Origin of the sequence: Psychrobacter sp. BI730, from assembly GCF_013414195.1 — a bacterium.
Classification (GTDB): Bacteria; Pseudomonadota; Gammaproteobacteria; order Pseudomonadales; family Moraxellaceae; genus Psychrobacter.
Map to the genome: position 1 here is coordinate 1 of NZ_JAATTV010000006.1, position 115343 is coordinate 115343.

Here is a 115343-nt window from a genome sequence, read left to right on the forward strand (position 1 = left end):
TCAGAAGTGAAACATCGTAGCGCCAATGGTAGTGTGGTTCGCCCATGTGAGAGTAGGTCATCGTCAGCTCTCTATTCCCTCAATACCCCCTTACGCGAAAGTGTAAGGGGGTTTTGTTTGTGTGCGGAATTTTATAAAGTTTCTAAATTTAATGGACAGTTTCTTTCAGCTCAATTACTTATGTGATTGTAAAAAAAGACCTTTATCATTTAGATAAAGGTCTTTTTAAATCTTACATTTTTATCTTTTTCTAATTGTTATGTGGGTTCCATTGTTGGTTAGATTTAAAAAGATCCTGATATATTACATCTCTTATAGATTGTATATTAAATTTACTTTTATCCTCATTTAAGCGCAATATCCGTGGCAAACGACTTATTCCTAGCTTACCGTCAGCAATGGCATAATGCCTATATTGTTCATTGATAATACTATTACATTCAAATTCGACGTAAATCATACTTTCGTTTTGTATTTTAGCTAAACGAACGGTTGACATAAAAAAATCTTCTTGTAAGCTTTGCTCCATTTGAGAAATATCTTCTAATGAGTACTCAGGAGCTGTTCGGGATTTCAGTTTTTGCCAGAAGCTACCATTCTCTTTTATATATTTATAGTCATCTATACTATCTTTGAAAGACTTTAAGTTTTCTATAGAATCCTCAATTTCTTCAAGATTTGCTTTTATGATTTCTAATGTTGCTTTCATTGTTTCGGTATGATCACCTATGGCTTTCTCTTGAGAGCAAAGTAGGCTACGTGATTTATTTAATAATTGCGCCATAGAAATTAACTTTACAGCCATTATTTCACTACTGGTTGAGTACATAGAAAAAGGCTGTAATCGAAAATCTTCAATATTTTCATTCATTTTTTTTATCAACTGATCTAGATGATAAAATAAATAGTCTTGGTCATTTACATCATGAAGCGCTACTTCGATCATTCCAGGTAGTTTTTGAAGTATCAATATCGATAACTGCTTTTCAAATTTAATCAAACGCTCTCTAATTACAATCTCTGGGTTGCTGCCATCTTGTTCAAGAGGTGCTCTTAGTAAAGGTTGCAGATAGTTTTGATATAACTGTTGAATCTCATGCACAGATCTCAGCAGTGTGTCCGATACACCTACGTCGAGTGTATATAATCTCGTCATACAGTAGGCGGCATGTTCCATATATTCAGGATCATGCATTTGGTCTTTTTTAAGCACTATATGAGTTAAGTAGATATACTTTTTAACATTATTACCACTTTCATCTTCGTACAGAAATCGACGGAAAGAATAAGCATTTTTGTCAACTTTATTCGCACTACCAATTAAAAACCAATAACTCTGTCCTTCCACAATAAAGAACTTTCTATCTTTACCTTCTTTTTTGATAAAGGAGGGCAGATGTGTAAGTTCTTGAAAGCTGAGGTCTGACGAGTCCCAATTACGAAAGTCGCGTCCTTGTATTTGTTGTTTGATAAAAACTTCTTTGAAGTAGGATTTGATGGTATCGGTATCTAGTTTCCGTAAGCCCGGTTTAATCTCTAAAGTAATACTCTCTATCCATATAGCCAAATCATATAGAAATGCTGTCCGTATCATTTGCCTATATTTCTGATCAGAGATGCTATTATTTGTGTCTACACTATCAAGGTAGCTAAGAATCGCTTCGACCTCATCAGCCAACTTTATAGCATTGTAAGCGTTAATGTTTGGGTCGATAATTTTTAACATATGCCGTGAGATAGCGATTAATTCTTGATTATTCGTATGTAAGTTTTCAACAGTTTGTCTCAACGTGTTAGGACTTTTATGAATCAGATTGTCTTCATCATTAAGGAAAATACCTCGCGGTTTTAATATATTTTCATAGACCGTATCTTGACCTTGCTGATTGAGTTTTGGAAGGATACTGTTTACAACGTCAGACCAGTCTGAACTGAGAGTAGGATCTATAGATTTTAGTTTATATAACTGATATTCAGATAGGTCATGAATATTCATTAAATTTGCCCTTTCAAGGTTTTGCTATATCATAATATATTAACTTAGTAAGTATAGTGGGCAAATGTAGGATATCAAGTTATTACTTTCGAATTCGCACAAATAAGTGTGATATTTCTCTATAATCATTACTTATCATACATATATTAGAATGGATTAAGAGATGAGTCATGAATCGTACTAAAAATTTTAACTAAATCAATTGTAAAGAAACGATCTAAAAAATAGGATAATAATATGACAACCTCAAAAGTAACCTACCAAGGCAATTTACGCACCCAAGCCATTCACCTACAGTCGAATAATCAAATCATCACTGATGCGCCGACGGACAATCATGGTAAGGGCGAAGCGTTTTCTCCGACTGATTTGCTAGCGACCAGTTTGGGCAGTTGCATCTTAACGATTATTGGTATCAAAGCCGAAGCGATGGATATCGATATCTCAGGTACGACTGCAGAGGTCACTAAAATCATGGCCGCCAAACCAAGACGTGTGAGTGAAATACATATCGTGGTCAATTTTTCAAAAGCTTTGGACGAGAGTACCTTAAAGCGATTTTATAAAACCGCATTGACCTGCCCAGTAGGCAATAGCTTGGATCCTGAGATTACTCAAAACTTAGTGTTTAACAATGGCACAGACGCCTAATATGTTTACTAAGACTTTACTCATCGTCGCTCATGCGCCATCGCCCAATACTCAGAAATTGGCGCAGGCGGCTTATGACGGTGCCAATCATCCTGATATAGATATCAACGTCATTTTGAAATCACCGCAGGATACGCAGCCTGAAGATGTATTGGCTGCTGATGCGTTACTGCTAGGTACGACTGAAAATCTAGCGTATATGGCAGGGCTGACCAAGGACTTTTTTGATCGTTGCTATTATCCCGTGCTAGAAGAGAAGCAGGGTATGCCATTTGCGGTATATATACGGGCAGGGCATGATGGTACAAGCACCAAACTTGCGCTCAAAACGATTACAACGGGGCTACGTTGGTCATGGATTCAAGAGGCGCTGATACTACAAGGCGATTGGCAAGATAGCTTTGCTGAGCAAGTAGAAGAGCTTGCCATGACGTTGGCCGCTGGGGTAGAAGCGGGTATTTACTAGTATAAGTTGTTTGGTAGTCACTAGGGCAGTATTAGACAGTGCTTGTTCATCTACTGCTATCAATGCTGAGAGCATAAAAAAAGGTCTGGGAGGATAGTAATGCATGACGATAATCTGGAGAGTGATAATCCAAATAATAAAGTAAATATTTCTGCATTGCCGTTTTCTCAAGCGTGTGAGAATAATAAACAACCTATTTTAGAAGTACTTCAAACAGAGCTACAAGGCTGTAATCATGTATTAGAGATTGGTTCTGGAACGGGGCAGCATAGTGTTTACTTTGCGCCTAATCTGCCTGAGATACAGTGGCAAACTAGCGATGTGACTGGTAATCATCGCCATATAATCGCTTGGCACAATGCGTATCCTGCACCCAATCTATATTCGCCATTAGCGTTTGATTTGAGTACGGATGCCGTACCTGTCAATAGCCAGTTAAACTTACCTTATGATGCAATGTTTACGGCTAATACGCTGCATATTATCAGTTGGGCTTTGGTTGAACGGTTGTTTACATTGGCTGGTGATGCGCTACCTACTGATGGCAAACTGATTGTATATGGCCCATTTAACGAGGATGGTAAATATACCAGTGAGGGCAATCAGCGATTTGATGCGATGTTGAGAGCAGGTAATCCTGATAGTGGCATTCGTCATAAAGAAGAGGTTGTCAGTTTAGCCAGTGAACATCATTTGCAACTTGTCACTACTTATGCGATGCCTGCTAATAATCAGCTATTGGTATTTCAGAAGCGCTAATTTTTTAAAGCGTCAGCAAAAACTAAATAAAAAGACACCTTAATGGATCGTTATCAGATCTTGTTGAGGTGTCTTTTTGTTTGGGTTTGCTTATATTATTACTTATGCAACTTGTGCTGCTGGATTATTTATATTCTTCTGCTAAAAAGTCTAAGTAGCGTTTCCAAGAGCGCTCATCGGCGCGGGCGTCATATCTATCGCTGCCAAATACGCTAAAGGCATGTGGCGCACCGCTGTAGGTAACCATCTCATGAGGTACTTTGGCTGCTTCTAAGGTCTTGCCCAAAGTCGCAAAGCTCTCTAGCGAGACAGATTGGTCAGCAGAGCCATGGAATACTAGGATTTCTCCCGTAGTTTTGTCATAACTTTGACCAGTTGGAATATCAAAGGCACCGTGGAAAGGTACAAAGGCTTTTTGCTCAAAGCCTGAGCGTGCTAGCTCTAACGCGACCGTACCGCCGAAACAATAACCCATGGTCGTGCCTTTACGCACATCATTGCCTTGTAGTTGTCCTGCCGTCAGTGCTCCTGCCAATATGCGGCGCATTTTATTACGATCATCATATAGCTCCCCAGTTAGGCGTTTGTTTTCTTCGATAGAAGTAGGGCGAATGCCTTGTCCAAACATATCGGCCGCCAATACGTTGTAGCCTTCAGCCGCTAACATATCAGCACGTTTGCGCTCATAGTCAGTTAGACCGTCCCAATCATGAATCAATAAGATAAAAGGTGCATTAGCTTTGTCCGCCTTGGCGTAATAGCTTTCGTATGCTTTATCATCGACCGTATAGGTAACGCTCTTGGTCGTGATAGCAGCAGCTGTTTGACTGAACGTTAATGCCATTAGACCCATTGATGCGCCTACTAGCAATGAGTGATAAGGTTTTTTAGTCGGGGAGTTTAGAGTTGGTAACATGGTAGGTGGCCTTATAGTTATATAAAAAATAGTCGCATCATCAAATCCCTATAAATCCGCTACATTGTCATCCTCGCTAACTATACCAATGTATAACTTGCGCTCGGTTTTCTTGTATCGAAATTATCTGAATTCAACGATATAAAAAAGATAAATATAAGGCTAAAACCCTGCCAATTTATTTATCAATAGTTTCTGATACTTCATAAAAAGAATACCTTAAAGAATAACTACATTACAAGATTCTATTGTTAACGTTTATGCGCCTTTAAGACCATCTAAAGTAGTCGCTTTATAGCATCTATAAACGTTAACTAAATATCAACAAGGTTTACTATATACGCAACTATATTTGACTTATTTTTTGGGTAGTATAAGTCCTAAGCCTATTATTCCTTTACGAATTTTAGTGCGGTATCAGTTTAACGCTCGGCAATGCTGAAAACACAGATAAATAAATGACAGATGAAGTCACCACTACCTCAAAGGATATCAAACCTGTGTAGGCACTCTTTTAATGATTTAAAAGAGCACTCTCAATCTATTAGCTAGGACTTTTTATGAATGATAATATCGATCATACGGACCCCGCCAAAGACATGAATACGGAACGTGGCAATGGTGGTGAAACACATCAGCGCGCAGGTGACGACACTAAAGTATTAACCACGCAACAAGGTGTGGCCATCGCTGACAACCAAAACTCTCTAAAAGCAGGCTCACGTGGACCGACGCTATTGGAGGATTTTGTATTACGTGAAAAAATCAATCATTTTGACCATGAGCGTATCCCTGAGCGTATCGTCCATGCTCGTGGTAGTGCCGCACACGGTTATTTTGAGCTGACAGAGTCTCTAGAAGAATATACGACTGCCAAAGTATTGACCGAAACAGGTAAGCAAACACCATTATTCACGCGTTTCTCAACGGTAGCCGGTAACAAAGGCTCAAAAGATACACCACGTGATGTGCGCGGTTTTGCTGTGAAAATGTATACAGAAGAAGGTAACTGGGATATCGTTGGTAACAATATGCCAATCTTCTTTATCCAAGATGCGATGAAGTTTCCAGATTTGATCCATGCGGTAAAACCAGAACCAGATCGCGGTTTCCCACAAGCGGCCTCTGCTCATGATACGTTCTGGGATTTTGTCTCACTAAGTCCTGAAACCATGCACAACTTAATCTGGCTGATGAGTGATCGTGGTCTACCACGTAGCCTACGCATGATGGAAGGTTTTGGTATTCATAGCTATCGCTTAATCAATAAAGACGGTAAGAGCACCTTTGTACGTTTCCACTGGAAGCCAGTATTGGGCGTACAGTCAACTACATGGGATGAGGCAGTGAAAATTTCAGGTGCTGATCCTGATTACCATCGCCGCGACCTGTTTGAGTCGATCAACAACGGTGACTATCCTGAGTGGGAGTTTGGCGTACAGTTATTTACTGAAGAAGAAGCCAATGAATTCCCATTTGACCATCTAGATGCGACCAAGCTGATTCCAGAAGAATTAGTACCAGTGAAAGTCGTGGGTAAGATGGTACTGAACCGCTATCCTGATAATTTCTTTGCAGAGACTGAGCAGGTAGCATTCTGCCCATCGCACCTGCCACCGGGTGTTGATTTTAGTAATGATCCACTATTGCAAGGTCGTCTATTCAGTTACTTGGACACGCAGCTATCACGTCTAGGCTCGCCAAACTTTGCCCAGATTCCTATTAATGCACCAAAATGTCCGTTTGCTAATAATCAGCAAGATGGTCATATGCAGATGCAAGTGCCTAAGACACGTGTACTCTATGAGCCACAAAGCCTAGATCCAACTCGTCCTCGTGAAAGCGCTAAACGTGGTTTTAACTCATTCCATGAGCAACTAGATGATGGCGTAAAAGGCCGCGTACGTGACGAGAGTTTTGCAGATCATTATAGCCAGCCACGTATGTTCTACCGTAGTCAGACAACAACTGAGCAAGCACATATCGCAACTGCTTATGCGTTTGAGCTAGGTAAGGTAGATACAGCCCATGTACGTACGCGTATGCTTAGCCATTTGATTCATATCGATGAAGACTTGGCCAATCGCGTAGCAACGGCATTGGGTATGGAGCTACCAGAGCCAGCTGACGCGGCTGCACCTGTGCAAGACTTGGGAACCTCTAAAGCGGTACAAACTATTGGCCTAACGCCTGATAGCTTAAAAGGTCGCATGATTGGTATCTTAGTTGCAGAAGGCTCTAATAGCAGTGAAGTCAAAAAATTCGAAGATGCCGCCAAAGCGCAGGGTGCTAGCGTCAAGATTGTAGCGCCTAACAAAGAAGTCGTATTGGATGATGGTACACGCATACAAGCTGATGAGCGCCTCGCTGGTGGTCCGTCAGTGATGTTTGATGCTGTCGTTAGTATCATTATGCCTGACCAAGCTAAAAAGCTGGCCATGGACAGCTCTGCGTTAGATTGGTTCAATGATGCGTATAACCATTGCAAAGCTATCGCATATTGCGGTGCGACTGATGAATTTATCTTAAGTAAGCTCCCAGTTGAAAAAGATGAATTTGTGACGCCATTGGCCGAGCTAGATGCCTTTATTAATAATGCTAAGTCTCGCCTATGGGAACGTGAGCCAAAGGTTCGTGATCTTGCATAGTCGATAAATAGATAGTTTACAAACTATCTAAATACTAAGTGTTTCCTTAAACCCAGCCTAAGCGCTGGGTTTTTTGCTTTTTACTAATAAGGTGAGAGTTATCATGGATAGAATTATATAGGCGGTTATGAGTAGTAAGTTGTCCATAGTTAATTGTTAGCCGCATCGTCTCTTTATGTCGCCTTACTCTTGTATATAGTCACAAGCGTTCACTCAAAGTCGTTTTATTTATCGTGACGGGCGCTATACTAAAGGTTGGCTATAAAACTGAACAAAAGCCTCACAATAATAACGACGAATGAGGTAGGGAACACCAATGAGTCTATGTGAAATTGTACGATTAGAAGGATATATCCAGAGTAGCTATCTGGCAGTATATCCAGATAAAATAATGCTGTTAGATGGCTGCTGCCGTGCTGATGTGCCGATGGTGCTTGACTATATTAAGACAACGTTAAAACGACCCGTCACCGACCTAAAAGTAGTGGTGGTCACGCATATGCATCCGGATCATGCAGGCGGTGCACATAAGTTTCGAGAAGAGACGGGCTGTCTGATTGTCTCCGCTGATAAAAAAAAGCAGTGGTATAGCGGTATTGGCGGGCGCACGATGCACTTCGTAGATATACATCTAGGATATTATGTGGCCAGACGTCAAGGACGCCCACTTAAAAACCTATATTACTCGGCAAGTCTAAAACTAGATATCACTGTCACAGATGGTGAGATTGTGCCACACTTTGATGAGTGGCAAGTACTAGAGACGCCAGGTCATACGGATCGTGATTTGTCTTTGTTTCATCTGCCCAGTCGCGAAGTATACACCGCTGATTTAATCATTAAGTTGCGACACAAGTTCGTAGCACCATTTCCTGTCTACTACCCTAAAGACTATGTTCAATCGCTAAAAAAAATCAGGGCATTGCAACCGTCAATGGTGATGATGGCACATGGTCGAGAGCTAGCGATGAGTGAGGCAGAGTTCGATGAGTTTATTGCTCATGCACCTAAGCACCCACGTACCATCAAAGATACGATCAGACACAAACTACTATGGCGCAAGAGAGATAACTTTAGACTATTTAAACGCAAGCATAATAAATAGAGGTACATAAAAGCTAAGAAACAACATTTAAAACGCCCAGACGAAAGAAAGCCCAGTTACTAAGATAGTAACTGGGCTTTCTAAATATGGTGGGCTGTCCGCGACTCGAACGCGGGACCAATTGATTAAAAGTCAACTGCTCTACCAACTGAGCTAACAGCCCTGAAGAGTATATAAAAAAGCAATGCTTTTTAACTCTGCAAGAGAAAATTCTAACTAAAGAACTTTCTAAAACTAAACATCTTAACGATGTCTTTTAAATTTATCTTTATTAGTCTACTACCGGATAGGGTAGAACGATTAATAAAGATTAAACTAAATATGGTGGGCTGTCCGCGACTCGAACGCGGGACCAATTGATTAAAAGTCAACTGCTCTACCAACTGAGCTAACAGCCCTAACGTTTAAAGTGTTTGTATCCCTAAACGTGAGAGCACATTATATATATTATTATGACAATTACAACCCCACATGATAAAAAAAGTGTAATTCTCTTATAAAATTGCCAATTTATTCCAGTTTATTTAAATTTTCGTCATTATATCGATATTGACTGCTCTATTTTTGGCTAAAGCGAGTCAATAATCGATTATTAGTCTCGAGAAAGTGCTTCAACAGGATCTAGTTTGGCAGCATTACGCGCTGGCAAGAATCCAAATACTACGCCAATTAACGTCGAACAAACAAAAGCAGCAATAATAGAGGTTGATGAATAGATAACTTTGAAATTATCACCGCCCACACTATTAATTAACTCACCAATGGCAAATGCCAGTCCAATACCGATCAGCCCCCCTAAGATACAGACCAGAATGGCCTCAATGAGGAACTGCTGCATAATATCGCTCTGACGCGCGCCCACTGCCATACGTACGCCAATCTCGTTGGTACGTTCAGTGACAGAGACTAGCATAATGTTCATCACCCCAATACCGCCGACGATCAATGAAATAACCGCGACCGATGAGATAAGTAATGTCATCGTGCCTGTCGTCGATTCAATGGTTTGACGGATAGAGTCTGAATTGCGCAGCTCAAAGTCATCTTTGCCATGGCGACTCTCTATTAAGTCAGAGATGGCCGTCTCTGCTGCACTGGAGGAGATACTATCATCTAACAACGCTACAAAGCGGTCAATATTGGTACTACCCGTGACACGCGACATCACCGTCGTATAAGGCATATAGATAGTAGGCGTCGTCACACTGGGGCCAAATCCACCATCGCTCTCTTCGAGGACGCCAATCACGCGTCCAGGCACACTACCAACCAGTATCACCTCACCAACAGGATTATCAATATCTGAGAAAAAGGTCTGTTTAGCGTTGTCATCGATGATGATATCTTGACTACGTAATGTAATGCTTTTTGCATCAAACCCTTGGCCCAATGTTAATGTCTCACCAGTGACGTTTAGATAGTCTTCACCAACGCCATTGACGGTAGCATCCTCTTGTATATTACGATAGCGGACACTAGAGCTGGCATTTACCTGAGGGCTGACACTGATAATATAGGGCTGATTGCCGACCGCCTCTGCATCTTCTGGTGTCAAATTGTCATCATTATAGCGGCGTCTAGGATCGCCTCTAGGGTAGCCATCATTGACGGTAATGGTATTGGTACCTAACGAGCTGATATTGGCAAGGATTTGCTGCTGAGAGCCTTGTCCAAGGCCTACGATAGATACGACTGCGGCAATACCGATAATAATGCCGAGCATAGTTAGTAGAGTACGCATCTTATGCGCACGCATGGCAAGCAAAGACATTTTAAACGCTTCAAGCAGTCGATCAATAAAGCTACCAAAGGCACTTTTACGGTGTTCACCAATGATAGACTCTGGTTTTTTGTCGGTGTGCTTATAATGCTCGGTTTGATAGTCAGCGATGACATAGCCGTCTTTTAGTTCAATCACACGCTCCGCTTGCGCTGCCAGCTTTGGATCATGAGTGACCATGATAATGGTATGGCCTTGTGCGCTGAGGTCATGCAAAATCGCCATGACATCTTCGCCAGATTTGCTGTCTAGGGCACCCGTTGGCTCATCTGCCAAAATAACGTCACCACCATTCATCAGTGCACGAGCAACAGAAACACGCTGCTGCTGTCCACCTGAGAGCTGATTGGGACGGTTATTGACCTTATTGCCAAGGCCCAAATCCGTTAATAGCTTCTCAGCACGATTGGTGCGTGCCTCGGTATCCATGCCCGCATACACGGCAGGGACGGCGACGTTGTCTTTGGCACTGATATCACCAAGCAAATGATAGCGCTGAAAAATAAAACCAAAGTGCTCACGGCGCAGTTCTGCTAGCTGATCGGCATCAAGCTTACGGGCGGATTGACCATAAATCTTATAATCACCAGCAGTGGCTTGATCTAGACAACCTAAGATATTCATCAAGGTGGACTTACCAGAGCCTGATTGTCCAATGATGGCAACCATCTCACCTTGGTGAATCGTCAGATTGATATCATGCAAGACGCGAATGGTTTGCTCACCAGCAGGGAACTCTCTGATAATGCCAGACAGCTCCATAATGGGCTTGCCTGATGCAGGATGGTTAGCGGTATTGGTTTTTGCCGGATTACTTAAGTTATCTGAGCTGTTTGAAGGGTTAGCAGTAGTGTGTGACCCTAAGTTTTGAGCCGTGCTACTTTCAGAGCTATCTTCACTCGACGGTTTAGGAGATTGAGATATAGTCATAGCAGTGTCTTTAATAAAGGCTAATAAGCGTTATAGTGTTGTTATGAAAGGGCTGCTATGTTTTTAGCAAGCCTTTCTTACTCAACATAGTCAAAGCACAAGTTACATTTGAGGTCCACCAGGTACGCGGCCGCTATCTGATTTCTTACCGCTCTCTTCACTGATGATTACTTCTTCCCCTTCTTTCAAACCACTTAAGATTTGCGCATTTACTCGGTTATCAATACCGACTTCTACAGTACGCTCTTCTACGGTTCCGTCATCTTTTAATACACGTACAAACTTGCCCGTTGTTGATTTGCCTTTTTCTTTAGCTCGCTTTTCTTGTATCACTGTTGATGGTACTAATAGAGTATTTTTGGCTTCGTTGACGATGATATATATCTGTGCCGTCATATCGATTCGAAACAAGCGGTCAGGGTTTGGTACTTCTATGTAGCCGACGTAATAGATAGCAGCGTCTGTCGAGCTGGTGCTACTGATCTGCTCTGGGGCAGGTTCGATAGCGGTTAATGTCGCATCATACTGTTTGTCTGGATTACCGATAATATTGAAATAAGCAGGCATACCAGCACTGACGTTAATGACATCAGCTTCTGAGATTTGCGCGTTGATACGTACGGTCGATAAATCTGCTAACGTCACCAATGTGGGCGCCGTTTGGTTAGCATTGACCGTAGTACCTTGCTCAGTCGTAATAGAAACGACTGTACCTGATATTGGTGCACGAATCGTGGTATAGCTTAGATCTTCTTCAGCAGTACTGACGTTGGTTCGTGATTTGCGTAATGCTGCTTGCTGACTGTTGATATTGGCTTCTGTGGTCGCAATCGCGGCTTTAGCTGTGTCGATAGCCGCACGTGCATTGGCAACGGCTGCTTTTGCAGTCTCGACACTGGTCGCCTGCGTGTCATATTCTTGTTGTGAGATAGCATCGATAGCGACTAAGTCTTGCAAACGCGCAAAGTCAGACTGTGCTTGTTTGAGCTCAGTCTGACGGCTGGCAAGATCAGCATAGGCACTTTTTAGACTGGCTTGTTTGCTCAACGATTCTGCTTGCGCACTTTGTAGCGCGGCTTCGCTTTGCTCAAGACTGGCTTGTTCATTGCTCAGGCTGTTCTTCTGAGTCACTTGATCAATCTGCGCAATCAAATCGCCTTGCTTGACTTCGTCACCGACTTCAACGTACAGGCGTTTTACTTCACCAGATACCTGTGCCCCTACATCGACGGTATTTAACGCTTTTACTTTACCAGATGCCATGACATTGTTTTCAATATCACCGACTTCAACGGTTGCGGTTAAATAATTAGGTGTGGCTTCTTCTGGTTTTAAAAAAGTATAGGCCAAAGCCCCTAATGCTACGATAATTAAGGTGATGACACCCCATTTGATAGCAGACTTTTTGCTTATTTTGCGCATGACAACAATCCAATCACAATTAAATCAAGTGTAGATATAGTAGAGCCTTCATGAGTAAAAGGGAATGGCAATTAGTTTAAGAAAGGTTAAGGTGGTTTTACAATGGGTGAAGGCTCAGTTTCAAAGTTGATGAAGACAATTCATTCTGGCACTGATGAAAAAGCCAGCTTTGGATAGGATGGATTATTAGAATAACTGAATGAAGTATAGCGTTTATAAAGCGTAGAGAATAAAAATAATGGAGAGTTAGCGAGCGGTAAACAAGCGCTTTCCAGATAACTCTAATGCTGCCTGTAGTAAGAGCTCCCAAGCTGGCTGACGAACGAGACCTTTGATGGCTTGGTCACAGCGATAAAGCAGGGCAGGCCATTCGGCAGTTTGCGCCTTTGACTGACGGCGGCACGCTTGCTGATATAAGCCTTGCTTGCTGCGCCATATGCCAAGTGCTTGCGGGTCTTGTCCATCCATCAATTGCATAATCTGACGCATGTCTTTGCTGATAGCCCATAACATTAAAGTAGTGGGCTCATCGGTCGACCTTAGCTGAAACATAATTTTGGCGACCTGCGTACTATTACCCGCGAGCATTGCATCAGACAAATCAAACACACTAAACTGCGCGTCGCTCACCAATGCTGCTTGTAGGTCTGCAATATCCAATGCCACATTATTCGCAGGTTGTGAAAAGCTATTAGATTGTTCGGTGCTATTGTCATTAGCACTATTTTCACTAGTACTGTTATTAGCAACTAGCTGCGGTGCAAACAGATAGGACAATCGCCAAAGCGTTTGATAAGCACTTAGCAAATGATGCTCAGTGTGTGACATGAGTAGCTGCCACGCTTCTTGAGACAGTCTTAAACCAAACTTCTGAGCTTGTATTTGTAGTAGCTGTTGGCGCTGCTGCTCATTGTATAAATTGCAATCAATGACATTGCCATACTGCGTAAAAGGAGCAAACCATTTGCTGCTCTGGCTGCGTTTGTCTTGCTTAGGTGTAAGCCACAATACACTATGACCATGTGTGCCAGCTTGTGCCTCGACCGCAAAACGTTCCAACTCAGCGATAACTGCTTTGTCGGGTTTATGATTGCCCGTCACGATTAAGGCGCTGGCATCATCAAATAGAGACTGACTGCCAAGCTCTGACAGTACTTCTTGCCAGCTCTTGACAGAAATCAGCTCTATACGTTTGATTGCATAGTTCTGCGCGCGCCAGTGTGGACGCAGCGCATCTATCAACCATTGACTCAGCAGTGGCTCGTCACCGTGCGCCAACCACAAGCCCGCTACCGCAACCGAGGGCTGCAGTAGTTTTGGATAGGCTTTGATGAAAGTATCTTGCATAGCGTGGTGTTACACAGGTTAATGAGCAGGTAATGCCAGTTCCAAAAATATGCTCAGCAGTGTCAAGCTAGCCCAGTCTACTCAAGGTAGTACTTACACTCGCTTAGTTTGCTACTCATACTTCTAGAAATGGTATCGTTTGATAATCAGAATAACTAACTATTCCGGTTGTGGTACGACGACAACGGTTGGTGTCACACCTTTATTCATTTGCAGAGATTGTTTGGCAGCAGGTGCGACTTTAGGAAGCGAGATAGCAACATACTGGTCAGTGATACGGCGAGCTAAAGTATCATAGAGCCAATCACGAGTCTGATCGCCTTGCTGATCGTCAGTACTAACAGATGCTTCGTTGTACTGATAGCTTCGCTCGACTTGAATGGGGTTGCTTAGTGTTACAGGCTTACCATCTTCCATCGTTTGATAGCTGACATCTGCTGATAGTACCAAGCGAATCTCTGTTAATACCCCAACCAATTCGTAACGCTTAAAACGTACATTACGGATGTCGATAGCGGCAATAGACTCAGCCCCTGCTTGTTGGTTATTACGAGCAACTTCTTCTGAGCTCATATTACCAATAACATCGACACCTAACGTCTTTAGGCGACGCGTCAATGGTAGTTTGAGCGGGAATGAGGTGCGATTATCTTCGATAATGACCGCTGTTTTTTCGACGTCAAGCAGCATCGCTGAGTCGTAACCACGTAGCTGAAAGCCGCAGCCGCTAAGAGTTGCCGCTGCACCTACCACGGCGAACATTGGCAGCGTAGCAAATAGGATTGCTCCGAGCTTTTGGCCATGGGACTTTTTATTAGCTAGGCTGTGTGCGCTTAATTCTGGCTGCGCCTGCTCAGCTCGATGCTTGTACGACATAAACGCTATCCTCATATGATAAGAAGGCTTAGAACACTAAGCCTAAAATACTTAGCTCAAGATACCTCAGCCTACAACCACGATGTTAACCAGTTTGTTAGGAACGACGATTTCTTTTTTGATCTCGCCCGTGATAAATTTTGCCACGCTTTCCATAGTGCGAGCTTGCTCTTTTAGCTGCTCAGGATCGCTGTTTGGTGCGACATCCACCTTACCACGCATCTTACCATTGACCTGTACCACCATCGTGATCATGTCCTGTACCAGCGCACTTTCGTCCACGGTTGGGTAGTCTAAGGTTAAGGTATCAAGACCCAATTGCTCAAGTAGATGCTCGCCAACGTGCGGCGCGTATACAGATAGCATAATCAGCAGATTGGTCAATGCTTCGTGTTTGACGTGCAGCTCTTGCTCATTACTCGCGTTAAAGCCAGTCAGCTCGTTAGCAAGTTCCATCAGGCTTGATACTGGCGTGTTCAATGCCAGACGATCACCCAAATCACTGTCAATCTTAGCAATTGTTTCGTGCGTTTTACGGCGTAAGTTTTTGGCTTCTTTGCTCAATCCGTCTGTGTTCAAGGTAGCACTATTAAGCGTATCAATGCTGATATTGGCGGCTGTTAGCGCTTGCATATGGTCGGTTGCAATACGCCATACTTTTTTCACAAAGTTATAAGGGCCTTTTAGCGCGTCGTCTGACCATTCAAGCGTTTGATCCGCAGGCGCAGTAAATAGCGTATATAGACGAACCGTATCAGCACCATATTTATCAATGGTTAGCTGTGGATCGACACCGTTATTTTTTGATTTAGACATTTTTTCGATTTTGCCAATCGTCACTGGCTGGCCGTCTGACTTCAAGATAGCTTTAATGGGTTGACCACGTTCGTTGAAATCGATATCGATATCTTCTGCAAAGTAGTAGGTCGTACTGCCATCTACATTGACGCGGTAGAACGTACCAGCAAGCACCATACCTTGGGTCATTAGATTGGCAAATGGCTCGTCGCCTGTGACTAAGTTTTCGTCACGCATCAGCTTATGGAAGAAACGCGCATACAATAGATGCATCACCGCATGCTCGACACCGCCGACGTATTGATCAACAGGCAACCATTTATTGGCAGCAGACTTGTTGACCATATTTTGTGCATCATTTGGGCTAGCAAAGCGTGCATAGTACCAGCTTGACTCTACAAAGGTGTCAAAGGTATCGGTCTCACGCTCAGCAGGGTTGCCACATTTAGGACAAGTAGTATTAACAAACTCTGGGATGTTCTTGAGTGGGTTACCGCGACCATCAGGTACGACGTCGGTTGGCAACACAACTGGTAGGTCTTGCTCTTCAACAGGTACCGTACCACAATGCTCACAGTTGATCATTGGGATAGGGCAGCCCCAATAGCGCTGGCGAGATACACCCCAATCACGTAGGCGATACTGGATCTTTTTCTTAGCCAGCTCTTTTGGCTCAAGTTTGGCTAGCATTGCTTCAAATGCTTGCTCAAAATCTAGACCGTCAAACTCACCTGAATTAACCAAAGTGTTGCGTTCAGTATAAGCAAGATTCACTTCACTATCGTTCGCTTTGGCATCTGCTTTTAGCTCATCAAAATAGCCATCAGGGGTATTGATGACTTGTTTGATTGGTAGGTCGTACTTAACCGCAAACTCATAATCACGCTCATCATGAGCAGGTACCGCCATGACGGCGCCTGAGCCATAGCTCATCAATACATAGTTGGCAACCCAAACTGGCACTTCTTCACCAGTCAGAGGATGCGTCACAGTTAAGCCTGTATCCATACCGATTTTTTCAGCTTTGGCCAAATCCGCTTCAGCAACTGAGCCTTTTTTACAAAGGGCACAGAATTGGGCGATTGCGTCATCTTGCTCAGAGGCGTACTGTGCAAGTGGATGCTCTGCGGCAACAGCGACATAAGTCACACCCATCAACGTATCAGGACGAGTGGTGAACACATCTAAGGTGTTTTCTTCACCAGCAAGCTCATAAGGGAAGTGCACTTCCATACCAGCACTACGACCAATCCAGTTACGCTGCATGGTTAGTACTTCAGATGGCCAATGACCTTCTAGCTGATCCAAATCATCCAATAGCTCATCAGCATAGTCAGTGATGTTGAAGTAGTACATTGGGATGTCACGTTTTTCGACCGCAGCACCACTACGCCAGCCTTTACCATCGATGACTTGCTCGTTTGCTAAGACGGTATTGTCAACAGGATCCCAGTTGACCGTCGACAGCTTTTTGTAGACTAATCCTTTTTTGTACAATTGCAAGAATAACCACTGCTCCCACTGATAATACTCAGGGCTACAAGTGGCAAATTCACGTGACCAGTCAATAGACAGGCCTAGCAATTTAAGCTGTGCACGCATACTGTCAATATTGGCAAATGTCCATGCCGCAGGTGGCGTTTGGTTAGCAATCGCTGCGTTTTCAGCTGGCAAGCCAAAACCATCCCAGCCCATTGGCTGCATGACTTCATAGCCTTTGAGACGATAATAACGACTTAATACGTCAGAAATCGTATAGTTACGGACGTGGCCCATATGCAGCTTACCACTTGGATAAGGGAACATCGACAGCATGTAACGACTTGGCTTGTCGCTTGGCTCATTGCTTACTTCAAAGCGCTTGTCAGTTGCCCATTTGGTCTGCTGCGCGGCTTCTATTGCTTGTGGGTTATAATAGTTGTTTTCTGTTTGGTCTGCTGTCACGGCGTTGCTCATAGTCGGCTCGAAATTGGTTGATACTGATTTGTTTAATATGAATTTGTTTAATACTGATCAAAATAGGTGGAATTTGACAATGCCATAGCATAGCGTAATTTGGCGAAAATTGCGACGATATGATGCAGTTGCTTACTAGGTTTGACGATTAAAAGTAATGCATTCTCTATATCCAGTCAGCCTTAGGTATAATAGGCAAGTTAATGAATATTTATGAGGATTTATCATGACCATCACCATTTACGGTATCAAGTCTTGTAGCACGATGAAAAAAGCGTTCACTAAGCTAAACGATCTAGATGTCAGCTATGATTTTCACGATTATAAGAAACAAGGTATTGATAAAGATACAGTACAGCGCTGGGTAAATGAGCTAGGTATCGACAAAGTGCTTAATAAGCGCGGTACGACGTGGCGCAAGCTAGACGATAGTCAAAAGCAGGCAGCTGATGCTAGTGTAGACACCGCGATAGATTTACTCGTGGAAAATACCAGTATGATTAAACGTCCGATTGTAGAAGGTCAGTCGGCAGATAAAGATCAAGATCAAGCAGTATTACTATGCGGCTTCGATGAAGCGGAGTTTGATAAAGTTTTTTCGTAACATTGAGCTATAAAAACTAAGCTAGGCTTATTTGTTAAGTATAAAAATACATAAGAAAGCCCGAGCATTTGTATTCACTCGGGCTTTTCTATATTTAGCTTTTCTATATTTAGCTTTTTTACATTTAGTATTGCTGTATTTTTCTAGCTCAACGATGAGTCTATTTCGCGACTGATAAGCGTACCAACCCCTTCGTTAGTGAAAATCTCAAGCAAGGTCGCATGAGGGACACGGCCATCAACGATTACCGCGCTTTTGACGCCGCTACGTACCGCATCAAGCGCACATTGGATTTTGGGAATCATACCGCCTGAGATAGTGCCGTCTTCGATTAAGCTATCGACCTTCTTTGGCGTGAGTCCAGTTACCACTTCGCCATCACGGCCCAATACACCTTTGATATTGGTTAATAGCATCAGCTTTTCTGCTTGTAAAAATTCCGCTACTTTACCTGCAACGAGATCAGCATTAATGTTGTAGGTGTTACCTTCAGCGTCAACGCCAAGTGGCGCGATTACAGGGATAAAATCAGAGGCAATCAACATGTTAATCACGTCTTTATTGACGCTGACCACATCACCGACGAATCCTAAATCAACTGGTACAGCGATACCGTCTGCGCCAATTTTTTCCATCATCAGTTTTTTGGCTTGAATCAAGTTGGCGTCTTTACCTGTAAGACCAATCGCGCGACCGCCATGTTTGTTAATCAAGCTAACAATCGATTTGTTAACGCTACCGCCCAAGACCATCTCTACGATATCCATGGTGCTTTTGTCAGTGACGCGCATCCCATCGATACGGTCTGATTGACGACCGAGCTCTTTTAGGAGATTGTCAACTTGCGGACCACCACCATGTACGACTACTGGATGTATACCGACGGTTTTTAACAACACAATATCGCGAGCAAATGAGCTCTCAAGCTCAGGGTCGGTCATGGCGTTGCCGCCGTATTTTACGACGATGAGTTTATCAACAAAACGCTGGATATAGGGCAGAGCAGTGGTCAATACTTCAGCGGTGTTTTTGGCATCATCTAAATTAAGCGTCATTACAAACTCCTAAGGGCCGGTTTTAAATTGGTTGTTTTTTTACTATGTCTAATGAGACAGTTATATATTTTATGAGGCTACTCCACAGGAATAGCAAGAATCTGTTCTGCTAGCGATGCGTTAAATGGTCGACATAAAGCGGCAAATGTCGCCTGAATGTCTTTTAGGTCATCTATACTGTCACCCGCAAAGCGCGCGGTCAGGCTATTGCTGGTATTTGATTGACGCAGTACGCCAAAGCCATGCGCAAAGTCCAAGCGTACACCATCGATACAGCTCAGCTTGGTTCCTACAGGTAATAACTCATACGTCTGTTTTAATGCTATTTGCGCCTTCGCAGTAGCGCAAGTACACACTGATGACTTGCATGTTGTGGCAGGCAGGCAAGTATCTTTTAATTGCTGATTAGATGAAGAATCAGTATGAGTAGACATATCTACTAGATACTGCAAGTAATGACAAAATCTCGTTAATTGCTCTACAAGTGAGCAGTCGGTAGTAGCGGTCTGCGGCATCGGTAAGTAATGGTCAGCAGTACTGACTATAGTGGGTAAGCTTTGGATGATATCTGCTAGCGGTTTTTTATCATTAGTATCATTATGAGTTTGGCCAAGCCAATGCAGCAACCGTAATGCAGCATACATCGCATCATCGTAGGGAATAAAGCGGCTGTCATTAAAGATGAAATGCCCTGATAATTCACCAGCGAAGACAATCTGATTGTCAGGATGCTGCACCTGCTGGCGCATAAAGCTGCTGCCAGTCTTGCTAATCACAGGTGTAGTACCAAGCTCAGATAACAGTCTTGGCAAATGATGGGCGCACTTAATATCGAAAAGAACTTCAGATGCTAATAAAGAGTCGCTAAGAGAGTTAGGGTGTTCAGTAATAGCAATACGTGCCAATAGGTAGAGCAAATGATCGGGCGTAACTATCTTGCCGTTGTTATCAACGATCATCAAACGATCGCCATCGCCATCAAACGCCAAGCCTATATCTGCTACGTGCAGCACAACGGCTCGTTGCAATTCGTTTAAGCGGTTTGGTTCGGTGGGGTCTGGATTACCAAGGGGGAAATTGCCATCGGGTATGTCATTGAGAAAAATGACCTGTTGGCAAAAACGTTCAAACAGGCGTTGAGCAATGCTCCCAGTTGCGCCATGCATACAGTCAATAACCACGACCAAATCAAGTTTATAAGCGCTTTTCTGATTGGCTTTAGTTGCCGAGTGATTATGTTGAAATAATTGTTCAAATACCTGCGCAATAGCATCGATATATACATTACCTACTTGATTAGTAGGTGATTGCTCAAGCAAATCTGTTGGCAATTTTGAGTCGTAGTTATTATCAATGCTTTCAATGTTTTCTGAATGCAAGACAGAATTTTTAGCTTGATTATCGGGATAGGTGTGATGACCATGATTGGCGGTGAGTTGATGATAGAGCGTCTGTATCTCTGAGCTGCTAGGGGACTTGTTATTTACTAACCATTTGATGCCTAGTATGTCTTTAGCAGAATGGCTCGCTGTTGAAACTATGCCATGACCTTGATATTGCGCTGCCCAAAACGCCATCATCGGCGTGGTAACCAGACCTAATTGGATTACGCGTAAACCCTGCTGAGCTAATACAGTAGAGAGTGTATGTGCAATGGCTTCACTACCAATACGCATATCATAACCAATAACGACAACATTCTGCTTAGTCTCAATAGAGGCATTAGTATTGATGTTTTGAGTCGGTTGGCTATCTTGGGCATTGTAGAGAGTAGCAAAAGCATGGCCTAACGCTTGTATAAAACTGCTAGTGAAATACTGGTTGGCACCACGAATATCATAAGCACGGAATAAGGATTGCTGCGCCGCAAAAGGTGGCATTGCTTACTCTCCTTATAACCGTGATAGGTGTTCAATGATAAATAAAAAATGAATAGCGCAAGGTTTTAGATATAGCTTAAGCAAAACCTTAAAGGCTATCTAAAAAATTGTCAGAAAAATTGACCAACAAAATAGCTACTATTGACGACCTGAGTGTCCAAACCCGCCCGCACCGCGTACGCTTTCATCACTAAATTCTGCAACCATTTCAAACTCAGGACGAGCAACAGGTACCACGATGTACTGTGCCATACGCTCAGCTGGGTTAAGAACAAAGTCGTCGCTACTGCGGTTCCAAATACTAACCATCAGCTCACCCTGATAGTCGGCATCAATTAGCCCAACCAAGTTACCCAAGACGATACCATTCTTATGACCAAGACCTGAACGCGGTAAAATCATACCTGCATAATTAGGGTCTTGAATATAAACGGCAAGGCCTGTACCAATCAAATGGGTTTCACCTGCTTTAATCGTTAATGGCTCATCGATGCAAGCACGCAAATCAATACCTGCACTGCCATCGGTGGCACGAGTTGGTAAAGAAAACGCTTTATCTTCAGTAATTTTAGGGTTTACCACTTTAACTTGTACAGCTTGCATAACACACTCACTTAACGATTTGATGGTTTTTAAATTATGATTTCAAACTAGGACTTTGAACTATGGTCTAAATAAATCTTATTCGAAATTTTTATACAAATAACAATTCTATATTTTAATTATTCAGTAATTCAGTAATTCAGTAATTCAGTAATTCAGTAATTCAATAATTCAGCAAAAAACTAAAGTATCAGCACGCTAGCCAATCCTAAAAAGGACATAAAGCCGACGATATCTGTGACGGTCGTTAGGATAACCGAAGCAGATAGAGCAGGGTCGATATTCATCCGTTTTAGCATCAGCGGTATGCTGATCCCCGAGACATTAGCTGCAGTCATGTTGATTGCAATGGCAAAACCGATGACGGCACTGATCTTAATATCATGAAACCATAACTGAGCAATAAACGCCATAATTATCGCCCAGATGATACCGTTTATCGCACCCACCCATAGCTCTTTATTCAACAGCCAGACACGGTTAGAACCACCGATTTGACCCATCGCCATACCGCGGATAACGACCGTCAGCGTCTGCGAGCCAGCAATACCGCCCATACTGGCGACTACTGGCATCAATATCGCTAGCGCCACGACTTGTGCTAGTACTTCTTCAAATTGTCCAATCACTGCTGCTGCTAAAAGGGCGGTACATAAATTGATACCTAGCCAAACGCTACGGCTTTTGGCGCTGGTGAGGATAGGAGCAAACAGCTCTTCATCTTGGCTAACACCAGCGAGGTTTTTCATGGTGCTGTCGACATCATCTTGGATAATCTCCATGATGTCTTCACCGTTTAGTTGACCAACCAGCTCACCATGGCTATTGATGACGGGGGCAAAACGAATGTCTTCTGAACGAAAAATCGCGGCAGCATCTTGAATATCCAAGCGATCATTAATTGTAATGGCAGTATCAATCAGCTCCGAGACCAAGGTGTTTTGTTTATGCTTAATTAAGTCTACTAGACTCAGTAGTCCCAGCAATTGCTGGCTTTGATCGACAACGAGTAGCTCTTGGCTCTCGTCATCGAGCAGGTCATCGTTTTCACGCAGCCACTCTTGTACATCTGCCAGATAGATATCATCCCTTATCTGGATAATATCGGGATCCATATAGCTACCCACTTCCCAGTCGGCATAGGTATCAAGTTTGTTGACTTGGACCCGAGTCTCTTCGTCTAGCGTTGCCATGACTGAGGTACGTACGCTCTCAGTGACAGTGTCCAAAATCTCAGAGATATCTTGCGCATCAAGGTCTTGGGTGAACAAGGAGATTTCTTGAGAAGAAATGTTCTCCATCAATGGCTGGCGCGTATCGACATCTAGCTCGGCAAGCACTTCACCTTTGATATGCTCTGGCACCTGCGCCCAAATCAACAGACGGTTTTGAGTTGGGAAGGACTCTAATAGGTTGGCAATCTCGTATTCGGATTGCTTTTCCAAAAACTCTGTAATGGCCTCGTATGCTTTGTCAGCAACCAACCCCTGCAGATACAGAAGCTTATATTCGGCACTATATTCAGCCGAATTATAGTCTCCTGACAGCATGGCAGTTCGTTCCTGATTGGGCGTCGGGGTAGGCATAAGTGTTCCAAGTTTTTACAGTCAATTTTTTACAGTATATAAAGAACAATAACAATGACGATTGTAACAATCGTTTTTTGCGCAGTCTAAAGCGTGTTCTCGCAAGCATTTTACTTAGGTGTTTATTACTCAGGTGCTTAAATATTTTGAGTAAGATTAACGCTTACCCAGTAACGCTCGAATATTGGCCAAATATTCATCAGCAACCGCTTCTGGGTCTTTGGTCGCTTTTTTCTTTTTCGCTTTGGCTGGCCAGTCGATGTGATCTTCTGGTAACTCATCTAAAAATCGTGACTCTGACGTAACGCGCATCTGACCGCCTGCACGGCGCTGGGTCGCGAGCGTCAATGTCAACTCACGGCGTGCACGGGTAATGCCCACGTACATCAGACGGCGCTCTTCTTCGACCGTCTCGCTCATGATAGAGTTACGGTGCGGTAGCATCTCTTCCTCAAGTCCCATGATATAAACAAAATCAAACTCCAAGCCTTTTGCCGCATGCAAGGTCATTAAGTTGACCTTGTTGGTATTCTCTTCTTCTTGCTGTTGCTCGAGCATATCAAGCAATACCAGCTTACGAATGATGGTATCAATCGTCCGATCTTCGTCTTCTTCGGCGCGATTAATCAAAGATTGAATACTGGTATAGAGCATATCGATATTATCAATACGGTTTTTTTCTTGTTGCGGCGTTTTGGCATCGCTACGGACAAAATCAATATATCCCGTCTCATCAATCATCTGGCGTACGATTGGCACAGGGTCTGGGTGTTGATCCAGCTCACGCGTATAGTGCTCAATGAATTCACCAAACTCTTTTATCGTACCATAAGCCTTTGAGGGCAATACATGAGTCAGGCCAGCATGGGTACAAGAAGCCAATAGCGATATGCTGTGCTCTTGCGCAAATAAACCAAGTTTTTCTAGCGTGGCTGGTCCCATACCGCGCTTAGGAGTATTGATAATACGCAAAAACGCGCTGTCATCTTCGGGGTTCAAAATCAGGCGTAGATAGCCCATGATGTCTTTGATTTCACTACGCGCAAAGAATGATTGACCGCCTGATAATTTATAAGGTACTTGCAACTGGCGCAGTTGTGCCTCTAGCATACGTGCTTGAAAGTTACTGCGGTACAGTACGGCATACTGTTCCCACTCATTACCAAAGCGCAGCTTGTGCGTGACGATTTCTTTGGCCACGCGCTCGGATTCATCATCGTCATTACGGCAGTTAATGATGCGTATTTTTTCGCCTTGACCTTTATCTGACCACAGTTTTTTCTCGAATAAATGCTCGTTATTTAGAATAACGGCGTTGGCCGAAGTCAAAATACGCGTGGTTGAGCGGTAATTTTGCTCAAGCATAACGATTTTCAGCTTTGGAAAATCTTCTTTTAGCAGAGCCATGTTTTCAGGCTTTGCTCCGCGCCATGCATAGATAGATTGGTCATCATCTCCTACCACAGTAAAGCGACCTTGCGGGCCAACCAGATATTTAATCATTTCATACTGGGCGGTATTGGTATCTTGATACTCATCGACCAATAGATAGCGAATACGGTTTTGCCACTTGTCACGCAGTTCTCTATTTTCACGTAATATCTTGGTTGGCAAGACAATCAAGTCATCAAAATCGACGGCATTATAAGCACGTAAGTTACGCTCATAAAGCGCATATAGCGTCGCAAAAATCATGTCTTCTGGATCGTCTAGCGTTTCCATCGCCTTATCAGGCTCGACTAAGTCATTTTTCCAATCAGAAATCATTTTGATGGCTTTACCGACCAACTCGCGGCTTTCAGCGCCACTCAAGTTGTCGCGCATCATCAGCTCCATCAGCAAGCGCTTACTATCATCGCTGTCCATGATCGAGAAGTTACCCTTTAGCGGGGTATGCATCAGCTCATAACGCAAAAACTGTAGTCCGAATTGGTGAAAGGTCGATACCGTTAACCCGCGCATTTTTTCGCTTGGTAGCAGTTTACTTACCCGCGCTTTCATCTCACGTGCCGCTTTATTGGTAAAGGTTACGGCGGTGATACGCTCAGCTGGCATGTCGCACTCTTGGATTAGGTAAGCAATCTTACGCGTAATCACAGAGGTCTTGCCGGAGCCAGCACCTGCGAGCACAAGTAGTGGGCCGGATACGTAGAGCATGGCTTCTTGTTGTTTGGGATTGAGTTGACTCATAACGTGACCTGTAAGACAAAAGCAAAAAGAGGGTAGCGCTGATATAGCACAAGTAGATGAACGCGGTGCGTATCACCAAAATTGATATCGTAGTGATATCTTAATAATGTTTGTTATAAGGATAATAGAATTTAAGGTTTGATGATGACATATCGTAAAATTAGGTGGGTCATTATAAAGCAAAAACGGTCACTTTGGGGGAGGAGTTGGGTGATGAAAATAGGGTATGAGCGCACTTGATTTTTGGTAAATAGCGTGACAGCGTTTGCGCATCGAACAAAGCATGGATTTTGGGTTAATATAAGGTAACGTCTATATCATAATTTTTGGTAAAAAAAACACATTTTGTTTCATAGAAAATGACCGTCGAATACAGTTAAAAACTAGCTTTTAGGCACTGATATGCGTATAGTACATAAATAATTTATGCCAGTTGTCACGTCATTATTAACCACGTGTAATGAGCTATTAAATCAATTAAGTAAGCAGTCAGATATGATATTGATTTAATACGTTGATCTTACGTTGTTAGAAGATGCGTTGGGCGACCAGCCTTTATCCGCGCGCATACCGGAATCTCTACAGTTGGTCACGTCTGACATCGTCGTCAATAAGCTTGATAATTGGTTGTTACCAGCAAAATACCTAACATGTGACTCAATGACAGTTACTTAAACACAGTGACAGTTGCTGAAGTGCAGTGACAATTACTTAAATGAAGTCACTTTTTAAATAAAGTCACTTTGTGTTTTCGTCTGCGTTATACCTGTCGCAACATGGCCTGAGTGGGTCAGTGCTTGCGCTGTGTCTAACACTCGATTGGGTGAGGAGCACGTATTATCATGTCTGCTTTTAATTGGTCAGCCATTGCTTTTATCTTAGCCGCCATTGGGCTAGTTGTCTTTATGCTGGTCGTACCGCGCTTACTTGGCGGTCGCTCTCAAGGCTCACAAAAGGAAGAAGTATTTGAAGCGGGTGTTGTCGGATCTGGCAACGCCCGTATTCGTTTGTCTGCCAAATTTTATTTGGTCGCAATCTTCTTTGTGATTTTTGATTTAGAGGCGCTATATCTCTACGCTTATGCTGTGTCAGTACGCGAGGCGGGTTGGCTTGGCTTTGCCGCCGCTGGCACGTTTATCACTATTCTGATTATCGGTTTGATTTATGAGCTGAGCTTGGGTGCGATGAACTGGGCACCTGCTGATAAGTTACGCAAAAAAGCACGCTTATATGCGGCGCCTGCAGGCTTTAATTTGGCAGACATTACCAAGTTTGATGGTGCTCATGAGCTAATGGTCGATCCGACAGGTAAAGTACCCGCGCAGTCATCCGGTCAAATCAATGTCTCAAACAATATTGAGACCAATCGTCGTCATCTACAAAACATCGATCATATTAATACCACGGGTAACGTTACCTCTGTGGATTTTGCGACGTCTGCTCAGCAAGACAAAACTGAACGTTAATAACAGTTGATGCTCAGCTTATAGCGTTTGTAAAAACGAGCAGCAAAGCATGAAGACGTCAGTCTGTTTGTATTGATGATCGCCGATGATTAGCCACTTAATTAATAATAAAGTTATGGCAACAGCGCGAGCAAGATGATTGCCACGCCAAGCCTAATATGAAGGTTGTATGTTATGAAATACACATTAACAAAAGCCAACCCCGATGCAGATACCTATCCTGCACAGACCAGTCAAACGGTCAATGATCCTATCGAAGATGAAGTGAATAAAAACGTCTTTATGGGTCGTCTCGAAGATCTCGTTCATTCAACAGCAAACTGGGGACGCAAGAACTCACTTTGGCCATTTAACTTTGGTACTTCTTGCTGTTATGTTGAATACGCTACTACCTTAACCGCCGTTCATGATTTGTCACGTTTTGGGGCAGAGGTTATTCGTGCCTCGCCTCGTCAGGCGGACGTCATGATCGTCGCTGGTACTTGCTTTGTTAAAATGGCACCTGTCATCCAGCGCCTATATGAGCAAATGCTTGAGCCAAAATGGGTTATCTCTATGGGTGCCTGTGCCAACTCGGGCGGCATGTACGATATTTATTCTGTCGTACAAGGCGTCGATAAGATTATCCCTGTTGATGTCTACGTGCCAGGTTGTCCGCCGCGTCCAGAAGCGCTTATTCAGGGTTTGATGTTATTGCAAGAATCTATCACCAAAGAGCGTCGTCCGCTGGGTATCCATGTCAATGAGCAAGGTATCTATCAGCCACAAATGACGCCTGAGCGTGACCGTAAGCAGGCAGATCGTATTGCTGTCAAAAACTTACGTAGCCCAGATAGTATTTAAGTTACAGAAAGCATTTAAGTTCTAGACAGTATTTAGATTCACAGCAAAAAAACTCAAAATTTTATGCGCTTATCATAGTTCGGTTATGATTAACATAGCTCAGTTATGGTTGACATAGTTCGGTTATGACTAACATAGTTCAGTTATGATTAATGAAGGAATACATCATTCATGGTCACGGTAGTCGAAAACATAGATCCTAAGATCAAGCCCGTCCCAGCAGTCATCACAGAGCTGGAGCAAAAGTATGCTGGTAAATTTGTCGTTCAGCAGACTGTGGATGAGATTCCAACGGTTTGGGTGGCGCGTGCTGATTTATTAGATATTCTCTTATTCTTGCGCAAACTGCCTAAACCTTACGTCATGCTATTTGACTTGTCAGCGATAGATGAGCGTTTACGCCAGCATCGCGCGGGTTTGCCTGACAGTGACTTTACGGTGTTTTATCACTTGATGTCGCTTGAGCGCAATAGCGATGTACGTATCAAGGTCGCGCTAAGCGAAGACGATGTCAATGTACCGAGCGCCACCAATATTTGGCCAAACGCCAACTGGTATGAGCGTGAAGTGTGGGACATGTTCGGTATTGTCTTTACAGGTCATCCGCATTTGACCCGTATTTTATTACCAAAATACTGGGAAGGTCATCCACTGCGTAAAGAGTATCATGCGCGGGCGACTGAATTTACCCCGTATTTCTTGAATACCGCCAAGCAACAATACGAGCAAGAAAACCTACGTTTTGTCCCAGAAGAGTGGGGCATGAAGCGTTCAGGTCGTGATGAAGACTTTATGTTCTTGAACATCGGTCCTAACCATCCCTCTGCTCACGGTGCATTCCGTTTGGTACTACAGCTCGATGGTGAAGAAGTTGTCGATTGTATTCCTGATATCGGCTATCACCATCGCGGCGCAGAAAAAATGGCTGAGCGTCAAACATGGCACTCATTTATTCCTTATACCGACCGTATTGACTATCTCGGCGGTGTGATGAATGAGCTGCCGTATATCATGTCGGTCGAAAAGCTTGCTGGAATTACCATTCCACCACGTGCTGAAACCATCCGCGTAATGATGAGTGAGTTTTTCCGTATTACCAATAACTTACTGTTCGTCGGTACGTTCATTCAGGATGCGGGTGGTATGACCCCTGTATTCTATATGTTTACCGATCGCCAAAAAGCCTATGACGTTATCGAAGCCGTGACTGGCTATCGTATGCATCCCGCTTGGTTCCGCATCGGCGGTACAGCTGCTGATCTGCCACGTGGTTGGCAGCGTCTGGTTCGTGAGTTCTTAGATTGGATGCCAAAACGCTTGGACGAATATGTCAAAGCGGCATTACAAAATAGCGTGCTCAAAGGCCGTACCCAAGGGGTTGCTCAGTATAATGCTAAGCAAGCACTTGCTTGGGGCGTGACGGGCGCTGGTCTGCGTGCGACAGGTGTTGATTTCGATCTGCGTAAAGCGCGTCCATACATGGGCTATGAGAATTACGATTTTGAAGTGCCAGTCGGTTACAACGGCGATGCTTATGACCGTTGTATGGTAAAAGTCGAAGAGATGCGTCAGTCGTTACGTATCATCCGTCAATGTATGGACAATATGCCACAAGGCCCTTACAAAGCGGATCATCCACTGGCCGTACCACCGCCGAAAGACCGTACGCTAAATGATATCGAAACGCTTATTAATCACTTTATTTCAGTATCTTGGGGTCCTGTGATGCCAGCGGGCGAATGTACGACGATCGTTGAGGCGACTAAAGGTCTGAACAGTTATTACATCACCTCAGACAAGGCCACGATGAGCTATCGTACCCGTATTCGTACGCCGACATTTGCGCATTTACAGCAGATGCCATCGGTCATCAATGGCTCGCTGGTTTCTGATGCCATTATGTATTTGGCATCGATTGATATTGTGATGGCGGATTGTGATCGTTAGAGCCGCTGCTTCATAAGTATTTGTTCATCAATATATTATTGCCTGATGGCACACCAAAATGCTGTCACTCGTCAATATAACTACAGTTTTAAGCAGACTGATATTGGCTTGTGATAGAGCAGGATGAGTGAGGAAAGACAGAAGATTATGAAAATTGTTTCCGACAAAATGCCAAAAGTAGATGTGGAAAGCATTCTCACCAGTGATGAAATTGCTGCCATTCATGAGTTTATGCACCATTACCCACAGGCGCGTGCCGCCTCGCTAGATGCGCTAAAAATCGTGCAAAAGCGTAACGGCTGGGTCGACGATGCGCAAGCAAATGCCATTGCCAATATCCTAGATATCCCGATGTCAGACATGGATGGGGTTGCGACCTTCTTTAACCGTATATATCGTCAGCCTGTCGGTCGTCATGTGATCCTCATATGTGATTCTGTGGCCTGTTATTTGACAGGTTACGAAGCGCTGTCAGCTGAGATTAGGTCACAGCTGGGTATTGAGTATGGTCAGACCACTACTGATGGACGTTTTACGCTGTTGCCAATTTGCTGTTTGGGCAACTGTGATAAGGGGCCAGCGGTACTGATTGATGAAGACACTTACGGCCCTGTCCAGCCATCTGAGGTCGCGCAATTATTGGAGCTATACGCATGAGTTTAACGATTTCAGAGCAAATTGCTCGTCGCGGTCAAGGCCAAGCGCCAAGCCAGCTAAATGCACAGCGTGTTCCAATTTACGGTGATAAAGCGACAGCCACTAGCGAAACCAAGCCATTGACTTGGCGTTTAGCCCATCATGATGCCGTGCTTGATTTAGCTACTTATGAATCTCTAAAAGGCTTTACGGGTCTAAAAGAAGCACTATCTAAGTCGCCTAAAGACGTCGGCAATATGATTAAAGCCGCCAATGTCCGAGGTCGCGGGGGTGCAGGCTTTAACGCGGGTCTAAAATGGTCGTTTATGTCGCCGCCGGATGGTTTGCCGCGCTACCTCATCTGTAATGCGGATGAAATGGAGCCAGGCACGTTTAAAGACCGTCTGCTCATGGAGCGTCTACCGTTTCAGCTTATCGAAGGTATGCTAATTACCGCTCATGCGATTGGCGCCACTGACGGTTATATCTTTATCCGCGGTGAGTATATCTTGGCTGCTGAGCGTTTGGTCGCTGCTATCGAAGAGTGCTTGGCCAATAATCTCATGGGCGACAATATTTTAGGCTCAGATTTTAGTTTTAATCTGCATGTGCATACGGGCGCTGGACGTTATATCTGCGGTGAAGAAACAGCGCTAATTAATTGTCTAGAAGGCCGCCGTGCTAACCCACGTACCAAGCCGCCGTTTCCACAAATCTCTGGTGCATGGGGTCGTCCAACCGTTGTTAATAACGTTGAAACTCTATGCAATATGCCAGCGATTTTGAATCATGGCGTTGAATGGTATCAGTCGTTATCTGAAATTAAAGGCAAAAGTAAAACGCCAGGAACCAAACTATTCGGCTGCTCAGGTTTAGTTAATGATCCAGGCCTTTGGGAATTACCGTTTGGTTATACAGCTCGCGAAATCATTGAAGATTTAGCCGGTGGTATGAAAGATGGTAAAACGCTCAAAGCATGGTTACCGGGCGGCGCATCTACTGACTTTTTAACTGCAGAGCATTTGGATGTGGTGGTGGATTTTGACACCATTCAAAACGCTGGTAGCCGTATGGGTACTGGTCTGATTATGGTCGTCGATGAATCACAAGACATGGTGCCATTACTACGTAACCTTGAGATTTTCTTTCAGCGCGAGTCATGTGGTTGGTGTACACCATGCCGTGATGGTCTACCGTGGGGTGTCAAGCTGCTTACCGCCATCAATGATGGTGAAGGGCAAGTGGGCGATGTAGAAAAACTAGAAGGCCTGACGCGTGATTTATGGATTGGTAAAACGTTCTGTGCGCATGCCCCAGGTGCGATGGAACCACTAATGAGTGCGATTAAATATTTCCGTCCAGAGTTTGATCAAAAAATCGCGCAGGCGGTTGGTGTCGATGTTATTGATGCTGCAGCCAACCAACAGCCAGTAGTGAAATAAGGAGAGCGGCATGGCAGTCATACATATTGATGGAACCACTGTCGAAGTAGATAGCGCAGATAACTTGCTACAAGCCTGCTTATCACTCGGCATTGATGTGCCGTATTTTTGTTATCATCCAGCCCTTGGCTCAGTAGGCTCGTGCCGTCAGTGCGCGGTCAAACAATTCCAAAATAAAGAAGATATGGAAGCGGGTCGCGGTCGCCTTGTGATGTCTTGTATGGTCGCTCCTGGCGATGATATGTACATCTCGGTCACTGACGATGAAGCCAAAGCATTCCGCAAGTCGATGGTTGAGCTACTCATGACCAACCATCCACATGACTGTCCAACCTGTGAAGAAGGTGGGCATTGTCATTTGCAGGACATGACGTATATGTCAGGTCACAGCCGTCGTCGCTATCGCTTTACCAAACGCACACATCATAACCAAGAGCTTGGCCCGTTCATCGCGCATGAAATGAACCGTTGTATCGCTTGCTATCGCTGTGTACGTTTTTATAAAGACTATGCGGGTGGTGAAGATTTGGGCGTTTATGGCTCAAATAATCGTGTTTACTTTGGCCGTGATAAAGATGGTCAGTTTGAAAGCGAGTTTTCAGGCAACTTAACCGAAGTCTGTCCAACGGGTGTGTTTACTGATAAAACCCACTCTGAGCGCTACAACCGTAAATGGGACATGCAGTATGCGCCAAGCATCTGTCATGGTTGCTCAGCTGGTTGTAATATCTCACCGGGCGAGCGATATGGTGAATTGCGCCGTATCGAAAACCGCTATAACGGCGAAGTAAACCGCTATTTCTTATGTGACCGTGGTCGCTTTGGTTATGGCTATGTCAATCGTGATGATCGTCCAACCCAAGCGCTTGAACGTATCAATGATAAGCATGTCAAAATCAATATCGATTATGCATTAGATGAAACCATCAAACGTATCAAAGATAAAAAAGTCATCGGGATTGGCTCACCGCGTGCCAGTTTAGAGACCAACTTTGCGCTAAAAAATCTCGTTGGCTTTGATAACTTTTCAACAGGTCTGAATCATCAGCAGCAAGCACTGGTCAATAAATGCATCGAAGTGCTTAGCACTGAAGGCATTTATAACCCTAGCATGACCGATATCGAAACGCATGATGCAGTGCTCGTATTAGGTGAAGACATCACGCAAACTTCATCACGTGTTGCGCTGTCAGTACGTCAAGCCGCAAAAAATGAAGGCTTGAAAATGGCAGCGGCGCTGCAAACGCAACCTTGGCTTGCTGAACCAGTTAAGCGTATCGCTCAAGATGCGCTAAGCCCAGTCTATGTCATCGATGTAACGCAAACTAAGCTAGAAGATATCAGTAAAGTGAGCGTAGTGGCGACCCCTGAAGACATCACTAAGCTTGGCTTCAAGGTTGCTGATGAGATTGCTAATTTCGCTGATGATTTAGCAGACATAGCAGATCCACAAGCAGCTGAACAAGATGCTGATACAAGTACTGAAACTGACGGTATGCAAGCATTGGCGCAGCAAATCGCTTATGACTTGATTCAAGCTGATAAGCCTTTAGTTGTCTCGGGTAGTAGCTTGTCTTCTACCGCATTGATAGAAGCAGCAGCACAGATTACCCAAGCATTGACCCAAAAACGCGCAGCAATCAAAGCGACTGAGCAGCAGCAGGTCGAGGCACATAATGCCAAAGTACAGGCAGCGCAAGCGAAAGCGGCTAATGACCAACCTGAAGAAGACCAAGATTTATCTGCTAAGCCAAACAAACCTGAAACAGGCGTAAATACAGAAGCTCAAGATGATGTCGAACGTGAGCCTGCTGAAAACCTTGAGTTAAAAGAAATTAATGATAAATATCAAGCACAAGCAGGTATCTATCTAACGGTCCCTGATGCCAATAGCATGGGCGTTTGTATGCTTGGCGGTCAGTCAGTTGAAGAACTGCTAGCGACTGATTACGATGTGGTTGTGGTTGCAGAAAACCAGCTAACAGATGCGATTAATGCCAATAAATTGACGCAGCTATTGACTGATAAAACGGTCATTGCGTTAGATCATCAGCTCCTTGATTGGCATAAAGACGTCGATATCGTATTGCCAGCGGCTAGTTTTGCAGAAGCGGATGGTACATTAATATCGGCTGAAGGTCGTGCGCAGCGCTTCTTCCAAGTTTACGATAACGAATACTACCATCCGATGAGCAGCATTAAAGAAGGCTGGCGCTGGATACATGCTGTGCATAGCAGCATTGAAGGTCGTGATGTCGACTGGACGCAGTTAGATGATGTAATCAATGCATTGATCGTAACCCATCCTAAACTTGCAGGTATTAAAGGCGCTGCGCCTGATGCTGACTACCGTATAACGGGTCTTAAGATTGCGCGTCAACCGCGTCGTTATTCAGGTCGTACTGCTATGCGTGCGCCAATCTCAGTGCACGAGCCAATGCAGCCGAAAGATTTGGACACTGGTCTGACCTTCTCAATGGAAGGTTATAGCGGTAAAGAAACGCCAAGCTCGATGATTCCTTTTGCCAATGCGGCAGGTTGGAACTCACCGCAAGCGTGGAACAAATATCAAGACAAAGTCGGTGGTCATCTGAAAAATGGTGATCCAGGTGTGCGTTTGTTCGATCAGCTAGAGCGCCTAGCCACTCGTCAATATGTGGTGCCAGAAGCGATGTCTTCGAATACAACTGACTTGCAGCAAGGCCAAGCCAAACTGGTACCGATTCATAATATCTATGCCAGCTCAATGATGGCATCACGTAGCCCAATCGTCGCAGAGCAACTACCTGTTGCTGCATGGCGTATCGGTATAGATGATGCCAAAGACTGGAATATTGCTGCTGGTGATTACTTGGCGATAGAAATCGATAAGCAACAAATCACCTTGCCAGTACAGCTGGTCGGTTATTTGGCAGAAGGCTGTATCGGTTACCCCGTTGGGCAGGTGAGCATTATTCACCCATCAATGCCAGCGTCGGTGCGTAAAGTGGATGCACCAGTGACGATAATGGGTAGCATGGCTAACGATATGATTAATGATAATGACACAGCGCAAATAAACGCAGCGCCGACCACCACACAGGAGGTGTAATATGCAAGTTACCCGTATTATCCCTGATGTGCCAAGCTTTTTGGCCAATAGCATGAGCTTTGATACTTGGTCTATTCTGTTTTTGGTGGGTCAATCACTAGTCATCTTTTTAGTCGTAGTATTGGTTGCCGCGATGATGATTATCTATGAGCGCCGTATGTTGGCCTTATGGCAAGATCGTTATGGTCCAAACCGTGTTGGGCCTTTTGGTTCGTTGCAGCTAGTCGCTGATATGCTTAAAATCTTCTTTAAGGAAGATTGGACACCAAACTTTACCGATAAGTTTATGTTCACGTTGGCACCTGCGGTCGCGATGTTTACTGCCTTGGCTTCATTTGCCATTATTCCTATCTCGCCAACGCTTGGCGTGGTTGATTGGGATATCGGTATTCTGTTTTTCTTTGCCATGGCTGGTATTGCTGTCTATGCGGTGATGTTCGGTGGTTGGGCGTCTGCCAATAAGTTCTCGCTACTCGGTGGTTTGCGCTCAGCTGCACAGACAATCAGTTACGAAGTGTTTTTGGGTTTGTCGTTGATGGGCGTTGTTGCCTTGACCGGCTCATTTAACTTGCGTGCCATTGTCGAAGCACAAGCAGACGGCTGGTATATCATTCCGCAGTTCTTTGGCTTTTTGACCTTTGTCGTGGCTGGTGTGGCCGTTACCCATAGACATCCATTTGACCAACCAGAAGCAGAGCAAGAACTGGCTGAAGGCTATCATGTCGAATATTCTGGCATGAAGTTTGGTATGTTCTTCATTGGTGAGTATGTCAACGTTGTCTTGATTTCTGCCTTAATGACTTGCTTGTTCTTTGGCGGTTGGCTTGCGCCGTTCAATTTAGATATTCCATTTATTCCACCAGCTTTTTGGTTCATGATTAAAACGCTGTTCTTTATGACCATGTTTGTTTTGGCTCGAGGCTCACTCATGCGTCCGCGTTATGATCAGGTGATGAACTTTGGCTGGAAAGTATGTCTGCCCGTAACCTTGATCAATCTGTTGATTACTGCTGCGGTCATTTTGATCTTTTCCCCAACGTTATAGTCATTACTAGCCATCACTGATGAACTAGGGTAAAGCTGATAAGGATAATAATCCCATGTTTACTACCATAAAAAAGACCGTCATTGGTATATTTACCATTGTCCGCAGCATGTGGATGGTCAATAGTCATGCGCTCAGACCGCGTGACACCATCCTTTATCCTGAAGAGCCGGTACCTGTACCGCCGCGTTTTCGTGGACGTATTGTCCTAACGCGTGATCCTGATGGAGACGAGCGCTGTGTCGCTTGTAATTTGTGTGCGGTGGCATGTCCGGTAGGGTGTATCTCATTACAAAAAGCCGAGCGTGAAGATGGACGCTGGTATCCAGAGTTTTTCCGTATCAATTTCTCACGCTGTATCTTTTGTGGATTGTGTGAAGAAGCCTGTCCAACGACAGCGATTCAAATGACCCCAGATTTTGAACTGGGTGAATATAAGCGCCAAGATTTGGTCTACGAAAAAGAGCATTTGCTCATTTCAGGACCAGGTAAATACCCTGATTATAACTATTATCGTGTGACAGGTATGGCGGTAGCAGATAAACCAAAAGGCGCAGCACAAAATGAGTCTGCACCGATTGATCTAAGGAGCTTGCTACCATGATGAATATTTTAAACCATTCTGAATTGGCTGGGTTTTATTCACTGGCAGCAGTGGCGATATTTGCCAGTCTGCGCGTAGTGACTCAGGCCAATCCAGTGCATGCTATCTTATCGATGATTGTATCGTTGCTGGCAATTGCTGGGATATTTTTTGTATTAGGTGCGCCGTTTGCGGGTGCGCTAGAGATTGTTGTTTATGCTGGTGCCATTATGGTGCTATTTGTTTTCGTTATCATGATGCTTAATTTGGGCATGAGCAATGACGAGCGCGAAGAGCGTTGGCTCGATGCCGGCACTTGGGCGATACCGACAGGATTGACGATAATCATTGCCGTTGTGCTCTATGCGATGATTGGTCTCAATCATGATGAAGCGGTCATGATGGGTGGCACGACTATCTCTGCCAAAGCAGTCGGTACGGTGTTATTTACTAAATACATTATGCTGGTTGAAGTAGCAGCATTGCTATTATTGGCAGCCTTGGTCGCCGCTTATCATTTAGGTAAAGAGACAGTCGACGATGAGGTCATCGGTAATAATAGCCAAAACTTCAAGCCAAGCGTAGGCAGTATCAAACAATACGACAATGATAGTACGCTTACACAGCATGACGGCGTAGAAATGGCTAAGCCTTACGAATATAAAGATGTTGACCCGCATGACTATGTTGGTATGAAGGTAGGCATGAAAGCAGGTAGTCAAGTAGGTGCGAATAAAGTTACGCGCAAGGAGTCAGACTAATGGTACTAGCAGCAAGCGTGGCACAAGATGTGTCAAACGTGCCGTTTGCCCACGAGGTGGCAGGCTTAGTACAGCCAGTTGCTGAGGCGCAAAATGTACTGGGTATGATACCCATGAGCCATGGACTGATTTTGGCAGGTATTTTATTTGCTATCGGTCTGTGCGGCGTCATGGTACGACGTAACTTCCTATTTATGCTAATGAGTCTTGAGATCATGATGAATGCGGCAGCATTGGCATTTGTAGTGGCAGGTAGTCGCTGGGTCGATCCAGACGGACAGATTATGTTTATCTTTATTTTGACCTTGGCTGCGGCTGAAGCGTCAATTGGTCTGGCAATATTATTGCGTTTTTATCATCAGCGTGGGCATCTCGATGTCGATAGCGCCAATGAGATGAAAGGATGATGTCATGAGTTTATTACCATTAACCTTTATATTCCCGCTCATTGGCTTTTTGATTTTAGCCTTTATGCGCGACAAATTATCAGAGATGGTCGCAGCGATTGTTGGCGTGGGTAGCATGCTGTTATCAGCACTATGCACGCTAGTGGTTAGCTATACCTTTTTGACCACCAATCCAACTGGAACGGTAATTGACGTTCCGCTATGGACGTGGTTCCAAGTTGGCGATTTTGCCCCACATTTCGGTTTGAGCTTTGATGGTCTTGCATTGACCATGACAGGTGTTATCACTGGGATTGGCTTTTTAATTCATCTATTTGCCTCTTGGTATATGAAAGGCGACACTGGCTTTGCTCGTTTCTTTAGCTATATGAACTTGTTCGTGGCCAGTATGTTGTTACTGGTACTCGCAGATGATCTGTTCTTGCTATATCTCGGTTGGGAAGGCGTGGGTATCTGTTCGTACCTATTGATTGGTTATTATTACCATGACAGAGCCAACGGCCGTGCTGCGATGAAAGCCTTTACCGTCACGCGTGTCGGTGATGTATTCTTAGCCTTTGGTTTGTTTCTATTATTCCGCGAATTCGGCACGCTCAATATTCAAGAAATTATTACGCGCGCGCCAGAAGTGTTTGATATTAATAATCCAACGATGATGCTTACCACCATGATGTTGGTCGGCGGCGCGATGGGTAAATCAGCGCAGTTGCCACTACATACATGGCTTGCTGATGCGATGGCAGGCCCAACACCAGTATCGGCATTGATTCACGCTGCAACGATGGTCACGGCAGGGGTTTATTTGATTGCCCGTTTACATCCATTGTTTGAGCTGACCCCAGGTATCTTATTGTATTGGGTAGGCGGCGTAGGGGCATTGACGTTGGTCGTTGCTGGGTTCTGTGCACTCGCGCAAACAGACATCAAACGTATTCTTGCGTATTCGACCATGAGTCAAATTGGCTATATGTTCTTAGCACTTGGCGTGGGCGCATGGCAAGGGGCAATCTTCCATCTAATGACCCATGCTTTCTTTAAAGCATTGCTGTTCTTATCATCAGGTGCGGTCATCCTTGCGGTACATCACGAGCAAGATATCTTTAAGATGGGTGGTCTGCGCAAAAAGATCCCATTGGTATTTTGGTGTTATATCGTCGGTGGCGGTGCACTCGCTGCCATACCTTGGGTTACCGTTGGTTTTTATTCTAAAGAAGCGATTCTTTGGGAAACTTATGCCACAGGTCACTTAGTACTATTCTATATGGGTGTATTTGGTGCGTTCTTAACGGCCATTTATACGTTCCGTATGATTTGGATTATCTTCTTTGGTGAAGAGAAAACCCATGCTCATAAGCTATCAGGTGTGTCGTATTGGTTGCCTTTAACCGTGTTGCTAGTGCTATCTACAGCAGTTGGTGCTTGGATTACACCGCCATTAGATGGTGTATTGCCAGAGAGCGTTGGCCATCTATTAGAAGTTGCTGGTCAAGCGCATGCTAAACATACCGCAGAGTATATCGCGATGGGTGCCATGGCAGCAGGTTTGATATTGGCCGCACTATTGTATGTCGTCAACAAAGGTCGCTTGCTCACTAGCTTTAAGCGCTCACGTATTGGTGGGGCGCTATATCACTGGTGTTATCATGGCCTAGGTTTCGACGCGCTATATGATGTAATTTTTGTAAAACCCTTTTTATTCATCGGCCGCTTACTTAAAGCCGACCCTATCGATAAAACGTGGTTGCTGTTACCTAAGCTGGCCTCAGCAGGTAATAAAGTATTGTCTGCGACGCAAACAGGGTCTCTTCGAGGTTATGCCACAAGCTTTGGCTTGGGTATGGCTGTATTGCTGGTGCTGGTAATGATGACGGTGGTGTAAAGATGATTGAGTTACAACAAACGTGGATGCTACCAGCATTAATTGCAATTCCTTTTATTGCAGGATTGCTATGCTGGGTGGTAGAGCGATTTAATAAACGTCTGCCGCGCTGGATTGCCTTGATCGGTATGACGTTGACCTTTGCTTTGTCATTGGTGCTTTGGCAGCAAGGTGATTTTAGCGGTATGAGTAAGCAGGTCATTGCGCCAGATGCTGCCGTGCCTTGGGTAGCAGAATTTAGTGTGCCGTGGATACCAAGTTTCGGTATTAGCTTTCACTTAGCGCTAGATGGTTTGTCATTGATGATGGTGGCCTTAACAGGGTTGCTTGGTGTGGCAGCCGTTGCTTGTTCGTGGAATGAGATTCAGCGCCGTGTTGGTTTTTTCCATTTGAACTTGCTATGGAGTTTGGGCGGCGTTATTGGTGTTTTCTTAGCGATTGACTTGTTCTTATTCTTCTTCTTTTGGGAGATGATGCTGGTTCCTATCTACTTCTTGATCGCCATTTGGGGTCATGATGTGGTTGGCAAAACCAAAGAATACGCTGCAACCAAGTTCTTTATCTATACCCAAGCGTCTGGGCTTATCATGCTCATCGGTATTTTGGTATTGGTCATTATCAGCTACGCCCAAAAAGGGGTAGTGAGCTTTAACTATAATGACTTGCTCGGTACGTCACTTGGCGGCTGGGAATATCCAATCATGCTGTGCTTCTTCATTGGCTTTGCGGTGAAGTTGCCAATCATTCCTTTCCACGGCTGGTTGCCAGATGCGCATGCGCAGGCACCAACAGCAGGTTCGGTGGATTTGGCAGGGGTGCTCATCAAGACCGCTGCATATGGTTTGATTCGTTTTGTGTTGCCGCTATTTCCAGCAGCATCACAAGAGTTTGCACCGATAGCGATTACCCTAGGTACGATTGGTATCTTCTATGGTGCTTGGCTTGCGTTTATGCAGACCGATATGAAGCGTTTGCTGGCCTATACCAGTATCTCGCATATGGGCTTTGTGGTACTGGCAATCTATGCTGGTACATTGCTCAGCTTACAAGGTCTAATGATTCAGATGCTTGCTCATGGCTTGAGCTCAGCCGCACTATTCATTATGGCAGGACAGCTATATGAGCGTCTGCATACACGCGATTTGACCTTGATGGGTGGTATGTGGGGACAGTTCCGCTACTACGCACCGATACTGATGTTCTTCTGTGCTGCGTTGCTCGGTATTCCTGGTACGGGTAACTTCATTGGCGAGTTCATGATTTTATTTGGCTCATTTGCTCAGTACCCAGTGTTTGTGATTTTTGCAACATTCAGTTTGGTATTAGCAGGTCTTTATTCACTGATTTTGATTCATCGCGCGTTATTTGGTGAAAACAACATCGCTGCATTGGCAGAGCGAGAGACTAAGTCACATGGCTTACCTGCACGTAAACTAAAAGATTTGGGCAAGCGCGAGCTGTCATTACTACTGATATTAGCTGCTGGTTTGGTATGGCTCGGACTGTACCCACAGCCGTTCCTTGATACCTCAAGTCACGCTATGCAGTGGATCAATAACGCATATATATACAGTCAAGTGACACAGGTAGATGCGTCGCAGCTGCTTGATGTAATGGAGGCACGTTAAGTCATGAATGATATTACGATGAATGATTTGATAGGATTGTTGCCTTACGCGCCGATTATCGCCGTAGTGATTACGGTACTGACGGTTATGATCGCGATTACCTTTAAACGCTCGCACATGGTCACTGGTACGATTACAGTGGCAGGCTTAAACATTGGTCTATTTACCCTGATCGGTCAGATGATCGGTGTGATTGACAGCGGATCTATCGCGCCAAACGCTGAGCAACTATTTGTTATAGATAACTTTGCTCAGTTTAATATGGTGGTGATTTTTATCTGTGCCTTGGCTTGTTGTACGCTGTCTTATGCGTATCTGGCTAATCTCAAAGATAACAAAGAAGAGCTGTATTTACTCATGCTGCTATCGACCATTGGTGCACTACTCATGGTAAGCGCGCAGCATATGGCGTCATTTTTTATGAGCCTAGAGATGCTATCAGTACCGCTATATGGTTTGCTTGCTTATACTTACATGCGCAACCAGTCGCTTGAGTCGGGATTGAAGTATTTGGTATTGTCGGCGACTGCATCAGCGACATTGCTAATGGGTATGGCCTTTATCTATGCAGAAGTAGGCTCACTAGCATTTAAGCCAATCAGCATGGTGCTAGGCAATATCTTTGAGTCGCCACTACTGATATTAGGCGCGGCAATGATGATGTTTGGTATCGCCTTTAAACTCTCGGCTGCTCCTTTCCATATGTGGACGCCAGATGTTTATGAAGGTGCACCAGCGCCTATCGCTACCTTTTTAGCATCCGTATCAAAAGTGGCGATGATGGCACTAGCCGTGCGTTTCTTAATCGATACTGCTTTGCTAGCATTGCCATCAGTGCAAATGCTATTGATGGTGATGGCAACGTTATCTATCCTGGTAGGTAACTTGTTGGCAGTACGTCAAACTAGCCTGAAACGTCTACTCGGTTACTCATCTATAGCCCATATGGGTTATGTGATGATCGTGATTGTCAGCATTGGCTCAGCCGCTGATAGTATCTCTAGTATGTATATGGCGGTTTATGCCTTTACCTCTATCGGTGCCTTTGGTGTAGTGACATTGATGTCGAGTCCGTATCGCTTATCTGGTGAAGCCAATGAGCTGACGCATTATCAAGGGCTATTCTGGCGTCGTCCAGTATTGACTGCTGTGATGACTATCATGATGTTGTCATTGGCTGGTATTCCGTTGACGGCAGGCTTTATCACTAAGCTATTTGCTATCTTAGCTGCGGTACAAGGCACCAACTGGTTCTTGGCTGCGATGATTATCTTGGGTAGTGCGATTGGTCTATTCTACTACTTACGTGTGTTACTCACGCTGTTCAAACGTCCTAAGCAGTTCATCGAGTTTGACGTGTCTGGACAATGGGGTATTCGTACTGGTGGTATCATGGTCATTGCTGTGACGGCGATTATTCTATTCTTTGGTATCTTGCCAAATAGTATGATTGAGTGGGCAAGTTTGGCTCGCATTTGGTAATGCCGCTGAGTCAATACAACAGATAAGTCGCTGCGATCTATCTGTTGTTACGGTTAAAAAACCAAGATGCGCCAGCTTTATGATAAGCTTGGCGCATCTTTTTTTATGCTTACCTTTTAATGGTTATGTATTTTTTGCCTATAAAAGGTATCTTATAAAAATACAGTTTAATAAAGTATAAGTGACGAATAATTATGAGTGATAATATCCAAACAGTAACGGTGCTCAGTAAAACTACATGGACGCCAAATTTATTTAGCTTTACCGTCAGCCGTCCCGATAGTTTTAAGTTTACAGCGGGGCAGTTTGTACGCTTGGGCGTCAATCCTAGTCAATTAAAGTATTATCAACAGACTGGTGCAAGTGATGAAACTGCTGATACCGCATTGAATGAAGATGTCTTTCGCGCGTATTCGATTGTCTCTTCACCGTTTGATGAGGTGATAGAGTTCTTCTCTATTGTGATACCGGATGGTGCATTTACCTCGCAATTGCAGCATTTACAAGTGGGTGATGAGCTACTGCTTAATACCATGCCATTTGGGTTTTTGACTTTAGCACGTTACCAAAAACCATTGCCAAAAGATTTATGGCTGCTAGCAACAGGGACTGGTTTAGCACCGTTTTTGTCGATGCTACAAGATTTAAAGACATGGGAAGATTACGAGCACATTGTATTGGCTTATAGTGCCCGCTCGCTCGATGAACTTGCTTACGTTGAGAAAATCGAAAGCCTACAAGAAGACTTCGGCACGCTGGTTGATAATCCAGCAAAGCTTATCTTTATCCCAATCGTCACTCGTGAGCCTGTCGAAGGTGCATTGTCAGAACGTCTGCCGAAGCTACTGCTAGAGGGTACGTTACAAGCGCGCGCAGGTATCGCATTAGATATTGATAGTACGCATGTCATGCTATGCGGTAATCCAGATATGGTAGAAGATACCAAAGAAGCATTAAAGACATTGGGACTGGTAATGAATCGTCGCGGTGAGGGTAATATTGCCGTAGAGAACTACTGGTAGTTATCGACTTTAATAAAAAAACGCTGTATCTATAAGGCCAATAACCTTTAAGATGCAGCGTTTTTTTATGGGATAAAACATTAGCGACTTACTCTTGACTTGGCTCAGTCGCATCGTCTACAGGGTTAATAGGGCCTTGCATCAATTCAGGATCATCATCATCACCGATGATATCTTCGTTACTGCTGGCCGCCAGTAAATCACGATAGTTGATTTGAGCCTTCAAAATCATTTGCTCTTCTTCTAGCTCGCCATAATTTATCTGCACCTTATACAAGGTACTCATAATTTTTTTGTTGTTTTTTAACCAACGATGGATATCGAGATAAATCACTTCGTCTTTTGCGCGAGCAATATTGACGTACGACAGAATAAAGCCTAAAGGGTCTTTTTTGAGGACGCTATGATAAAACCAAACCGCCAGTTTGACGCCTTGGCGTTTCACGAAAGATTCGCAGCGCAGATTTAATATATCGGTATAAGTTTGCTGACCAAACACAAAGCGCTGCACATTGCGATCGAGTTGGACGTGAACTAAGCTAAAGTTACTTGCCACCTCGGCATAGATGCCGCCTGCATTGACAGTGCAGTACAAACGAAACCAATCCTCATGCATCTCGACACGTAGCTCTAAAATGGCTTTTACATTGTCGGTGACGAATTTTTGTAGTGCATCATTAACGTAAGTCTGTGCCACTGGCAATGACAACTCATCTTCGAACTTGTCCGTCGTCTTATTATAGATATCTTTAACCGATTGGGCGATACGCTCCCAACCACTGCCGAATGACTCGTCAAAACGATAGCCAATACTCTCGAAGAACTCATCAAAATTGTCTGAATTATTCACGTTATCAAAGTCACTCAAACTTATTATCCTTATAGGGCGCGTCATTCAATCGGTGACGTAAAAATGGCTAAACAAACTTTGCAGGCTATCATTGATTTAAACGAAAGCTAATCATATATAATTTCTGAATATCTACGACCATTAGTAATTTTTATACTGATAGGTAGCAAAAGCGAAAAACTGACCTCTGATACTAGTGAACAGTAAATCCGCACTTACTGTGCTGCTCGATAATCTGCCGTGCCTAATCAACACGATGCACAGTTCTGATTGTTGCAAAGTATCGTGCTACTAATGCTATTATGCTAAAGCAGTATATAACAAATACAGTGGCTTCAAAATGAACACATGCGTTTTATAGCAATTCATTTGGTATAGACAGTGTTTCGTCTGCCTTATATATTCTCAAATGCATGTTTTTCAATCAGCGGATAAGGTTACCAATACTGTATGGCAAATGTCAAAATGCCGTCTCAGTGCTTATACTGGCGACATAATTCTATGTCATGTTATGATAGCGCCAGTATAAATCATGCCCATCGTTACAACACTTGTTAAATAGTGCTTTGTACTGATGTGCTCACAAGCTGAGATTCATTGTGGCCTATATAAAAGACTCACAGAGCTATCATTTTTCCGCGCAAGCGCCCAAGCGCGATATAAGCTTGCCTGTTGCTATTGTTATTGCAGTGGCTGTTCATGTGCTGATTATTTTCGGAATTAGCTTTTCTATGGGAAAAGACCCAGCTGCTATGATGCAAGATGTGGCAAAGGCGCTGACCGACAATATGCAGCCCAATGAAGATGCACACTTTATTGCCAATGCTTCACAAGAGGGCGGCGGTACAATAGAAGAGCAGCTCAGACAAGAGAACAATCAGCTAAGTGCAATGTCTGCTGAGCAAATGAGTGAGACTCAAGACATCGTTAATTTACAGCGTAAAGTACGTCAGCAGCGTTATCAAGAGAGTTATCTGCGTACGACGTTAAGTTGGCGTCAGGCCACTGTAGAGTCGGATAATGACAGCGAGCAAGCGCAAGATGATGCAATGGCGCAAGAAGAGCGGCTACGTAAGCAGATTGCCACCTTAGAAGCTCAGCTATCTCAGCGTCAGCAGGTCTACGCAACCAAATCCAAAGTCGTGACGATGGATAGTAATTCGACCACACGGGGTGCGGCAGCAGACTATATCAATACATTCCGTGAGCATGTCGAGCGAGTGGGCAACTTGCATTATCCCGTACAAGCGCGTGCTCAAGGCATTACGGGTGAAGTACGGCTAATGGTTATCATCAGTAACGACGGCAATATCAAAGCCATTCGACTGCTTGAAAGCTCGAACTCTACGATATTGGATGAAGCGGCCAAGCAGTCGGTACGACAAGCTGCACCCTTTGGTAAATTCACCGAAGACATGAACGATATCGTCGAGCTGCGCTTGATACGTACTTACCGCTATAGTGATACAGTCGAAGTAACGTACTAAGGTTAATGTATTCATGCACTAAGAAGATAGGTGCTAAGAAGACAAGCACTAAGAAAAAAGCTACTGAAATTAAAGTTACTGAAAAAATGTCACTGAAAACACAACTGTTAAGAATGATGCTTAACGCACCATTTTTTATCATTACAGATACCCAAGTTCATAACACACAGCTATAAAATAAAGAGTCAGTATGGAATTTTTAGGTTTTACCGTCGATGTCGCTACCTTAACGAGCAATGCCCTAGAGTTGGTCATTAAAGTCGCTTTAGCAATACTTATATTTATCGTTGGACGTTGGCTTGCCAAAAAGGCAGTCGCTTTTTCCGATCGCTTGATGACGCGTAGCCATCTGGATGAGACAGTTGCTAGTTTTTTAAGTCGCCTATTGTATGGCGTGCTACTGGTCGTAGTGATTTTAGCTGCACTTAGCAAAGTCGGTGTACAGACTACGTCGGTCGTCGCAATCTTAGGTGGTGCCGCTGTTGCCGTTGGTTTGTCACTAAAAGACCAGTTATCAAATTTTGCCGCTGGTATTATGATTGTGACGTTTCGCCCGTTTGTACGCGGCGATTACGTACAGATTAGTAGCTACACAGGTACAGTGACAGAGATTACCTTGGTTAATACCCATCTGACGACCATTAACAATCACGATATCATCATTCCTAATAGCGATATCACGACTTCACCTGTGGTCAATTATACAGCGCTACCCAATCGCCGCGTCGATATCACTGTCGGTATTGGCTATGATGCTGATATCAAAACGGCTAAAGACGTGATGTTAAGTCTGGCAAGAAATAACCCATTGGCTTTTACTGATCCTGAGCCTATCGTGCGAGTGACCAATCTAGGCGATAACTCAGTAGATCTTACCTTAAACGTTTGGACAACCAATGCCGACTGGTGGTCGATGCAATGCGAGCTATTGGAGCAATTCAAGCAAGCTTTAGATGATGAGAAAATCGAGATTCCATTCCCGCAGCGCAGTGTCCATGTTAAAGGCTTAGACCATATGATCAACCAAATGGGTCAAGCGCAAAAGCTACCATTAACTAAAGATTAATGAGTAGCTGCCTAATAGTTAGAAGGCTGTTTAATAAAGCAGTGCTAGTTTAGACATAAGGGTTTGGTAGGTTTAGGCCTGCCAATATCTCAATTTCAAAGTACTCCATCTCATCTTGCTCAGCTTGTCCGAGCTCATGATCAAACCCCAGTAGGTGTAGCACGCCATGCACTAGCAAATGGCTGATGTGCTGCGCCACGGTTTTGTCCTGTTCAGCCGCTTCACGTACCATCACTTCATGACAGATAATCAGCTCTCCAAGAGGCAATGTTGGCATCAGCTCAATGACGGCAGCAGGCAATTCGCTTGGATAAGACAAAATGTTGGTCGCATAGTCCTTGCCGCGTGCTTCTAGATTTAAAGCACGGCCTTCGACGTCATCAGTGATATATATATCTAGTGTTTTAGACTTTTCTTGCCACAGCTCAGGATCAATATCTGCAAAATAGGGTAGGGTCAGACCATTATTAATACGACCATTTATATAATCTAAAGTCGCCATCATGACTGTTAGTAAATGCTCGCGATTATAAAAAGTATCTAATACTTCGTCATCAATACTGTCGGTCGCACTGATATCAAGTGCTGCTAAGCTGGCATGGTTGCTAGCGATCTTGTCGTCAAAATTAGTATTGTCAGGTTGGCTCATATTGCTGTCCTTTTTATTATAAATGTGTTTCTAATGCTGCATCGTCTAGGTGATTTATTTGCCAGTTTTTTACTATAAAAGTAGTTCAATCACTGTTTATCTTATCGCTAAATTTTTGGCTAATAAATAGAGACCAATGTATAAAATGTATAAAGGCTACTATAGCTAAGTTACTGGTGGGCGACTAGTAGCGAAAGAGCTAAATTCAATAAACTGTCGGTAAGAAAAAACCGGACTACTTTTAGTAATCCGGTTTTCTTATGCAAGATAAATGCTTATAGCAAATGACTGTAATTCAGTGATTAGCTTGATTATTACAGATTGGCTGCTGCATTAGCGACAGCTTGTCTACGCTCTTGTTCTTTAATACGTTCAAACTTACGTTTTTCTTCTAAAGCCATTTGCTCTTCATCAAATACGTCATAGGCTTCAACAATTTGTTGTACCAATTGATGTCGTACGACGTCTTTTGAATCAAACTTTGTGATATGAATCTCTTCGATATCCTTTAGAATATCCATCGCTTGTGCCAAGCCTGACTTGTGACCACGTGGCAAATCGACCTGAGTAATATCCCCAGTAATGACGGCACGTGAGCCAAAGCCCAAGCGGGTCAAAAACATTTTCATCTGTTCAGGCGTGGTGTTTTGCGCTTCATCTAGAATGACAAACGAGTTATTCAAAGTACGACCGCGCATATAGGCCAGCGGTGCCACTTCGATAATCTGACGCTCAATCATTTTACCGACTTTCTCAAAGCCTATCATCTCATAGAGCGCATCATATAATGGGCGTAAGTATGGGTCGATTTTTTGGGTCAAATCACCTGGCAAGAAGCCCAGCTTTTCGCCAGCTTCTACCGCTGGACGCACTAGCAAAATACGCTCAATCTCATTACGCTCAAGCATGTCGACGGCACATGCTACTGCTAGATACGTTTTACCCGTACCAGCTGGCCCAATACCAAACGACACATCAGAGCTCAGGACGTTTTTTACGTAACGCTGTTGATTGCCCCCACGCGGAACGATGCGACCCTTACGCGTACGCAAACTGATGGGCGTAAACTCGCTAGCCTCATCCAAATCTTCATCATATTCCATATCATCATGGTCTTGCTCGTCTTCTTCGATGTCTTCATCACGAGAGAGGCTAGATTGGATGATGAGATGCAGCTCTTCTGCACTGATGTCTTTGGTGTTCTGTGCTTCATCTACCATTTTGTAGATAATACGTTCACCGCGTTCGACATTGGTCACATCGCCACTCAGGCAAAAATCGCCTTGGCGCTGCATGATTTTAATATCGAGGCGTTCTTGGATATATTTCATGTGATTGTTGTATTCACCAAGCACGGTTTTTAGCTGTGCTGGGGTCAATGATTCAAACTTTATACGGCGGCTCATGGAATCAGTCAAGCGATTATCCTTTTATTGTGTACCCGACGCTATGATTTGGTTTTAATTGCGTGACGGGTTGCAGAGATAAAATAGTCAGTGGCGTTACAGTATTTAGGTGGTAAAAAATTGTAGATGATAAAAATGACGGCGATATTATTGTTGTTTTTGTGGAAGGTCGTGAATGAAAGTAATGAAAGTCTTGCCTTCATTATGGTAGAGAATTTTTAAATTTCAAGCCATACATCAGATAGATAACGCTGTTTTTGTATGCTGATTGCAACTGCTACAGCGATTTTCTATAGATCGATTTGATATTGCTATCAGTTCTATATAATTCATCGCTACCCACCATGTGATAGCGCTTTAATCATATTAATATTTTTGATTTTTATAAAAATAAACCTCGTTTACGATGAGAGTGGAGAAACGATTTGTCTACGGTTAAGACCACGGCATAATAGACAATTTGTGGTAATCTATGGGCGATACCATAGGTTGCTGTAAGCTATCTAACAACAGTAGTGAAATGATAAAAATTATAAAATAAAGTCAGTGACGAGTGGCTATCTATCATTAATAAATTGCTTGTCCAAAAGATTATAATAGGAAAATAACGATGCAAGATACTGATTCATATTTATCCAATGCTGACAACATACCTAAAAAGTTCGACAGCATCTCTAAAAACAAAGAAGCGATAACTGACCAGCAAGTGCTTATCGCGGGTGGTGGTCATGTTGGTTTGTCTTTTGCATTGCTATTGGCCCATCACGGTATTGCGAGTACCTTATTAGAAAAAAACAGCTATCCAACCATCAGTCCAACGGATGATAGTACTCGCAGCCATTATTTAGACAGTCGCAATACGGCGTTATCACGGCGCACGGTACAAATATATCAAGAGATTGGACTGTGGGATGAGTTACAGAGCCATGCCTGCCGTATCGACACTGTACAGATTAGTGAGCAAGGCAGCTTTGGGCGCGCGCAGCTGAATAAAGCAGAAGAGCGCGTTGAGTCATTTGGGCAAGTCATCGAAAACGCTTGGCTGGGTCGTAAACTTTTATTAGCCGCACAGCAAGCGCCATTAATTACCTTGATAGATAATGCCAATGTGACGACTGTCCAGCAGCAAGCCGATAGTGTGACACTTAGCTTTAATTATAACGATGAAGCCGAAAACGAGCAGCAGCTGCAAGCTAGCGTATTAGTTGCCTGTGATGGGCGCGACTCTACGGTACGCCAATTGCTAGATATCGGTACAACGACGTATGACTATCAGCAAACGGCCATCGTCGGCGTAGTAGAGACAGATACGCCACACGAGCATGCAGCGATTGAGCGTTTCAGTCCAGCTGGCCCGCTTGCCGTGCTCCCACTGACTGATCCAAAGGGCGATGGCAATGATGAGTATCAACACGGCTACAGACGCTCTGTGGTGTGGGTGTGCCCAACAGGTGAAGAAACCAGATACTTAGAAGACGACGCCCATTTCTTGCAGACGCTACAGCAAGCCTTCGGTCAACGCGCTGGCAAGTTCACCGCTGCTGGTCGCCGCGGCGCCTATCCATTGACCCGCGTACTAGCGGATAAGCAGGTAGAAGGGCGCTGCGTCATTATGGGCAATGCCGCTCACACTTTACATCCTGTCGCTGGTCAAGGGTTTAATCTCTGTATGAGAGATGCACATGTTCTGGCACAAATGCTAAATGCACAAGTGCTTAAAGGTGCAGATATCGGTGATGCACAGCTATTAAAGCATTATGAAAAAGCACGTCAAACCGACCAGAAGCGAGTGATTCGTTTTTGTGATGCGGTAGTACATGGCTTCACGCATTCTAACCCAGCGATTAAGCTGGCGCGAAATATGGCATTGTTGGCTTTTGATAAATTGCCAAATATCAAGCCATTAGTCGCCACTTATGCGATGGGTCTAAAATCATAGCGCTATAGTTAATCTTCTTTAAAAGAGTGACAGCGTTAACCTCGCTTGAAGTATTGCCTATACATCTGCACTCGGTTGCCTTGTCTCTCTTTTAAACTGAATCAACTAACTGTAATTAAGATTGATAATAAGCATTCTAATATTGAGCAATATTGAGAGACACCTTATGAAAAAAAACCATACGTTGATCATCGGTAGCGGTATCGTTGGGGCAACGCTTGCTCTAAAGTTGGCACAAGCAAAAATGTCAGTGACGTTGATTGATGCCCGTCCTGAGCGCGATGAGTCAGCTTGGCAACATGTACTTAGCAAACGTGATGCACGTGTCTATGCACTTAGTATGGCTAGTATTAATTTGCTTAAAGATATTGGCGCGTGGCAAAAGATTGCTAGCTCTGAGCGTAAGGCTGATTATTCGCAAATGCAGGTATGGCAGCTCAATGGGATGGGTGAGCTATTATTTGGCGAAAGTGAAGATAGCGGCGCTGAGGATAATAGTAGTGAAACTCATGAGCCTATATTATTAGGCAGTATGGTCGAGCCTGCTGTTATCGAGTACGCATTATGGCAACGCTTGCATGAAGCTGATGTTAGTGACTATCTGACCCTTATCGCTGGTCATAAAGTTGTCAATATGGATTGGCTAGGGGTGCAGCAAGGCTACCGTATCACTCTGGACAATGGCGAAGCGATTGATACGCGTCTATTAGTTGGCGCTGATGGGCGCGGTTCATTTGTCCGTCAGCAAGCAGGGATTGGCGTAGATACGCTTGATTATAATCAAACTGCCATCTGCTGTGCGATTCAGACTGAGAAACCGCATCAGGCAACGGCACGCCAAGCTATGCTACCGACGGGCACACTGGCACTATTGCCGCTAGCTGATATAACCGATGTTGATAAGACAAATCCGCAGCATTGGCAGTCGATAGTATGGACATTGCCGCGCAATCAAGCGTTGGCATTGATAGAGGAAGAAGATCGTTTTATCGCTGATAAGTTAGCGGCTGCTAGCAATTACGAGCTGGGTGCGATTAATCAGATTGAGTCTATCGCTAGTTTTCCATTAGCGGCACAGCAAGCGAAAAGCTACGTCGCTGACAATTTAGTACTCATCGGTGACGCTGCTCATGGCGTACATCCGCTGGCAGGCCAAGGGTTGAACCTCGGTATGCTGGACGTGCAAGTCTTATGTGAGCAATTAGCGCATGACTTTGCCCGTAGTGGCGGTACGCTTTGGGGCAGTAATCAAACGTTACGTCATTATGAGCGTTCGCGCCGTCCGCATAATAGTCTAATGATGCACAGCTTTTCTGCGCTTAACTGGTTATTTGCAGGGTCGCTTGCACAAATGCGTCCTGTGCAGCAAATCCGTAATGAAGGCATGTACCGCGTCAGCAAAATCAAGCCATTGATGCGCTTATTTGCGAAGCAGGCGAGTGGAGTGTAGGGGTGCTTTTTCTTGAATAACTAGAAGAGTAATAAGTAAGAACTTAGCTTTTCGATGAGAAAAGATGACGAGTTGAATGAAGTTTATCTTGATGTTTCTAAGCTGTATACATCAGTATTTGATTAGAAAAATAAAAGGATTTTAAGATGAGTATTCTTAGAAAGGGTACGAAAAAATACGAATTGGTTAAAAAGTCGAGAGAGTCTGCTTTGGCGGCAGTTCAGATATTTAACAATCCTAATATTACGTTCAAGTCGGAAGCATTTTCAGTCTTAATCATAATTAGTTGGACGTATCTTTTACATGCTTATTATGAAGATAAAAATATTGATTATCGTTATTATAAAAAGCCAAATCAACGTAAAATATTTGATAGAACTAAACATGGCGCATATAAACACTGGGAGCTTGAGCGATGTTTAGATAATACGAATAGCCCAATAGATAGAGAGTCTGCCTTAAATTTAAAGTTTTTAATAGGCTTACGTCATGAGATTGAGCATCAGATGACGTCTAGGATTGATGATAGTTTGAGTGCTAGATATCAGGCATGCTGTTTAAACTATAATTACTACATCTGTAAGTTTTTTGGTAAAGAGTTCGGTATAGAAAAACATTTATCATTTAGCTTACAGTTCTCAAGCATATCCGAGGAACAAAAAGATCTTTTATCAGAGTTTGAGGATTTACCTAGTAATATTAAAAGTTATGTAACTCGCTTTGATGACTCTGTTTCAGACGAAGATTTTGGCAGTCCGAAGTATGCTTATAGAATATTGTTTGTGCCCAAAACTGTTAATAAAAGAGGACAAGCAGATAAAGTAATTGAGTTCTTAAAACCAGATGATCCATTGGCTGCAAAGGTAAATACAGAGTATCAGTTAATAAAAGAGACTGAGAAAGTTAAATATCGACCTAGTAAGATCAAAGAGATAATGAATAATGCTGGATTTACAGGTTTCTCGATTCATCATCATACAAAATTATGGCAATCTTTAGATACAAAAAATAATTCAAAAGGATATGGCGTAAAGATTGAGCAGCAATGGTATTGGTATGAAAGATGGTTAGAAGTGGTTAAGCAGCATTGTCGAGACAATGCAAATATCTACCAATAAAACACTTTCAAATCATTTGTCATTGAGATGCAATCTCGTTAGATTTAAACTGGAGTTATGGCTATTATCCCAATGCCGAAAAGAACACCATCAGTACTGGCGAGACAATATTAATTAGGAAACCAAAGCTAATCGCTAGTGGCACGACTTTTAGACCACCTGACTGCTGAATGATAGGCAAGGTAAAGTCTAAGCTGGTCGCGCCGCCAAGCCCAACCGCAGCGGAGGGGTATTTGCGCATAAATACCGGAATAAAGATTAACGCAAAGAACTCGCGTACCAAGTCATTAAACAACGCGACACTACCCCAAACCGCGCCATAAGCATCGGTCATGACAATCGCTGATAGCGAGTACCAACCAAACCCTGACGATAGTGCTAAGCCTTTCGTCCATGATACATCAGTAAATAGTAGTGCAAAGATAAGCCCACCCGCCAATACCGCTAGCGTAAAGATGACACTCATTTCTACGCCGCGTTTATTCAGTAGTACTTCTTTTAAGGTGATGCCCGATCCTTTTAAGCCTATACCGACCAGTAAAATCAAAATCATCAGCATGACAGTCATAGAGTTTTCAGGCGGCATATAATCAGCAGGCAAGAAATAGCCAATCACCATCCCGATCACCACACAAACCACTTGCGCCAAGCTACCTCGAATGCTCACCCGATGCTCTTTAGATTTTACGCTTGGTTTTTTGGCATGCCACGGGCGCAGATGATCGAACAACATCAGCCCAAATAAACCTGAACCAATCGTCAGTATCGATAATACAGTGACATATAAGGCAATTTCACCCAACTGATTACCTAGACCTTCTACCTGAGACAGCTCAATACCGATCAACGCTAGGATAATAAATACCAAGTATGATAGACCTTTGTCGGCCAATTTTGTCATAGTAGGGTTAGACGGAATGGCAAAGCCAATAAACATTGGCATTAATACCAGAACAAGGGTGACTAGGCTTTCCATGATAAAGGGCTCGCAGCATTTTTAATAAGGCGTTTTTAAGAAGCTGAAGATTGTACCATATAAGGTTAATAGTATTGATATGAGCCACTGAGATTCATTGTAAATCATCGCTCATTGTTGGCTAAACTGGAAAAACTGGACGATTATAATGATGTTAATAAATATCTTTTTCAAAATGTTTGAACGTTTTTGAGCGCTTTGTAATTCTTTACCTTACAAACTTTTGTTGCTACATTAAAGTACTGAAAATATTTGGCTAGACTCATGTCGCTATATCAGCTCAAGACTCAGTTTCAAAATCAACTACGTCCGATAAGCAATACGCTGGTTGAGCAAAATATTACTGCCAATCAAGTGACAGTATCCGCTGTTTTATTAAGTATCGGTACTGCTTATATAATTGCCAAACCAACGGCTGAACAGCAGCGGTTGTGGCTTTTATTACCATCATCATTGTTTGTACGTATGGCACTCAATGCCATCGATGGCATGATGGCGCGTGAACATGGCCAGGTATCAAGGCTAGGAGCTGTGTTAAACGAGGTAGGTGATATGGTTGCCGATACGGCGTTGTTAGCGAGTCTGTTACCTCATGTCGCTGACCAGAAAAGTGATGCGTCAGCAATCAGTTTATCAACTCATCAACATACAAATAATCAGCAGCACATTTTTAGTTTGATCGCGCTTAGTATCAGTACCGAATTGTTGGGTATAGCCAGTAGTGAAGTTTTAGGCAGTCGCGCCAATCAAGGGCCTTTGGGTAAAAGCGATCGTGCCTTCTTATTAGGTATGCTTGGTGCGTTTATGGGCATTAGAGCCAAAGTGCCAGTAAGTATTAAAGGGCAGGTGGCTTCACCTGCTATCAGAATGAGTCAATTATTTATACTAACAGAGATAATGTTATTAAAGACCTGTCTCAATCGACTACGTTATATGACAGAGTTATACTTAATGCGTAACCCACCTGAGCTGCGATCCGTACTGGGTGAGTCAACAAACAACTCACTATCTCTTACTGTTGTTTTGCCAAATACTTCTACTGATAACGCTCGCCCATTGGAGTTCAAAGAAATGCCAACCACAACCGTTGATAGTCAAAAATTCGAAGAACAGGCCAGTGTTGGTTTTGACCTGCCTGCATCTAAAATCATCAATGGTGAAAGCTGCTATAACGCTTATGATGGTACGGCTATTTATTATCGCTATTGGCTAACGAGGGCTTTAGAAGATATTAAGCAAGCCAGTCAGCCGTCTCGCCAAGTTATCTTATTGCACCGAGGACATGAGCATTCGGGGCGATTGGCAGAGCTAGGAGAGCAGTTTGCAACAGCTGGCTATCAAGTGTTTGCTTGGGATGCGCGTGGTAATGGGCGCTCAGGGGGTATAAAAGACCATGCTGAGAGCGTTACCGAGCTTGAGCGAGATTTAGAGGGTTTTGTGCAACTGGTGATTGGGCAAACAGGCATTGCTATTGAAGATACATTGATTGTCGCTAGCAGTATCGGCGCGGTATTGGCAGCAGCATGGGTACACGATTATGCGCCAAATATTCGTGGGATGATACTTGGAACACCTGCGCTCAGTATTCGCTTGTATTTGCCCTTTGCCATACCGTCATTGAAGGTGGCGCGTACGCTAGGTCTGATGTCACGTGTCAGCAGCTACGTTAAAGCACAAGTACTGACTCATGATAAAGACGCGCAGCAGGCTTACAATGCCGATCCATTGATATCGAATAGTATCTCGACCGACTTGCTCATTGATACTCATGCAACGGGTCAGCGTCTGCTCGATGATGCTGGTGCTATCACCGTACCGACGTTCGTCTTGTGTGCGGGCAAGGATTATGTGGTCGATAAGCAGGCTGAGCGCACCTTTTATGAAGCGATTAACACACCGACCAAACGCTGGCAGTTGTATCCAGACAGCTACCATGCAATCTTTCATGAGACCAATAAAGCCGACGTCTTTGCCGACTGTATTGAGTTTGCTGAGCAAGTATTTAGCGCACCAGTCCAAGCTCCTGATCTAAGTACCGCTCATTTAAACAGTGCCAGTAAAGATAAAGTGGATCGTTTGGCGATTAAACCATTCAATCCAAACTTTGCAATTACCCGTTTTGCGATGCAGAAGTTTGGTCATGTCAGCGATGCGATTGCCACAGGGCTTGAGCATGGATTTGATTCTGGCCATTCGCTGGATCATGTCTATTACAATCAGCCCAGCGGTCAGAATAAATTTGGCCAGGCAGTCGATAAGTTTTATTTAAATAATATCGGCTGGCAAGGTATTCGCATTCGCCGTGAGCACATACTGGAGTTGGCACGCTTAGCACTTGCAGATATCGAAGATAAAAATCAGAGTAACGCCAAACCATACCGACCAAAACTGTTAGATATCGCTAGTGGACATGGTTTTTATGCATTTGATCTGCTGACAGAGTTTACAGATTTATATGCTGAATTGCGTGATTATGAAATGCATAATATACAGGCATTGCACGCAAAGGCGGAGCGTTTGGGCATGAGCAGTCGAGTCGTGACCAGTCAAAAGGATGCCTTTGATCCTACTAGTTATGATGCCTTTGATCCTACTAGTTATATCGATGCAGATACGAATGATACTAGTACCGATACTAAAAAATCAGATCTTGCTATTGCTTCTGGGTTGTTTGAGTTGTTCTCTGATAATTCGCTACCAGCGACAGCTTTAGCAGGTATTTATGACAGTTTGAAGTCGGGCGGTTATCTGATTTATACCAACCAACCGTGGCACCCTGAGCAAGAATTTATCAGTAAAACATTAAACAATCACCGTGGTAGTAGTTGGATGATGCGTTGCCGTTCGCAGGCGGAGATGGATCAACTGATTGAGCGCGCAGGTTTTAAGAAAGTCACGATGCGTATCGATCGCTTTGGAATATTTACTGTTTCGTTAGCGATTAAAAATTTACCAGCTGATGATGAGTGATAAATGAACAATCAGCAGGTTAAACCTTATGAGCGTGTTCAACTGTTTTCAGGCGGAGGTTCACGTTTTGGTTATTATTTGGGCAGTTATGCAGCACTAGCAGCGCATGATTTGACGCCAGATATTATCGTTGGTACTTGCGGTGGTAGTTTGTCTGCTTATTTAGTACAACTTGCGCCTGACCCTAAAGATTTGCAAGCGCTGATGTACAGCCGTGAGTTATATCGTGTCATCACTGCCATCAGACATGTCGCGCCAGATGAAGCCAATAAACGTCTAAAGCTGCGCTATATGACACATGCACTCAAACGTTGGCGGTTATCAAAGCAAAGGGATAATGGACAAGGACAACGTCAAGCAGACAGCTACGAGCGACTGTTAAATGAGTTACAGCAGTTAGCGATGTTTCGTATCGATAACGAGCAGTATTGGCTAGATGAGCTGTCGCAGTTCGCTGCTATTAATAATACTGATAAAACGTCACCAGAGATAGCCATCATTGCTAGCCGTCTGTACCAAGCGCCTACTGATGATTCGTTTAATGCGATACTAACGCTGCAAGAATTATTATTTGCACCGCCACGCTTTGAGCATTATGTATCAAATCTGACTGACGAAAAAATGAAATCACCAGCGCATACATTTGCTAACGGACGCATACATACATCTGTAAAGGTGCAGACGCAATGGGATTTTGCTCCAGTGATCCGCGCTTCTATGGCAGACATGTACTATCTACCGCCCACACATATCACAGAGCTTGGCTGGTGCTTGGGTGGGGTAATCAATCTGACACCTATCGAACTGGCCTGTCAGTTGGGTGATAGCGTATTTGCAGAGACCAAGGCAGGTTATGACGCATGGCTGGCTGCTCCCGCGATTCAGCGTGTCTTTGGTTTTGATCCCAATGAGCGTTTGGCAGCAGTACACGGTTATCAACCAACCAGCGTGTCGCCTCGCACTGACACCACTAATAAAAACCATCAGCTACATTGGTTACCCTTTGCAGATAACGAGCAGCAACTGAGAGGGCAAAATGTGCAAAAGCGTTTTAACCTAAAACAAATGACCGTCGAGCTAATACACAGCGACTATGACGGTTTTGTGCAGCAAATGCAGGCGCAATGGCAATATGGCTATCAGCGTACGGTCGACTATATACAGCAGCATAAATTATGAAAAACCTCGCAAAAGGTATCACTAAAAACCATGCGCCGCATATCATTATCGTTGGTGGTACAAGTGGCATTGGCTTGGCATTGGCGTTGCATCATAAGACGCTTGGCTGGCAAGTCAGCGTTGTCGGAAGTAGCACAGCAAAGATAGCTGATATCAACAGACAGTATCCTGCTATCGTGACTTATGTGTGTGATTTAACTGACTCAAGTCAAACGCAGACGCTATTAGACAATTTATCAAGTATTCCATTTCAAAGGCTGATCTATAGTGCGGGTAGCTATACCAATGAGCGTATCCATCACCTAAATCAAGCAGATAGCGACCAAATGCTAGCGATCAATTTGCAGGCGTTTGAGCAAGTTTTTAGATGGGCAAGCAGTCAGTTAAAGCAGCAATTAAAACAGTCATGTCAGGCATTAGATGTGACTGGAAGTGAGAGACCTAGCCTTATTTGTATTGCCTCTATCGCAGGTACGATGGATTACCCTTATGCCAGCCTCTATGCAAAAAGCAAGCGCGCAATGATTGTTACGGCTAGCGCTTATCGAGCAGCACTTATACCTTATGATATCCAAGTAAACTGTATTGCCTCAGGCTATATTGATACCCAAGCATTACGTGATTTAAACGATGGCGATGCTAGCCATAAGCCATTTATCATGAGCACGCAAGCAGCTGTTGTTCGTATTATGCAGGCGATTGACGATGATGTAGAACTAGCGATATTCCCACGCTCAATGCGCTATATCACGAGTGCCTTAAATCATTTGCCTAAGCCTGTGCTCAATTGGATATTGCGCAGTAAACTAGATAAAGCCAAATAATATGACTATCAATACTTTGACTAGGTTTAACCAAGTAACCAGTAGAGTAAGGTAAATACTGGAACTCCAATCAGTAAACTGTCTATCCGATCTAAGACCCCACCATGACCAGCGAGCATCGTTCCGGTGTCTTTTACCCCGTGCTGGCGCTTAAAGGCTGATTCTAATAAGTCTCCAAAGATACCGCTCACCGCCAAGCCATAGGCAGCTAATAGACAGACCCACCAATCAAAAGGAGTGAGCCAAAGACCTAATACTGCTGCCAATATTGCCGCAACTAAACTGCCAAAGATAGCACCTTCAATGCTTTTATTGGGGCTAATAATCGGCGCTAGACCTCGTTTAAACAGCTTACGTCCAAGCAGTCTTCCGCATAGATATTGGGCAATATCATTAAACTGACTGGCAAATAATACGAAGAGTAAAACACCATATTGTTCGCGTTGCCAGGTCAGTTGCTGCAAGATAATAAGGCTAATAATGAGTGAGAGGAAAGTAACACTCAGTAGCAGGTCTAAGAAGTTGAGCCGCGTATAGTGTTGAGTCAGATTGAGAGAGGTTTTCGCTAGCAGGGGAGTACTTGGCTGTAAACCTTGCCCTTGGAGTTTATGAATGAGCACGGCTTTACTGCGTAAACACCATAGGCGTTTAATCTCGTAGCTGCCGCGTAGACCAATTAATATAAAAAATAAAATGAGCAGCCATTGATAGGGATATGCTTGCGAATAAGAACCTGGCGTATCGTGCGTTATTTTTGCAATCACATAGCAAGTGCAGAGCGCGGCTAACATCAACCACCACGAGCGGGCTATCAAGTAGATTTTTGGCAAACGTTTGCGCAGACGAGGTACGGCAAGTACACTCCAAGCCAAACTGACGATTATCATTAGGGCAATCACAAACACAATATCAGAAGCCATACCGTGGACACTCAAAGAAGAGGTAATATTTTAAGCCTATCCATAATGATAGCTTAAATGCCTCTTTAACTATAGTGTTAGATATCGCCCTTGATGGGCTTCGCTATTATTTATCGTAAGCTTAAATATGGTCAGTAACAGGTATTGGATAACGCTCGTCTTCTATAATGTGAGAAAAGGAGTTAAGCGTAGCGTTTCTTGATGGCAGAATGATACTGGTTAAAGGCGTTTCAGCTAAGTTAGGATAATCCTCACGGTAATGCCCACCGCGACTCTCAAAACGCTGATAAGCCGATTGAACAATCATCGTTGCTAACGCTAATTGCCTCGCCAATTGAAAAATGGCAAGCTCACTGTTAGTAGTAGGAGTTCTACTGTTAGTAGTAGGAGTTCTACTGTTAGTAGTAGGAGTTCTACTGCTCGTATCAGATAGCATGGTTTTATTATGTTCGATTGACTCTTGCCACTGCTCAATTTGTCGCAATGCTTGCTCTAGTTGTTTGGCACTACGTGTGATACCCATATTGGCTGTCAAAAGAGCTTTCAACGCTATAGTTATCTCTACAATATCTACGTTAGAATGAAATGCTTTATCAGCCTTATAAGTTGGGAGTGATGACTGCTTAGAAGAGGGCAAGATAACAAATTGCGTGTTTTCTAGTGTCGGAGATTGCCAAATATCGACAGCTAACTGATGTAGTCCATAATAGGCAGTCGTATGTGGCTGTGCCATTTTTTCTAAAACTTCAGCCGTTTTCTCTAAAGCTTCTAAGTTCTTTAAGCGTTCCAATTTTATTAAGTAATGAGGTAAGTTGGCGGCGATGTTGCGACCAACCACCACACACTCCAACAATGAATTGCTTGCTAAGCGGTTGGCTCCATGCAGCCCTGTATAAGCAACTTCACCTGCTGCATACAGCCCTGCAATATCGGTCAATCCATTGGCATCAGTCACCACGCCGCCACAACTATAATGGGCAGTCGGAGCGACCGGAATAGGGTCTGTGGTCATATCTATGCCGAGTGCTAGCAGCGTCTGATAAATCTGCGGGAAATGCGCTTGTATGAATGCAGCTGGCAAGTGACTGACATCAAGGTGCACATAGCCAAGTCCGTTACTACTAATCTGATTGGCTATTGCTCGAGCGACGATATCGCGTGGCGCCAATTCAGCGCGCTCATCAATATCTAACATAAAGCGCGCGCCAGTCTGCGGACAATACAGTCGTCCACCTTCACCGCGTAATGCTTCAGATATCAAAAAGCTGCTGTCATCTAATGCCAGACCCGTTGGGTGAAATTGAATAAATTCTAAATTTGCCAAGCGACAGCCTGCTTGCCATGCCATCATGACGCCATCACCAACACAGACGTTAGGTGCGCTGGCACGCTTAAATAGTTGACCCAAGCCACCACTAGCGAGTACGACAGCTGAACTATGAATGATGAGTTGACGCTCATTGATATGATCAAAGACCAGCGCCCCTCGGCAATGTCTAATCTCGCTATCGTTTATGCTAAAAGAAGAGCTGCTAATCATAGGTGAAGTCAGTAACTCTAATGCTTCATGATAAGGCAAGATAGTGATATTGGCCGCAGTCTGTGCTTTGATGTTTAATGCGTCCATCACGTGCCGACCCGTTGCATCATCCGCATGAGCCACACGTCTACAGCCATGACCGCCTTCTTTGGTCAAGTGTAAGTCACTGGTTTTTAAGACTGCAAAATCAGGTGTATTATCAATTTTTTTAGTTAAAGTAGATTGAGTAAATGGCACACCTTGCTCGCATAGCCACTGCACCGCTTGATGTCCTGCACCCAAGATACGGGCAGTATTGTCCATCGCACACAATCCTGCGCCAGCGATTAAGGTATCAGCGACATGCTCAGTCACAGAGTCTGCTTTGTCTAAGCTAGCTGCGATACCACCTTGAGCGTAGTGACTTGAGCAAACCTCAAGTGCCGCTTTGCTTAAAACAGTAATATTCAGCGATTTTGGCAGAGATAGCGCGGTGCTCAAACCTGCCAGACCAGCCCCAATGATAAGAACATCAGTTTTTATAATATTACTCATATCACTGTTGCCTCTGTTATTCGTATAACTAGTGGTGCTGGAACAATCAACTGAATGCGACTGACTCATGCTAGGCTGCCCCAACGTTAGCGAACAGCGGACGGTCTTTTACAATGTCGCCACTGGCGGCTACGCGTTGCTTTTGTGCTTCAGCAAAATCGAGCATCCGTTGTAATGGTTTCTTAGCTGCTACTGCTAGCTCAGGTGTCATTAGTACTTCACCACTTTGATTGGTTAAGCACTGCTCAATACCTTTTAGGCCGTTCATGGCCATCCAAGGGCAAAACGCACAGCTCTTGCAACTGGCACTCTCACCAGCAGTTGGCGCGGCCAAGAATCGCTTGTTTGGTGAGCACTTTTGCATCTCGTGCAATATGCCCAAATCAGTAGCGACGATAAAGGTATCAGCATCCATCTCATACGTTGATTGCAAAAGTTTACTAGTCGAGCCGACCACATCGGCTAGTTCAACCACGCTATCAGGTGACTCAGGATGCACCAAGACTTTGGCCTCTGGATGTTCCTCTTTCAGTTGCAGGAGTTCAGTGGCTTTAAATTCATTATGTACCAAACAAGACCCTTGCCAGAGCAGCATATCTGCGCCAGTCTCACGAGCAATGTATTTGCCCAAATGACGGTCAGGGCCCCAAATAATCGGCTCACCTTGGGCATGCAGATGACGGACGATGTCTATACCGACAGATGAGGTGACCACCCAATCAGCTCTCGCTTTTACCGCGGCGCTGGTATTGGCGTAGACGACAACAGTACGCTCAGGATGGGCATCACAAAATGCTGAAAACTCTTCAGCAGGACAGCCCAAATCAAGCGAACATTCGGCTTCTAAATCTGGCATGAGGACAGTCTTTTCCATGCTTAATATTTTTGCTGATTCACCCATAAAGCGCACACCAGCGACAACCAATGTTTGGGCGCTATGAGCTTGTCCAAACCGAGCCATTTCAAGTGAGTCACCGACGCAGCCACCGGTTGCCAATGCCAAGTCTTGGATAAAAGGGTCGACATAGTAATGTGCTACCAGTACGGCATTATTCTCTTTCAGTAGCTTCTTGATATTTTCTTCGACCACGATGCGTTCAGCGCGAGGCAAGTCTGCTGGCATTTTAGCCTTAGCATATTCAATATTCATCTGAGTGGCGATGCGATTGTCCGTACTCATGATAGGTGCGTCGTAAGGATATTTTTTCATAATGGCAGCCTTTGTTGGTGCAATAACGATAAATGTGTGTGCTAAAAAATGGGTAATTAGACATAACAAATTTATAGGTTATCTTAATTATGCTCATTTTGAGCATAATTACAAGTGGTTTTTTATACTCAATAAGTCAAAAGATTGGTTTTTAGTGCTCAAAATGACGTGCAGTTAAGCCGTACTGAGCTTGGAAATGGTACTAATTCATGCCCCTTATAACTATTTATCGATATTGATTTTTCATACTTACAACCACAGACTATGATAGTTTTAGATTCGAGCTATACTAAGCCATACCATAGCTATTAACCCCAATAGCCTTTCACATTTCAGAGAAAAAGGATAATTCCCAAAGCCATGACGTTGTCTTATTCACATGCGCACCAGCAAGGTAGCGGCACGACAGAAGTGGTCGCCGTATTGGTCGCTATCACAGATTATATCGCGCGCGTTCTAACCGTTGACCAAGGCAAGCTGTTGCCAAATGGGCCACTTATGCCGCTACATCGCTCGTTACAAGCAGGTGTGCGTCAATGGGTAGAGGAGCAAACGCAGCAACCGCTTGGATATTTGGAGCAGTTATATACCTTTGTCGATACTAACAGGCGTAATATTGATGGCCATGCGTTGGTGTATGTGAGTTATTTGGGTTTGGTGCAAGAGACGCAAACGCAGGCACTCCAAAGCAAAGCACTCTGGCGAGATTGGTATGATTATTTCCCATGGGAAAATCATTTGGACGGTATGCCTAGTATTATTATGGACTTTATCGTGCCTGCGCTACTTGAATGGGCCAATACTGCCAACGACTCGATTGTCCAACAGCGCAGGCGTCAGCGAGTTGGCCTGTGTTGGGGGCTGGACGAAGCGTTTTTGGCAAGTGGCAAACTCACTGACAGTCAATCATTCAACGAACACGATAATGAAAGTAGAGAATGGATTGCAGAGCATGTATTACTACGCTATGAGATGCTTTATGAAGCAGGACTGATACCTGAAGCTCCTAATTATCCGCCCAATTATCAGGCTGTTGCCTTGCCAGAGGACTGGTCACAACGCATAGGCGTACCCATGTATTACGATCACCGTCGCGTGATCGCTACTGCTATCTCACGACTGCGTGCGAAGATTGAATATAGACCGCTTATTTTTGGTCTGATGCCAGACGTCTTTACCTTGTCGCAGTTGCAGCAGAGTGTTGAAGCACTATCAGGCGTGCGTTTGCACAAGCAAAATTTCCGTCGATTGCTTGATTCGCAAAACCTAGTGATGGAGACAGGAGAGAGTAGCACTGCTCAGCGTGGTCGTCCTGCCAAGTTATATCGCTTCCGCCATGATATTGAATTACAGAGTTTATTGATGGATAGCAAACTTCCCAAGCGTAAATAGTCGTTTCAAGCCATTCCGTTGTATCTCTAAATCGGTTTGTAAAACGAAAAATTTGTCACCTTTCCTTGCAGGGTCGCTAACTTTACGCTATATTTATGCTCATTTTGAGTTTAAATAACGAGCAGTTTCTATCAATATCATGCCTAGATAAGGGTCAAAGATGACAATTGAAAAAGAGCCAGCATTGGATGACGTATTGCTCAAGCCATTGGTTGAGAATGCACTAACTGAAGATTTGGGTAGGCGTGGTGATGTAACCTCACAAGCTACTATCCCAACCGATATGCAAGCGCAGTTGCAGATCAAAGCGCGGCAAGCAGGCGTGATATGCGGTATCGATTTGGCACGCTTGTCTTTTGCCTTAGTCGATGCACAAATTGAGTTTATTGCACAAGTACAGGATGGCGAAACAGTAGAGGCTGGTGCAGTGTTAGCGACCGTAAAAGGTAACGCGCGTCACTTATTGACAGCAGAACGCACAGCACTGAACTTTATGACCCATCTCAGTGGTATTGCGACAGCGACCCGTCAGATTGTCGATAGTGTGGCGCAATATCCTGCGCAAATTACTTGTACACGCAAGACCATTCCAGGCTTACGTATTGTACAAAAATACGCCGTACGCTGCGGCGGCGGACGCAATCATCGCTTGGGATTGGATGATGCGATTTTAATCAAAGACAATCATATCGCGATTGCGGGTGACATCAAAACGGCCATTCAGCAAGCCCAGAAATTTGCTGGGCATCTGATTCCTATTGAGGTCGAAGTCGATACACTAGAGCAATTAGAGCAAGCGCTCGATGCAGGTGTGAGTTTAGTGCTATTAGACAACATGTCGCCTGAAACATTATCGCAAGCGGTTACTATGTGTCAGGGTCGAGCAAAGACTGAAGCCTCAGGTGGTATTACGCCTGAAACGGTACAAGCGGCGGCAAGTACAGGGGTTGATTTTATCGCGATGGGCTATTTGACGCACAGTACGACAGCCTTGGATATTGGGCTAGATTTTAGTGCATAAGTGCAGGCGTAATAAAGGCTAATATCATTATATACGCTAGATTTTAGCGAAAGGACTATCACCGAGTTAATAGAATGGCAATTTATACTGACAGCTTGTACTGATAATCGGTTAAATGCTTGTTTTTACACTGAAGCTTTACTAAGGTGACATGTAGGCGTAACGGCGCAAAGTTAATGATTTTCTTAGCTTATCTGCCTATGCTACAATGCTATTTTTAGTTGCCTATTGGGTCATCGTTGCACTCGCACGATGACCTTATCTTTTTGCACAAGCGGTATCAATAGACAAGCGAGCGCTCAGTGAATACTGAAATTATCAAGATAATCCTAGCCTTTATGGTATTGATCAATCCATTTAGCGCATTGACGTTATTTTTAGATTTGACTCGCGGCTATTCGATGAACAATCGACGTAAGGTCGCGCGCGTTGCTTGTTTGACCATTTTTATTACCATCAGCTTTTTTACGATTGCAGGTGAAACGCTACTAAAAACCCTTGGTATTTCTATCGGCTCGTTCCAGTTGGCAGGCGGTATATTGGTATTTTTAATTGCGCTAAATATGATGAATGGAGAGGGTAACCCTGTTAAACCTGATCAAGAGAACTTCGATGTTGATCATGTGAAAGACGCGCCAGTCTCGATGGCAGCTGCCGTGGTTCCCCTCGCGATTCCAATGATGATTGGGCCTGGTGGTATCTCCACGGTTATCATTTACTCTTCACAAGTATCAGGTATTTTGCAGGTATCCGCCATTTTGATTGCTGGCTTATTTATCAGTCTGTTTTGCTATTTGGCATTGATGGCGGCAGGTCGTATTAGTCGCCTACTAGGCGATACTGGCTTGAACATCATGAGCCGAATCATGGGTATGCTATTGGCAGCCGTTTCTATCGAGATTATCGTTAATGGACTGCGTACGCTCTTTCCTAGCTTGATGTAAACGATCAATACAATATTACCGCTAACCACATATATTTATATACCGGTTAGCGGTTATCAACGTGTTTCGGTTTATCTAATACGTTGTTTACTTAATATTCAGTTTATTAAACACTCAGCTTATCTATCATTTCTCAGTCATACTTCTGTCAGCTTTGATACAAATGCCAAGCCAGATACAGCATCAATATGCCTACCAGAGCATCTAGTATGTTCCATGCTTTAGGTTTCTCAAATAGAGGCCTGAGTAGTCGCGCACCATACCCAAGCGCAAAGAAGAAAAAGAACGAAGCGCTAATTGCACCTGCGGCAAACGTCAATTTACTGCTTGCACCCGTAGAGACCATACCGACGAGTACTAGTGTGTCTAGGTAGACGTGCGGGTTTAGCCAAGTGAAACCAAAGCATAGTAACAAGGCTTTTTTTAAGCTAGTGACGACTTGTCCTTCGACAGTCAAAGCATGTGACACGCGTACGCTGGCATACAAACTCTGTAAGCCATATCCTAATAAAAATATAACGCCTGCTATTTTTGCGATATCTATAACGTGAGGATAGCGGGCCGTAACTGCACCAAAACCACCAACACCTGCTGATATTAAAAACGCATCGCTCACCGCACAAAATAAACAAACAAAAAATATGTGCTCGCGTTTGAGCCCTTGTTTGAGTACAAAGGCGTTTTGGGAGCCAATAGCAATGATGAGAGATAACCCAAGTAGGAAACCAGAGATATAATCGGGAGCATTCATAATACGGTGCTTAACGGTTGGCGTGTAGGAATGGTGACATTTTGCTTACTGGCAGGCCAGCAAAAACCTGCTAAGATACGCTATTGAATGAATGTATGCAATATGAGCACAATGTGAGTGTAATAAACGAGGGGCAGAGCAAGTCATGGTAGTCAGTTTGACAAGAATGCTACAGTCATTTGGGCAAGCTCAAGATGACCTACCGACATTGGCAGCAAAGAATGCTCAGGAGATGAGCGTCAATCATGAACAGGATGCTGCTGCCAAGAGTGATAGCAATCACGCAGTACATGAGCGTTCTACACTGACTCCGCCTGAACGTGTAAACCGCATATGTGATGCGTTGGCACAAGTGAGTGATAGCCAATCATCCACGCCTTTGACCGATCGCTATCTGAGTAATCGTGCTCAAATGCGCCCAACCAATAGACCGCCTTTTGACCCAGATACTTTGTGGTATCTCAAACATGGACGTTGTCCGATTATGACTGAGCTTGTTGATGTGGTTGATGAGGCCACCCTAAATGCCATGCCTATTGAAGCCGTTGCGATATTAGACCGTATCAACGGTAAGCTAAAGCGTTACCGTGAGTGGAGTAGTGAGCTGAACGAACAGCAACAGCAGCATAACGAGCGTCAGTTCGTTATCGACAAGCTAGTATCCGAAAGTATCCCTGAAGCATTACATCATTATGAGCAGCTACAACGCTTTAGTCCGCATCGCACCAAAAATAATATGGTGCAGGGCAAGATGACTGCTGGTGATATGCTGACAGATTTGTTTTTAGAGATTGATTATGAGCTTGACGAATTATTGGATGAATTGCATCAGACAGTTTTGAACCGCCTTGCCTCAACCCACCGTTATGTTAAAAGCCGTACGCAAAGTTAAATGTTCTTTGATGATCTTTTTTTGAACACTTGCAAAGGTTAAGTATTATCAAAAGACAAAATCGACCCAATGCATAACAATATAGGGCTTTAATAGAGCCTTATTTTTTTGTTTAATAATAACAACCATAAAAAATCAGCCACGACATTCTGATAAGTAATAAGGACAATATAATGACCCAAATGACTGCAATGTTCGTAATGTTTTTTTTGTATGGGCTGTTGCCAGCGGCTGGGTTATATCTAGGATACCGTGGCATTAAAAAAGTCACAGCACCCAAAATGCTCGAATATAAGGCAATGCCGCAACTGGGTTATATACCTGAAAAAAGCCTACCTGTCGACGTTAAAACTGCTCTGGAGCAAATTGATACAAAGGGTGAAAAGTTGCATGTCATGTATGGCGATACCAATAATGATGGCAAGATTGATGATAAGGATACCATCAACGAAACTTATATTATGATTCAAAACTTAATGGATAGGCACGTGCCACAAGCAGTCGCTGATTATAGACGCTTACATGATTTAGATGTGACAGATAGTGCGCTTGCTGACACTACCAAAATTAAGCATTCTAATGTCACGGGCAAAGAAGCCTTGTTAGACGTGCTTAAGACAATTAACACACAGTTCGATGACCTACTCAACGCGTCATATCATCAAGACGGTCAAAAACTACTTGCAACCAATCGCTATCTCCAAAAACGTTTTGACAAACCTGCTAGCAATACAGAGTTTCAAAAGCCCGATAGCAATGCCAGTAGTGATGCCAATAATAATGCGAGTAGTAATGTAGATATCCAAGCGATTGAAAGCCCAACTGGTGAAAATGTGAGTGCTAAAGACATTAAGCTATAAATACAAAGTTGAATGGTGAAAGGATAAAGAGCAAGCGTATATGAGTATCTTAATAGGCATCGGTATTGTAACGACCGTCACTACCTTTTATATAGGTAGAAAAGGCTGGCAAGCTTTTCATAAAGCCGTCGGTATCTCACCTGGTGTACTCACGTATCAGGATTACGATGCGCCCTTGTCATTAGCCACATTAAGCTTGCAGCAGCTAACGTTAAATAAACAGCACTTAAAAACATTGTCAGAGCAGCAACTGCGCCAGTTAAAACGCATCGATGAAAAAGTAAGCAGTTATCAAACCTATCAAGCGGCTCAATATGCTCAACATAAGACGCCAGCGATAACAGAAGCACAGTTTGTATTGAATAAAATGCTGCAAACACGGTTACCTGAAATGCTAGCCACTCATTATCAATTAACAAATATCAATGTCACTAATGAAAATAGCGAAAAGAGGTTAGAGGCTAGTGAGTTATTGCAGAGTGTTTTAGATAATATTGAGCAGCGTTTGGATAGACTACTGGCACAAATGGACGAGGAGCAGCTAAAAGAGCTGCGAGTCATGAAGCATTATATTAATAGTCACGATAGCTGAGCCGCTATATCTATACTGAGCAACTGTGACGCCTGTAAACTGTGACGCCCATAAAGAGACACAAAAAAAGCGGTCAATGACTATTCATCATTGACCGCTTTTTTATGTTTATTCTAAATCTATTTAAGACTTAAAATAATGTTAAACCAATTTAACTAGCGCTTATCATTGCGATCACGGGTGTTACGTGTACCGCGACTGGCAGGGCTAGCACTACTTTTAGGTTTCGCGCTGCTGTTGCGGTTATCGCTACGAGTATCAGTGCGACGCGCTTTAAGCGGCTTGTTTCTGATACGTTCTTGTTTTTCTTTGGCTGCGCCATGTAGACCCGTGCCATAACGTGGGCGTAAGCTGACCAAATCCGTCAACGTATTGATTTCTTTTTTATCAAGCTCTAAGAAACGACCAGTACGTAGCTCTTTTGGTAGAACAATCGTGCCATAGCGTGTACGTAGTAGACGACTAACTTTTAGACCTTGTGATTCAAACAAACGACGTACTTCGCGGTTACGGCCTTCTTTTAGCTGGACGTGATACCACTTGTTGACGCCTTCGCCGCCGCCTTCTTTGATGTCTTCAAATTTGGCAAGGCCATCTTCTAGCATGACGCCAGCGGTCAATGCACGGGCGATATCAGGCGTTACTTCACCCAATACACGTACCGCATATTCCCGAGTAACTTCACCAGATGGATGCATCAAGCGATGCGCCATTTCACCATCGTTAGTAAATAACAATAGGCCAGTTGAGTTAATGTCCAAGCGTCCAACCATTACCCAGCGGTCATGAGTCAGCTTTGGCAAACGTTCAAAGACAGTTGGGCGACCTTCTGGATCTTTAGCAGAGCAAACTTCGCCTTCAGGCTTGTAGTAAGCGATAACACGGCGACGCTTCTCATTTTCAGAAGTGTATTTGATTTGACGGCCATCAACGCGAATCTCATCACCTTGCGAGACGCGATCACCGATGGTCGCAGGACCGTTATTAACCGTTACGCGGCCAGATTTGATGACTTCTTCCATTTGACGGCGTGAACCAAGTCCCATACGGGCGAGTGCTTTCTGTAATTTTTCGTCTTTCATCATAATATCCTTGAGTCGGTGGGTTTACATTTCTCAATGTAAAAAAATTGGATTGACTATTCTACGCTATTTTAACAAATTTAGCACGTAAACCAATACTTTATTGGTTATTAATGCATAAACGAACATGGTGCTAATCAATAAAAGTTTATTAGTCATATACGAAATATAGACTCGAAGACTCTTACTGACTGATGGTATGAATGATTACATGGATACAAACACTTACACTACTTCGGCACTAAAAGGTTATTTCCAATCATAAATGCAATCGAAACAATCCTTTATTAAGTTAGATTTCTTCAAATTAAGAATAAAAATTTTATTTATGACGAAGCTGTTTTCACTTCCGTTTTTTTAACGCTCAGCAATCTGAAAGTTGATATGAATATTTTCAATTAGCCGCAAATAAAGGGCTTGATGAGAAATTGCAAAATAGTCACTTAATTATTTTATGGCAGGTTATATGTATTGCACTGAATATAGTTTAGGTGTATATTTATTAAATATATTCTTTTTTACGAATATAAATGCTGTGGTGAGGTTTTCTGGTTTGATTCACAAATATAAATATGAGTAACTGTTATGGTTAATAAATATTTCATTTTTGTACACAAACGCTTCCTGGTAATAAGCATATTTTGCTTATTTCTAATGGGATTGTTTAGTGGCTGTACGATCAACTCAGGACTTCAGTCAGGAAATCTTCCTGAATCTGGCACCTTTACCGCAGAAAACGGCCTTCAATTTCACATTCAGCCTTTAAGTCTGGCAACTTTACCGCGTACAGCGCCGGCTACTGTTACTCAAGATCTCTCTCATTTGATCAAAACCTCTGGACGAGTCAATTATGGCATTGCGAAAGGGGATGTGCTGAATATCATCCTTACCAATTATCCAGATATTAATGCGTCAACTGCTAGCTTAACGGTAGATCAACAAGGGTATATACAGTTTCCATTGATAGGCAGAGTCCAAGCCAGTGGGCTGAGCGTGCCGCAGTTCACCGCTACGTTGCAAAGCAAACTACAGCGCTATCTCAAGTACTCAGATCCTCAAGTCAAAATCATCAATTACCGTGGCAGCAAGTTTTTCGTAGATGGTGCGGTGAAGCAGTCTGGTGAGTTTGCTATTGCTGATGTGCCGGTATCGGTATATGGGGCTATCTCTATGGCAGGTGGTACTACTGAGACTGGCGATTCAAACAACATTGTGCTCAACCGTCAGGGCAACAGCTATCGCTTAGGAGTGCAGTCACTACAAAGAATGGGGCTGTCTGCCAATCAAATCTATCTGCGGGATGGTGACTCTATTCACGTCAATAATCAAAGCCGCAATAAGGTCTACGTATTGGGTGAATTTGGCAAAATTGAGCCAGTGGCGATTCCAGAACAGGGGCTGAGCTTAGCGCATGTATTGGGCGAGTCAAATGGACTAAATTCCAATACGGCTAACGCAGCCAAAGTATATATCGTGCGCGATAACCCTCAGCACCAGTACACAAATATCTATTACGTCGACATGCAGAGCATCACAAGCTTGGCACTAGCCAGTCGCTTTGACATGCAGGCCAATGACATTCTTTATGTGGATCCAACAGGCTTGGCCCGCTGGAATCGTGTGATTAGCGCGATACTACCGTCAACCTCTGCCATCAACGTGATATCAGGGTTATAAATGATAGCTAGTGAAAATACTGGATGTGCTTTGAATTTAAATACTGAGATTAAATGAGATAAGAATAGAAAGTAGAGTGATAGGTTTTATAAGGTGCGATGAGGCAGAGAGCAATCTAACTGCGGTCAGGGGCAGTCAAGGGCAGTTAGGGTCTTGAAGCTAAGCGAAAGCTATTAAGCGATTTACATTGAATAATGGGTATATGGTTATGAATAATATAGATTCAAAAGACCTATCGACACCTAAGGGTGACAACGACAATGACAACATCGACTTAACGGCGCTGGTTTTGGTTTTGTTGCGTGGCTGGAAAGTCATAGCGCTCATGGCAGCAATCGGACTCTTAATAGGATTTTTTTATACACGCTATATTAATCCAACCTTCAAGTCTGATGCGCTAATCCAAATTGAAGAAAACTCCCAAGGAGTCGATGCGCTTGGGGCGAATATCTCAGAGTTGGTCGGAGAAGAAGTGAGCAAGGCTGAGGCAGAAGCCGAGCTCATACGGTCTCGGATGATACTAGAGCCAGTCGTCGATATGCTACATCTAGACATCAAACTGACCGATCCTAATATTGGCTATCTCGATAAAATAACAAACGACCGCATTAACACTCAGTTGAACACGAATGATGGTGTGTCTCTGAGCACAAAAAACGGTTCCGTACAAATCAATCAGTTCGATGTGTCACCAGCGTATTTAAACCAATCTTTTACGCTATCACAGTCTGACACAGGGTTTGTCCTGAGCAATGGACTAGATGATTTTAAAGGACAATTGGGTCAGCCGCATCAGTTCAATGGGGTAAACGGTGAGATTAACATTACGGTGACTGAGCTACCTGCAGACGGTTACCCTATTGGCATCACTCAGCAGACCTTAAAGACCACGACAGATGCAATGAATAGCGCCTTGTCTGTGGAAGAAAAAGGCGATAAAACCAACATTATTCAGCTGTCGATGACAGGCACAAACCAACAGCAAATCACGACCACACTTGATCAGATAGTCCAGTCATATATCGATCAAAACCAATCTCGTGGTACAGAAGAAACCACCAAAACATTGGCTTTTATGGAGACGCAGATTCCAGCGTTAAAAGAGAAATTAGACACCTCTGAAGCTCAGTTCAATGAGTTTCGTAAAAAACACGGCACCATCGATGTAGGTAAAGAAGCTGAGCTATTACTAAATGAAAAGTCTCGAATCGATGAGCAGCTTAATGATCTCAAATTAAAGAGAGCCGATCTAACGACTTACTATACCAATGAACACCCACTCGTCATCCAGATCAATGAGCAACTAAAAGTCCTCAACAGTCGAATAGGAGCGATAGGTAGCACCGTCGCAGGACTGCCTGAAATACAGCGAGAGTTCTTAAAGCTATCAGAAGATACAGCTATCAATAGAGAGATTTACCTCACGCTGCTCAAAAACTATGAGCAACTAAAAATCGTTAGAGCTGGTCAGGTTGGTTATGCCCGTATTCTAGACCGACCGACCAGTACCTTCGACGCCATTGCACCAAACAAATTCCAAATTATGCTGCTGGCGCTACTCGTAGGTACTGTACTTGGGGTAATGCTGGTTTTAATCAGAAACTTAATTAGAAATGTCGTGAAGGACCCAGAGCATCTAGAGTCTAAAACAGGAATTCCTGTTATTGCAACGATTCCACGTTCGACCTCGATATCTAAGCTAGGTAGGAACAAAAAAAATACTGGCCGGATGCTTGCGCACGTTGATCACAACGGCTTGAGCTATGAAGCAATTAAAAATTTAAGGACAAACCTTTTATTTGGTAAGACGACGAAGACAATAGATGCGAAATCCGCTCAGACCATATTAATCACTGGAGAAAGCCCGGGTGTCGGTAAGTCTTTTATTACGGCCAATTTATCCGAGGTGTTTGCACAGCTTGACAAAAAAGTGCTGATTATCGATGGAGATATGCGTTTAGGAGAGCTGCATAAAATGTTTGGTATGAATCCAGACAGTGGTCTCACAGATTATTTATTGCAAGATAAAGATAGCACTCTATCAGCCGATAAGCCTCGATTAGATATTGATATGGCTAAGTTAAACCTTGAGAGCTTTATTCAGCCGACTGGTATGGAGCATATCGACCTTATATCGCGGGGGCGACCATCGCATAACCCGACTTCGTTATTGATAGGAGAGAGGTTCAATCATTTGATGGCAGCGCTCAAAACGAAGTACGACTATATCGTTATTGATGCACCTCCTATATTGGCTGCATCAGACGCCATGGTATTGGCACAGCATGCAGACAAAGTACTGATCGTCACCAAATTTGATCATTCAGTAGAAGGCCAGCTGGTCTATGCTATCAAACAGATGAGTAAAGCAAACGTACAAGTCGATGGCATCATCTTAAATGACATACAGCAAAGTATTCTGAATAGGTACAGCTATCACTACCATTATGCTTATGGACACAATTCATAGTTAGTTACTGTCTATGGCAAACGAGCGACATAACTTAAGTAGGTGGATCTTATGTTGATAAAAACAGAGTCTAACAATGCTTATCACACGCCAAGCGATATCAATCGATGGTCGAAGCGTATGACGCTGTTTTTATTAGCCTTACCACGCTTTGCTAAATGCTCTATCTTATTTGGCATCGACTTTTCAATTGCTGTCCTTTGCTTGGTAGCGGCATTGGCACTGCGTCAGGGTTATGTCGATGATCAAATTGGCCCTATGGTGTTGGCTTGTTATGCATTGATACCTGTCGTCAGCTTATATCTGATTGGCTTTTATAGAGGCGCCTCTAGAGGATTTTTCGATGCGGCGATGGGTCGAGTACTACAGTTGTTTTTATTACTTATTATCGTTTATCAGTTCATCATTTATGTGAACCCAGTATCAATGATGCCGCGCTCAGCGCCAATCATATTTTTGTTCTTATTCTTTATTTGGCTGTGGAACAGTCGGCTAATGATTCGCGGGTTGCTGAATCGACTACAGAAACCAGACAGTCAAGATCGCCTAGATAGTTGCTGCGATAACGTGATTATTTATGGTGCAGGATCGGCTGGTAGAGAGCTATTAGAGAGCTTAAGACATTCTCATAAATACAATGTAGTGGCATATATTGATGATGATCCGCAGCTGATAGGGGCTTATTTACATGGTAAAAAAATATATGCCGCTCATGCGCTACCTTGGTTAATAGAAAAATTAAATGTCGCGCAAGTGATTTTGGCAATGCCTTCTATGAGCCGTGGTCGTAAAAAACAGATTATGGATAGCCTGTCAGGCGTTTCTGTCAAATTAAAAGATTTACCGAGCTTACGAGAGCTTGCTGATGAGATCGTAACAGTCAGCCATATACGGCCAGTCGATATATTAGATGTGCTTGAAAGAGAGACTGTCGAACCAGTTGCTGAGCTCCTCCAAAAAAACATTACGGGTAAAAACGTACTCGTGACAGGGGCAGGAGGTTCTATTGGAAGTGAGTTATGCAGACAAATCATGAAAAATAAACCTGCATGTTTGGTATTATACGAGCAGTCTGAATATGCTTTGTACACAATCGATCAGGAACTTAGAAGCCTCATTGCTAGTAATGTCATTAGTAATATTGAATATCAAGATACTGAGATTGTCAGCATCATTGGAAGCGTGGGTAACGAAAAAAAATTAATCAATATATTCGAAAAATACCATATAAAAACGATTTATCACGCTGCAGCATACAAACATGTACCGATTGTCGAGTCCAATCCATTTGAAGGCACAATAAACAATACTAAAGGTACCTATCATTGTGCTTGTGCCGCGATAAAGGCTCACGTTGATACGTTTGTACTGATCTCTACTGACAAAGCAGTGCGACCAACCAACGTGATGGGAGCTTCCAAACGCTTAGCTGAACTCGTCTGCCAAGGACTGAGCCAAAGCAACAGTCATACATGTTTTAGTATGGTGCGTTTCGGCAACGTTTTGGGTTCATCAGGCTCTGTGGTACCACTATTCACCAAACAAATTGAACAAGGTGGTCCGATTACCATCACTCATCCAGACATCACGCGCTACTTTATGACCATACCAGAAGCGGCCAGTTTGGTTATCCAAGCAGGGGCCATGGCGTTCGGTGGTGAAGTATTTGTACTTGATATGGGTGCACCCGTCAAAATCGTGGATCTCGCCAAACGTATGATTCGTCTAACAGGGTGCGAGCTAAAAGATGCGAGCAATCCTAATGGTGATATCGAAATTGTGTTTACTGGATTGAGACCAGGTGAAAAGCTCTATGAAGAGTTAATCATTGGTGCTGACAACATAGAGACCACGTTTCATCCACTCATTATGCAAGCAATGGAGCATAGTTTTCCATTGGAAGATATCGAAGCTATCTTGTTTGAGTTTATCGAAAGATCAAAGCGGCACGATACTGAATGGTTGAAAGCACAATTTAGGACCTTCGTTGAAGGCTACCGAGAAGGCGATGAAGCTGATGTCACAAAGACAGATGTAGAGCAGTTAGAGGTGGTCGGTTAAGGAGTAGTAGTGATACTAAGTAAGGGTATTAAATAGCGGTGATAGGGTTGATATTGAAAAGATGATGAAATCACTTATTGGTAAGATTGTTTAGGATATGGTGATTTATATAAATGCTGTGACATACCAAATTGGATGATGAGTAATGACCTCTGAAGTGTTTTTATCGATACAGAGCATAATCAGTCGATTGAAAACCAGTCACTTTGTACGAGATGTGGCTATGGTTGGAGGCGGTATTGCTGCTGGTCAGGCAATCGCTATGGTCTTTATGCCGTTTCTCACCAGATTATATAGTCCTGAAGATTTTGGTATCGCTGCCGCATTTGCCGCAGTCATCAGTATTATTACTCCGATTGCGACCATGGGTTATGCCAATGCCATTGTGATGCCTGATAGTGACGAGGATGCCGCTGCCATTATTAGATTGTCTGTATTGCTCAGTTTGTTTATAGCGGCTATAGCGTTCATCGCTGTCTATTTCGGCAATGTTTATTTGGCACGATGGACGGGTATGGAAAGTGCACCATACATGTTGTATCTCATACCGTTGACGCTATTGGCTGGTGCGTTTCTAGCTGTTGCTGATCAGTCTGCTATCAGAGTAGGTTTGTTTAAAGCCAAGGCTCGCGCTTATGTGGAAAGCAAACTTGTGACAGATATCAGTAAGTTGATAGGTGGTGTATTGGCCCCCTCTGGTATGTTGCTTATTTTATTAGCGATAGCAGGACAGCTCACGAATTTTATGATGCAGATGCTTCGGGTGCCTAGGATTGGTGTATTAAATATTCGAGACTGGTTTGGCACGGTTGGTATTCGTAACGCTGCTATATCGCAGCGTGACTTTGCCATATACCGCATGCCGCAAAGTATGCTTAATGCTGCTTCAGTAGGGCTGCCAACTATCTTATTAGCATCACTATTTAGTGCTTCTTCTGCTGGGCAGTATTCATTGGCTGTTCTTGTGCTCGGTGCACCAGCGATGTTGTTAGGGCAAGCTGTTGGAGAGGTTTTTTATCCTAAAATTACGCGTGCGATCACAGCAAAGTCACCAGAAGCTTATCAATTTTTATTAAAAGTAACGGTAATTCTATTAGTAGTTGGTATTGTTCCCTTCGGTACAGTATTCGTTTTTGGCGATTATCTTTTTTCTTTAGTGTTTGGCGCAGAGTGGGCACTAGCAGGGAGTTATTCGCAGTGGCTTTCTATTTGGCTTTTGACCAGCTTGGTATCGGGTGCGAGTACTGCAGCATTGCCAGCATTGCGTTTGCAGCGTTTTCTTTTGATTAGAGAGATTTTTGCAGTGATATTTCGTGCTGCAGCGCTGTATATAGGGTTTTACGTTTTTGAGTCAGATATGGTAGCCATTGCCCTGTTCTCATCTGTTGGGGTATTGCTTAGCTTATCTATCGTTTATGTCGCTTTTCGGCGTCTGGTTCATATCTATAAAGTGCAGCAGTAGGTAAATATGTTGACTGCGTTGGATGGCACAAAGGATATGCATTAGAAGTCTCAACTCAAGAGGCTCACTATGATTTCAGTTATTATCACCGCATTTAATGCCGCTGCTACTATTGATCGTTGTATTGGTAGTATTGACGTTGCGAAAAAGAATCATGAGATTGAATTGATCATTATTGACGATGGTTCTGATGATGAAACTGCTAGGTTATTGCACAGGTGGGAAAGTGATAGGGCATGGGTTACGGTGAAATATCAAAAAAATGGGGGCGTGGCAGATGCTCGTAATACTGGGCTTGATATCGCAACCGGCGACTACATCGTTTTTATAGATGCGGACGACACTATCGATGATTGGTATTTTGACTTTGTCATTGCACAAATGGTTGATCGGAATATCGAAATGTTGGCGTTTGGTCATAAGCGCATCATGTTAGATGACTCTGTTATCGAGCGACGTAACATTACAGCAGAATATTCACGGCAAGACATTAAAATGCTACAGCTGAGAGTGACAGAGAATAGAAATATATATTGGTATGTAACTACCAAGGTTTATAGCAAAAGCCTGATAGCGGATTTACGGTTTAATTGTGACATAAAGCTTGGTGAAGACGGTATTTTTAATATTGAGTGCTTGGGGAAAGCGAACCATTTATCTGTCGTACCCGACTGTCCATATAACTACTATGAAAATGCCACTTCGATGACGAGTTTGCAATATAAGCCAGGGCTGCTCGAGTCTATTGAAGCAGACTATAACGCCAGAGTCAGGATACATGACTGGTCTATCAGTGCTACTGAGAGACAAATACTGCTATCAGATTTTGCCCGTAGTTATATCGAGCATATGCTGCCATATTTACTCAATAATTTGGCTCATATTCAGATGAGAAAACGCCATGCAGAGTTGATAAAAATACGCCAGTCTTTCGTTTATCAGAACTGTTTGCCACATTACCATCAATGGCACCCAGCACGCTGTATTCGTATTTTGATTTCATGTTTTTCACGACGTTGGTATGTGATGACATTGGCTTTTTTACAACTGTCTTGGTCTAAAGCGAAGGTAAAAAAACATGTTTAATATTGATTTGTTTCCTCAGGCATTAAAAAGTGACGAAAATGGACAGACTCGTTCTTGTTTGCTGAAAAAAACAACCATGGGTGAAAGTGTCACTGAGCAAGAGTTGTGGTTTTTGTATCCTATCAATCTACCAATGCCAGAAGACGATGATTGCGACTCTTATTTGTTAGCCACATTGTTGCCTGCGATGCAACTACGTGCGGCTATTCGGGTTCATGGCAGTGTGTCCCACGAGCTATTAGCCAATCTGACAGAACTACAGTATGTCTGGAATAAATGGTTACCAGAGCGTTATTTTGTGATTGATATACAAGTTGATTGTATTAGAACGCGCGACGTACAAGTAGATGGTGCGATTGCTGCATTTTCTGGTGGCGTGGATGCTCAATTTACCGCTTATCGTCATGCGACAGGCAAAGCAGGATATGCCACACGAGATATTAAGGCAGGGGTTTTTGTACATGGCTTTGATATACCTTTAGATGATACAGAAGGTTTTGATAGTTCTGTAGAGGTAGCGACCAAAGTACTTTCTGATATTAACGTTGATCTACTGCCCGTTAAGACGAATGTTCGAACATTGTGGTCTATCGATTGGGAAGAATATCACGCGGCTGCCATTGCTTCCGTTCTATGTGGATTGAAACGATATGCAGGAATTGGACTCATTGGTAGTGGCGATTCTTATGATGTATTACTTACTCCATGGGGATCACATCCCATAACAGATCCATTATTGAGCGGTGGCAATTTTAGAATTATTCATGATGGTGCAGGGTTTCGTCGATCTGAGAAGTTAATCATTCTTTCAAATTGGTCTATAGGCATACGAAATTTACGTGTTTGCTGGGCTGGTAATAAGCATGATAGAAACTGCGGTCACTGTGAAAAATGTGTACGAACTCGACTGAATCTCTTACTTGCAGGTGTTGATAATCCTGCTTGTTTTGACACCCCGATAGATTCGTCGCTTTTCAGGTTCATGGTTCTGAAAAGTGACGCTGTACGCATAGACTGGTCTCTAATTCGTCAAGAAATGATTGAAACGGGCAGGGGTCTTGAGTGGCTTCCATACATTGAAAAAGTACTCAAACGTAAATCATCTCCAAAATTGAGTGGGTTATTTCCTTTTGGGTCAAAGCGTCGCATGTGGGTAAAAAAGACGTTAATGAGAAATAAATAAGGGAGTGTCAAAAATGAATACTACCGCCATAAAAAAGCTCATACCACTTAGACTAAAAAAACACTTAGTTACTTATATAGGTGCGCGAGATTTGCCTTTGCCTAGCAGTAATCGATGCTTCATTTTTCTGGCGGCTGACTATGGCAATATTGGTGATATCGCTATCTCTTATGCACAAAAGCAATACTTGCAACATGTGATGACTGATTATGAAGTTGTCAGTGTTCCTATTAGTCAAACCAGATTGGTGCTTAATTCGATTAAACAACAAATACAACAGAGGGATATTGTCACTATTATTGGGGGAGGCAATATGGGTAGCTCGTATCCTGATATTGAAGAGCTGCGCCAATTAGTTATCAATACATTTCCTAAGAATCGCGTTGTGTGTTTTCCTCAGACCTTGGATTGGAGTGATTCTGCTAAGTCTAAGCGAGCATTGCATCGTATCGTAAACGTCTACGCCAAGCATCCAGATATACACATTTTCGCTAGAGAGTCGATGACAGCGGCCAAACTTATCAAGCTTTTTGCCGAGTATAGCAATGTCCATGTTGGGCTTGTGCCAGATATCGTTATGAGTGCAAATGCAGCAGTACTTGGGACGACAAATGACGTAGAGTCGTCAACTATTCTGCGATGCTTAAGGAATGACAAAGAAGCTGCTCTCTCCACTGAACAATACGGCTTTATAGATAAAGCCTTAGCAGATACTGGCTATCATATTGAAAAGACAGATACCCATGCTGGTGGTTCGCAACTCGATGAGGTAAATTGCAAAAAATTATTGACTGACAAACTTAGCCAGTTTCGAGCTGCAAAATTGGTCGTGACTGACCGCCTACATGGCATGATTTTATGTTTACTATCGGGTACACCTTGCTTGGTATTGCCGAACTCCAATCATAAGATAAGACAAACGCAGTTAGACTGGTTACGTAATCATCCAAGACTCGTGTTTTTAGAATTAGATGAGGTTGCTGAGATTTCAAAACATATCGATAAACTGCTATCCCTGTCTCATGGCACCATGACTGAGTCACCCGTTCATATCAATGAATATAATGAGTTGGAAAAATCGGTGGTTATTATATGACTAGCGTAGCAGAGCCATTGGTGAGCATTATCGTGCCAGTATACAACGTCGTGTCATATGTCGACGCGTGCTTAGAATCTATCAAGCAGCAAACCTATAAGAATATTGAAATCATTGTCGTTGAAGATTGCTCTACTGATAATTCAAAACAAGCACTTGCCTTATATCTCACAGATAAGCGTATCAGAGTCATTCAACATAATGAAAACAGTGGTCTTTCTGCTGCTCGTAATACTGGTATTAAATCTGCAGTAGGTGATTATATGATGTTTGTTGATTCTGATGACATTGTAGATACTCGCTTAGTAGCAGCTTGTGTAGATTGCGCTCTTACTACCAATGCAGAAGTAGTGACATATGGTTTTGCACCGTTCAAAGAGGAAGCGGCAGAGAATGAACTACCGTATCCAGCTGCCAGCTTAGCATCCGAGACAACCAAGATAGACGATTCGTATTTCAGCCTACCGCATTTTGCATGGCTAAAATTTATTAAATCCAGTGTCGTGCAAACGGCTTCTCTAAATTTTCCAGTGGGTTTGTATTACGAGGATTGGCCTTTCCATTGGCATCTTGGCTTATCTACTAAGGCTAGATATCAGTTGCCTATTGATTTTTACCTGTATAGACAGCGAGGCACATCAATTACGGGTTCAACAGATAAAAAGCTATTAGACCTTTTCGTTATTCATTCAGAAGTCATGAACCTAATAGAAGACTATCAAGCAGATGACGTTAAAAAAATACTTGCTAATAAAATAAGACAAAGTCATTGGAGCATTCTCACCCGTATAGACAATGAGTATTTAGTAAAGGCATTGGCCCAAGCTAAAAAAGCAGATAAAACACTACGGTTAAAAGGTTATCAGAATAAGTGGACGTTAAGGAATATAGTAATCAGTAATATAGTACGTATGCCAAGCCAAATTGCGCTGCCTATAATGCAGGTGCTTCGTCAAGCACTAGAGAAAGAAAAAAGATTAAAAGGAAGTAAATTGGAAATAGTTACGAGAAGCAAAGTTGGCTTTATGTTTCTTAAAAGGTAAATGATATGACTATTCGCAGAGTGCTGCACATAGTGGGGAAAATGGATCGTGCTGGGGCAGAGACCATGCTTATGAATTTATATCGTCATATAGATCATAGCCAGATTCAGTTTGATTTTGTCACTTTTACCGACGAGATCGGCGACTATGACGCTGAGATAGCAGCGTTGGGCGGTAGGGTTATACCGATTTTAGCTGGTCATTCATTGACGCGCATGCTCAAACTTAAAAAATTCCTTAAACAGCAGCCTGATTATCAAATCGTTCATGCTCATATGCTATTAAACAATGCTTTTCATCTGTTGGCTGCTAAAGGTGCTGGCGTGCCGCATCGCATTTCGCACTCTCATAGCACCAGTAATGGTAAAACCAATATTATTAAAAAAATATATGAGCAATGGGCATTAATTATCAATCGTACATTGGCTACTAAGAGAATTAGTTGCGGTGACCATGCTGCAAATTACCTATTTGGTACTACAAAAGATGTGTGGCTATTGCCCAATGCTGTAGATATACAGAAGATGATATCAGTCGCTAACCAATCACGGCATTATATCGATCAGGAGTTTGGTACTAAAAAATTTGGAGATAAAGGGTTAAAAATCATACAAGTTGGTCGTCTCAATGAGGTGAAAAACCATCAGTTTTCTTTGGAAATCGCTGAGCAGCTGAAAAAACGTCAGATTGACTTTACCTTATATATCGTTGGACAAGGTCCATTGGAAGGTCAATTAAGACGACAAGTGAAAGAGCAAGCCTTAGGGGATAACATTAAGTTTTTGGGTATGCGTACTGATATTACTGAGTTAATGGCCAGTGCTGACTATATGATTATGCCATCCCTACATGAAGGTTTCCCAGTGGTCTTAGTAGAAAGCCAGACAGTCGGACTTATGGCATTGGTTTCTGATCAAATATCACCTGAAGTAGATTTAGGACTTGGACTTGTATGTTTTTTACCTATACAGTCAGCCAATATTTGGGCGGATAGTTTGCTGAGTTTTCAGCCTCCAATATCCAATGTAGCAGAAATAATGAATGCGCTAAATTTACATGGCTTTAGCGCCGCGACCAATTCGCAGAAGTTAACGCAAATGTATTTGAATATGCGATAAGGCTTTTACTTAATATTCAGCTACTTTATAGAGGGTTAGATGCTTCCTTATCTGTTGGTCCTTAGCCTTGTTGTTTTCTGGATAGTACTGGAGAAAAAATCTCTCAATCGTACGTCTTTTTGGCTGCCTTTAATTGCTTTAGCGCTGTTCGCAGGCGGTCGCAGTTATTGGGTCGGTACGGATACTGCAAGCTATACCAGAAATTTTAATAATAAATTGAGTCCTGAGTCCTTTAGATTTAATGAAGACGTTGAGTACGGCTACCAGCTATTTGAGTATTCATTACTGCATGTGACAAATAACTATTTTTGGCTACTGATTATCACCAGTTTGGTTATCGTCTATTGTTACTTAAAAGTCATTAAAAGATATAGTGTGAACTATTGGCTCTCTGTATTTCTGTTTATTACGCTAGGCGTCTATACCTTTTCATTCAATGGATTGCGTCAAGGAATCGCAATGGCTTTGTTTACTTTAGCCATTCCTTATCTGCTAGAGAAACGGCTTTTTCCTTATTTATTAATATGTGCCATTGCATCGTTTTTTCATATCACGGCTTTATTTATCATTCCATTTTATTTGATTGTAAATTTGAGAGTGAAGCCAGCTTATAAAATACTTGCGACGTTTTTCGGGTCTTTATTCGTTAGTAGGTTACTCGTATCTTATATTTCATCTACTAATGATCGATATGAAGACTATGCAAAAGTATCTGAAGAGTCAGGTGGGTTTTTGACACTTGGGTTTTACACAGTGCTTATGCTTCTCATCATTATCGCGAGCTATGTATATAAAATTAAAGATAAGAGCTTTCAACAGCTATTGATGTTTTATGCGTCAGGCGTGGTTTGTGTCATACCGCTAGCGCTGTTAGGTACTAGCGCTTCAGGCCCGCAAAGAATCATTTCGTATTTCACATGGACTTTGATTTTGTTACTGCCTGTGGTTTTGAAAAAGATAAATAATATTTATGTCTATATCATCAGTGTGTTTATCTTCCTGGTGTATTTCATATTGACGACATCAAAGTTCAGCAATCTGAGTCCTTATATTATCAATCCTATGTTTGAGGTGTTCTGATGAAAAGTCGCGCTTATATCTCAATTGGCATTCCATTTTATAATACAGAAAACTATCTAGAAGATGCTATATGTTCAGTTTTAGCTCAAACGTATCAATATTGGGAATTGATTTTAATTGATGATGGTTCTTCCGATAAGTCATTGGAAATTGCTAGAGATTTTGAGAGTAGAGATACTAGGATCAGGGTGATATCTGATGGTTTAAATAAAAAATTACCTTATAGATTAAATCAAATTGTTCGTGAAGCCAAATATGATTATATTGCACGTATGGATGCTGATGACTTGATGAGTAACCATCGTCTTGATAAGCAAATACAAGTATTAGAAAGTAATAAGGAAGTTGATTTCGTTACTACAGGTTGTTTTACCATTGGTAAAAATAATGAGCTGACAGGTGTGCGATTAGGTGATAATTACCAAATGAATGCAAAAATGATTCTAGAGGGAGTGACTAATCTGTTACATGCTTCGCTATTAGCACGTAAAAGTTGGTATATAAGAAATAATTATGATGAAAGTAGAATTTTGGCAGAAGATTTCGATTTATGGTTACAAGCTGCAAAAAATAATGACTTAAATTATTTAGTTGTTGAACAACCTTTATATTGGTACAGAGTTGTTGAGAATGTAACTGTAAAAAAAATGATTCAAGGTTATGATATGCAAATGGAAATCATTAATAGTAATTATAAAGGTATAGTGTCTGTTAGTAGAAAAAATAAAATAATTAGGAGGTTTAGGTTAAAAAAACTAGTAGTGAAATATTTAGATTTTTTTAATCTCATGAGTATTTTACTCAAAAGTAGGTGTGATGATTGTAGAGACCAAGATATTAGTGATTATGATGAAAGTTATACAGAAATAAAAAGAATAGGATTATTCTAGATGATTATTATTATTATTGGTACGGTAGCTTCTAGTTTTTTGGGTTTCCGTGCTGACCTGATAAAGGTGCTGATTCAGAAAAATCATATTGTTTATGCGTTCACGTCAGAATATACAAATTCTGAACTAGAAAAAATTAAGTTGTTAGGTGCCATACCAGTCACTTATGAGCAAAAGCGAGGTGGTTTAAACCCTTTGGTAGATGTAATATCAACATATCTCTTAACAAATAAAATTAAAGCTATAGCACCGGATTTAGTATTTTCTTATTTTTCTAAACCAGTAATATTTGGTACTTTGGCAGCTAGATGGGCTAAAGTACCTAAGGTAATAGGTATGCTTGAGGGATTAGGGTATACCTTTACTAAGCAGCCTAAAGGCTTGATAAAAAGAACGCAATTAATAAAGCAAATACAAATAGCGTTGTATAGAATTTCTTTACCAAGGTTAGATACTCTCATCTTTCTTAACCCAGATGATCCAAATGACCTATTGGAAGAATACTCAATAAAAGTTAGAAAAGTAGAGATTTTAGGGGGGATTGGTTTAAACCTTGATGACTATAGTTATTCAAACAACTACCCTAAAAACCCAGTATTTATTTTCATAGCAAGATTATTAGCAGAAAAGGGTATTCATGATTATATAGCCGCTGCTAAAATTGTAAAAAAAATATATCCACAGGCAAGGTTTGTTGTGTTAGGAGCAATAGATAAAGTAGCTCTAGGTGCATTGACAGAAGTAGAACTAAGACAAGCTATAAAGGCGAATATTATAGAGTATCCGGGTCATGTTAATAATGTTTCAGACTGGATAACAAAATCTAGCGTATTTGTTCTCCCATCTTATTACAGAGAAGGTGTGCCGCGCAGCACTCAAGAAGCGATGGCAATTGGAAGACCTATTATCACTACTGATGTACCTGGTTGCCGTGAGACGGTTATTGATGGAGTAAATGGGTTTTTAGTAGAGAAATGGAACCCAAAAGCTTTGGCAGAGAAAATGATTTACTTTATAGAACATCCTGAACAAATTAAAGAGATGGGTGATGAAAGCTACAAGCTAGCACAAGAGAAATTTGATGCAGATAAAGTCAATAAACGACTAATAAATATGTTGGGTTTATAAATGATAAAACGACTATTTGACATTGTAGGTGCAACGACAGCGTTAGTAGTGCTGTCTCCTGTCTATGCTGCAACTGCATACAAGGTGAGTAAAAATCTTGGTGCGCCTGTTCTATTTCGTCAGATTCGTCCAGGTCTATATGGTAAGCCATTTGAGATGATAAAGTTTCGCTCAATGAAGGATGATATAGATGCAGATGGCAATCCTTTGGAAGACGGCGCGCGATTGACATCGTTTGGTAAAGCGCTGCGTAACACCAGCCTTGATGAGTTGCCCGAGCTTTGGAATGTCATAAAGGGCGATATGAGTCTAGTGGGCCCGCGACCATTATTGATGGAGTATCTACCCTTATATAATGATGAACAAGCGCGCCGACACGACGTCCGCCCAGGTATTACAGGGTATGCTCAAGTTAATGGTCGCAATGCTATTGGATGGGATGAAAGGTTTGCACTTGATACATGGTATGTGGACAATCAGTCGCTGTGGTTGGATATCAAAATTTTACTTAAAACAGTGAAAAAAGTCATTATCAAAGATGGTATCAGTGCTGAGGGTGAAGCAACTATGAGTAAATTCATGGGCAATAGTATTAATGAAGAAATGCTTTGAAAGTACTCTTTGGTGATAGCAGTACAGCTAATTAAAAAAGTTGTGTATCAAGAAAGTCATGATAGATAGTAAGGTTAATAACATAGTGAGCAGTTTATCGTAGAGCGTGACACAACATTAGACATAAGTACCATAGAGGAACATATGCTAAATACCCCTTTTTCACCTTGGCCAAAATTCACGCAGCATGAAGCCGACGCTGTCAGTCGAGTGCTACTATCTAACAAAGTCAATTATTGGACAGGCGAAGAATGTCGTCAGTTTGAGCGAGAGTTTGCTGACTGGGTAGGTAGTAAGTACGCAATCGCATTGGGTAATGGCACCTTGGCATTGGATGTCGCGTTACAAGCACTCGATATAGGTGCAGGTGATGAGGTCATTGTCACACCGCGTACCTTTATTGCTAGTATCTCATCAATCGTTAATGCAGGTGCGACCCCCATCTTTGCAGATGTCGATGAAGCAACTGGTAATATCACTGCTGAGACCATCACAGCTGTATTAAGCGACAAGACGAAAGGTATCGTGTGCGTCCATTTAGCTGGCTGGCCATGCGATATGGACAGTATTATCGCACTGGCAGATGAGCATGGCTTATATGTTATTGAAGATTGCGCACAAGCTCATGGCGCACGATATAAAGGGCGAAGCGTGGGCAGTATTGGTCATGTTGGGGCATGGAGTTTTTGCCAAGATAAGATTATGACCACAGGAGGTGAGGGCGGTATGGTCACCACCGATAGCGAACTGCTATGGCGTAAAATGTGGGCGTATAAGGATCATGGTAAGAGCTATGCGGCAGTCTATGAAACGGAGCAATCACCTGGCTACAATTGGCTCCATGAAAGCTTTGGCACCAATTGGCGTATGACTGAGATGCAAGGCGTTCTAGGGCGTATTCAACTGGAAAAAATGAATGAGTGGACAGCAAAACGGACTACTAATGCGCAAGCCATACTAGAGGCCTGTAGTAAATGGGAGTCCAAAGGTTACCTTTGTGTGCCGAGACTAGAGCATTTAGCGCAGTTCTCCAATACGAACCATGCTTACTATAAATTATATGTCTATGTGCAGTCCGATAATCTACCTGATCGGTGGGCACGTGACCGCATTATTGAAGCAATTAACAATCAAGGTGTGCCGTGCTTCTCTGGATCTGCGTCAGAGGTTTATTTGGAGAAGGCCTTTGATAATACTGGGTTACGTCCAAGTGTTAGATTGCCAATAGCAAAGCAACTAGGAGAGAGTAGTCTAATGTTTCTAGTGCATCCTACGCTTACGGCGGCTGAAATTGAACTTACGATACAGGCGATCGATAGTGTGTTTGGTTCGATGGTCGAATAAAATGGCAATGAATGATTATTTTTAGAAATTTACTTTGTGGTCGATGCTACTCTTACTAAAAGCATAAGGTACATTTGCCTATATATAAGCAATACTGTTTAATTGACTTATTATGAAAATTTATCAGTGCGCAGGCTTTATCTTACGCTAGGATTTTGTAGCGTACACAGGTACAATATTACTCTTAGTCAAAGATTGACGAACCAAAGGACAGGCATGCAAAGTATTTGCGCGCGCTGTCTTTATTTTTTTATATCGTACCCTCTATTGGAGTTACTATGTCTACTGCCCAAGAATCCGCTACCGTTTTGGACGGCAAAGCACTTGCCAAACAAATAGAACAGGATCTGCGCACGCGCGTAGATACGATTAAGGAAAAGACTGGCCGCACCCCAAGCTTAGCGACGATATTGGTTGGTGACGATCCAGCCTCTGCCACTTATGTTCGTATGAAAGGCAACGCCTGTAAGCGTGTTGGCATGGACTCTATACGCGTTGAGATGCCGAGTGCCACGACCACTGAGCAGCTCATGGCAAAAATAGATGAGTTAAATAGCAATCCAGATGTACACGGCATTTTGCTACAGCATCCGGTTCCTGAGCATATTGATGAGCGTGCTTGTTTTGAGCAGATTGACTTAGCAAAAGACGTCGATGGCGTGACTTGTCTTGGTTTTGGTCGTATGGCGATGCAGCAGTCAGCTTATGGCTCATGCACACCGCAGGGCATTATGCATTTGTTAGAGCATTATAATATCGAGCTATCAGGTAAAGAAGCCGTAGTCGTAGGACGTAGTGCTATCTTAGGTAAGCCAATGGCTATGATGCTATTGAATGCCAACTGTACAGTGACTATCTGCCATTCAAGAACTCAAGATTTGGCAGCGCATATCAAGCGTGCAGATATCGTGGTTGGTGCCGTAGGCGTACCTGAGCTTATTAAAGCGGAGTGGATCAAATCAGGAGCGGTTGTCATTGACGCAGGTTTCCATCCGACAGATGATGGCGGTGTTGGTGATATCGAAATGCAAGGCATGGAAAACATTGCCAGTGCTTATACGCCAGTACCAGGCGGCGTTGGCCCAATGACTATCAACACGCTTATTCGCCAAACGGTCGATGCTGCTGAAAAATCAGCGGGTTTGAATAACGGCTAAAAAGATAGTCATACGAATACTGATAGCCGATATATAAGGGGCCTGAGGTAACATAAACTCAGGCTAAATCAACCACATTTCAGTTGATAGGACCTAAACATGGCTAAAAAAAACGTAGGTGTTCATGAGCGACTACAAGGTATTGGTAGAGAGTTTGTCGATGTCTGTCATTACGTTATTTTATTTCTAATCAGTGTGGTTGTCGTTTGGACCGCAGGAAAAGAGTTCATTGGTATTATCCAAAAAGGCTCAGCGGATCTAAAAGACATATTGATGTTATTTATTTATCTTGAGCTACTGGCTATGATAGGTATCTACTTTAAAACACACCGTCTGCCAGTACAGTTTTTGATATTTATTGCCATAACAGCCTTGTCACGACATCTGGTGGTTGATGTACAGGCAGTTTCAGACTATTTCCATTTATGGCTGCTTGCGACAATTTCTGTGGCCATCATGCTATTAAGTGGCTCTATCGTAGTATTAACTTGGACAGCAAAAACTTTTGGTCGTCCAGAGGACAATCTCGATAAACAGCATGCAAACCTAACGGTTAAAGCATTGTTGCCTGATAATGCTCAAGCACCCGATAGCCATACTAAGCATCGCCGCGAATAATTAGATAGCGTTACAAAAAGATAGCAACATAAAAAAAGAGCGACCAGTGGTTGCTCTTTTTTTATGCCTAGCGTTTGGTATTACAACCATTTTAATCTTTTAAAATTGTAGTACAGATAGCTACATAAGGCGATAATAATGGTCATAATGACAAGGTAAGAGTATTTCCAATGCAGCTCAGGCATAAAGTCAAAGTTCATGCCATAAATGCCAGCGATAGCTGTCGGCACTGCCAGAATACCTGCCCATGCAGCGAGCTTACGTACGACTTCATTCTGACCCATATTGACCATCGCCATATAGGTGTTCATCACCACGCTCAGCATTTCATTAAGACCATTAATAGCATCTAGGGAGTGCAATAGGTGATCGTTAACATCGCGAAAGTAAGGCTTAGCGGCTTGAGAAAATCCAGAGACAATCTCACTTTTTTTATGATTGATAAAAAAGCTACAGATGTCTTGCACAGGTAAGATAATGGCGCGCATATGTACCAGTTGTGACTTTAGCTCGTAAAGGTTTTTTAGGGTGCCTTTATCAAACTCATAGGTGAAGACTTTGTGCTCCTGCTCACGCAAATAGCGACCCAATCGGTCAGTGATGGGCATGTAGTTATCAACGATAAAATCGAGGATAGCGTGCAATACAAATATAGGCCCCATGCGTAACTTCTCAGGGCGACGATGGCAGTGCTCACGTACTGGCGCATAAGAGTTTGACGGGCCATTGCGAATCGTAATCAGGTAGTTTTTACCCATAAATATCGCAGTAGTACCATAACGGATGACATTGTCTTCGAGCTTGGCTGTACGTAGCACCACAAAGACCATATCATTATCGTAGTTTTCGACCTTAGCACGTTGATGATCAGCAAAGGCATCTTCAATCGCTAGCTCATGCAGGTCAAAGGCTTCTTTTACTTTGACCATGGTTTCTAAGCTTGGATCATATAGCCCAAGCCAAATAAATTGACCGTTGTTCCCTAGCGTACGACTCACATCGTTGAGCGCCACTCTATTAAGGTTCTCACCTGTTTTACGTGAGTAAGCGTAGCAATTGACCACTTCGCCTGCGCTTGATGAGTCAATATCTTCATAGCGTTCAGAGTCAGGATCGTAGACCGTCATGGTCTCAATAGTATCTTCAGTAGTGGCGTCCACATCACCATAGATATAGCTATCATCATCGTCCAAATAGAGATGCTTGTCATTCATATTGGCGTAGATATGATTCATATTGGAATCAGGCGCAATATGAGCCGTTTTTTTAATCAATTGATTATTATCATTTTCCATATACTTTCCTGTCATATAATAAAAAAATTCAATAATCCAAATATGCTGTGAACGTGGCTACGGTTTTATCGTGTGCCAATACTAACTATAGGGCGTAGCTTTTTAGCGTATCGATATCTACCAATGCCAATAGACTCTCGTGACAAGCTTCTAGTTTGATTTGCGGTGCAATATCGAAGTCCAGTGCTTCAACCCAACGTAGCGCGCAGATGCACCAGTAGTCACCAGGTTTGAGACCAGGAAAGTTGTATTCAGGTAGTGGGGTAATTAGGTCATTACCGCGACTGGCAGAGAAGTTTAAAAACTCGCTGGTCATCTTGGCACAGACAGTATGTTGACCAACATCATGGTTGCCAGTATGGCAAAAACCATTGCGATAATAGCCAGTGATGGGATCGAAACAACAGCTGGCAAGTGCGGTGCCTAAGACATTGGTTTGGTTGATGGCAGGGTTTGGGTGGTAATCAGATGACATAAGGCTTCCGAGATAAAAATATGTGTTAGTGTATCATGAGTCTGTGCCGAAGACGCTGCCGTAATCACGCTCATTATCTTATGGTTAACAAAAAATAAACCTCTCGACTATTTGCCCAATATTGAGCCAAATACATCAACGATGACTGTTACATCTGCTAAGCTAATAAGCGGTAATTGAACTGTAATTAGATAGTGATTGTGGCTAATTGTCACTAGGCGAACCTTGAGTGCTATGCTAAACTAAAGCATAAAGTGCCTTGATTATTTGTCGCAATTTTTTAGCGCATAAAGATACTCGTCTTATCATTCTAAATTATACTTATTATTCACCCTTTTGCGGTTACCTGGTTTGTTTATAAATAATTGGGTCAATGATGTTGCGCGTTAAAAATAAACACACACAGCGTCAATACCCGGCAAACCACCCTTTAAGTACCGCATCAGTACCGCGTTTTTGGTAAGCGATACGCCAAACAAGGATTTATTGTGTCTGTTAGTTCTGATTCTGCAAAACCTGCCCAGCCAAATTCTACCAACGAAACAGTGTCTCAGCCTGCCGAAAACAGTGCTGCACCCAATCGCATGCCATATTTGAGTAACTTTGGCAGTGATGTTGCCAATAGTTGGCTATTGCCTGATGGGGTGGTTGATGTTCTGTTTGAAGATGCGCACAAGCAAGAAGTGCTTAGACATCAGTTAATCGAACAGCTTATTACTCATGGTTATCAACTGGTTTGCCCACCGATGATCGAGTTTACTGAGTCTTTGCTAAGTGATGCGTCAGAAGATCTGAAACGCCAAACCTTCAAAATTATCGATCAGTTGACGGGTCGTCTAATGGGCGTTCGCGCTGATATTACCCCGCAGATTTTACGTATAGATGCGCATCATGGCGGTACGGGTATTGCGCGTTATTGCTATGTTGGTGATGTGATTCATACCTTGCCATCAGGTCTGTTTGGCTCACGTACGCCGCTACAGTTGGGTGCTGAGATATTTGGCTGTGCGTCACTAGCAGCAGATATTGAGCTGATAGACGTGCTGTTTACGATGGTAAATAAACTCAATATGAGTGCAGCGCTTCATATCGATTTGGGTCACGTAGCGATATTCAAACGTTTGGCTGAGTTGGCTGAGTTATCAGACAATGATACTGAGCAATTGATGTACTTATATGCCAATAAAAATCTACCAGAGCTCAAGCGTGTTTGCCGTGCTTTGCCAATGGGTGATGATTTTTATGTGTTGGCACGCTTTGGTCACGATATCGCAAACTTATTGGCTAAATTATCAGATGCGGCGCAGCAAGACAGCCAAATCGCAACGGCAATCGATGAGCTACAGCGTTTGAAAAATTATCTACAAGACCAATGGCAGTGCCCAGTCAGTATCGATGTGACTGAGCTATCAGGTTACCACTATCACACTGGCATCGTCTTCAATGGTTATATCAATAGTGAAACGCAGCCACTCGTACGTGGTGGTCGTTTTGATGGTATGCAAAGTCAGACGCAAGCGTTACGTGCGGCCACGGGCTTTAGTATGGATGTTAGCCGATTGCTGGCTCATACACAGTTAGATGCACCAACCGTTGTCTTGGTTGATTTTGCTGCTTTAACCAATGCAAACACAGATGAAATGCAGACGCTATTACAGCAAGTAGAGAGTCTACGTCAGCAAGGCTATCGCGTCACTATGCCGTTAGATGCACAGGATAGTCCAGATGATGTGACGCATCGTTTGAGCATGGCTGATGACAGTCAATGGCAGCTACAGACTGTTTAACTGTCTGATAGTAGGCGATTGAATGGCGCACGCGGCGCACGTAGCCAAAATTATTCAGTACAGATTACGAGAACGTAAAATTATTTGTTAGATATCTCAGTGTTTCTATTTCATAAATCACTGAGATAAAAAGATATAGCTAAGAAAATCATTTTAATTTTCAGCTTTTATTGCACACACCTCAATACATAAAGGTAAGGATTGATCATGGGTAAGAATGTTGTAGTTTTGGGTAGCCAATGGGGCGACGAAGGTAAGGGTAAAATCGTTGATTTACTTACCGAAAAAGCCTCAGCAGTAGCCCGCTTCCAAGGCGGTCATAATGCTGGTCACACGTTGGTTGTCGATGGCAAAACCACTGTCTTGCATTTGATTCCATCAGGTATCTTGCGTGAAGGCGTCACTTGCTTTATCGGTAATGGCGTGGTGTTAGCACCTGACGCACTACTCAAAGAGATGAAAGAGCTAGAAGACAACAACGTACCAGTACGTGAGCGTCTACGTATCTCTCCTAATTGCCCACTTATCATGCCTTATCATGTGGCACTTGATCAAGCTCGTGAAGCCAAGCGTGGTTCTGGTAAAATCGGTACAACAGGTCGCGGCATTGGTCCTGCATACGAAGATAAAGTAGCACGCCGTGCGATTAAACTTGCTGATTTGTTCCGTGAAGATCTAGAAGAAAAACTACGTAACCTAATCGAATATCACAACTTCCAACTGACTGAGTATTATAAAGTTGAAGCGATTGATTTTGATGAGACACTTAAGCTTTGTAAAGAGTGGAAAGAAGAGATTAAAGGTATGGTTACTGATGTAACTGAAGACCTAAATCAATTACGTCTGGCTGGCAAAAACCTAATGTTCGAAGGTGCTCAAGGTACGCTACTTGATATCGACCATGGTACTTATCCGTTTGTAACTAGCTCAAGTGTAACTGCTGGCGGTGTATCAACGGGTACAGGTATCGGTCCATTGTATTTAGACTATGTACTTGGTATCACCAAAGCGTACACTACGCGCGTTGGTAGTGGTCCGTTCCCAACTGAATTGTTCGATGATGTTGGTGCTCATTTAGCCAAAGTCGGTCATGAATTTGGTGCAACGACTGGCCGTGCCCGTCGCTGTGGTTGGTTCGATGCTGAAGCATTACGCCGTGCAGTAGTACTTAACTCTATGTCAGGTATTTGCTTGACCAAGCTTGACGTACTAGATGGTCTTGAAGAGTTGCTAATCGGTGTAGGTTACAACCTACCTGAAACTGAGTGTGCAGGCGCGCATGATGCTGAATTCTATGAGTCAGTCACACCTAAGTACGAAACAATGCAAGGCTGGAGCGAGTCTACCGTTGGCATTACGAACTATGATGAGCTTCCAGAAAACGCTAAAAAATACATCAAACGTATCGAAGCATTGATTGGTTGCCCAGTTGATATTATCTCAACTGGTCCTGATCGCGAAGAAACGATCGTACTGCGTGATCCGTACGACGCTTAGTTTTTACTACAAACTTGATTAAATAGTTTTTAGTATTAATAAAAAACCTCAACGCTAAGCGTTGGGGTTTTTTGTGTGTGCTACTTCAAGAAATTGATTGATTACCTTGATCTTCAACAGTGTAAGAGTATAGGGCTACTAGCTATAATGTCATCTAAAAATATTATAAATAATGGATATACTGACATTATTTTGGCTTAATTAAGTGTAAGATATTATAGACGGATTTGGTTTTATTAACATACAAAAAGGAATTTGCTATGACAACGAATACGCTTAAATCCACGATTCGCAATACCTCTATAGCAATAGTTACATCCGCAGCTTTCATGTTGCCTATGTTTGCTTGGGGTGCAGAAAACTGTGACAAACCAAACAATGACTTTGATGGGCTATATTGCCTCACGAAAGTATATTTGGAAGCAGATAAGGAGCTTAACAACTCTTACAATAAATTGAGTAAACTCCTAAACAAACAGCAAAAAGCCACGCTTAAACGCGGACAATTAGCGTGGATGCGCGAGCGCAACGACCAATGTAGTTATAACGATGGCGATGGTTTCTTTGTCAATATGAGCTGTGCCACCAATAAGACAGCTAATCGAGTTAATTTTTTGAATGAACGTGTGCGTGAATGCAATGCAGGTAGTTGTCGAGACAGTCGCTTAGATGATTAAATGTTTTGATTGGTAGTAGGTATTAGCAAAACTCTTAGCAAGGTGTGTTGAGGGTTTTCTAATCATTAATAATGATACAAATACTCTATAAAATCAGTCTGGTAGCTATAAATGATAAATATGAGTAGCGATAAGGTAAGTAAGTCGATAGCTCATGCATCTGTTGTTGATGAGTACTTAACTTGGATGTAAGTAAGATACTGTTATAAATTTACTTTTATGCAAGGTATGGTCATAAATTAACCCTATCATTTATGGCCTTAATCATTATAATAGGCAGCAATCCGATGTTGGCGCTTATGGTTATACACTGATATACCATGAGTTGTGTAAAACAGTCCAAGTCAACATTGTGGCTAAAGCTAAAACAACGCATTATTTTTTTCATATTTTATTGAATTTATCATTTATTAGGAGCTTCTCATGGCTAACGAACGTACTTTATCTATCATCAAACCTGACGCAGTTGCTGGCAACCACATCGGCGCTATCTACAGCCGTTTCGAACAAGCTGGTCTAAAAATTGTTGCAGCTAAAATGCTACAACTTGATGATGAAAAAGCAGGCGGTTTTTACGCTGAGCACGCTGAGCGTCCATTTTACAACGACCTAAAATCTTTCATGATGTCAGGTCCAGTATTGGTATCAGTACTAGAAGGCGAAAACGCTATCGCTCAGCACCGTGAAATCATGGGTGCAACTAACCCAAAAGAAGCTGCTGAAGGCACTATCCGTGCTGACTTCGCTAGCAGCATCGACGAAAACGCAGTACATGGTTCAGATTCAGCTGAATCAGCAGCACGTGAAATCAGCTACTTCTTCAGCGATGATGAAGTTTGTGCACGTACACGCTAATATAGTAAATCAGCGATAAGCTTTTACGGCATTCGATTTGTTTGAGGTAACTGCTATAATAAGACAGCTACGATTTAAACTGATCTTACCTGTATGAGTTTTATACTTGATTGACTATAGACGAATTATTTACAACATTGATTGTTTATAATTGGTTTGCGAGACGGCTTATATCTTATGGGTATAGGCCGTTTTAGCTATTATAATAATATTATAGTTAAATAATTACTAAAATATTATAGTTAAATAATTACTAAACTGCTAGGGCGTTACCCTCCTTAGATGTACTACTTGTACAATATGCAATCGGCTGCCTTGTATCCGCTTTAGAGTTCTATAATTATATTATTCATTGAAATTCTTAGTGACTTGCCTCATTATTGATTTTACTTAGCGTTATCAATCCCTTATCAGCATGTTTCTGTCAATTTAGAAAACTGCGCTCATAGCGGATTGCTCATGCACCCATGTATGTATGGCAAAGCCCATATAAATAATTGCACCGCTTATCTAAGCTTCTGCAAAAAGGTTACCTATTATGTCAACTGTTCAAGCACCTACTCAGCACGTACCTGCTAAGATTACTGATAGCATCAAGCTAGTAGATGAGGCACATGCCAAAACCAATCTATTGGGTATGACGCAAGCGCAACTGGCTGATTACTTCAAGAGTATTGGCGAAAAGCCATTTCGATCTACTCAGGTGATTAAGTGGATTTATCAGCATGGCGTGACAGATTTTGAGCAAATGACCAATTTGAGTAAGTCATTGCGAGACAAATTATCGCTTAATGCTTGTGTGGTACCGCCCAAAGTGATTCATCGTCAATATAGTGATGATGGTACGCGTAAATGGGTATTTGAAGTCACCGGCGGCTCGTTGGTTGAGACGGTGCTTATCCCTGCAGATGATAGCAAGTTAAATGGCCGTAAGACATTATGCGTGTCTTCTCAAGTAGGCTGTGCACTAGACTGTAGCTTCTGTAGTACGGGCAAGCAAGGGTTTGAGCGTGACTTAAGTGCGGCTGAGATTATCGGTCAGTTATGGGTCGCTAATGCGTCATATATGACAGATGAAAATGAAAGTTTAGAAAACGTCGACCATAGCCTATGGGAAAATAACGTCACCAACGTGGTGATGATGGGCATGGGTGAGCCGCTATTGAACTATAAACCTGTAGTAGGTTCAATGGAGTTGATGCTAAGCGATCATGCTTATGGACTGTCAAAGCGTCGCGTCACGTTATCGACTTCTGGTGTCGTTCCGAAAATGTATCAGCTAGCACAAGACATCGATGTGGCATTGGCCATTTCACTGCATGCACCAAATGATGAGCTGCGTAACGAGCTGGTACCAATTAATAAAAAATATCCGTTAGAAGAGCTGATTGCAGCGGCAAAAAACTATGTCTATGATGTCAATCCACGTCATAAGAAGCACGTTACGATTGAATATGTGATGCTTGATGGGGTCAATGATAGCAATGAGCATGCCCATCAGTTGGTTGCGCTGTTGGAAGGGTTACCAAGTAAAATTAACCTTATTCCGTTCAACCCATTCCCGCATGCACCGTATGATAAATCAAGCAATAACCGTATTCATGCGTTTAGCAATATACTGAGCGAAGCAGGTTTTGTTTGTACCATTCGTCAAACCCGTGGTGATGACATCGATGCTGCTTGTGGCCAATTGGTTGGACAAGTGGCGGATCGTACTAGACGCTCAGCCGCATGGCAGCAGAGCATTAAAGATCGTGAAAGCGTTTAGCACGTTCTCTAGAAGATAAACGTTATATCTGACTGGTATAGCGTTTTAGCTATCTTTTGTCTGTCGCAATGGTAAGAAAATGTAGCAATGACTGTCAAGATTGCAGAACGCGGCAATTAATAACAACTAAATTGTACTTATAGGGGTTAAATCTATTAAACTGAGGTCTCGAAGATCGAACGCATTGAATCCCAGTTTTATGATGGCGGCTATGATGACTTCTAAAAATTCTTGTCAGTTCAAATATCAAAAATCATTTTCTAAATTTTATAAGCAGTCGAGTATCAATGCTGCCCAAACCGCTTTGCCAAAGCGTGCAGTGCTGTCGGCAGTATTTGGCGTCCTTGTATTAAGTGGCTGTCAGACCACCCCGACTAATGATTTGCTAGGTAACTCTCCTTATCAAACATCTACGCGCGCTAGCAACGATCGAAATTTAGATCAGCAGGAAATCGCCCGTGTACGTACCTCACTTGCCGCGCAATACATCCGAAAAAATGAGCTTGATACCGCGCAGCAGCAGCTTGAAAAAGCCTTTGCTGCCGATAGCCGTTATGCGCCAGCCTATGATATGATGGGCGTTTTGTTGCAGCAAGAAGGCAGCCGTATCAATCTAGCCAAAGCTGATGAGTACTTCAAAAAAGCAATCGCGCTAGATAAAGACTTTGTACAAGCACACAATAATTATGGCGTATATCTGTCACAGACAAAGCGCTATCGTGAAGCAGCAGAACAGTTTGAGATTGCAGGGGCGACGCTAGGCTATGAAGGCCGTATTGGCGCGCTAGAAAACCTAGGTCGCACTTATCTACAGTTAGGTGATAATAGTGCCGCTTCAAAAGTATTTTTACGCGCACTCGATGGCAATCGTAACAGCATCATTGCTCATATCGAATTGGTAGATTTGCTGCTGCAACAACAGCGTGTACCGCAGGCACAGAGACTGTATGATGAGACGCTGATATTGGTGCAGGGGCAGGGTATTAGCCCGCGCTTGCTCTTACAAAGTATCAAGCTTGCAGCAGCACAAAGTAATATAACAACGCGCCAGCAATTGGCACAGCAGCTTTTATCCGCTTATCCGCTAAGTGATGAAGCAAAACAACTTAAGACTTGGCTTAACAATCCAGAGGCACCATGGAAATGATCACCCCATCATCTAACACTCAATCTAACGCTCAGGGATCATTTGGTGCCGTGTTGCAGCAAGCCCGTAAAAACAAGCAAGTAACTTTAGAAGCAGCGGCGGCTGAGCTGTTCATTCTAAAGCGTCATTTGGAGGCCTTAGAAAGCGAAAACTTCGCTGAGCTACCACAGGCTGCATTTGCTCGTGGTTTTGCGATTAACTATGCCAAATATTTGGGCTTAGATTCAGCAAAAATCGCTAGTAGCTTCGATGCTGCCTATCCTAATGAGCTAAAGGCCAAATCAACCAGCAGTATCGATACGCCACTACGCCCAATGGGGACTTTGCAGCGTGATACTCACAACCGCATCCGCTTTAACCCACTATTGATCATAGGCGTTATCGGATTGATTATCTTGGCGGTGTTCCTATTCCGCATGGTGAGTAACGCTAGCAAAGAAAATACGCAAGAGCCTGTATCAGCTGTTGAAGACATGTCAGCGATAGAGCAAGCCCAAGGTGCCGCCATCAATAGTGATGCAAGTGGCGTGGGTGCTTCTGGCTCTGCATTGAATTTAGGTACTGCTGCAACGACTGCTACCTTAAACCTTGTATTGACAAGCGACGCTGTGGTTAGTATCACGGATGCTTCTGGAAACAGTTTGATAAACGGTTCTCAATCTGCAGGTAACTATGACTTGTCAGGTATGCCACCGTTTAATGTGCAAATTGATAATATCGACAATGTTAGCTTGATGCTCAATCAACAACCAGTCGCGTTAGATACGTATGCAACAGATAAGCAAGCTACTTTTGAATTAGCACCATAGTTAATTGTATAAGCGCCAAATTTAAATAAAGCACTCATATGTTTGAATGAAGCACTCATGTGTTTGAATAAAGCGTACATGTGTATCCGGATTTAGCTGGTTTATATTATATGTACAAAGGCCTAGGGCTTTTCTATTTTTGATTCAAGGATTTATGTATGTCAATGCCATCGCCTATTAATCGTCGTCTGACCAAAAAAATCTATGTCGGTGATGTCGCGGTTGGTGGTGATGCACCAATTAGCGTACAGAGCATGACCAACACTGACACCTGTGATGTAGCAGCGACGGTCGCTCAAATTGAGCGTTGTGTCGAAGCAGGTGCTGATCTGATGCGTGTATCTACGCCAACGATGGATACCGTTAAAGCCTTTGGTGAAATTCGTAAATTGGTGAGCGTGCCTTTAATCGCTGATGTGCATTTCGATCATAAAATCGCTTTGGCCGTTGCTGAAGCGGGCGCTGACTGCTTACGTATCAATCCGGGTAACATTGGTAGCGATGCCAAAGTACGTGAAGTGGTCGCTTGTGCTAAGTATCATAATATCCCGATTCGTATTGGCGTCAACGCTGGCTCTTTAGAAAAAGACATACAGCGCAAGTATACTGAGCCAACTGGCGAAGCGATGCTAGAGTCGGCAATGCGCCATATTGATATTTTAGAGCATCTTAACTTTGACCAGTACAAAGTATCTGTCAAAGCCAGCAACGTGTTTTTGACACTGGATGCTTATCGTTTAATATCAGCGCAAATTGATAATCCATTACATTTGGGCGTGACGGAAGCGGGTGTCTACCGTACGGGCGCTGTTAAATCTGCTATCGCGCTAGGTGGATTATTGCTAGATGGTATTGGCGATACCATTCGTATCTCATTGGCCGCCGAGCCTGAAGAAGAGATTAAGATTGGTTTTGATATCTTAAAATCGCTTAATATTCGCTCGAACGGCGTAAACTTTATCGCTTGCCCAAGTTGCTCGCGTCAAGAGTTTGACGTGATTAAAGTAATGACAGCGTTAGAGTCGCGCCTAGAAGATATTCGTGAACCGATGAATCTATCTGTGATCGGCTGTAAGGTCAATGGTCCAGGAGAAGCAAAAGAGGCCGATATCGGTATCGTTGGTGCTGCCCCTAGATCACTGGTCTATCGTATGGGTGAAAAAAGCCACCTTATCGATACAGGCAATCTGGTCGATGAAATAGAAGGTATGGTTCGCGCCCATGCAGAAGATTTGGCGAAAAAACGTGAGAATGAAATCATTCGCGTAAAATAAGCCATAGAATAGATTGATACGTTAGGCCATACCGTCACAGTATCAATCAGATATAACGCTTATTTGAGTGCATAGAAAACAATAATAGAATACTTGTTAAATATTTAAGGATACGACCGTACCATGATCAAAGCTATCAAAGGTTTTAATGATATTTTGCCTGACCAATCAGCAAAGTGGCTGCATTTAGAAGCGATATTGGCTGATGTACTTGGTAGGTACGGTTACGAGCATATTCGCTTGCCTATCGTTGAACAAACGGATTTATTTGCCCGTGCTATTGGCGGCGCGACTGACATTGTCGAAAAAGAAATGTACAGCTTTACTGATAAATCTGAGCCACCAACGCCATTAGCGTTGCGTCCTGAAGGCACAGCTGGAGCAGTACGTGCAGTTATCGAGCACAACTTGCTACGTGGTGATACGCCCAAGCTTTGGTATATCGGTCCAATGTTCCGCTACGAGCGCCCGCAAAAAGGCCGCTATCGTCAGTTTCATCAGTTAGGTGTCGAGAGCTTCGGTAGCGCACTACCGGATGCTGATGCTGAGCTGATTGCGATGACTCATTTGATGTGGCAAGAGCTAGGTCTCAACAATGAGATGCGTTTGCAACTAAACAGTTTGGGTGAGTTGGATGAGCGTTATGCTTATCGCGAAGCATTGGTTGCTTATTTGACTGATAAAAAAGACCAGCTAGACGAAGACAGTAAGCGCCGTCTAACGACTAACCCTTTACGTATCTTGGATAGTAAAGAAGCGAGTACGCAAGCAGTATTGGCAGATGCGCCAAAGCTTGCTGACTTCTTGGGTGAAGAGAGTGTGGCACATTTTGAGCAGGTCAAAGCCTATTTGACTGCGCTTAATATCGATTTTGAAATCAATCCGCACTTAGTACGTGGCCTTGACTATTATAATAAAACGGTATTTGAGTGGGTAACAGATAAGCTTGGAAGCCAAGCTACCGTTTGTGCTGGTGGTCGTTATGATGGGCTAGTAGGGCAATTAAAATCAATCGGTACAGATGGTAGTAAACCAGTCAAATCTGAGCCTGGTGTTGGTTTTGCAATGGGGCTTGAGCGTTTATTGCTACTCATAGAAGCGGTTGCGCCGATTGCTGATATACCTGCTTGTGATGTATTCGTTGTGGCCCATCCTGAGGTATATAGTGCTGGTATAAGCTATGCACAGAACTTACGTCACAGTCGTCCAGATGTACGAGTAAAGATGGCCAGTGCCACGAGTCTAAAAGCGCAAATGAAGAAGGCAGACAAGTCAGGCGCGGCATTGACAGTCATCATCGCACAGCAAGAGCTGGATGATAATACGATTAGTATTAAAGATATGCAGACAGGTGAGCAAAAGACGGTCGCCCAAGATTGGTTATCAAATAAAGATAACTTTTCTCGTTGCTAATTGACTTTGACTAATCAGCTTTGTTTGTCGCACTAGCAATTTAATGTAAATTTTATCAGGTAAATATATATGGCTCTGACACCTAATTCGCCGAATGCAGATAACTCCATGCAAGCGCTAAAGCAATATGGTAGTTATATCGTCACTGCGATTTTGTTAGCACTGGCCGCCTACTTTGGTTGGACGTACTGGCAAAACAACCATGCGCGAGTAGATACCGTCGCCGCCGATCAATATGCGGATATTCAGCAGCTAAACGAAGAGGTCAAACTGGCCTCGCAAAACCCAGATTTAGAGGCAGAGGCTCAAGAAGCACTTACCCAAAGTCGTGGCCAACTAGACAAAGATATTGATACTTTAGTCAGTACGCACGGTGAGTCGGTTTATGCATGGCAAGCGCTAATGATAAAAGCACGTCAACAAGTAGACAATGATGACTTTGCAGCAGCGACTGAGACATTCAAAAAAGCATTGGCCATCGATTTGGGTGATGCTGGTCTAGCAGCGATTACTCGTTTACGCTATGCAAAAACGTTATTGGCCGCAGGTGATACAGATGCTGCATTGTCAGAAGCAAATAATGATATGCCAAGCTCGTTTGAAGCAAGTCAGCAGGAGCTGCTAGGAGATATTTATTTAGCACAAGACAATAAAGATTCAGCGATTAAATCCTATAGCAATGCGTGGGAGCTATTACGTAGCCGTCAAGAAACGCGTGCAGTATTGGCATTAAAGATGGAAAGCTTAGGTATCACGGCTGAGCCGATTGCTGAGCAAACCAGTCTTATTCAAGAGCCATCTGCTCCTGAGCCGTCGCTAGTGATGGATACCTCGAACGAAGTCGCTGTCGAAGCAGGGCAGTAAGTCAGTAGGCTAGATATTAAGTCAGTAGTATAGTATTGAGAGTTAGTAATCATCCAAAGCTCTTTTTTAATATAACCTAATGATTACTAATTTGCGGTTGGCCAATTTACCAATTAATAATAATTTATCTGTAGTGAGAACATACAATGACTCAATCTATTCGCTCTAGCAAAATGTTAAACACCAAGACTATCAGAAAGACAGTCATGCATGTGGCCGTACTGGCAGTAATGAGCACGGCAGTGATTGGATGTAATCGCGGTATTAAGCCGGTCGTTAATGATCCGGTAAAATTGGTACAAATCGCTCAGCCGATTAGCGTACTACAGCCTGTTTTCAGTACCGATGTTGGCAACAAAAAAGCCAGCAAAAAGGATCCGCTAGATTTGCAAGTTGGCTATGCCAATGGTCAAATCGTTACTGCATCACGCGGTGGTGAACTGTCAGGGTTTAATAGCGCAGGCGAGCGCATATGGTCAATCAATGTTGATGACCAAATCACCGGCGGTGTTGCATTGGATGCATTGAGTCAGACAGCTATCGTTAGTACTCGTGGTGGCAAGGTCATGGCGTTTGATAGCACGACTGGTGCAAAGCGTTGGCAGCAGCAGTTGTCAGGTTCGGTTTTGACGCCAGCACTGATTACCAATAATCGTGTGGTATTATCAGCAAATGATGGTTTCTTACATGGTCTGTCACTACAAACCGGACAATCAGTATGGCAGTTCGCAACTCAAGTACCTGCTATCAGCGTTCGCGGTAGCGCTGCGCCAACTTTATTAGACAATGAGACAGCGCTTTTAGCAACAGCTGATGGTCGTTTGCATGCAATTACTGTCGATAATGGTCTTCCGCTATGGTCAAGACGTGTTGGCGTAGGTGCTGGTAGTAGTGAAGTTGAACGCATGAGCGATGTCGATGGCAAACCTATCGTAGATAAAAATCAGTTGTTTGCGATCAGCTATAGTGGTCAGCTATTAGGTATTGATTTAGCCTCGCGTCAGGTAATGTTCGTCAATGAAATTGCAAGTCTCAAATCACTGGCGGTAAATACTCAGCAAGTCATTGCGACCAGTCTAGATGGCAAAGTAGTTGCTTATGACCGCAACAGTGGCGAGACACTCTGGGAAAGTGACGAATTGGCTTACCGAGATCTTACCAATCCTGTGATGATTGGCAACTATATCGCCATTGGTGATTTCGATGGCGTAGTGCATTTGTTTGACCCTGCTACGGGTAGCATCGTCAGCCGCGTAGAGACAAAAGGTGCGTTGACCAACTTGCAAGTTCAAGGTAGCCGTTTAATGACTCAAAGTACGTCAGGACAAGTTGCTATCTGGCAGTTAGTACGCTAATAGCTATACGGATAGGTGCTTATCGGTGATTAACGAAGTTTAATATTTTACTATAGCCTTTGAGCCTATTCTCAATTATTATTTATGAAACACAAACGCTGCTTAGTCAGCGTTTAGTGCGTTGTGTAAATTGCTTGTTTAAACACAGGCTTTCGCGTACTCTATGCGACCGATGTGCTATCCATATACACTACTTATTTATGTATAATGAAGCCATCCTATATACTATTTTTAATCGTAAAATAGCCATCTATTATTTTTGCTATTGTTCTATCATTCATTTTAATTCACGGTCAATTGCAGCATATCTATTACTATTGTTATGTCACTGGTTATAAGAATAACTGTACTGCCCGTCACTGTGCCTTTCACTGAGAGTAACCCATGAGTATCAAGCCTGTGGTCGCCTTAATTGGTCGTCCAAACGTCGGTAAATCCACCTTATTTAATCAGTTCACAAAAAGTCGGCAGGCATTGGTTGCTGACCTTTCAGGATTGACTCGTGACCGTCAGTACGGTGATGCAACTTATGAAGATAAATCCTTTATTGTTGTAGATACGGGTGGTATCGGTGAAGCTGATGACGGTAGCGGTAATATTGATGACTATATGTCTGAGCAGTCGCATACAGCAATCCATGAAGCAGATATCATCGTATTCGTCGTTGACGCTCGTGCCGGTATGATTGGCGCTGATGCTGAAATTGGTAAGTTTTTGCATACGTTAGGCAAGCCTGTCTATGTTGTTGCCAATAAAGTCGACGGTGTACATGATGCAGCACCTGCTGAGTTCTATGCACTAGGATTGGGCGAGCCATATCCGATGGCAGCCAGTCATGGTCGCGGTGTGGGCAATTTGCTTGAAGTGCTAACGGCTGATATGCCTGAGCAAGAAAACATAGTAGAGCCAAGAGGCTTGAAGCTTGCTATTATCGGTCGTCCAAACGTGGGTAAATCGACGCTCGTCAACCGCCTGCTTGGCGAAGACCGAGTAGTGGTATTCGATATGCCAGGCACGACGCGTGATAGTATTTATATTCCTTATCAGCGTGAAGGTAGAGACTATGTCTTGATCGACACTGCTGGTGTACGTCGCCGCGGTAAAATCGATGAAAAAGTAGAAAAATTCTCTGTCATCAAGACCTTGCAAGCGATTGAAGATTCTAACGTAACTGTGATTGTTATTGATGCTCACGAAGGTATCGTGGATCAAGATTTGCATATGATTGGTTATGCGCTTGACGCTGGACGAGCGTTAGTCGTTGCGATCAATAAGTGGGATGGTCTAACACAAGATCAAAGAGACTATATCAAGCTTGAAATGGATCGCCGCTTTAGCTTTATTCCTTATGTAAAAATACATTTGATTTCAGCACTGCATGGTACAGGTGTCGGTAATTTATATCCGTCTATTTTACGTGCGTATAAATCTTCGATGTTTGAAGTATCAACCAACCGTTTGACCCAGATTTTGCAAGATGCTGTGACGGCCAATCCGCCACCAACCGTGGCTGGTCGTCGTATCAAGTTACGTTATGCGCATATTGGTGGCCACAATCCACCCGTTATTGTTATTCATGGTAACCAAACCAGTGCGCTTCCCAAGAGCTATCAACGTTATCTAGAGAACCAATTCCGTCAAGTGTTTAAGCTAGAAGGCACACCGCTTAACGTTATCTTGAAGCAAAACGATAACCCATATGCGAATAAGAGCGACACGCCGACTAAGGCAAAAGCCCAGCAATTGCGTCAGCGTGAGCGTAATCGATCACAGAAATTTACTACCAAAGATAAAAAGCCTCGTTAATTCTAGTGTCTATTGGCTTATAGTTAATGTCATCCGCTTGATAGTGTGATGACATTTTTCTATTAATACTCTATAGGTTGAGCTCATAGGTATCTATCTTGCTTAGTACTTCAAAAAATACTCAAATGTTTTACTTATCACATCTTCAAAACACTTGTACTATAAACGAAAGCTACCCGCGACTCAGTAGAGTGATATGAACAACCGTTCGTTTCAAACCATCCATATGCTTATCTGGCGTTCTGTCATACAAGCTGTCGTATTGGCAGTGCTGGCAGGTTTTCTGTTGCCTTTTATTTATGGCTTAGTACATTACTATCAAGAAAAAGAACAGCATATTCAACAATTGGCATCGCTACTAACGACTAGCGCATCGACTGCAGATGGGGCAGATGTCGTGGCTGAGCAAGTCAATATTTTATTAGAAAATGAGCCGACTATTCAGAGTATTGTTTTCTATTCCACCTCTGAGCCAATTGAAGATATAGATCAGTCGCTTGCTGATTGGAAAAATGCTTTATTTGCGCATACGGTCAGTTTCAACTATCCAGTGATTAGTAAAGACCTTGATGCCAGTATTGTGGCGTCCAATAAGTCTGATTCCAATCAGCAGTTGGCACTGGCTTTATCAAATATTATGAGCGAATCGTCAGCGCCAGATGAGACGACTGATATAGCTACCGAAAATAGTACATTGATTGGTTATATTAATATTACGATGGACGTAGAGTTGCTACGTTTACATTGGTTCCAAAATATCCTGTGGTTATGGCTAACAACAGTGGTACTGATTGTTCTATTTGCCTTATACATTTTTAGAAAGCTTAATTGGCCAGTTAAAGATATTGAAGTGTTAACTGATGTTTGTGCCATTGTCATGAACAACGCAAATCTAGAACAATTACCAGTTATTCCGCAACAATTCAATTTCCAAGAACTGACCCAGATCAAGAAAGCATTAATTGTGTTATTCAATCGATTACAAGAAGCAAGGCAAGGTTATGAAACCCTTGCGGCTTTTGAACAGCAATTACACAATAAAGATGTATCGTTAGATGTGCAGTTGCACAATTTTCAAAGCATGATTTCTCACGAGTTAAAAACGTCATTGAATGCAATTGTAGGCGGTTTACAACTGTTAGATTATGAGACTCTCAGCAGAGAGCAAAAAGACGCGGTAGAGATTATCAGTAGTGGTAGTGATAAATTGGTATTGTCGTTAGATCATATTATACAGTTGAACCAGATCCAAAAAGGCCAGATAAGAATTCATAAAAATGAGTTTAACCCATTACAGCTAATCGCTGATCTGTTAGCTAAGTTTGAAAATATGGCTACGCAAAAAGGGTTAGAGTTAATCAGTAATATTCATCATATAGACTATAGCCTATATGGTGATTCAGAAAAAATATATCAGATACTATCGATACTGCTCAATAATGCGATTAAGTTCACGCCTGTCGGGAAAGTTACGATTACGTCGCAACTGACACATTTTAATAAAAGTAATCGTTGGCAGATTAGCGTGAAAGATACGGGTATTGGTATCAATAATGAGCACCTAGACGATATATTTAATCCGTTCTTTCAGGTAGATTCGTCGCAAACTCGCCAGTACGAAGGCTCAGGGGTTGGCTTACCGATTGTTAGACAAATGGCGCAGCTTATGGGTGCTACGATTGATGTTGATAGTGTGCTTGGTGTAGGTACACAGTTTACGCTGACCATAGCGATGCCCAATCAACAGCAATCAAAACAGCAGCGCTTATTGTCTGGTCTAACGATTATTTATTATTACTATCATGAGACAGGCTCCTTATTAAATGAACTGGAATACCTAGGGGCTACGATTATTTGTCGCCAAGGTAACCAACTCGTCATAGAGGAGATGCGTAAGCAGAAAGTTGACATGGTGATGTTTGCTGAAGATGTTTTTCCAGAAAAAGCTGAGATGCTAGCGAAACGTATTCGTCAATATGAAAGCGACGAGGGTAGTAAGAGCGAGCATCGTGCGTTATTAGTATATTGGTATCCGCAGCATCGGGCGCGCAATGTAAACAGTTTTGAGTATGGTTTAAAAGCAGCTGGTGTCGATTATTGCCATATTGCTACTTATAAGGACAAAGCGTTAAGCGACTTATTAAAACAATGGTTGGTTTGGACGTAGAGCTGTTCTACCAAATCCGTGTTCCTAGTTAGGTTCATTTTATTAGGTAGCATTTTTTATATTTTCTACTTTTCAATATCGAAGCACTTTTAAAATAAAATAGGCATAAAAACAAAAAAGACGCCCATTTTGAGGCGTCTTTTTTTAAACAGTTTTTAGCTAAAATTGCTTTCTAAAGGATTCTCTTAGAAAAGATTCTTTACCCAGCGTACGATATGTTCCCACGTACGGCTCATAAAGCCTGACTGTTCGATATCATTGGTTGCGATGATAGGAACTGAGGCTACTGCTTTACCATCGATTACAGCCATCATTTTACCAACTTCCTGACCTTTTTTGATTGGTGCTTCTAAGCTCTCAGGAATATCCACCACTGTGGTAATTTTGTTTTTCTGGGTTTTACTGGTTAGAATTTGCAAGTTGTCGCCAGTTGCCAGTTCTACCTCGTCAGCTTCTCCAAACCATACTGGAAGCTTGCTAACGAACTGTCCAGCAGGCGCCTTGGTAACCGTTGTAAAGTGACCGAAACCCCAGTTAAGTAGTTCGCGTGACTGATCGGCGCGAGCTTGTTGGCTCTTGGTACCCATAATGACAGAGATTAGACGCATGCCTTCACGGTTGCTTGATGCAACCAAGCAGTAGCCTGCCGCATCAGTGTGGCCAGTTTTTAGGCCATCAACGGTTGGGTCAGTAATCAGCAAAGCATTACGGTTACCTTGGGTAATACCGTTATACGTAAACTCTTTTTCTGCGTAGATACTATAGTAGTCGCCGCTGTTTTTGATAATAGCGCGCGCGAGTTTAGACAAATCCAAAGCAGATGCTAAATGACCTTCATCAGGCATACCGGTAGCATTGACAAAGTTAGAGTTCTCCATGCCAATTTTTTGTGCTTGTTCGTTCATTAAGATCGCAAACGAGGCTTCGCTACCAGCAATATGTTCAGCCATGGCTTTCGATGCATCATTACCTGATTGAATAATAATACCGCGTAGCATATCGATGACGCTGGCGGTTTTGTTCACAGACACATACATACAAGATTGGCTGCTGCTACCACGGCACCATGCGTTTGGACTCATCAATACCTGTTCATCTTCTTTCAGGTCGCCTGATGCTAAGCGTTGCTCAATGATATAACTGGTCATCATCTTAGTCAGAGAGGCCGGCGGTAGCGCCTCATTGGCGTTCTTTTGAGCCAAAATTTCGCCAGTGTTATAGTCCATCAACACATAGGCAGTATTGTCCATTTCAGGTGGTTGAATGGCTGCGTTTGCCACTACTGCACTCATCGAGATACTTACACCAACTACCAGCTGTATCAGCTGATTTTTTACACGCTTTACTGTCATATATCATTACACCGCATCATGGAACCAAATGTATCTATCGCTTATGTTTTGTACCTATTTCCATACATTATTTTAAGCAGCATGTCTTAAATGCAGTGTTTAAAATAATGTATCGATGAAAATAGTAACGCCTACACAATAGACATAAAATTAACGCCTTATCTTAGCAAAATGACTACCGATGGGGAATCGATAAATGCAAAAATAAGGCAAGTTTGAAAAGAAAAATGAAGGCCTATCATATATTTGTTGTGACTATCATCTGACCAGTCTCTGTAATAAAAATTTAACGCTCACAAAAAAGCCTGCTGCACTGCTTGTGAATAACAAGTAAAGTGACAGCAAGCTTTGATGCTACAGACGTCTAAACAACCAGTTGATAAACTTTGCTTAATTGATGTTATAAAGAGTACATAGCTTTTATTTTATTATCATTGATACCAATATTATTAACACATTAAGCAGAGGACGCTAGTTATTGAATTAAACTAGCTAGTTGTCTAATAATCCGCGTTTGCCAAATCTTCACATAGTGCTTTGTTTTCTTGCTTTGAGAATCCCATCGTCCAACTACGAATACCTTGTAGTATCTGGCGGTAGTCTTGCTGTGTAGATAGGTATTGAATAGCCGCTTTTGGATCTTCTAGAGAAGGCATTAGCTCATGCAGCTGTACAGTGTACGACTTATAGAACCGCTGTTTTTGCTTACCATTTAGCATTGGTGGGCATATCTCTGATAGTACCTGCATCACCGCAATTTCGTGCTTAGTGATATTGATGCCAGACATGTCTAGCGGAATGGTAGTGCCAGAGTTATTCGCAGCATTAGAAGCTTGAGACAGCATAGCAACAGACGTTATCAGTCCTGCAATCCCAACTTTTGAGGCAGTATTTGCTATCACAGAAGCTATAGATAATATCGATTGTTTATTCATTCAGTATTACACTCGCTCGTCTTTATTTAATGGTCATATGTTAATTGGTAAAAAAACAAAAGTCACATAAAATATTGATTTATGTGTAGATATCTTGTGAGCCAACACCATTTTTTAGCAACATATCAGTAGCATACCCTAATGACGTTACTTCAGTATCAGTACATCGGTTTGTATTGTTGTGGGGTGTTGCGTATTGTAACGCGATGCTTAATCTACTGGTTGTTATTCGTTTGATACAGATCTTGTTACGCTACTTTCATCGTATAATTATCAGCATAAGAAGAACACGATACTTTGCTAAAGACAGGGTTCGTGTCTTTATATTATTCAGTTATAATCGCCCATGCTATCAAAATGAATATTTTTCTCTAGACTGAGATGTCATGTCATTGAAGAATTAGAGTATCATGTTTTCATTTTAAATATGAGCATCGTTCTTTGATGGCTATCTTGAACAGACATGGCACGATAGCAGAATGATCAAATAGAGATATAGAAAGACAGCTAACAAAATATTAACCACATACTGAGTAGAAATGAGATTTTTAATTAGTAATGATGACGGTGTGTACGCGCCAGGATTATTGGCACTATCTCAGGCATTATCGACTATTGGAGAAGTGGTTGTCGTCGCCCCGAACGATGAACAAAGCGGTTATGCCAGTGCGTTAAGTGTTTCAAGACCACTGCATACGCATCAGTTGCCTTCTGGATTTGTAGCGGTAAATGGTTCACCAGCTGATTGTGTTTATCTAGCAATCCATGAGTTGTATCGTGATACTGACTTTGACTGCGTGATTACAGGTATCAACTCAGGGGCTAACTTGGGACAAGATGTGATGTTCTCTGGTACGTTCGGTGCTGCATTGACCGCGCAACTATCTGGTATCCCTGCTATAGCAACGTCTTTGGTAGGCGGGGGTGTCAAAAACGGCGGGCAAGAATCAGCCAGTGATTATCAAGTGGCTGCACATGAAATCGTCAAGCTGCTTACTGAAACTTCGGTTTTAGAGATGCTCAAAAGTTTGCCCTATCATGTATTAAACGTTAATATTCCTGATGTGCAGCATGCCGATGATATCAAGGGTCGAAAAATAACCTCGCTAGGCCATAAGCAGGCTGCTCAGCCAGTACGCCATATGATAGACCCACGCGGTCGAGATGCGTATTGGTTGTCTCTACGAAAAGGTAAAAATGAGCGACCATCAGAGACGTCAATCGATGCGATACAAGCAAAGCAGGATATGATGATAGATTATCAAGCTGTAGCGGCAGGGTATATTAGTTTATCACCAGTACGCCTACATCATACGCCAACGGCAGCGCTGGATAGATTATCAACACTCGCGCTATAAATTCTATAAGATATAATCCATACCGGCTTATTAAACACTGACGTGTTATGAGAATATCAGAAGACTCTTGTATGGCATTAAGATCTTTTGAATGATTAAACAATGAATGAGCAACACAAAGAATAGGAACCTTGTATGAAAAAAATCATAGCTGGATCGCACCTTGTTAAAGCCGCGTTGATTGGTACTATGGCAGTCGCTACTCTATCTGTCGTTGGCTGTGCAACGAAGCCTACCTATCAATCAGCAAACCAAGCAGGTCCTAAGATTATTACTAACGCGCAAGGCGTCCCTAACTATCACCGTGTACAACGCGGCGATACGGTCAGCCAGATTGCAGCGCGCTATCGTCTGAACTACCGCCAAATCGGGGCGATGAACAATTTAGATAGTAAATACACCATCTATAGTGGCCAATGGCTCAAACTATGGCAAGGCAATGCGGCCACCACTGCAAGTAACAATAGCTATAGTGCCCCAGTTCAAACGCAACCAACTTATACGCCACCTGTGACCCAATCTCAAACACCAGCTTATGAGGCCACTGCCAACTCGACCTCTGGTTATGATTATCCTACGCGTAACCCAGTGACTCGTAATATTGACCCTGCTACGGGCAATATGGGAATGTGGTTTGCGGGCAAAGTTGGTGATCCAGTACTTGCCAGCCAATCAGGAACTGTGCTTTACTCAGGCAACGGTCTGCCAGAGTATGGCAATCTAATTATGATTCGTCATAGTGATAACTACATCACAGCCTACGCGCACAATAGCCAATTATTGGTGCAAGAGGGCGATACAGTACAGCGTGGCCAACGTATTGCTAGTATGGGTAGCAGTGGTCAGACCAATGAGGTAGGCTTAGAGTTTCAAGTTCGCTTAAATGGTAATCCTATTGACCCACGTAGCGTACTTGGGCGTTAGACTTAAATAATAGCTACGGATAGCTTGGCCACTGTGAGCCATTTTATTTATTCATGTTTGAGATTTTTTATGAGATTAAAAAAGCAATACCTCACCTTTATGCCAGCA

At 43.0% G+C, this 115343-nt stretch carries 91 protein-coding genes and 2 tRNA genes (1 of these 93 running past the window's edge); 66 read left to right on the forward strand and 27 right to left on the reverse strand.

Annotated features, from left to right (window positions below; genetic code table 11):
• Window positions 1-250 precede the first annotated feature (250 nt).
• Window positions 251-1996: a hypothetical protein gene (locus HCZ91_RS05630; RefSeq protein ID WP_179798619.1), complete on the reverse strand. Its 1746-nt coding sequence runs from the start codon at window positions 1994-1996 to the stop codon at window positions 251-253.
• A 237-nt stretch (window positions 1997-2233) separates the two neighbouring features.
• On the opposite strand from HCZ91_RS05630, the gene HCZ91_RS05635 reads away from it, so the two are divergent.
• The 3 genes from HCZ91_RS05635 to HCZ91_RS05645 all read left to right on the forward strand — a co-directional run bounded on the left by HCZ91_RS05635 (window position 2234) and on the right by HCZ91_RS05645 (window position 3872).
• Complete coding sequence (locus HCZ91_RS05635) at window positions 2234-2647, forward strand: OsmC family protein (RefSeq protein ID WP_179798620.1); 414 nt, start codon at window positions 2234-2236, stop codon at window positions 2645-2647.
• A 1-nt stretch (window position 2648) separates the two neighbouring features.
• Window positions 2649-3113 carry a flavodoxin family protein gene (locus HCZ91_RS05640; RefSeq protein ID WP_179798621.1) on the forward strand — a complete coding sequence of 155 codons (465 nt, stop codon included), beginning with the start codon at window positions 2649-2651 and terminating at the stop codon, window positions 3111-3113.
• 99 nt (window positions 3114-3212) lie between these two features.
• Window positions 3213-3872 (forward strand): DUF938 domain-containing protein, encoded by a 660-nt coding sequence (locus HCZ91_RS05645; protein ID WP_179798622.1) that lies wholly within the window; start codon window positions 3213-3215, stop codon window positions 3870-3872.
• Window positions 3873-3996: 124 nt separating this feature from the next.
• Here the strand turns inward: HCZ91_RS05645 and HCZ91_RS05650 are convergent, their stop codons facing one another.
• Complete coding sequence (locus HCZ91_RS05650) at window positions 3997-4788, reverse strand: dienelactone hydrolase family protein (protein WP_179798623.1); 792 nt, start codon at window positions 4786-4788, stop codon at window positions 3997-3999.
• Between the two features lie 560 nt (window positions 4789-5348).
• Here HCZ91_RS05650 and HCZ91_RS05655 point away from each other — a divergent pair.
• The gene (locus HCZ91_RS05655) at window positions 5349-7436 is read left to right on the forward strand and encodes a catalase (protein WP_179798624.1); all 2088 of its coding nucleotides are present in this window, start codon (window positions 5349-5351) and stop codon (window positions 7434-7436) included.
• Between the two features lie 316 nt (window positions 7437-7752).
• Complete coding sequence (locus tag HCZ91_RS05660; RefSeq protein WP_179798625.1) at window positions 7753-8541, forward strand: MBL fold metallo-hydrolase; 789 nt, start codon at window positions 7753-7755, stop codon at window positions 8539-8541.
• Window positions 8542-8628: 87 nt separating this feature from the next.
• Here the strand turns inward: HCZ91_RS05660 and HCZ91_RS05665 are convergent.
• The 7 genes from HCZ91_RS05665 to leuS all read right to left on the reverse strand — a co-directional run bounded on the left by HCZ91_RS05665 (window position 8629) and on the right by leuS (window position 17650).
• A tRNA-Lys gene (locus HCZ91_RS05665) sits at window positions 8629-8704 on the reverse strand.
• A 159-nt stretch (window positions 8705-8863) separates the two neighbouring features.
• A tRNA-Lys gene (locus tag HCZ91_RS05670) sits at window positions 8864-8939 on the reverse strand.
• A 194-nt stretch (window positions 8940-9133) separates the two neighbouring features.
• The gene (locus HCZ91_RS05675) at window positions 9134-11083 is read right to left on the reverse strand and encodes a MacB family efflux pump subunit (protein ID WP_257019991.1); all 1950 of its coding nucleotides are present in this window, start codon (window positions 11081-11083) and stop codon (window positions 9134-9136) included.
• Between the two features lie 270 nt (window positions 11084-11353).
• Complete coding sequence (locus tag HCZ91_RS05680; RefSeq protein WP_179798627.1) at window positions 11354-12673, reverse strand: efflux RND transporter periplasmic adaptor subunit; 1320 nt, start codon at window positions 12671-12673, stop codon at window positions 11354-11356.
• A gap of 246 nt (window positions 12674-12919) precedes the next feature.
• Window positions 12920-14020: a DNA polymerase III subunit delta gene (gene holA / locus HCZ91_RS05685; protein WP_179798628.1), complete on the reverse strand. Its 1101-nt coding sequence runs from the start codon at window positions 14018-14020 to the stop codon at window positions 12920-12922.
• Between the two features lie 159 nt (window positions 14021-14179).
• Window positions 14180-14896, reverse strand: a complete 717-nt coding sequence (locus HCZ91_RS05690) for a hypothetical protein (protein WP_257019984.1) — start codon at window positions 14894-14896, stop codon at window positions 14180-14182.
• A 66-nt stretch (window positions 14897-14962) separates the two neighbouring features.
• The gene (gene leuS, locus HCZ91_RS05695; protein WP_179798629.1) at window positions 14963-17650 is read right to left on the reverse strand and encodes a leucine--tRNA ligase; all 2688 of its coding nucleotides are present in this window, start codon (window positions 17648-17650) and stop codon (window positions 14963-14965) included.
• A 226-nt stretch (window positions 17651-17876) separates the two neighbouring features.
• Between leuS and HCZ91_RS05700 the strand changes: the two genes are divergently transcribed.
• Window positions 17877-18254: a Spx/MgsR family RNA polymerase-binding regulatory protein gene (locus HCZ91_RS05700; protein WP_179798630.1), complete on the forward strand. Its 378-nt coding sequence runs from the start codon at window positions 17877-17879 to the stop codon at window positions 18252-18254.
• A gap of 143 nt (window positions 18255-18397) precedes the next feature.
• Here HCZ91_RS05700 and argB read toward each other — a convergent pair whose 3' ends face one another.
• The 5 genes from argB to HCZ91_RS05725 all read right to left on the reverse strand — a co-directional run bounded on the left by argB (window position 18398) and on the right by HCZ91_RS05725 (window position 25568).
• Entirely contained in the window at window positions 18398-19309 is a 912-nt protein-coding gene (gene argB / locus HCZ91_RS05705; RefSeq protein WP_179798631.1) for an acetylglutamate kinase, read from the reverse strand.
• 77 nt (window positions 19310-19386) lie between these two features.
• Entirely contained in the window at window positions 19387-21189 is a 1803-nt protein-coding gene (locus tag HCZ91_RS05710) for a phosphomannomutase (RefSeq protein ID WP_179798632.1), read from the reverse strand.
• A 138-nt stretch (window positions 21190-21327) separates the two neighbouring features.
• Window positions 21328-21792, reverse strand: coding sequence for a dUTP diphosphatase (dut, locus tag HCZ91_RS05715; RefSeq protein ID WP_179798633.1), 465 nt, complete (start codon window positions 21790-21792; stop codon window positions 21328-21330).
• Window positions 21793-21974: 182 nt separating this feature from the next.
• A complete protein-coding gene (mgtE, locus tag HCZ91_RS05720) occupies window positions 21975-23378 on the reverse strand; it encodes a magnesium transporter (RefSeq protein ID WP_101206268.1) in 1404 nt (467 codons plus the stop codon).
• Window positions 23379-23534: 156 nt separating this feature from the next.
• On the reverse strand, window positions 23535-25568 hold the full coding sequence (locus HCZ91_RS05725; protein ID WP_179798634.1) for a UvrD-helicase domain-containing protein: 2034 nt from the start codon (window positions 25566-25568) through the stop codon (window positions 23535-23537).
• Window positions 25569-26410: 842 nt separating this feature from the next.
• Here HCZ91_RS05725 and ndhC point away from each other — a divergent pair.
• The 14 genes from ndhC (at window position 26411) to HCZ91_RS05795 (ending at window position 43800) form a co-directional block, all read left to right on the forward strand.
• Window positions 26411-27034: an NADH-quinone oxidoreductase subunit A gene (ndhC, locus tag HCZ91_RS05730; protein WP_102091044.1), complete on the forward strand. Its 624-nt coding sequence runs from the start codon at window positions 26411-26413 to the stop codon at window positions 27032-27034.
• A gap of 174 nt (window positions 27035-27208) precedes the next feature.
• Window positions 27209-27877, forward strand: a complete 669-nt coding sequence (locus HCZ91_RS05735; protein WP_101206265.1) for an NADH-quinone oxidoreductase subunit B — start codon at window positions 27209-27211, stop codon at window positions 27875-27877.
• 171 nt (window positions 27878-28048) lie between these two features.
• Complete coding sequence (gene nuoC, locus HCZ91_RS05740) at window positions 28049-29824, forward strand: NADH-quinone oxidoreductase subunit C/D (RefSeq protein ID WP_057758925.1); 1776 nt, start codon at window positions 28049-28051, stop codon at window positions 29822-29824.
• 147 nt (window positions 29825-29971) lie between these two features.
• Window positions 29972-30481, forward strand: a complete 510-nt coding sequence (gene nuoE / locus HCZ91_RS05745; RefSeq protein WP_165597465.1) for an NADH-quinone oxidoreductase subunit NuoE — start codon at window positions 29972-29974, stop codon at window positions 30479-30481.
• A complete protein-coding gene (gene nuoF, locus HCZ91_RS05750) occupies window positions 30478-31902 on the forward strand; it encodes an NADH-quinone oxidoreductase subunit NuoF (RefSeq protein WP_114700720.1) in 1425 nt (474 codons plus the stop codon). The genes nuoE and nuoF overlap by 4 nt, the downstream gene beginning before the upstream one ends.
• Window positions 31903-31912: 10 nt before the next feature.
• Window positions 31913-34993, forward strand: a complete 3081-nt coding sequence (gene nuoG / locus HCZ91_RS05755; RefSeq protein WP_179798635.1) for an NADH-quinone oxidoreductase subunit NuoG — start codon at window positions 31913-31915, stop codon at window positions 34991-34993.
• A 52-nt stretch (window positions 34994-35045) separates the two neighbouring features.
• Window positions 35046-36038 carry an NADH-quinone oxidoreductase subunit NuoH gene (gene nuoH, locus HCZ91_RS05760; protein ID WP_179798733.1) on the forward strand — a complete coding sequence of 331 codons (993 nt, stop codon included), beginning with the start codon at window positions 35046-35048 and terminating at the stop codon, window positions 36036-36038.
• A gap of 55 nt (window positions 36039-36093) precedes the next feature.
• Window positions 36094-36642, forward strand: a complete 549-nt coding sequence (nuoI, locus tag HCZ91_RS05765; RefSeq protein ID WP_010198902.1) for an NADH-quinone oxidoreductase subunit NuoI — start codon at window positions 36094-36096, stop codon at window positions 36640-36642.
• Complete coding sequence (gene nuoJ / locus HCZ91_RS05770) at window positions 36639-37382, forward strand: NADH-quinone oxidoreductase subunit J (protein ID WP_179798636.1); 744 nt, start codon at window positions 36639-36641, stop codon at window positions 37380-37382. The genes nuoI and nuoJ overlap by 4 nt, the downstream gene beginning before the upstream one ends.
• A 98-nt stretch (window positions 37383-37480) precedes the next feature.
• Window positions 37481-37789 (forward strand): NADH-quinone oxidoreductase subunit NuoK, encoded by a 309-nt coding sequence (gene nuoK / locus HCZ91_RS05775; RefSeq protein WP_025653102.1) that lies wholly within the window; start codon window positions 37481-37483, stop codon window positions 37787-37789.
• A 4-nt stretch (window positions 37790-37793) separates the two neighbouring features.
• Window positions 37794-39668 carry an NADH-quinone oxidoreductase subunit L gene (gene nuoL, locus HCZ91_RS05780; protein ID WP_179798637.1) on the forward strand — a complete coding sequence of 625 codons (1875 nt, stop codon included), beginning with the start codon at window positions 37794-37796 and terminating at the stop codon, window positions 39666-39668.
• 2 nt (window positions 39669-39670) lie between these two features.
• Window positions 39671-41296 (forward strand): NADH-quinone oxidoreductase subunit M, encoded by a 1626-nt coding sequence (gene nuoM / locus HCZ91_RS05785; RefSeq protein ID WP_179798638.1) that lies wholly within the window; start codon window positions 39671-39673, stop codon window positions 41294-41296.
• A 3-nt stretch (window positions 41297-41299) separates the two neighbouring features.
• Window positions 41300-42778 carry an NADH-quinone oxidoreductase subunit N gene (locus HCZ91_RS05790; RefSeq protein WP_179798639.1) on the forward strand — a complete coding sequence of 493 codons (1479 nt, stop codon included), beginning with the start codon at window positions 41300-41302 and terminating at the stop codon, window positions 42776-42778.
• A 194-nt stretch (window positions 42779-42972) separates the two neighbouring features.
• Window positions 42973-43800: a ferredoxin--NADP reductase gene (locus HCZ91_RS05795; RefSeq protein ID WP_179798640.1), complete on the forward strand. Its 828-nt coding sequence runs from the start codon at window positions 42973-42975 to the stop codon at window positions 43798-43800.
• A gap of 88 nt (window positions 43801-43888) precedes the next feature.
• On the opposite strand, the gene HCZ91_RS05800 is transcribed toward HCZ91_RS05795, so the two are convergent.
• Window positions 43889-44668 (reverse strand): hypothetical protein, encoded by a 780-nt coding sequence (locus HCZ91_RS05800; RefSeq protein WP_257019985.1) that lies wholly within the window; start codon window positions 44666-44668, stop codon window positions 43889-43891.
• 581 nt (window positions 44669-45249) lie between these two features.
• Between HCZ91_RS05800 and HCZ91_RS05805 the strand changes: the two genes are divergently transcribed.
• Entirely contained in the window at window positions 45250-46137 is an 888-nt protein-coding gene (locus HCZ91_RS05805) for a TonB family protein (protein ID WP_165597462.1), read from the forward strand.
• Between the two features lie 190 nt (window positions 46138-46327).
• Window positions 46328-47203, forward strand: coding sequence for a mechanosensitive ion channel domain-containing protein (locus tag HCZ91_RS05810; RefSeq protein ID WP_101206253.1), 876 nt, complete (start codon window positions 46328-46330; stop codon window positions 47201-47203).
• A gap of 49 nt (window positions 47204-47252) precedes the next feature.
• Here the strand turns inward: HCZ91_RS05810 and ybeY are convergent, their stop codons facing one another.
• Complete coding sequence (gene ybeY, locus HCZ91_RS05815; protein ID WP_179798642.1) at window positions 47253-47852, reverse strand: rRNA maturation RNase YbeY; 600 nt, start codon at window positions 47850-47852, stop codon at window positions 47253-47255.
• Between the two features lie 314 nt (window positions 47853-48166).
• Window positions 48167-49270 (reverse strand): PhoH family protein, encoded by a 1104-nt coding sequence (locus HCZ91_RS05820; protein ID WP_179798643.1) that lies wholly within the window; start codon window positions 49268-49270, stop codon window positions 48167-48169.
• A 598-nt stretch (window positions 49271-49868) separates the two neighbouring features.
• Between HCZ91_RS05820 and HCZ91_RS05825 the strand changes: the two genes are divergently transcribed.
• The 3 genes from HCZ91_RS05825 (at window position 49869) to HCZ91_RS05835 (ending at window position 53765) form a co-directional block, all read left to right on the forward strand.
• Window positions 49869-51197: an FAD-dependent monooxygenase gene (locus HCZ91_RS05825; protein ID WP_179798644.1), complete on the forward strand. Its 1329-nt coding sequence runs from the start codon at window positions 49869-49871 to the stop codon at window positions 51195-51197.
• Between the two features lie 166 nt (window positions 51198-51363).
• The gene (locus tag HCZ91_RS05830) at window positions 51364-52647 is read left to right on the forward strand and encodes an FAD-dependent monooxygenase (RefSeq protein WP_179798645.1); all 1284 of its coding nucleotides are present in this window, start codon (window positions 51364-51366) and stop codon (window positions 52645-52647) included.
• A gap of 146 nt (window positions 52648-52793) precedes the next feature.
• The gene (locus HCZ91_RS05835; RefSeq protein ID WP_179798646.1) at window positions 52794-53765 is read left to right on the forward strand and encodes a DUF3644 domain-containing protein; all 972 of its coding nucleotides are present in this window, start codon (window positions 52794-52796) and stop codon (window positions 53763-53765) included.
• Window positions 53766-53829: 64 nt separating this feature from the next.
• Here HCZ91_RS05835 and HCZ91_RS05840 read toward each other — a convergent pair whose 3' ends face one another.
• Window positions 53830-54741 (reverse strand): lysine exporter LysO family protein, encoded by a 912-nt coding sequence (locus tag HCZ91_RS05840; RefSeq protein WP_102092960.1) that lies wholly within the window; start codon window positions 54739-54741, stop codon window positions 53830-53832.
• Window positions 54742-55005: 264 nt separating this feature from the next.
• Between HCZ91_RS05840 and HCZ91_RS05845 the strand changes: the two genes are divergently transcribed.
• Genes HCZ91_RS05845 through HCZ91_RS05855 form a run of 3 tightly spaced genes read left to right on the forward strand, consistent with a single transcriptional unit; the run spans window position 55006 to window position 59714 of the window.
• Entirely contained in the window at window positions 55006-57711 is a 2706-nt protein-coding gene (locus HCZ91_RS05845; RefSeq protein WP_179798647.1) for an alpha/beta fold hydrolase, read from the forward strand.
• 3 nt (window positions 57712-57714) lie between these two features.
• On the forward strand, window positions 57715-58890 hold the full coding sequence (locus HCZ91_RS05850; protein WP_179798648.1) for a patatin-like phospholipase family protein: 1176 nt from the start codon (window positions 57715-57717) through the stop codon (window positions 58888-58890).
• Window positions 58887-59714: an SDR family NAD(P)-dependent oxidoreductase gene (locus HCZ91_RS05855; protein ID WP_179798649.1), complete on the forward strand. Its 828-nt coding sequence runs from the start codon at window positions 58887-58889 to the stop codon at window positions 59712-59714. The genes HCZ91_RS05850 and HCZ91_RS05855 overlap by 4 nt, the downstream gene beginning before the upstream one ends.
• Window positions 59715-59740: 26 nt before the next feature.
• Here the strand turns inward: HCZ91_RS05855 and HCZ91_RS05860 are convergent, their stop codons facing one another.
• The 3 genes from HCZ91_RS05860 to nadA form a co-directional block, all read right to left on the reverse strand.
• A complete protein-coding gene (locus HCZ91_RS05860) occupies window positions 59741-60634 on the reverse strand; it encodes a phosphatidate cytidylyltransferase (protein WP_179798650.1) in 894 nt (297 codons plus the stop codon).
• A 121-nt stretch (window positions 60635-60755) separates the two neighbouring features.
• Entirely contained in the window at window positions 60756-62708 is a 1953-nt protein-coding gene (gene nadB, locus HCZ91_RS05865; RefSeq protein WP_179798651.1) for an L-aspartate oxidase, read from the reverse strand.
• A 70-nt stretch (window positions 62709-62778) separates the two neighbouring features.
• Window positions 62779-63888: a quinolinate synthase NadA gene (gene nadA / locus HCZ91_RS05870; RefSeq protein ID WP_346342182.1), complete on the reverse strand. Its 1110-nt coding sequence runs from the start codon at window positions 63886-63888 to the stop codon at window positions 62779-62781.
• Between the two features lie 390 nt (window positions 63889-64278).
• Between nadA and HCZ91_RS05875 the strand changes: the two genes are divergently transcribed.
• The 3 genes from HCZ91_RS05875 (at window position 64279) to HCZ91_RS05885 (ending at window position 67275) form a co-directional block, all read left to right on the forward strand.
• Window positions 64279-65310: a hypothetical protein gene (locus HCZ91_RS05875; RefSeq protein ID WP_179798653.1), complete on the forward strand. Its 1032-nt coding sequence runs from the start codon at window positions 64279-64281 to the stop codon at window positions 65308-65310.
• Between the two features lie 160 nt (window positions 65311-65470).
• A complete protein-coding gene (gene nadC, locus HCZ91_RS05880) occupies window positions 65471-66331 on the forward strand; it encodes a carboxylating nicotinate-nucleotide diphosphorylase (RefSeq protein ID WP_179798654.1) in 861 nt (286 codons plus the stop codon).
• Window positions 66332-66633: 302 nt separating this feature from the next.
• The gene (locus HCZ91_RS05885) at window positions 66634-67275 is read left to right on the forward strand and encodes a MarC family protein (protein WP_082624565.1); all 642 of its coding nucleotides are present in this window, start codon (window positions 66634-66636) and stop codon (window positions 67273-67275) included.
• Between the two features lie 148 nt (window positions 67276-67423).
• Here the strand turns inward: HCZ91_RS05885 and HCZ91_RS05890 are convergent, their stop codons facing one another.
• A complete protein-coding gene (locus tag HCZ91_RS05890; protein ID WP_179798655.1) occupies window positions 67424-68026 on the reverse strand; it encodes a LysE/ArgO family amino acid transporter in 603 nt (200 codons plus the stop codon).
• 166 nt (window positions 68027-68192) lie between these two features.
• Between HCZ91_RS05890 and HCZ91_RS05895 the strand changes: the two genes are divergently transcribed.
• The 3 genes from HCZ91_RS05895 to HCZ91_RS05905 all read left to right on the forward strand — a co-directional run bounded on the left by HCZ91_RS05895 (window position 68193) and on the right by HCZ91_RS05905 (window position 70370).
• Complete coding sequence (locus HCZ91_RS05895) at window positions 68193-68918, forward strand: hypothetical protein (RefSeq protein WP_179798734.1); 726 nt, start codon at window positions 68193-68195, stop codon at window positions 68916-68918.
• Window positions 68919-69091: 173 nt separating this feature from the next.
• Entirely contained in the window at window positions 69092-69778 is a 687-nt protein-coding gene (locus tag HCZ91_RS05900) for a hypothetical protein (protein WP_179798656.1), read from the forward strand.
• Window positions 69779-69818: 40 nt separating this feature from the next.
• Window positions 69819-70370, forward strand: a complete 552-nt coding sequence (locus tag HCZ91_RS05905; RefSeq protein ID WP_179798657.1) for a hypothetical protein — start codon at window positions 69819-69821, stop codon at window positions 70368-70370.
• Window positions 70371-70525: 155 nt separating this feature from the next.
• Here the strand turns inward: HCZ91_RS05905 and rluB are convergent, their stop codons facing one another.
• Window positions 70526-71452 carry a 23S rRNA pseudouridine(2605) synthase RluB gene (rluB, locus tag HCZ91_RS05910; protein WP_101206234.1) on the reverse strand — a complete coding sequence of 309 codons (927 nt, stop codon included), beginning with the start codon at window positions 71450-71452 and terminating at the stop codon, window positions 70526-70528.
• Between the two features lie 654 nt (window positions 71453-72106).
• Here rluB and HCZ91_RS05915 point away from each other — a divergent pair.
• The 16 genes from HCZ91_RS05915 to HCZ91_RS05990 all read left to right on the forward strand — a co-directional run bounded on the left by HCZ91_RS05915 (window position 72107) and on the right by HCZ91_RS05990 (window position 91477).
• Window positions 72107-73129 carry a polysaccharide biosynthesis/export family protein gene (locus HCZ91_RS05915; RefSeq protein ID WP_257019986.1) on the forward strand — a complete coding sequence of 341 codons (1023 nt, stop codon included), beginning with the start codon at window positions 72107-72109 and terminating at the stop codon, window positions 73127-73129.
• Between the two features lie 208 nt (window positions 73130-73337).
• Window positions 73338-75599, forward strand: a complete 2262-nt coding sequence (locus tag HCZ91_RS05920) for a polysaccharide biosynthesis tyrosine autokinase (protein WP_257019987.1) — start codon at window positions 73338-73340, stop codon at window positions 75597-75599.
• Window positions 75600-75650: 51 nt separating this feature from the next.
• A complete protein-coding gene (locus HCZ91_RS05925; RefSeq protein WP_179798660.1) occupies window positions 75651-77660 on the forward strand; it encodes a nucleoside-diphosphate sugar epimerase/dehydratase in 2010 nt (669 codons plus the stop codon).
• A gap of 145 nt (window positions 77661-77805) precedes the next feature.
• Window positions 77806-79122, forward strand: a complete 1317-nt coding sequence (locus HCZ91_RS05930) for an oligosaccharide flippase family protein (RefSeq protein ID WP_179798661.1) — start codon at window positions 77806-77808, stop codon at window positions 79120-79122.
• Window positions 79123-79191: 69 nt separating this feature from the next.
• Window positions 79192-80208 (forward strand): glycosyltransferase family A protein, encoded by a 1017-nt coding sequence (locus HCZ91_RS05935; protein WP_102092045.1) that lies wholly within the window; start codon window positions 79192-79194, stop codon window positions 80206-80208.
• Window positions 80201-81391 carry a hypothetical protein gene (locus HCZ91_RS05940; RefSeq protein ID WP_179798662.1) on the forward strand — a complete coding sequence of 397 codons (1191 nt, stop codon included), beginning with the start codon at window positions 80201-80203 and terminating at the stop codon, window positions 81389-81391. The genes HCZ91_RS05935 and HCZ91_RS05940 overlap by 8 nt, the downstream gene beginning before the upstream one ends.
• 13 nt (window positions 81392-81404) lie before the next feature.
• The gene (locus HCZ91_RS05945; RefSeq protein WP_179798663.1) at window positions 81405-82487 is read left to right on the forward strand and encodes a polysaccharide pyruvyl transferase family protein; all 1083 of its coding nucleotides are present in this window, start codon (window positions 81405-81407) and stop codon (window positions 82485-82487) included.
• Window positions 82484-83530: a glycosyltransferase family 2 protein gene (locus tag HCZ91_RS05950; protein ID WP_179798664.1), complete on the forward strand. Its 1047-nt coding sequence runs from the start codon at window positions 82484-82486 to the stop codon at window positions 83528-83530. Before HCZ91_RS05945 ends, HCZ91_RS05950 begins: the two co-directional genes overlap by 4 nt.
• 5 nt (window positions 83531-83535) lie before the next feature.
• Entirely contained in the window at window positions 83536-84648 is a 1113-nt protein-coding gene (locus HCZ91_RS05955) for a glycosyltransferase (RefSeq protein WP_218870069.1), read from the forward strand.
• Between the two features lie 39 nt (window positions 84649-84687).
• On the forward strand, window positions 84688-85728 hold the full coding sequence (locus tag HCZ91_RS05960) for an EpsG family protein (protein ID WP_179798665.1): 1041 nt from the start codon (window positions 84688-84690) through the stop codon (window positions 85726-85728).
• Window positions 85728-86618, forward strand: coding sequence for a glycosyltransferase family 2 protein (locus HCZ91_RS05965; protein ID WP_179798666.1), 891 nt, complete (start codon window positions 85728-85730; stop codon window positions 86616-86618). The genes HCZ91_RS05960 and HCZ91_RS05965 overlap by 1 nt, the downstream gene beginning before the upstream one ends.
• Window positions 86619-87746: a glycosyltransferase family 4 protein gene (locus tag HCZ91_RS05970; protein ID WP_179798667.1), complete on the forward strand. Its 1128-nt coding sequence runs from the start codon at window positions 86619-86621 to the stop codon at window positions 87744-87746. It begins immediately after the preceding gene.
• The gene (locus tag HCZ91_RS05975; protein WP_179798668.1) at window positions 87747-88358 is read left to right on the forward strand and encodes a sugar transferase; all 612 of its coding nucleotides are present in this window, start codon (window positions 87747-87749) and stop codon (window positions 88356-88358) included.
• Window positions 88359-88502: 144 nt separating this feature from the next.
• A complete protein-coding gene (locus HCZ91_RS05980; RefSeq protein WP_179798669.1) occupies window positions 88503-89702 on the forward strand; it encodes a DegT/DnrJ/EryC1/StrS aminotransferase family protein in 1200 nt (399 codons plus the stop codon).
• 278 nt (window positions 89703-89980) lie between these two features.
• Window positions 89981-90859, forward strand: a complete 879-nt coding sequence (folD, locus tag HCZ91_RS05985; protein WP_165597445.1) for a bifunctional methylenetetrahydrofolate dehydrogenase/methenyltetrahydrofolate cyclohydrolase FolD — start codon at window positions 89981-89983, stop codon at window positions 90857-90859.
• A 99-nt stretch (window positions 90860-90958) separates the two neighbouring features.
• Entirely contained in the window at window positions 90959-91477 is a 519-nt protein-coding gene (locus tag HCZ91_RS05990) for a phosphate-starvation-inducible PsiE family protein (protein WP_114700746.1), read from the forward strand.
• Between the two features lie 80 nt (window positions 91478-91557).
• Here the strand turns inward: HCZ91_RS05990 and corA are convergent, their stop codons facing one another.
• Window positions 91558-92772, reverse strand: coding sequence for a magnesium/cobalt transporter CorA (gene corA / locus HCZ91_RS05995; protein WP_179798670.1), 1215 nt, complete (start codon window positions 92770-92772; stop codon window positions 91558-91560).
• Between the two features lie 85 nt (window positions 92773-92857).
• Complete coding sequence (locus HCZ91_RS06000; protein ID WP_057759025.1) at window positions 92858-93247, reverse strand: DUF2237 domain-containing protein; 390 nt, start codon at window positions 93245-93247, stop codon at window positions 92858-92860.
• Between the two features lie 488 nt (window positions 93248-93735).
• Between HCZ91_RS06000 and HCZ91_RS06005 the strand changes: the two genes are divergently transcribed.
• The 13 genes from HCZ91_RS06005 (at window position 93736) to HCZ91_RS06065 (ending at window position 110666) form a co-directional block, all read left to right on the forward strand.
• Window positions 93736-95034 (forward strand): ATP phosphoribosyltransferase regulatory subunit, encoded by a 1299-nt coding sequence (locus tag HCZ91_RS06005; RefSeq protein WP_179798671.1) that lies wholly within the window; start codon window positions 93736-93738, stop codon window positions 95032-95034.
• Window positions 95035-95241: 207 nt separating this feature from the next.
• Window positions 95242-96531, forward strand: a complete 1290-nt coding sequence (locus tag HCZ91_RS06010) for an adenylosuccinate synthase (protein ID WP_057759029.1) — start codon at window positions 95242-95244, stop codon at window positions 96529-96531.
• A 260-nt stretch (window positions 96532-96791) separates the two neighbouring features.
• Entirely contained in the window at window positions 96792-97208 is a 417-nt protein-coding gene (locus HCZ91_RS06015; protein ID WP_102092031.1) for a lysozyme inhibitor LprI family protein, read from the forward strand.
• A 423-nt stretch (window positions 97209-97631) separates the two neighbouring features.
• Window positions 97632-98063, forward strand: coding sequence for a nucleoside-diphosphate kinase (gene ndk, locus HCZ91_RS06020; protein ID WP_057759031.1), 432 nt, complete (start codon window positions 97632-97634; stop codon window positions 98061-98063).
• Between the two features lie 538 nt (window positions 98064-98601).
• Window positions 98602-99831, forward strand: a complete 1230-nt coding sequence (gene rlmN, locus HCZ91_RS06025) for a 23S rRNA (adenine(2503)-C(2))-methyltransferase RlmN (RefSeq protein WP_057759033.1) — start codon at window positions 98602-98604, stop codon at window positions 99829-99831.
• Window positions 99832-100042: 211 nt separating this feature from the next.
• Window positions 100043-100978 carry a type IV pilus biogenesis/stability protein PilW gene (pilW, locus tag HCZ91_RS06030; protein WP_257019988.1) on the forward strand — a complete coding sequence of 312 codons (936 nt, stop codon included), beginning with the start codon at window positions 100043-100045 and terminating at the stop codon, window positions 100976-100978.
• A complete protein-coding gene (locus tag HCZ91_RS06035) occupies window positions 100975-101787 on the forward strand; it encodes a helix-turn-helix domain-containing protein (RefSeq protein WP_179798737.1) in 813 nt (270 codons plus the stop codon). The genes pilW and HCZ91_RS06035 overlap by 4 nt, the downstream gene beginning before the upstream one ends.
• Before the next feature lie 158 nt (window positions 101788-101945).
• On the forward strand, window positions 101946-103061 hold the full coding sequence (gene ispG, locus HCZ91_RS06040; protein ID WP_179798672.1) for a flavodoxin-dependent (E)-4-hydroxy-3-methylbut-2-enyl-diphosphate synthase: 1116 nt from the start codon (window positions 101946-101948) through the stop codon (window positions 103059-103061).
• Between the two features lie 123 nt (window positions 103062-103184).
• A complete protein-coding gene (gene hisS / locus HCZ91_RS06045; RefSeq protein ID WP_179798673.1) occupies window positions 103185-104474 on the forward strand; it encodes a histidine--tRNA ligase in 1290 nt (429 codons plus the stop codon).
• Between the two features lie 69 nt (window positions 104475-104543).
• Window positions 104544-105338 carry a tetratricopeptide repeat protein gene (locus tag HCZ91_RS06050; RefSeq protein WP_179798674.1) on the forward strand — a complete coding sequence of 265 codons (795 nt, stop codon included), beginning with the start codon at window positions 104544-104546 and terminating at the stop codon, window positions 105336-105338.
• Between the two features lie 146 nt (window positions 105339-105484).
• Window positions 105485-106693, forward strand: a complete 1209-nt coding sequence (gene bamB, locus HCZ91_RS06055; RefSeq protein WP_179798675.1) for an outer membrane protein assembly factor BamB — start codon at window positions 105485-105487, stop codon at window positions 106691-106693.
• Window positions 106694-107077: 384 nt separating this feature from the next.
• Window positions 107078-108499 (forward strand): ribosome biogenesis GTPase Der, encoded by a 1422-nt coding sequence (gene der, locus HCZ91_RS06060; RefSeq protein WP_057759046.1) that lies wholly within the window; start codon window positions 107078-107080, stop codon window positions 108497-108499.
• A 196-nt stretch (window positions 108500-108695) separates the two neighbouring features.
• Complete coding sequence (locus HCZ91_RS06065) at window positions 108696-110666, forward strand: HAMP domain-containing sensor histidine kinase (protein WP_179798676.1); 1971 nt, start codon at window positions 108696-108698, stop codon at window positions 110664-110666.
• A 185-nt stretch (window positions 110667-110851) separates the two neighbouring features.
• Here HCZ91_RS06065 and HCZ91_RS06070 read toward each other — a convergent pair whose 3' ends face one another.
• Both HCZ91_RS06070 and HCZ91_RS06075 read right to left on the reverse strand, forming a co-directional pair.
• On the reverse strand, window positions 110852-112018 hold the full coding sequence (locus tag HCZ91_RS06070) for a D-alanyl-D-alanine carboxypeptidase family protein (protein ID WP_179798677.1): 1167 nt from the start codon (window positions 112016-112018) through the stop codon (window positions 110852-110854).
• A gap of 500 nt (window positions 112019-112518) precedes the next feature.
• Window positions 112519-112953 carry a hypothetical protein gene (locus HCZ91_RS06075; RefSeq protein ID WP_057759051.1) on the reverse strand — a complete coding sequence of 145 codons (435 nt, stop codon included), beginning with the start codon at window positions 112951-112953 and terminating at the stop codon, window positions 112519-112521.
• Window positions 112954-113492: 539 nt separating this feature from the next.
• On the opposite strand from HCZ91_RS06075, the gene surE reads away from it, so the two are divergent.
• From surE to HCZ91_RS06090, 3 genes are all read left to right on the forward strand, one after another.
• On the forward strand, window positions 113493-114311 hold the full coding sequence (surE, locus tag HCZ91_RS06080) for a 5'/3'-nucleotidase SurE (protein WP_179798678.1): 819 nt from the start codon (window positions 113493-113495) through the stop codon (window positions 114309-114311).
• A gap of 135 nt (window positions 114312-114446) precedes the next feature.
• The gene (locus HCZ91_RS06085) at window positions 114447-115235 is read left to right on the forward strand and encodes a M23 family metallopeptidase (protein ID WP_179798679.1); all 789 of its coding nucleotides are present in this window, start codon (window positions 114447-114449) and stop codon (window positions 115233-115235) included.
• 69 nt (window positions 115236-115304) lie between these two features.
• On the forward strand, window positions 115305-115343 hold the beginning of the coding sequence (locus HCZ91_RS06090) for a lytic murein transglycosylase (RefSeq protein ID WP_179798680.1). Its footprint extends 1260 nt past the window's final position; 39 of the gene's 1299 nt are visible here — the first part of the coding sequence; its start codon is at window positions 115305-115307; its stop codon lies beyond the right edge, outside the window.

Excerpts from the sequence above, each read along its gene's own strand:
- HCZ91_RS05630 (WP_179798619.1), bottom strand. The coding sequence starts at position 1,996 with ATGAATATTCATGACCTATCTGAATATCAGTTATATAAACTAAAATCT.
- HCZ91_RS05635 (WP_179798620.1), top strand. The coding sequence starts at position 2,234 with ATGACAACCTCAAAAGTAACCTACCAAGGCAATTTACGCACCCAAGCC.
- HCZ91_RS05640 (WP_179798621.1), top strand. The coding sequence starts at position 2,649 with ATGTTTACTAAGACTTTACTCATCGTCGCTCATGCGCCATCGCCCAAT.
- HCZ91_RS05645 (WP_179798622.1), top strand. The coding sequence starts at position 3,213 with ATGCATGACGATAATCTGGAGAGTGATAATCCAAATAATAAAGTAAAT.
- HCZ91_RS05650 (WP_179798623.1), bottom strand. The coding sequence starts at position 4,788 with ATGTTACCAACTCTAAACTCCCCGACTAAAAAACCTTATCACTCATTG.
- HCZ91_RS05655 (WP_179798624.1), top strand. The coding sequence starts at position 5,349 with ATGAATGATAATATCGATCATACGGACCCCGCCAAAGACATGAATACG.
- HCZ91_RS05660 (WP_179798625.1), top strand. The coding sequence starts at position 7,753 with ATGAGTCTATGTGAAATTGTACGATTAGAAGGATATATCCAGAGTAGC.
- HCZ91_RS05675 (WP_257019991.1), bottom strand. The coding sequence starts at position 11,083 with ATGGAGCTGTCTGGCATTATCAGAGAGTTCCCTGCTGGTGAGCAAACC.
- HCZ91_RS05680 (WP_179798627.1), bottom strand. The coding sequence starts at position 12,673 with ATGCGCAAAATAAGCAAAAAGTCTGCTATCAAATGGGGTGTCATCACC.
- holA (WP_179798628.1), bottom strand. The coding sequence starts at position 14,020 with ATGCAAGATACTTTCATCAAAGCCTATCCAAAACTACTGCAGCCCTCG.
- HCZ91_RS05690 (WP_257019984.1), bottom strand. The coding sequence starts at position 14,896 with ATGTCGTACAAGCATCGAGCTGAGCAGGCGCAGCCAGAATTAAGCGCA.
- leuS (WP_179798629.1), bottom strand. The coding sequence starts at position 17,650 with ATGAGCAACGCCGTGACAGCAGACCAAACAGAAAACAACTATTATAAC.
- HCZ91_RS05700 (WP_179798630.1), top strand. The coding sequence starts at position 17,877 with ATGACCATCACCATTTACGGTATCAAGTCTTGTAGCACGATGAAAAAA.
- argB (WP_179798631.1), bottom strand. The coding sequence starts at position 19,309 with ATGACGCTTAATTTAGATGATGCCAAAAACACCGCTGAAGTATTGACC.
- HCZ91_RS05710 (WP_179798632.1), bottom strand. The coding sequence starts at position 21,189 with ATGCCACCTTTTGCGGCGCAGCAATCCTTATTCCGTGCTTATGATATT.
- dut (WP_179798633.1), bottom strand. The coding sequence starts at position 21,792 with ATGCAAGCTGTACAAGTTAAAGTGGTAAACCCTAAAATTACTGAAGAT.
- mgtE (WP_101206268.1), bottom strand. The coding sequence starts at position 23,378 with ATGCCTACCCCGACGCCCAATCAGGAACGAACTGCCATGCTGTCAGGA.
- HCZ91_RS05725 (WP_179798634.1), bottom strand. The coding sequence starts at position 25,568 with ATGAGTCAACTCAATCCCAAACAACAAGAAGCCATGCTCTACGTATCC.
- ndhC (WP_102091044.1), top strand. The coding sequence starts at position 26,411 with ATGTCTGCTTTTAATTGGTCAGCCATTGCTTTTATCTTAGCCGCCATT.
- HCZ91_RS05735 (WP_101206265.1), top strand. The coding sequence starts at position 27,209 with ATGAAATACACATTAACAAAAGCCAACCCCGATGCAGATACCTATCCT.
- nuoC (WP_057758925.1), top strand. The coding sequence starts at position 28,049 with ATGGTCACGGTAGTCGAAAACATAGATCCTAAGATCAAGCCCGTCCCA.
- nuoE (WP_165597465.1), top strand. The coding sequence starts at position 29,972 with ATGAAAATTGTTTCCGACAAAATGCCAAAAGTAGATGTGGAAAGCATT.
- nuoF (WP_114700720.1), top strand. The coding sequence starts at position 30,478 with ATGAGTTTAACGATTTCAGAGCAAATTGCTCGTCGCGGTCAAGGCCAA.
- nuoG (WP_179798635.1), top strand. The coding sequence starts at position 31,913 with ATGGCAGTCATACATATTGATGGAACCACTGTCGAAGTAGATAGCGCA.
- nuoH (WP_179798733.1), top strand. The coding sequence starts at position 35,046 with ATGAGCTTTGATACTTGGTCTATTCTGTTTTTGGTGGGTCAATCACTA.
- nuoI (WP_010198902.1), top strand. The coding sequence starts at position 36,094 with ATGTTTACTACCATAAAAAAGACCGTCATTGGTATATTTACCATTGTC.
- nuoJ (WP_179798636.1), top strand. The coding sequence starts at position 36,639 with ATGATGAATATTTTAAACCATTCTGAATTGGCTGGGTTTTATTCACTG.
- nuoL (WP_179798637.1), top strand. The coding sequence starts at position 37,794 with ATGAGTTTATTACCATTAACCTTTATATTCCCGCTCATTGGCTTTTTG.
- nuoM (WP_179798638.1), top strand. The coding sequence starts at position 39,671 with ATGATTGAGTTACAACAAACGTGGATGCTACCAGCATTAATTGCAATT.
- HCZ91_RS05790 (WP_179798639.1), top strand. The coding sequence starts at position 41,300 with ATGAATGATATTACGATGAATGATTTGATAGGATTGTTGCCTTACGCG.
- HCZ91_RS05795 (WP_179798640.1), top strand. The coding sequence starts at position 42,973 with ATGAGTGATAATATCCAAACAGTAACGGTGCTCAGTAAAACTACATGG.
- HCZ91_RS05810 (WP_101206253.1), top strand. The coding sequence starts at position 46,328 with ATGGAATTTTTAGGTTTTACCGTCGATGTCGCTACCTTAACGAGCAAT.
- ybeY (WP_179798642.1), bottom strand. The coding sequence starts at position 47,852 with ATGAGCCAACCTGACAATACTAATTTTGACGACAAGATCGCTAGCAAC.
- HCZ91_RS05825 (WP_179798644.1), top strand. The coding sequence starts at position 49,869 with ATGCAAGATACTGATTCATATTTATCCAATGCTGACAACATACCTAAA.
- HCZ91_RS05830 (WP_179798645.1), top strand. The coding sequence starts at position 51,364 with ATGAAAAAAAACCATACGTTGATCATCGGTAGCGGTATCGTTGGGGCA.
- HCZ91_RS05835 (WP_179798646.1), top strand. The coding sequence starts at position 52,794 with ATGAGTATTCTTAGAAAGGGTACGAAAAAATACGAATTGGTTAAAAAG.
- HCZ91_RS05840 (WP_102092960.1), bottom strand. The coding sequence starts at position 54,741 with ATGGAAAGCCTAGTCACCCTTGTTCTGGTATTAATGCCAATGTTTATT.
- HCZ91_RS05845 (WP_179798647.1), top strand. The coding sequence starts at position 55,006 with ATGTCGCTATATCAGCTCAAGACTCAGTTTCAAAATCAACTACGTCCG.
- HCZ91_RS05850 (WP_179798648.1), top strand. The coding sequence starts at position 57,715 with ATGAACAATCAGCAGGTTAAACCTTATGAGCGTGTTCAACTGTTTTCA.
- HCZ91_RS05855 (WP_179798649.1), top strand. The coding sequence starts at position 58,887 with ATGAAAAACCTCGCAAAAGGTATCACTAAAAACCATGCGCCGCATATC.
- HCZ91_RS05860 (WP_179798650.1), bottom strand. The coding sequence starts at position 60,634 with ATGGCTTCTGATATTGTGTTTGTGATTGCCCTAATGATAATCGTCAGT.
- nadB (WP_179798651.1), bottom strand. The coding sequence starts at position 62,708 with ATGAGTAATATTATAAAAACTGATGTTCTTATCATTGGGGCTGGTCTG.
- nadA (WP_346342182.1), bottom strand. The coding sequence starts at position 63,888 with ATGAGTACGGACAATCGCATCGCCACTCAGATGAATATTGAATATGCT.
- HCZ91_RS05875 (WP_179798653.1), top strand. The coding sequence starts at position 64,279 with ATGACGTTGTCTTATTCACATGCGCACCAGCAAGGTAGCGGCACGACA.
- nadC (WP_179798654.1), top strand. The coding sequence starts at position 65,471 with ATGACAATTGAAAAAGAGCCAGCATTGGATGACGTATTGCTCAAGCCA.
- HCZ91_RS05890 (WP_179798655.1), bottom strand. The coding sequence starts at position 68,026 with ATGAATGCTCCCGATTATATCTCTGGTTTCCTACTTGGGTTATCTCTC.
- HCZ91_RS05895 (WP_179798734.1), top strand. The coding sequence starts at position 68,193 with ATGCTACAGTCATTTGGGCAAGCTCAAGATGACCTACCGACATTGGCA.
- HCZ91_RS05900 (WP_179798656.1), top strand. The coding sequence starts at position 69,092 with ATGACCCAAATGACTGCAATGTTCGTAATGTTTTTTTTGTATGGGCTG.
- HCZ91_RS05905 (WP_179798657.1), top strand. The coding sequence starts at position 69,819 with ATGAGTATCTTAATAGGCATCGGTATTGTAACGACCGTCACTACCTTT.
- rluB (WP_101206234.1), bottom strand. The coding sequence starts at position 71,452 with ATGAAAGACGAAAAATTACAGAAAGCACTCGCCCGTATGGGACTTGGT.
- HCZ91_RS05915 (WP_257019986.1), top strand. The coding sequence starts at position 72,107 with ATGGGATTGTTTAGTGGCTGTACGATCAACTCAGGACTTCAGTCAGGA.
- HCZ91_RS05920 (WP_257019987.1), top strand. The coding sequence starts at position 73,338 with ATGAATAATATAGATTCAAAAGACCTATCGACACCTAAGGGTGACAAC.
- HCZ91_RS05925 (WP_179798660.1), top strand. The coding sequence starts at position 75,651 with ATGTTGATAAAAACAGAGTCTAACAATGCTTATCACACGCCAAGCGAT.
- HCZ91_RS05930 (WP_179798661.1), top strand. The coding sequence starts at position 77,806 with ATGACCTCTGAAGTGTTTTTATCGATACAGAGCATAATCAGTCGATTG.
- HCZ91_RS05935 (WP_102092045.1), top strand. The coding sequence starts at position 79,192 with ATGATTTCAGTTATTATCACCGCATTTAATGCCGCTGCTACTATTGAT.
- HCZ91_RS05940 (WP_179798662.1), top strand. The coding sequence starts at position 80,201 with ATGTTTAATATTGATTTGTTTCCTCAGGCATTAAAAAGTGACGAAAAT.
- HCZ91_RS05945 (WP_179798663.1), top strand. The coding sequence starts at position 81,405 with ATGAATACTACCGCCATAAAAAAGCTCATACCACTTAGACTAAAAAAA.
- HCZ91_RS05950 (WP_179798664.1), top strand. The coding sequence starts at position 82,484 with ATGACTAGCGTAGCAGAGCCATTGGTGAGCATTATCGTGCCAGTATAC.
- HCZ91_RS05955 (WP_218870069.1), top strand. The coding sequence starts at position 83,536 with ATGACTATTCGCAGAGTGCTGCACATAGTGGGGAAAATGGATCGTGCT.
- HCZ91_RS05960 (WP_179798665.1), top strand. The coding sequence starts at position 84,688 with ATGCTTCCTTATCTGTTGGTCCTTAGCCTTGTTGTTTTCTGGATAGTA.
- HCZ91_RS05965 (WP_179798666.1), top strand. The coding sequence starts at position 85,728 with ATGAAAAGTCGCGCTTATATCTCAATTGGCATTCCATTTTATAATACA.
- HCZ91_RS05970 (WP_179798667.1), top strand. The coding sequence starts at position 86,619 with ATGATTATTATTATTATTGGTACGGTAGCTTCTAGTTTTTTGGGTTTC.
- HCZ91_RS05975 (WP_179798668.1), top strand. The coding sequence starts at position 87,747 with ATGATAAAACGACTATTTGACATTGTAGGTGCAACGACAGCGTTAGTA.
- HCZ91_RS05980 (WP_179798669.1), top strand. The coding sequence starts at position 88,503 with ATGCTAAATACCCCTTTTTCACCTTGGCCAAAATTCACGCAGCATGAA.
- folD (WP_165597445.1), top strand. The coding sequence starts at position 89,981 with ATGTCTACTGCCCAAGAATCCGCTACCGTTTTGGACGGCAAAGCACTT.
- HCZ91_RS05990 (WP_114700746.1), top strand. The coding sequence starts at position 90,959 with ATGGCTAAAAAAAACGTAGGTGTTCATGAGCGACTACAAGGTATTGGT.
- corA (WP_179798670.1), bottom strand. The coding sequence starts at position 92,772 with ATGGAAAATGATAATAATCAATTGATTAAAAAAACGGCTCATATTGCG.
- HCZ91_RS06000 (WP_057759025.1), bottom strand. The coding sequence starts at position 93,247 with ATGTCATCTGATTACCACCCAAACCCTGCCATCAACCAAACCAATGTC.
- HCZ91_RS06010 (WP_057759029.1), top strand. The coding sequence starts at position 95,242 with ATGGGTAAGAATGTTGTAGTTTTGGGTAGCCAATGGGGCGACGAAGGT.
- HCZ91_RS06015 (WP_102092031.1), top strand. The coding sequence starts at position 96,792 with ATGACAACGAATACGCTTAAATCCACGATTCGCAATACCTCTATAGCA.
- ndk (WP_057759031.1), top strand. The coding sequence starts at position 97,632 with ATGGCTAACGAACGTACTTTATCTATCATCAAACCTGACGCAGTTGCT.
- rlmN (WP_057759033.1), top strand. The coding sequence starts at position 98,602 with ATGTCAACTGTTCAAGCACCTACTCAGCACGTACCTGCTAAGATTACT.
- pilW (WP_257019988.1), top strand. The coding sequence starts at position 100,043 with ATGATGACTTCTAAAAATTCTTGTCAGTTCAAATATCAAAAATCATTT.
- HCZ91_RS06035 (WP_179798737.1), top strand. The coding sequence starts at position 100,975 with ATGATCACCCCATCATCTAACACTCAATCTAACGCTCAGGGATCATTT.
- ispG (WP_179798672.1), top strand. The coding sequence starts at position 101,946 with ATGTCAATGCCATCGCCTATTAATCGTCGTCTGACCAAAAAAATCTAT.
- hisS (WP_179798673.1), top strand. The coding sequence starts at position 103,185 with ATGATCAAAGCTATCAAAGGTTTTAATGATATTTTGCCTGACCAATCA.
- HCZ91_RS06050 (WP_179798674.1), top strand. The coding sequence starts at position 104,544 with ATGGCTCTGACACCTAATTCGCCGAATGCAGATAACTCCATGCAAGCG.
- bamB (WP_179798675.1), top strand. The coding sequence starts at position 105,485 with ATGACTCAATCTATTCGCTCTAGCAAAATGTTAAACACCAAGACTATC.
- der (WP_057759046.1), top strand. The coding sequence starts at position 107,078 with ATGAGTATCAAGCCTGTGGTCGCCTTAATTGGTCGTCCAAACGTCGGT.
- HCZ91_RS06065 (WP_179798676.1), top strand. The coding sequence starts at position 108,696 with ATGAACAACCGTTCGTTTCAAACCATCCATATGCTTATCTGGCGTTCT.
- HCZ91_RS06070 (WP_179798677.1), bottom strand. The coding sequence starts at position 112,018 with ATGACAGTAAAGCGTGTAAAAAATCAGCTGATACAGCTGGTAGTTGGT.
- HCZ91_RS06075 (WP_057759051.1), bottom strand. The coding sequence starts at position 112,953 with ATGAATAAACAATCGATATTATCTATAGCTTCTGTGATAGCAAATACT.
- surE (WP_179798678.1), top strand. The coding sequence starts at position 113,493 with ATGAGATTTTTAATTAGTAATGATGACGGTGTGTACGCGCCAGGATTA.
- HCZ91_RS06085 (WP_179798679.1), top strand. The coding sequence starts at position 114,447 with ATGAAAAAAATCATAGCTGGATCGCACCTTGTTAAAGCCGCGTTGATT.